Consider the following 111,440-nt stretch of genomic DNA (forward strand, 5'->3'; position numbering starts at 1 on the left):
CGGTGACCAGCGGGTCCTTGATGAGCTGCTGGTGCACCTTGCTCGGGAAGTAGGCCTCGAGGTCGCGGCCGTTGCAGGTGATCTTGCCGCTGCCCGGGACGATCCGGACCCGGACGATGGCTTCCTTGCGCCGACCCACGGTCTGGATCGGGCGGTCACCGCGGGGCGCGCGCGCGACGGGCGCCGGCGCCTCGGTGGCCTCGGGGGCGACCTCGGTCTCGGTGATGTCGGTCATGCTGCTTCCTTCGCCCGCGCTCACTGCGCGATCTGCTTGATCTCGAACGGCGCCGGCTGCTGCGCGCCGTGCGGGTGCTCGGCACCGGCGTAGACCTTCAGCTTCTTGAGGAGCTGACGGCCCAGCTTGTTGTGCGGGAGCATGCCCTTCACGGCCAGCTCGATGGCCCGCTCGGGCCGCTTGGTGAGCAGCTCGTCGTAGCCGACCCGCTTCAGACCACCCGGGTAGCCGGAGTGGCGGTAAGCGACCTTGGTCTGGCGCTTGTTGCCGGTCAGCGCGACCTTGCCCGCGTTCACGATGACGACGAAGTCGCCCGTGTCGACGTGCGGCGCGAAAGTCGGCTTGTGCTTGCCACGCAGCAGCGTGGCGGCGTGGGTCGCCAGGCGGCCCAGCACGACATCAGAGGCGTCGATGACGTGCCACTGACGCTCGATCTCACCCGGCTTCGGGCTGTACGTACGCACAGGTCTACCTTGTCTCGTCGTCGGTCTGGGGTCGCGCGCCGAGGTAACCGGGGCTTCCCAGTCGAACCAGCGCGCACGAACGACCAAGCGTACCTGATGCGGCACGCCTAAGAATGTCGTACAACAGCAGGCAACGATACCCGGCCGCCCGGCGGCAGGTCAAAACGGGGTCGCACCACGCGTGGCCTGCGCGTTTTCCATGGCGCGGGTCACACGCCGGCCAGCGTACTCGGCCCGGGTCGGAGGTAGACCACCCAGGTCACCAGGAAGCAGAGCGCGTACCAGCCGATGAAGGCCAGGTAGGCGGCGTCGGCGGTGCCGGAGGTCAGGAACGACTGCCGGAACGCCACGTTCACCAGCACCCCGCCGGAGGCACCGACCGCGCCGGCGATGCCGATCAGCGCACCGGAGAGCCGGCGGGCCCGCCGCCGCGCCGCCTCCGGGTCGCCGGTCCGCTCCGCCTCGGCCGCCGCCCGGGCCCGGAAGATCGCCGGGATCATCTTGTACGTCGAACCGTTGCCGATCCCGGAGAAGACGAAGAGCGCCAGGAACCCGGCCAGGTAGAGCGGGAAGGACCGGTCCCGGGCCGCGTACAGCACCAGCGCGGCGCCGCCGGCCATCGCCACGAAGTTCCAGAACGTGACCTTGGCCCCGCCGAGCCGGTCGGCCAGCTGGCCGCCGACCGGCCGGACCAGCGAGCCGACCAGCGGTCCGAGGAAGGTCAGCCAGGCGGCGTCGACCGGGGTGGGGAACCGGTCGTGGAACTGGAGCTGGAGCACCTGGCCGAAGGCGAAGCCGAAGCCGATGAACGAGCCGAACGTGCCGACGTAGAGCAGCGACATCACCCAGGTGTGCGGGTCCCGGGCCGCCGCCCGCAGCGCGCCCGGCTCGTTGCGCGCCCCGGGCACGTTGTCCAGCCAGCGGGCCGCCGCCAGCGCGGCGAGCACGATCAGCGGCAGGTAGACCGCCGGCACCAGCCGGGGGTACGCGGCGCCCGCGACGCCCAGCACCGCCAGCCCGACGAGCTGCACGGCCGGCACGCCGAGGTTGCCGCCACCGGCGTTGAGCCCCAGCGCCCGGCCCTTGAGCCGGTCCGGGAAGAACAGGTTGATGTTGGCCATGGAGGAGGCGAAGTTGCCGCCGCCGACCCCGGACAGGCACGCCAGCACCATCAGCGTGGCGTACGACACGCCGGGCTCGATCAGCACCGCCATCGGCACCGCCGGCACGAGCAGCAGCAGTGCGCTCGCGATGGTCCAGTTCCGGCCGCCGAACCGGGCCACGGCGAGCGTGTACGGCAGCCGCAGCACCGCCCCCAGCGCGGCCGGCACGGCGGTGAGCAGGAACTTCCCGGCCGGGTCGATGCCGTACTCCGGGCCGAGGAAGAGCACCACCACCGACCAGAGGCTCCACACGGAGAAGCCGACGTGCTCGGCGAAGATCGAGACGTACAGGTTGCGCCGGGCCACCCGGGCGCCGCCGGCGGCCCAGAACGCCGGGTCCTCGGGACGCCATTCGGTGATCCGCCCGGGCCGGCCGGTGGCGACCGGCGCCGGGGTCGTGGTGGTGCTGGTGGCGAGCGTGCTCACGGCGGCTCCTCCTCGTCGGTGACGAGAGGGACGCTAGGAACGGCCGGTTTCCCCGGGGTGCCCCGCGCGCGTCGGTCCGGAAACGGAGATCGCACGTCCGCCGGGCGGCGGCGGTGAGGCGGTCACAGCTCCTGCAGGATGCGCAGCGCCCGGCCGACCCGCTGCATGGTCTCGGTGTCGGCCACGTCCACGCACTCGCTGAACCACTTCTTCATCGGTGAGGAGAGCCGGTCGGGCATCACCACGAAGCCGCCCATCCGGACGGCCAGCGGTGAGTCGCGCAACAGCGACTCCTCGACCACCTCGGCCACGATCACGATCGGCACGTCGGTGGAGTTGTAGACGTCGGAGCTGATCACCAGGCCGAACCGTTCCCGGGCGCCGGAGATGCGCCAGACCTCTCCCCTACGCAGCACGCGGGCGCCCACCGCCGAACAGGGCGTCGTCGACCAGCGCGGCCTCCTGGGCGTCGGCCAGGGCGGCGGCTTCCAGGTCCAGGCCGGCACGGCCGACGGCGGCGGCGTGCGCGGTGAAGACCTCGCGCAGCGCCTTCTCCCGGGCGGCCTGGTCCATCCAGGCGGAGAGGGACAGGCCCTCCCGCTTGGCGAACCGGCGCGCCTCCTCGATCGTCTCGTCGGAGAACGACAGCGTCACCTTGGCGGTCATGCCGGAGAGATTACCCATTGGTATGACCACCAGTCATCCCCGCGCGCACCGGTCGGCGAACCGGACAGCCGACCTCATCCCGGACGGTGCCCGCCGAAGACGGCGAACCGCCACTCCTTGAAGAAGCAGTCCACGTCGACCAGGCCCGCCTCGGCGAGCCAGCGACACTGCTCGGCCACGGTCGCCGGGCGGTCGTGCCGCATCCGCTGCCGCGCGGCGGCGATCTCGGCGGCGTCGGAGCCCCGCTCGGTGATCCGCGCCGTCCACACCTCGTCGTAGCGCCGGTCGAGCGCCGGGGTCGGGCCGGCCACCTGCTCGGCGTTGACGAACACCCCGCCCGGCGTCAGCGCGTCCGCCGCCCGGCGGTAGAGCGCCCGCTTGCCGTCGTCGTCGAGGTGGTGGACGGCCAGCGCGGAGACCACCGCGTCGTACCGGCCGGCGGGCAGGGGGTCGCCCAGGTCGGCGTGGACCGTGCGGTGCGGCACGCCCCGGGCGGCCAGATGGCCGGTGGCCACCGCCAGCATCGCGGGCGCGCCGTCGACCAGCGTCAGCCGGACGCCGGGGACCGCGGCGGCCAGCAGCAGGGAGAGCAGGCCGGTGCCCGCGCCGAGGTCCAGCACCTCGGGGGTACGCCCGGCGGCGAGCGCCGCCCGCAACGGTGGCGCGGCCACCTCGACGGCGGTGCCGTAGAAGGCGTCAAAGCACGGCACCAGCCGTCGCCGGGCCTGGTCGTAGGTGCCCGCCACCGCGTCGAACGCGTCCGTCACGCTCACGATCGCCTCCCATTATATGGAACGGTATTCCCACATTCTAAACCCGACGATCCGACCCGTCAGCCCCGTGCGGTGTGAGGCGCTCTTGACAGGACCGAAACAGAAGGGACCCGGACCGGAAACCGCCCGCCGGCACGCTTTTCCGACATGACAGACGGTGCACGCACGGCGACGCGAACGGGGGTGCGCCCCCGGGAGGTCGCCACGCACTGCCCGTACTGCGCGCTCCAGTGCGGCATGGTGCTGCGGGCGACCGGCGACCGCGTCGAGGTGGCCCCCCGAGACTTCCCCACCAACCGGGGTGGGCTGTGCCAGAAGGGCTGGACCGCCGCCGAGCTGCTCGACCACCCGGATCGACTGACCACCCCGCTGTTGCGGGACCGGCCCGGGGGCGCGCTGCGCCCGGCCGGGTGGGACGAGGCGCTGGACCGGATCGTCGCCGGGCTGGGCGCGGTCCGGGACCGGCACGGGCCGGACGCGGTCGCGGTCTTCGGCGGCGGCGGGCTGACCAACGAGAAGGCGTACGCGCTGGGCCGCTTCGCCCGGGTCACGCTGCGCACCCGGCACATCGACTACAACGGACGCTGGTGCATGTCGTCGGCCGCCGCCGCCGGCAACCGCGCCTTCGGCGTCGACCGGGGGCTGCCGTTCCCGCTCGCCGACCTCGGCCGGGCGGACACGCTGCTGCTGGTCGGCGCGAACCCGGCCGAGACCATGCCGCCGCTCATGCGCCACGTCACCGAGCTGCGGGAGCGCGGCGGCCGGCTGATCGTGGTCGACCCCCGGGCCACCGCCACCGCCCGCCAGGCCGACCTGCACCTGCAACCGCTGCCCGGAACGGACCTGGCGGTGGCGAACGCGCTGCTGCACGTCGCGCTCACCGAGGGCCTCGTCGACCGGGCGTACGTGGCGGCCCGGACCACCGGCTTCGACGAGGTCCGGCGGACCGTGGCCGGTTACTGGCCGGCGGTGGTGGAGCGCCTCAGCGGGGTGCCGGCGGCCGACCTGGAGACGACTGCCCGCGCACTGGCCACGGTGGACCGGGCGATCGTCCTCACCGCCCGGGGCGCCGAGCAGCACGCCAAGGGCGTCGACACGGTCACCGCCTTCGTCAATCTGGCGCTCGCCCTGGGCCTGCCCGGGCGTCCCGGCTCCGGCTACGGCTGCCTGACCGGGCAGGGCAACGGGCAGGGCGGACGGGAACACGGGCAGAAGGCCGACCAGCTCCCCGGCTACCGGCGGATCGACGACCCGGCGGCCCGGGAGCACGTGGCCCGGGTGTGGGGCGTCGACCCGGCCACGCTGCCGGGGCCGGGCGTGCCGGCCTACCAACTGCTCGACTCGCTCGGCACCCCGGCCGGGCCGAGGGCGTTGCTGGTCTTCGGGTCCAACCCGGTCGTCTCCGCCCCGCGCGCGGCCCGGATCGAGGCCCGGCTCCGCGACCTGGACCTGCTCGTGGTCGCCGACCTGCTCCGCTCGGAGACGGCCGAGTTGGCCGACGTGGTGCTGCCGGTGACCCAGTGGGCCGAGGAGGACGGCACGATGACCAACCTGGAGGGTCGGGTGCTGCGCCGCCGCGCGCTGCGGGAACCGCCCGCCGGCGTCCGCAGCGACCTGGAGATCCTCGCCGCGCTCGCCGACCGGCTGCCCGGCCCGACACCGCTGCCGAGCGATCCGCGCGAGGTGTTCGAGGAACTGCGCCGGGCCTCGGCCGGCGGCCCGGCCGACTACGCCGGGATCACCTGGGACCGGATCGACGCCGACACCGGCGTCTTCTGGCCCTGCCCGGACCCCGACGGGCCGGACCACCCCCGGCTCTTCACCGACCGGTTCCCCACCCCGGACGGCCGCGCCCGGTTCCACCCGGTGGCCCACCGCCCGGCCGCCGAGCCGGTCTGCGCCGACTACCCCCTGCACCTGACCACCGGGCGGGTGCTGGCCCAGTACCAGTCCGGCACCCAGACCAGGCGGGTGGCCGCGTTGCGCCGGGCCGCCCCCGGCGGCTTCGTGGAGCTGCACCCCGACCTGGCCGCCCGGCTCGGCGTGGCCGACGGCACGCCGGTCCGCGTGGTCTCCCGCCGGGGCGAGCTGCGCGCGCCGGCCCGGCTCACCCCGACGATCCGGCCGGACACCGTCTTCGCGCCGTTCCACTGGCCCGGCGCAGCCCGGGCCAACTCGGTCACCAACGACGCGCTCGACCCGGTCTCCGGGATGCCCGAGTTCAAGATCTGCGCGGTCCGGGTGGAGCCGGCATGACCGGCCGGATCGTGGTCGTCGGGTACGGCATGGCCGGGGCCCGCCTCGCCGCCGAGCTGCACGCGCGCGACGGCGACCACCGGGTCACCGTGCTCGGGGCGGAGCCGCACCGCGCGTACAACCGGATCATGCTCTCCACCCTGCTCGCCGGCCGGATCGACGAGCCGGACCTGGAACTGGTCGAGGCCGTCGGCCCGGGCGTGGACGTGCGGACCGGCGCGCCGGCCACCGCGATCGACCGGACCGCCCGGGAGGTGCGCACCGCCGACGGCGCCCGGCACGGCTACGACCACCTGGTGCTCGCCACCGGCAGCCGGTCCGTGGTGCCGCCGCTGCCCGGGCTCGACCCACTGCCGGACCGGGTCGTCCCGTTCCGCACGCTGGCCGACTGCCGGCGGATCCTCGCCGCCGCCCGGGACGCGCGCCACGCCCTGGTGCTCGGCGGCGGGCTGCTCGGGCTGGAGGCGGCCCGCGGGCTCGCCGCCCGGGGCCTCGCCGTGACCGTGGTCCACCCGGTCGGCCACCTGATGGAACGCCAGCTCGACCCCCCGGCCGGGGCGGTCCTCGCGGACACCCTCGCCGCGCTGGGCGTCCGGGCCCGGTTGGGCGTCCCCGCCACCGGGGTGACCGCCGACGCCGACGGCGTCCGCCTGCACCTGGGCGACGCCGGACCGCTCGCCGCCGACCTGCTGGTCCTCTGCTGCGGCGTACGCCCCGACACCGCGCTGGCCGCGGCCGCCGGGCTCACCGTCGAGCGGGGCGTGGTGGTGGACGACCGGATGCGGACGAGCGACCGGCGCATCTCCGCGATCGGCGACTGCGCCCAGCACGACGGCACGCCGACCGGGCTGGTCGCGCCGGCCTGGGCACAGGCGCGGGTGGTCGCCGACGTGCTGGCCGGCGGCGATCCGCTGGTCCGCTACCGGCCCCGGCCAGTGGTGACCCGGCTCAAGGCCGCCGGCATCGACCTGGCCGCGATGGGCGACGTGGCCGGCGACCCGACCGGGGGCGGGCCGGTCGAGGAGCTGACGTTCACCGACCCGGCCCGCGGCACCTACGCCCGGCTGCGGATCCGCGACGAGCGACTGACCGGCGCGATCCTGCTCGGCGACAACCCGGCGGTCGGCACCGTGGTGCAGCTCTTCGACCGGGGCGCGCCGGTGCCGGCGGACCGGCGGTCGCTGCTGCTCGGCCGCGCGTTCGGCGCGGCCCCGGCCGAACCGGCCGCGTCCCCGGCGCTGATGCCGGACGCCGCCGTCGTCTGCCGGTGCAACGACGTGAGCAAGGGCGCGCTGGTCGCCTGCTGGCGCGCGGGCGCGCGCACCGTCGCGGCGCTGTCCGCCGCGACCCGCGCCGCCACCGGCTGCGGCGGCTGCCGGGAGGCGGTCGCCGGCATCGTCGAGTGGCTCGCCGAGGCGGACCCGCCCACAACCGACGAGGTACGCGACCCGGATGCGAACCGCGAGGCGGTGGAGGTGTGATGAGCGAGCGGCTGGTGGTCGTCGGCAACGGCATGGTCGGGCAGCGCTTCGTCGAGGCGCTGCGGGCCCGCGACCGGGACGGGCGGTGGCGGGTCACGGTGCTCGCCGAGGAGCGCCGTCCGGCGTACGACCGGGTGCGGCTCTCCGCCCTCTTCGACGGGGTGGACGCGGACGAGCTGAGCCTGCACACCCCCGACGACGGGGTGGAGCTGCGGCTGGGCGAACCGGTCACCGGCGTCGACCGGGCCCGGCGGGTGGTGACGACGGCGGACGGTGAGCACCCCTACGACGCGCTGGTGCTGGCCACCGGGTCGTACCCCTTCGTCCCGCCGGTCGACGGCACGGACCTGCCGGGGGTCTTCGTCTACCGGACGCTGGACGACCTGACCGCGATCCGGGAGCACGCCCGGGGCCGGCGGACCGGCGCGGTGATCGGTGGCGGCCTGCTCGGCCTGGAGGCGGCCAACGCGCTGCGGCTGCTCGGGCTCGCCACCAGCGTGGTCGAGTTCGCGCCCCGGCTGATGCCGGTGCAGGTGGACGAGGCGGGCGGCGCCATGCTCCGGCGGTACGTCGAGGAGCTGGGCGTCACGTCGTACCTCGGGGTGGCCACCACGGCGCTGCGGCCCGGGCCGGACGGCACGGTGGCCGCGCTGTCGCTCGCGGACGGCCGCACGGTCGACGCGGAGCTGGTGGTGGTGGCCGCCGGGATCCGGCCCCGGGACGAGCTGGCCCGGGCGGCCGGGTTGCCGGTCGGCCCGCGCGGCGGCGTGCTGGTCGACGCGGCCTGCCGGACCGCCGACGAGCGGATCTGGGCGGTCGGCGAGTGCGCGGCGGTGGACGGCGTCTGTCACGGCCTGGTCGCGCCCGGCTACGCGACCGCCGAGGTGGTCGCGGACCGGCTGCTCGGCGGGGCCGCCACGTTCCCCGGCGCGGACACCGCGACCAAGCTCAAGCTGCTCGGCGTGGACGTGGCGTCGTTCGGCGACGCGCACGGGGTCACCCCCGGCTGCCTCGACGTGACGTTCACCGACCCGGCCACCCGCTCGTACGCGAAGCTGGTCCTCTCCGACGACGCGCGGACGCTGCTCGGCGGCGTGCTGGTCGGGGACGCGAGCGCCTACCCGACCTTGCGGGCGAGCGTCGGCGGGCCGCTGCCCGCTCCCCCGTTGGCGCTGCTCGCGCCCGCCGGCGGCGCGGGCGCCGGCGCGCTGCCCGCCGCCGCCCAGGTCTGCTCCTGCAACGCGGTCACCCGGGCCGATTTGGACGCGGCGATCGCCGGTGGGGCCACCGACGTGCCGGCGCTGAAGGCGTGCACCCGGGCGGGCACCAGCTGCGGCTCCTGCGTGCCGATGCTCAAGCAGCTGCTGGACGCCGCCGGGGTACGCCAGTCCCGCGCGCTCTGCGAGCACTTCGACCTCACCCGGCAGGAGCTGTTCGACCTCATCCGGGTGCGCGGCATCCGCACGTTCTCCCGGCTCGTCGCCGAGCACGGGCGCGGGCGCGGCTGCGACATCTGCAAGCCGGTGGTGGCCTCCATCCTGGCCTCCCTCGGCACCGGCCACGTGCTCGACGGCGAGGCGGCGTCGCTCCAGGACACCAACGACCACTTCCTGGCCAACCTGCAACGCGACGGCAGCTACTCGGTGGTGCCCCGGATACCCGGTGGCGAGATCACCCCGGAGAAGCTCATCGCGATCGGCGAGGTGGCCCGGGACTTCCGGCTCTACACCAAGATCACCGGAGGGCAACGGATCGACCTGTTCGGCGCGCGGGTCGACCAGCTGCCGCAGATCTGGCGCCGGCTGGTCGACGCCGGCTTCGAGTCGGGCCACGCGTACGGCAAGGCGCTGCGCACGGTGAAGTCCTGCGTCGGCGACACCTGGTGCCGGTACGGGGTGCAGGACTCGGTCGGGCTGGCCGTCGCGCTGGAGCTGCGCTACCGGGGCCTGCGCGCCCCGCACAAGCTCAAGTCGGCGGTCTCCGGCTGCGCCCGCGAGTGCGCCGAGGCGCGGAGCAAGGACTTCGGCATCATCGCCACCGAGACCGGCTGGAACCTCTACGTGGGCGGCAACGGCGGCTTCCGGCCCCGGCACGCCGACCTGTTCGCCACCGACCTGGGCACCGGGGAGCTGGTCACCCTGATCGACCGGTTCCTCATGTACTACGTCCGCACCGCCGACCGGTTGCAGCGCACCGCCGCCTGGATCGAGGCCATGGACGGCGGCCTCGACCACCTCCGGTCGGTGCTCGTGGACGACTCGCTGGGCCTCTGCGCCGACCTCGACGCGGCCATGGCCCGGCACGTCGCCGGCTACTCCGACGAGTGGCGGGACGTGCTGGAGGACCCGGACCGGCTGCGCCGCTTCACCTCGTTCGTCAACGCGCCGGACGTGCCCGACCCGTCCATCACCTTCGCGGTCGAACGCGGCCAGCCGGTGCCGGCCCGGGGCGCGCCGCCGGGCGGCCACCGGCAACCGGTCGTGCTGGGCCTGCCGGAGGTGCGGCGATGAGCCCGACCGTGACGCTCGGCTGGACGCCGGTCTGCCCGCCGGACCGGCTCGACCTCGACCGGGGCGTCGCCGCGCTCGTCGACGGCGTGCAGGTCGCGCTCTTCCGCACCGCCGCCGGGCTGTTCGCGGTGGACAACCTGGACCCGGTCGGTGGCGCGTACGTGATGTCCCGGGGCCTGGTCGGCAGCCGGGGCGGGGTGCCGACGCTCGCCTCCCCCCTGCACAAGCAGGTCTACGACCTCACCACCGGGCGCTGCCTGGACCTCCCCGGGGTGACGCTGCGGCGGCACCGGGTGCGCTGCCGGGACGGCCTGGTCGAGGTGCGGTTGCGGCAGGAGGAATGATGCGCGACGAGCTGGCCGGCTTCACCATCGGGGTCACCGCGGACCGGCGCCGCGACGAGCTGGCCGCCCTGCTCCAGCGGCGCGGAGCGCGGGTGGTCCTCGCCCCGGCGCTGCGGATCGTGCCGCTCGCCGACGACACCGACCTGCGCGAGGCCACCCGGGCCTGCCTGGCGCACCCGCCGGACGTGCTGATGGCCAACACGGGCATCGGGATGCGGGGCTGGTTGGAGGCCGCCGAGGGGTGGGGGCTGGCCGAGCCGCTGCGCGCCGCCCTCGCCCGCACCTACGTGGTGTCCCGCGGACCCAAGGCGACCGGGGCGATCCGTGCCGCCGGGCTGCGCGAGCACTGGTCGCCCGCGTCGGAGAGCTGCGACGAGGTGGTCGAGCACCTGGTCCGGCGTGGCGTCGCCGGCCAGGTGGTGGCGCTGCAACTGCACGGTGACCGGCAGCCGGAGTGCACCGAGGCGCTGGTCACGGCCGGGGCGACGGTGATCGAGGTGCCGGTCTACCGCTGGGCGCCGCCGGCCGACCCGGCGCCGTTGCACCGGCTCATCGACCTGGTCGCGGGACGGCTGGTCGACGCCGTCACGTTCACCTCCGCGCCGGCGGCCGAGGCCCTGCTGCGGGCGGCCGGGGACCGCGCCGAGACGGTGCTGGAGGCGCTGCGCGGCGACGTGCTGGCCGGATGCGTCGGCACGGTCACCGCCGAGCCGCTGGTGCGGCGGGGGGTGCCGGTGAGCGCGCCGAGCCGGGCCCGGCTGGGCGCCCTGGTGCGCACGATCGTCGAGGAGCTGCCCCGGCGTACCGTCTCGGTGAAGGCGGCCGGGCACGTGCTCACGCTGCGCGGACACGCCGCGGTGGTCGACGGGGAGCTGCGCCCGCTGGCGCCGGCTCCGATGGCGGTGCTGCGGGCGCTCGCGGCGTCGCCCGGGAAGGTGCTGTCGCGCACCGCGCTGCTGCGCACGCTGCCGCGCGGCGCCGACGAGCACGCGGTGGAGATGGCGGTCGCCCGCCTGCGGGTCGGCCTGAAGGCCCCCCGCGTGGTGCAGACAGTGGTCAAGCGCGGCTACCGCCTGCGGGTCGACTGACCCGCAGGCGGTCTCAGCCGACCGAGGCCGGGAAGCCGTGCTCGGCCTGGAGCCGGAGCATGGCGTGCTCCACCACCGTGACCAGCACCTGCTTGACCGACTCCCGCCGGCGGGCGTCGCACATCACCAGCGGCACGTCCGGCGAGATGGCCAGCGCCTCCCGGATCTCCTCCAGCTCGTAGTGCGGCGCGTCGTCGAACCGGTTCAGCGCCACCACGTACGGCAGCTTGCGGTTCTCGAAGTAGTCCAGCGGCGCGAACGCGTCGGTGATCCGGCGGGTGTCCACCAGCACCGCCGCGCCCACCGCGCCCCGGATGATCTCGTCCCACATGAACCAGAACCGGGTCTGGCCGGGGGTGCCGAAGAGGTAGAGGATCAGGTCCTCGGCCATGGTGATACGCCCGAAGTCCATGGCGACCGTGGTGGTCTCCTTGCCCGGCACCTTCGACGGATCGTCGATGCCCACCCCGGCCGCGGTCATCAGGGCCTCGGTGGTCAGCGGCTGGATCTCGGAGATCGCCCCGACCAGGGTGGTCTTGCCCACCCCGAAGCCGCCCGCGATCACGATCTTCGCGGAGATGATCTCCCGGCCGCGGTTCGCCCCGTCGGGGTCATAGTTCGCGAAGTCCACTTAGCACCCTTCCAAGCAGGTTCATGCGCGCCGCGAAGCCCGTCGCGGGAGCGGCAGTGTGTAGCGTCAGCAGGCCCTCGGCCACCATGTCGGCGACCAGCACCCGGGTGACGCCCAGCGGCATCCGGGTGTAAGCGGCGATTTCCGCCAGCGACTGTGCCCGGCCCTCACAGACCGAGGAGATGCGGTACTTGTCGTGCCCGGCGAAGCGCGCCTCGGCCGACTGCGTGGGCGTGCTGGACAGCACCGCCTCGAGCGCGATGTTCTGCAACGGCTCGGTGCGGCCCCGGGTGACCGCGTACGGTCGCACCAGCGCGCCACGCGGATCACGTCGCGGTTCCAACTCGCGATCACCTCCCCTCGTACGGAGCCGAAGCGGCTCCGGATCACCAGGTCGACCGGCCCGGTCAGGACCGGACGGCGTCCCTCGGCAACGGGACCAACGCCTGGCCGACCCGCTCCACCAGCAGTGCCATCTCGTAGCCCACCTGACCGACGTCGCAGCTGCGGGCCGCGAGCACGGCCATCGATGAGCCGTCGCTGATGGACATCAGGAACAGGTATCCGCTGTCCATCTCGATCACGGTCTGCAACACCCCGCCGGCGCTGAACATCCGCGCCGCGCCCTCGGTCAGGCTCACCACGCCGGAGGTGATCGCGGCCAGCTGGTCGGCCCGGTCCCCGGGGAGGTCCCGGGAGGAGGCGAGCAGCAACCCGTCCGCGGACACCGCCACCACGTGGGCGATGCCGGCCACGCTGTCGGCGAAGTTGGTGAGCAGCCAACCCATGTCCTGCATGGCAGCCGGCCTGTTCATCGGTTCGTCTCCTTGGTCGAGGTGCTGTTCGGGTCGGCGCCGGCCGTACGGCCCCGCTGGACGCCGCGGTGGTACGCGGAGAGCAGCCCCCGCACTTCGTCCGGGGTACGTCGGCTGCGGTCCCGCCCGCTCTTCGGTTCGATCCCACCGGGCACGAGCTGGGCCTGCGGCACACGCTTGGGCAGGCCGGAGCGGGTGGTGCCGCCGGTGGTGGGCTCCGCGGCCCGGCTGGCCCGGGTCCACCCCTCGTCGGCCGCCGTCCGCCAGGCCTCCGGGTCGACGGGCGAGGCGGGCGCGGGGGCCGGCGACACCGGGTTCGCCGGCGGCGGGGCCGCCGCGGCGGGCCGGGTGGGCGGCACCGCCGGCGGGCTGTACGGCGGCGGCGTGGTGATCCCGGACGCCTGGGCGCCGGGGGTGCGGGTGGGCAGCGGCGGCCGGGCTGCGGCGGCCGGCTGCATCGATGCGGCCTGCTCCGGCACGGCGGGCGGCACCGGTGCGGGTGACGGCGCCGCCGGCTGCGTCGGTGCGGGCGGCTCGTCGAACCGGGGCCGGGTGAAGATGGTGGTCTCGTCCTCTCCGTGCGAGCGGAACCAGACCGCCTCCATCTCCCGGAATATCGGCGCCTCGGCCGGCTTGTCCGGCCGGGCCACCACCGGTGCGGCCGGGGTGGGCTCCGCCGGCGGCGGCACGGCCGGCGGCTGGTAGGCCGGCGGCGCCGCGGTGGCGGCCGTGTCGCTGCTCGGCGTCCGCTGCGGCAGCGGGTCCAGCGCGGGGTACGCGACCGTCGGCCCACCCGCCGACCAGCCGGCGCCGGACACCGACGTGGGCGCGGTCGTCGGCGCGGCGGCGACCGGGCTGGAGACGGTGGGCATCGCGCCGGTCGCCCCGCCGAGCTGCACGACCGGCGCGGCGGTGTCCCGCGCCTCGGCCGGGGCCTGCCAGCGGGCGGGCGGCGGGGTGGTCGCCCCGCGCCACTGGTCGGCGAGGGTCGCGGTGGCGCCCCGGCCGGCGCCGGCCAGCGCGTCGGCGGCGCCGACCTGGCTCAGCGGCGACTGCTCCACGGCGAGCGGCTGACGCGGCCGGGTCAGCGGGGCCTGGCCCCGGTTGACCGGCAGCACCACGGTGGGGTTCGGCAGCGTCACCTGGGCGACCGTGCCGCCCTCGACGTTGCGGCGCAGCTCGACCCGGATCCCGTAGCGGGAGGCGAGCCGGCTGACCACGGCCAGACCCATCAGCCGGAACGCGGCCACGTCGACGGTCGGCGGCGCGGCCAGGCGTCGGTTGAGCGAGTCGAGCTGCTCGTCGCTGAGGCCGAGACCCCGGTCCTCGATCTGGATCAGCACGTAGTCGCGGATCCGGCGACCGTCGGCCACCACCGAGGTGTTCGGCGGCGAGAACCGGGTGGCGTTGTCGAGCAGTTCGGCCACCAGACGGACCACGTCGTTGACGGCGTGCGCGGCGACCGAGATGTCGGTGTCGACGGTGCCGAACTCGATCCGGTTGTAGAGCTCCACCTCGGACTGGGCGGCACGCAGCACGTCGACCAGGAGCGCGTCGTCCCGGCGCGGCACCGCCGAGTCGGCCCCGGCCAGGACCAGCAGGTTCTCGTCGTTGCGGCGCATCCGGGTGGCCAGGTGGTCCAGCTCGAAGAGCTGGGCCAGCCGCTTCGGGTCCTCCTCGCCGCGCTCGATCGCGTCCAGCTCGCCGATCATCCGGTCGACCAGGCTCTGCGAGCGGCGGGCCAGGTTGAGGAACATCGCCGAGACGCTGGTGCGCAGCGCGGCCTGCTCGGCCGCGACCCGGACCGCCTCGCGGTGGACCACGTTGAAGGCCACCGCCACCTGGCCGACCTCGTCCCGGTTGGACAGCTTGATCGGGTCCCGGACCTGCTGGACGATCTCGTCCACGCCGCCGTCGCCGATGGCGTTGACGTTCTGCAGCCGGCTCACCGCGTCCGGCAGGTCGTGGTTGGCCACCGAGAGCGCGCCCTCACGCAGCCGGCGCAGCGAGTCGTTGAGCGAGCGGGCGAGCACCACCGCGAGCGTGACGGCGACGGCCAGGGTGAGCAGCACGAGCAGGCTCTCCACGAAGGCCTGCCGGATCACGTCCGCGCGCACCGCGTCGGCGTCGGCCAGCAGCTCGTCCAGGAGCTGGATCTCCGCCCACCGCATCAGGTCGTCGACCGCGCCGATGGCGGCGGACGCCTCGTCCCGGGTGACCTGCGTGGGCTTGCCGACCGACCGGGACAGGTCGTTGGCGACCCGGTCGGCGAGCTGGACCGCGTCGCCGGAGACGGTGCGGTCCACCAGGCCCCGCTGCTCCGGCGCGGCGGCCCGGGAGAAGGCGAGCAGCGCCTCCTGCTGGCCGGTCAGGGTGGCGACGAAGGAGGAGAACTGCTCCTCGTCGATCCGGCCGCCGGCGGCGAGCGCGGTGAACGCGACCGCCTGCTCCTCCGCCACCTCGGCCTTGGCGTGGGCGAACGCGGCCACCGCCCGGCGGGCGTCGGCGAGGCTCTCCGCGCCGGGCTGCTGGGCCAGCGCGTCGCCGTACGAGACCAGGTCGTCGAGGACGATCCCGTAGCGCAGGCTCGCCTCGGCCACCGGCATCTGCAGGCGGTCGAGCACCTCCTGGCGGGTGCCGTTGAGCGTGGCCAGGTGGTCGTCGATCACCTTCAGCCGGTCCCGGATCGCGGCCGACACGTCGCCGAGCTTGTCGCGCTCCTCGCGATACGCCGCGATCCGCTCGTCCGTGCGGCGCACCCGCAGGTTGTAGTCGTCGGGCTTCTGCTCCGGATCGGCCAGGAAGGCCGCCGCCGCCATCCGCTCCTTGTGCAGGTCCTGGGTGAGCGCCGAGACGTCGACCGAGACCGCGGTGAGCGCGCGGACCTGGTCCGCCTCGTACGCGCCCTGGCCCACGGAAATGAGTCGGATAGTTGCCAGTGCGATGACAGCGGCGACCGGAACTACCAGGATGAGGGCGAGTTTGGAGCGGATCCGCGCGTCCCGCAGCCTGGGCAGGCGCCGTCGCCGGTTCCGCTGTTCGGCGTTGGGGCTCCCGGGCAGGGTCGTAGGTCCGGTGCTCACGACATCGCCTCCGTCGTTTCTTCCACGCGCGACCCGCTGACCCGTGCCTGGTGCAGCGGCCAGCGCCACGCGCGGCACGGCCGCGATTTCATCAGACGAGATCCTGTTTGGGAAGCCGCAGTGAGGCAGGAAACGGTCGGGGTCGACTCAACCCGAGATCCGATCACCTAATACCTTCTTTTCTCCAACCCCCTGAACAGGGGATGTCACTCCAGAGTGGTCACGCGCATCTGGGCAGTAATTGTCGGTTAACGTTTCGTGTCCCCAGCATGTGGGATGAGCGTCCCGAAACGGCTTCCGGCAGCCGCGCTTGACCACAGGGCCCGGCATTGGCAAGGTTTTGCAGGCTTCGCGCACACCGTACGGCACACCAATCCCGTTCCTCCACTGAGGACGGACGAGCGGCGGTGATCGGGCGTCGACCCGCGCCGCACCTGGAGGACTGAGTTGAGCCCCATCCGCTCCGCGCGCATCGCGGTGCTCGCATCGGCCGTGCTGGCCACCACGCTCACCGGCTGTGGGATCGGCGGGGAACCGCAGGACACCAGCCCGATCGTGATCGCCGCCGACCTCGAACTCTCCGGCGCTTCCGCGCCGATCGGCAAGGTCTACCAAAGGGCGCTGGAACTGAAGGTCGACCAGTTGAACGCCTCGGGCGCGCTGGGTGGCCGGCAGATCAAGCTGAGGGTGAAGGACAACCGCTCGGACGCGGCCGAGTCCTTGCGGAACATCAACGATTTCAGCGGTGACGCACAGGTGAGCGCCGTCATCATGGGCAGTTGCAACGAATGCGCCGTCGGCGCCGCCCGCACGATCGGCGACAAGCGCATTCCCACCATCGCGCTCGCCTCCGCCGGCGCGGTCATCGAGCCGGTCGGCCAGCGCCGATACGTCTTCAAGCTCGCGCCGAATGCGGCCGACAGCGCGGCGGTGCTCACCACCGAGCTGAGCCGGCGTCAGATCCGCAAGGTGGCCGTGCTGCACAGCGCCGACGGCTACGGCCAGGAGGGGCTGACCGCGCTGAAGCGCGAGTTCGACAAGACCACGGTGCGGCTCGTCGGCGCCGAGTCGGTGCGCACCACCGACACCGAGGTGAGCACCCAGATCAGCGACCTGATCGCCAAGAAGCCGCAGGCCCTGGTCCTCTGGACCACGCCGGAGCAGGCGACGCTGGCCGCCACCACCGCGCGGCAGAGCAAGTTCGGCGGCTCGTTCTTCTTCGACGCCTCGGCCGCCGGTGACCTGTTCCTCGGCCCGTCGGCCCGCTCCACCGAGCAGGCCACGCTCATCTTCACCCAGACGATGGTGATCGACGACGTCATCGCCACCACCCCGGCCAAGGCCGCCCGCCGGCAGTGGTTCCAGGACTACACCGCCCGGTTCGGCGGCTACAACGGCTTCTCCTCGTTCGCCGCGGACGCGGTGCAGCTCATCGCCGATGCCGAGCAGCGCGCCGGCGGGAAGCCGGGCGAGGTGAACCGGGACGCGCTGCGCGACGTCCTGGAGACCTCGCAGCTCGACGGCCTCTCCGGGCCGATCCGGATGACCCCGGACAACCACTCCGGGCTGATGCCGCAGGCGTTGACGACGCTTGTCGCTCGTGGTGGTCGCTGGCGGCTCGCCGGCTGAGTTCTCTGTCGCGGTGGGGGTGTGGCCCCACCGCAACCGGCTCCGGGCGGTCAGGCTTGATCCCTACGCCGGTTGCGGTGGGGCCACACCTGTCGTGGTCGGCCGCCGACCGTGGGTTGTGCTCGATCTGTCGGTGCCCTCGGTCGACGTCGGGTTCTCGGTCGACGGGGCGGGTTCCCGGTCGGCGGGGTGGGGTCGGGCCGGCCTTGGTCGACGGTGGGTCCTTCCGGGGGTCAGCGGGCGGAGGTGGTGGCCCGGACCCAGGGCAGGGCGAGGCGCTCGATCAGGCTCAGCACCGCGTAGAGCACGATGCTCATCAGCGCCACCAGCACGATGGCCGCCCAGGCGGTCGCGGTGTCGCCGACGCCGTTGTACTGCAGGATCTGGTAGCCCAGGCCGGGCCGGTCCGAGTAGAACTCCCCGATCACCGCGCCGATCGCGGCCAGCGGCATGGCCACCTTGAGGCCGACGAAGATCTGCGGCAGGGCGGCCGGGAAACGGACCTTGCGGAACGACTGCCACCAGGACGCGTTGAGCGACCGGCCCAGCTCCGCCAGGTCGGCCGGGGTGGTGGTCAACCCGGTGGCGGTGGAGAGCACGATCGGGAAGAAGCAGAGCAGGAACACCATCGTCAGGATGGGCTTCTGCCCGAAGCCCACCGCCACCACGAGCAGCGGCCCGAAGGCGATCTTCGGGACCGCGTTCACCGCCACCAGCAGCGGCGCGAACATCCGCTCCACCCGGCGGGACGCGGCCAGCGCCATCCCGATCAGCACGCCGACGGCCGCCGAGAGCAGGAAGCCGGCGAGGGTCATCCAGGTGGTGATGCCCAGCGCCGGCAGCAGCACGTCGGTGGTGGCGGCCAGCGAGCGGGCCACGTCCTGCGGCGGCGGCAACGCCACCGGGTGCACCAGGTGCAGCCCCGAGGTGACCAGCCACCAGGCGGCCACCGCGATGACCAGCCCCAGCGCCGGCAACCCGACCGCCGCCGGGCGTACCGCCGGGCCGCGGCGGGGCCGCGCGGTCGGGGCCGGCTCCTCCGGCGCCCCCGGCCGGGCCTCGGTCAACTGCGTCAACGTGTCCTCCTCTCTCGGCCGGTCGGGACGACCGGCACGCGAAGGGGGTGCGCCCCACCGGGTGTTCCGGCGGGGCGCACCCCCGTGACCCGAGCCGACCGGTCAGGCCTTCGGCGCGAGGTTGAAGTCGATGATCTGGTCCGGGGTGAGGTTCTGCTTGAGCGCGCCCGCGCCCTGCAGCAGCGCGATGCTCTTGGCCACCCGGCCACTGTCCAGCGTGCCGATCGCGGTGCCGGAGTTGCTCGACCGGACGTACGCGGCCATCAGCTGCAGCTCCGCGGCGGACGCGGCCGGGTTCGCGGCCGGCACGTTCTTCTTCAGGATCTCGCCCGCCTCCTCCGGGTGCTCCAGGGAGTACTCCAGGCCCTTGAGCAGAGCGGCCGTGAACTTCTTGACCATCTCCGGCTTCTCCTTGGCGATCTTCGTGGAGGTGATCAGCGCGTTGCCGTAGAGGTCCTGCATCACGTTGCTGTAGGGCAGCACGACCGGCTTCTTCTTGGCCACCGCCTCGACCGTCGGCTGGCCGACGACGAACTGGCCGATGCCGTCCACCGAACCCGAGCCGAGCATGCCGATCAGGCCCTGCGCCTCACCGTTGACCCAGGTCACCTTGCTGCCGTCGATGCCGGCCAGCCGGGCGTACGTCGGGAAGAGGTTGCGCACGACGGACGTCGGGGTGTCGGCGAGCTTCTTGCCCTCGAGGTCCTTCGGGGTGGCGATGTTCTTGCCCTCGACCGTGACGATGGCCGCCATGGTGCGCTGCTGGATCGCGGCCACCGCGACGAAGTCCTTGGCCTGGCCGTTGCCCATCTGGAGGATGCCACCGGTCAGGTCGATCGGGCCGAAGTCGGCCTGGCCGCCGGTGACGGTCTGGATGACGGAACCGGTGCCCTGGCCGGGCTTGATGTCGACGTCGAAGCCGGCCTCCTTGAAGAAGCCCTTGTCCTTCGCCACCCAGGCGTAGGAGTCACGGCCGAAGTTGCCGAACGAGGTGAGGTAGGTCACCTTCTCCAGCGCCGCGCCGTTGCCGCCGCCGCCCTCGGACTTGTCCGAGTCGCTGCTGCAGCCGCCGACGAGGGCGAGGGCGGTCGCCAGCGCCGCGGCGGCGACCGTACGGGTCAACCTTCTCATCAGTGCACCATGTCCTTTCCGACCAGGACTTCTTCGCCGGTCGGGTCGTGGGTCCGACGGGGTCGGCAGGAGGGGCAGCCGACTGGACCGTCGTGAGGGGACTCTTCGCGCGCAACAGCGTACGAGAAGGCTGATGACGCGCCGCAACCGTCCGGGTTGCGGAAAGGAAACGAAGTTGCGTGACGGAAAGCGGACTGACGTCCACCCCGGACGGTGCTATAAGCACGATCCCCGCTACGCTAGCCCGGCTCACGTTCGCGACGACGGTGGAAGGGAGCCGGCGGGAGATGATTCGACTGTCCGGGGTGTCCCGCACCTTCGACGGCCGTTCGGGGCGGGTGGAGGCACTGCGCGGCATCGACCTCGACGTCGCCGAGGGTGAGTTCGTCGCCGTCCTGGGCCGGTCCGGCTGCGGCAAGTCCACGCTGCTGCGCATGATCGCCGGCCTGCTGCCGGTCACCGCCGGCGAGATCACCGTCGCCGGCACGCCGATCACGAAGCCGCGGCGGGACGTGGCCATGCTGTTCCAGCGGCCGGCCCTGCTGCCCTGGCGCACGGTGCTCGACAACGTCCTGCTGCCGGTGGAGATCTTCGGCTGGAGCCGGGCCAAGCACCGCGACCGGGCCCGCGAGCTGCTGGAGATGGCCGGGCTGGGCGGCTTCGAGAAGCGCCTGCCGCACGAGCTCTCCGGCGGCATGCAGCAACGCGTCTCGCTCTGCCGGTCGCTGATCGGTTCGCCTCGGGTGATGCTGATGGACGAGCCGTTCTCCGCGCTCGACGCGCTGACCCGGGAGGAGCTCTCCGGCGAGCTGCAGCGGGTGCACATGGACACGAAGGCCACCATCGTCTTCGTCACCCACTCGATCGACGAGGCGGTGCTGCTGGCCGACCGCGTGGTCGTGCTCAGCCCCCGCCCCGGCCGGATCCGCGAGGTGGTCGAGGTGGCCGTGCCCCGGCCCCGCACCCTGGGCCGGCACGCGCACCTGGCCGACGTCGCGCGGATCAGCGCCGAGCTGCACGAACTGCTGATGGAGCGGGACGCCCCGGGCGTACCCGCGTCGGCCGGCCCGGCGGACCCGCCGGCCGCGTCGACCGAGACGCCGCCGCGGGCCGCGGCGGCGGGAGGACGGTGACCATGCGGGTCTCGGTCTTCACCGAACCCCACCGCGGAGCGGACTACGACGACCAGCTCCGGTTCGCCCGGCTCGTCGAGGAGACCGGCTTCGAGGGCTTCTTCCGGGCCGACCACTACCGGGCCATGGGAGACGAGCCGGCGCTGCCCGGCCCCACCGACGCCTGGCTCACGCTCGCCGCGCTGGCCCGGGAGACCTCCCGGATCCGACTCGGCACGCTGGTCACCTCGGCGACCTTCCGCCTGCCCGGACCGCTGGCCGTCATGGTCGCCCAGGTCGACCGGATGAGCGGCGGCCGGGTCGAGCTGGGCATCGGCGCCGGCTGGTTCGAGCGCGAGCACACCGCCTACGGCATCCCGTTCCCGCCGGTCAACGAGCGGTTCGACCGCCTGGCCGAGCAGTTGGAGATCGTCACCGGGCTGTGGCGCACCCCGCTCGGCGAGACGTACAGCTTCACCGGCGAGCACTACCGCCTGACCGACGCGCCCGCGCTGCCCAAGCCGGTGCAGCAGCCCGGCCCGCCGGTGATCGTGGGCGGCCGCGGCCCGAAGCGCACCCCCGAGCTGGCCGCCCGGTACGCCGACGAGTTCAACATGCCGTTCAAGAGCGTCGCCGAGACGGCCGCCGCGTACGAGCGGGTCCGCGAGGCGTGCGACCGCACCGGCCGCGACGCCTCCGGCCGCGCGCCCCTGACGCTCTCCGCCGGCGTCGTGGTGGCGATCGGACGCACCGACGCCGAGGCACGGCGCCGGGCCGCGCCGCTGCACGTCACCAGCGCGCTCCCGCCGGAGGACCCGGTGGTCGGCTCCCCGGCCCAGCTCGTCGACCGGCTCGGCGAGTTCGCCGCGGTCGGGACCACCCGGGTCCACCTGCGGCTGATCGACTTCGACGACCTCGACCACGTGGAGCTGATCGCTGCCGAGGTGCTCCCCCAACTGGACGGACCACGATGACCGACCTCTCCGCCGAACCCGAACTCGGCCCGGTGGGCCAGGAGATCGTCTTCGAGAACGACCGGGTACGCGTCTGGCACATCCGGCTGGAGCCGGGCGAGCGGCAGCCGCTGCACCGGCACGACCACCCGTACCTGGTGGTGGCGGTCCAGGGAGCGAAGAACGTGGTGCAGACGATCGACGGCGTCACGATCGACGCCGACGAGCCCACCGGCGGGGTGGTCTACCGCGACCCGGGCGCGGTGCACATGCTGACCAACGTCGGTGACACCACCTACCTCGCCCGTCTGGTCGAGTTGACGTAGCCACGCCGACGGGGTTCGCCGCGCCGCGCGGCGGCAAGGTGGCGATCGGCGGCACCGGGCCGTAACGTGCCCGACATGGCCTTTCGGACGTGGGGCAGGCTGCTGCTCACGGCGCTCGGGGTGAGTGTGCTGGCCGGTGCCGGCCAGCTCGGCATCGCGTACGGCTTCGGCGTCGTCCGACTCGACGGCGCGTTCGTCGACGCCTCGGTCAACCGGTGGCCCGCCCAGCTCGCCTGGGTCGGCTGGTTCGCCGCGGTCGCCACGGTCGCCGGGGCCGTCCTCACCGAGCGCTTCGCCCGCCGGGACGAGGTCCCCGCCGGCACCACCGAGCTGCTCTCCGTCGCCGGCGTCAGCGCGCTGGGCGCGATCGTGGTCGCCCCGCTCTGCATGCAGCCGGCCCGCGCCGCCGAACTGGGCGGCTCGGTCGACCCGGTGTGGGCCGCCGGCATATGCGCCGCCCTCGGCGCGGTGGTGGGCGCGGGCGCGGCCATCGCCGTGCTGCTCAAGCCGCCGTTCGGCTGGGGCGTCGCGGGCACCGCCGGGATCGTCTGGCTGCTCGCCCTGCTCTCCGTCGCGCCGACGATCGTCGCCAACCGCCCGCTGGCCACCGTACGGCTGGGGGTCCTCGAACCGTCCTGGCTGGACCCGGCCGCGGCGCAGCGGCTGGCCATGCTGCTGCTGCCGGTGCTGGCCCTGCTCGCGGGCGGCGCGGTCGGCGTGCTGGCCCGGCGGGCCGGGCACCCGCCGCTGGTCGGCGGTGCGGCCGGGGCGGCCGGCCCGGTGCTGGTCGCCTTCGCCTACCTGACCGCCGGCCCCGGGACCGCGACCGACCGCTACCAGCTCGCGCCCTACTACGGCGCGCTGATCGCGGTCGTCGCCGGAGCGCTCGGCTCGACCGCCACCACCGTGCTCCCCCGGCCGATCGGCGCGGCCGGCGACGCCGTGGAACCGACCGACATCCTGGCGCCGCTGCCGCCCACGACCACCGGCGCCGCTTCGGCCACCGGCACCACCGTCGCGGCCACCGGCGCGGCGGCGTCCCCGGCCGCGCCCGGCGGGCCCGCACCCGCGCACTGGGACTGGCCGGAGACCGGCGGCTCCGCCGGCGCGTCCCCCGGCCCTCGGCACGTCGCCCCGGAGCAGCCGGCCGTTCCGGGGCCACCCACCGGGTCGGGCCAGCCGGACGACGAGGACCACGCCCGCACCCGCCCGGTGTCCGGCCTGTTGTCCCCGGGCCGGCGGACCTCGGCCATCGACGTGCTGGCCGCCGGCCGGCCCGGGCCGCAGCCGTCGGCCGGGCCGGACCCGACCGACACCCCACCGCGTCCCCGAACCGATGCCGCCGCCGCGCCGATGACCGCCACCGCGCCGGCCCCGGTCACTGAGCCGGCCCCGGCGGTCGCGGAGACCGCGACCGGCGGCAGCCCGGCCGCCGACGCGCCGACGGCCACCGGCGGGGCGACCGCCTCGACCAGCGGGGCCGTCGAGCCGGAACCGGAGCCGCGGACCGACCCGGCGGCGTCCGCCCCCCGCCCGGCCGAGACGCCCCCCGCCCCGGCACGCGCCGCGCGGGCACGACGCGGCCGGGCGGCCGAGCGGTCCACCGACGACCGGACGCCGACCGGAGACACCCCCGCCGCCGAGAGCGGTACGCCCGAGCCGGTCACGGCACCCGACGCGACGCGGAGCCCGACGCGCGACGCCGCCGTACCGGCGGTGGACGCCGCCGTTCCGGGTGACGAGGGCACCGGCCGGCCCACCCGGTCGCGCCGCACGCGCGCCTCCCGGACCAGCCGGAGCGACGCCGCGCCGGTGTCCGCCACCACGCCACCGGCCGGGGACGGCCCGCCGGCGGGCCCGATCGCCGCGGCCACCGCCTCCGCCCCGCGCGACACCGCCGACCCGACACCGCCCGACCCGACACCGCCCGACCCGGCGCCGCCCGGCCCGACACCGACCGGCCCGACACCGACCGACCCGGCGCCGGCCGCCACGGGAACGCCGGCCGCCACGGAGAAGCCGGGCGGCGCGGACATGCCGATCGTCCCGCCGGCCGTCGAGTCACCGGTCGAGCCGAAGCTGGCCCGCGCCCGGAGCTTCTTCTTCGACGACGCCGAGCCGGCCGGCCCGCCCGCCGCGCCCCCGTCGCCCCGGCCCCGGTTCCCCATCTTCGAGGACGTCGCCGAACGGCCGGGCGAGGTGCGACCGGCCTGGCCGATCGCCAGCCGGCCGACGCGTCCGGACAGCGCGAGCGGGCCGGGCGGGCCGGCCACCGGCCGGGACGGCGACGACCGGGCCGCCCGCGCCGAGCCGGCCCCCCGCCCCCGGCACCAGGGACTGCCCGAGCCGGGCCGGAGCACCGGTTGGGACGCGCTGGCCACCAACGCCCGGCCCGCCGGCCCGACCGTCCCGGAGCCGCCCCGGACCGCCGCCGACACGACCGTGCCGGCGCAGCCCGGTCCCGTTCCGGACGGCGCCGAGCCGGACCCGACCGGGGAGCGGGGGCGGCACGCCGACCCGGAGGACGCCGACGCAGTCGGCGGGAAGACCAGGGCCCGGCGGGGCTTGTTCCGGCGCAACCGGGCCAAGGGCGAGCCCGATCCGGCAGACCGTACGGCCGAGCCGGACGCCACGACCGACGACGAGTACGTCGACTGGGTCGCCGGTCTCGCCTCGGACGACAACGCCGACGACGCCCGCTCGCTGCGGACCGGCCGGCACCACCGCGACTGAGCCCTCCGGGGCCGGGGAGAGCCCCGGCCCCGGAAACGCTCAGGCCAGCGGCAGGTAGACCCGGGAACCGGAGGCGACGAACTCCTCGGACTTGCCGCGCATGCCGCGCGCCGCGTAGTCCTTCAACTCCTGGGTGATCTTCATGGAGCAGAACTTCGGCCCGCACATCGAGCAGAAGTGCGCGGTCTTCGCCGGCTCCGCCGGCAGCGTCGCGTCGTGGTAGGCCCGCGCGGTCTCCGGGTCGAGCGCCAGGTTGAACTGGTCCTCCCAGCGGAACTCGAACCGGGCCTTGGACAGCGCGTCGTCCCACGCCTGCGCGCCGGGGTGCCCCTTGGCCAGGTCGGCCGCGTGCGCCGCGATCTTGTAGGCGATCACGCCCGCCTTCACGTCGTCCCGGTCCGGCAGCCCGAGGTGCTCCTTCGGCGTGACGTAGCAGAGCATCGCGGTGCCGAACATGCCGATCATCGCCGCGCCGATCGCGGAGGTGATGTGGTCGTACGCGGGCGCGACGTCGGTGGTCAGCGGACCGAGCGTGTAGAACGGCGCCTCGTGGCACCACTCCTGCTGGAGGTCGACGTTCTCCTTGATCTTGTGCATCGGCACGTGCCCCGGGCCCTCGATCATCACCTGGACGTCGTGCTCCCAGGCGACCTTCGTCAGCTCGCCGAGCGTGCGCAGCTCGGCGAACTGCGCCTCGTCGTTGGCGTCCGCGATGGACCCGGGGCGCAGGCCGTCGCCGAGGGAGAACGTCACGTCGTAGCGGGCCAGGATCGCGCACAGCTCGGCGAAGTTCGTGTAGAGGAAGTTCTCCTCGTGGTGCGCCAGGCACCAGGCGGCCATGATCGAGCCGCCCCGGGAGACGATGCCGGTCACCCGGTCCACGGCGAGCGGCACGTACGGCAGCAGCACCCCGGCGTGCACCGTCATGTAGTCGACGCCCTGCTCGGCCTGCTCGACCACCGTCTCGCGGAACACCTCCCAGCTCAGCTTCACCGGGTCGCCGCCGACCTTCTCCAGCGCCTGGTAGATCGGCACGGTGCCGATCGGCACCGGGGCGTTGCGCACGATCGCCTCGCGGGTCTCATGGATCCGCTTACCGGTGGACAGGTCCATCACGGTGTCCGCGCCCCACCGGGTCGCCCAGGTGAGCTTCTCCACCTCCTCCGCCACCGACGAGGTCACCGCCGAGGTGCCGATGTTGGCGTTGACCTTGACCAGGAACGCCTTGCCGATGATCGCCGGCTCGCACTCCGGATGGTTGACGTTCAACGGCAGCACCGCCCGCCCGGCCGCGATCTCGTCCCGGACGAACTCCGGCGCCACCGACTCCCGGATCGCCACGAACTCCATCTCCGGGGTGACGATCCCGGCCCGGGCGTACGCGAGCTGCGTCGGCCGCTTCCCGTCCACCCCGGCCAGCGGGGTGCCGGCGCCCCGGACCGGCGCCACGTCGCCGCGCTCGGTGATCCACGGCCCGCGCAGCGCGGGCAGCCCGACCTCCGGGTCGGAGCCGGGGCCGGAGGTGTCGTAGAGCCGGACCGGCGGGTTGTCCCCGGTCAGCGCCACCTCGGCGAACGGCACCCGGACGTCCGGCCGGGACCCTTCCACGTACACCTTGCGACGTGCCTGCATGACAGCCTCCCTGTCGGTCAAGCGGACCAGCCGAAGTGGTCCAGCGGGCCGCGACCCGCGCCCAGCTCCCAGCTCCGCGCGCCGGTCAGCGCGCGGGTGACGTACTCCTTGGCGGCCTCCACCGCGACCGGCACCGGGTCGCCGGAGGCCAACCGGACCGCGACGGCGGCCGCGAACGAACAACCGGTGCCGTGGTTGTGCCGGGTGTCCACCCGGGGCGCGCGCAGCAGCCGCGTAGTCCCCCCGCCCGCCAGCACGTCCACCGACTCGCCGGCCGCGTCCACGTCACCGCCGGTCACCACCACGAACGCCGGTCCGCGCGCCGCCAGCGCCTCGGCCGCCGCGACCATCTCCTCGACGGTGCCCACCGGGCCTCCCGTGAGGGCCGCGGCCTCCGCGCAGTTCGGCGTCGCCACCTCGGCGTACGGGAGCAGCCGCTCGACCGCCTCCACCACGCCGAGCCGGTGCCCGCTGGTGGCGACCAGCACCGGGTCGACGACCAGCCGGGGCAGCCTCCCGGCCCGGGCCGCCTCGGCCACCGCGTCGGCGACCGCGGGAGTGCCGAGCATCCCGGTCTTCACCGCGCGGACGGCGAAGTCGCCGAGCACGCTGTCCAGCTGGTCGCGCACGGTCTGCGGGGGCAGCGGCAGGACCGCGTCGACGCCCCGGGTGTTCTGCGCGGTGACGGCGGTGAGCACGCTCGTGCCGTACGCGCCGAGCGCGGCGAACGTCTTCAGGTCGGCCTGGATGCCGGCGCCGCCCCCGGAGTCGGAGCCGGCGATCGTGAGGATCGTGTCTGGCGTCACTGCTCTCCTTCTCCGGTGGTTGCGGTTGAGGGCTGCGGCCGACCGTGCCCACTCCGGGCGGTCAGGCTTGATCCCTCCGTGGTCACGGTCGGCCGCAGCCCTGTCTCGTGGGGACGTTCGCCGGGACGCGCAGGGCTGGTGACAAGGTGGGTGGCCGCCTCCTGGAAGGCTCTGCCCAGCGTGGTGGCGGTTTCTCTCGGGTCGTCGGCGCGCATGATCGCGCCCAGCACGGCTACGCCGGCGGCGCCCGCCTCGACGCATGCGGTGACCTGAGCCGGGGTTTCGATGCCGCCGAGGGCGAGCACCGGCGCAGGGCTGACCGCGATCAGCTTGCGCAACCCGTCCGGGCGCAGTGCCGGGCCGTGGCCGGGCTTTGTCCTTGTCTCGTGGACCGGCGACAGCGTCACGTAGTCCTCGGTGGTGAGCCGGGCCAGCTCGGCGGTGTCGTGGCAGGAGCGGCCGACCAGTCCGACGGCGGGCGGCGGGTACGGGCCGGCGGCGGGCAGATGCACCGCGTCCCCGTCGAGCGGGTCCGGTCCGGCGACGACGAGCGTGCCGCCTGCCTCGGCGAGGATCGCGCGCAGGTCGACGGCGAGCGCGAGGCGGTCGGCGCGGGGCAGGTCCTTCTCCCGCAGCACCACCCACCGCACTCCCCCGCCCACGGCACCCGCGACCACGTCGACGAGCGCCCCCCGAGCGACCCGCCGATCGGTCAGCACCACGACCCCGGTCGGGGCGGCGTGAATCTTGGTACGGGGCCGCCCCTCCAGGGGCGCATCCGTACCAAGATCCGCAGCGCGTACGGCGGTCACAGGTCGGGCCGTCCCTCGTCCGGCGTGGACGCCAGGGCGTGGAAGCGGCGGGCGATGCGGCCCGCGCCGTACGCCAGGCGGCCGGCCTCGACCGCGTACCGCATCGCCGTGGCCATCGCCACCGGGTCGGCGGCCCGGGTCACGGCGCTGGCCAGCAGCACCGCGTCGCAGCCCAGCTCCATCGCGAGCGCGGCGTCGGAGGCGGTGCCGATGCCCGCGTCGAGCACCACCGGAACGTCGACGGCCTGCCGGATCAGCCGGATGTGGTGCGGGTTGCCGATGCCCAGACCGGAGCCGATCGGCGACCCGGCCGGCATCACCGCCGCGCACCCCACGTCGGCCAGCCGCCGGGCCAGCACCGGATCGTCCGAGGTGTACGGCAGCACGGTGAACCCGTCCGCAACGAGTTCCTCGGCGGCGCGCAGCAGCTCCACCCCGTCGGGCAGCAGCGTGCGCTCGTCGCCGATCACCTCCAGCTTCACCCAGTCGGTGTCGAACGCCTCCCGGGCCAGGTGCGCCGTCTTCACCGCCTCGACGGCGGTCCGGCAGCCGGCCGTGTTGGGAAGCAGCCGTACGCCGCACCGCTCCACCAGGTCCAGCAGGCCGCCCGACCCGCCTGGCGTGGTGTCCACCCGGCGCAGCGCCAGTGTCACCAGCTCGGTGCCGGAGGCGCGGATCGCCTGCTCCAGCACGTGCAGGTTGGCCGCGCCGCCGGTGCCGAGGACGAGCCGGGAGCCGAACCCGACCCCGCCGATCTCCAACGCGGACATCCGCCTCACCCGCCCTGCGTGGCGCTGAGCACCTCGACGCGGTCGCCGTCGCACAGCACGCTCGCCGACCAGCTGCCGCGCGGCACCACCTCGCCGTTCACCGCGACCGCGAGGCCGCGCTCCCGGTCGGTGACCGTACGGACCACCTCGGCCACGGTGACGCCGTCGGGCAGCGTCCGTTCCGTGCCGTTGACGATCAGTTCCACCTGGGCTCCTTCCCGAACCGGTCCGGGGTGAAGGGGGCGAGTGCCGGATCCGGCTCGCCGCCGACGATCAGTTCGGTGACCAGGTCGGCGGTGACCGGGGTGAGCACGATGCCGTGCCGGTGGTGGCCGGTGGCGGCGAGCACGCCCGGCCGCCCGGGCAGTGGCCCCATGATCGGTGCGTTGTCGGGCGTACCGGGGCGCAGCCCGGCGACGGCCTCCACCAGCTCGTACTCGACGAGTTCCGGCACCAGCTCGGTGGCGGCGCGCAGCAGCGTCAGCACGCCTCCGGCGGTGACAGCGGTGTCCGCGCGCTCCTCGACGGTCGCGCCGACCACCACCTCGCCGCTATCCCGGGGCACCAGATAGACCGCCTCGCCGTCGGCGTACCCCCGGATCACGTGCCGGAAGCCCGGCGGGCCGCCGGCGGGCGCGCGGAGTCGCAGCACCTGGCCCTTGACCGGCCGGACCGGCAGGCCGGTCAGCGCCGCCGCGCCGCAGCCCGCCGCGGCCACGGTGACCCGGGCGTCCACCTCGGACAGCGCGCCGACCCGCACCGGCCGCAGCGTGACGCCGGCCCGCTCGGCCGCCACGCGCAACGCGGTGACCAGCCGGCGCGGGTCGACCTGGTGGTCGCCGGGCGCCACGGCGCCGCCGCGCACCCGGGGGGCCAGCGCCGGCTCGCGGTCGCGCAGCTCCGAGGGGCGCAGCGGCGTGATCGGCAGTGCCAGAGCCTGTTGGTACGACCACAGCCGCCGCGCCTCGGCCAGGTCGTCGGCGGTGAGCCCGACGACGAGCGTGCCCTCGGTGCGATGCCCGAGGTCGACGCCGCTCGCCGCGGTCAGCTCCGCGGCGAACGCGGGCCAGCGGGCGGCGGACGCGACCAGCAGCCCGGTCAGCTCGTGCTCCCCGAAGTACGCCTCGGCGACCGGCGAGAGCATCCCGGCGGCCACCGAGGAGGCACCCGACCCGGGCCGGTCGTCGTACACCACCACGCGCAGCCCGCGCTGGGCGCACCGCCACGCGATCGCCCACCCGATCGGCCCGCCACCCACCACCGCCACGTCGGTAAGGAAGGGCCCCCTGTTAACGCCTCCGGTAGAGGAAGGGCCCCTGCTTAACACGTCAGCGCACCGAGCAGCTCGGCGGTTGCCCGGGCCGGGTCGGCCGCCCCGCTGACCGCCCCCACCACCGCCACCCCGTACGCCCCGGCGGCCCGCAGCGCCGGCACGGTGGCGGCGGTCACCCCGCCGATGGCGATCACCGGCACGTCCACCGCCCCGGCGACGGCGCGTACCCCCGCCGGGCCGATCGGCGTGGGCAGGCCGGACTTGGTGGCGGTGGCGTGGCACGGGCCGACGCCCAGGTAGCTCGCGCCGGCGGCGACGGCCGCTCGGGCGCCGTCCGGCTCACGGGCGGTGGCGCCGAGCACGGCGTCCGGGCCGAGCACCCGGCGCGCGGCGGCGACCGGCAGGTCGTCCGCCCCGACGTGGCCCCCGCCGGCGGCCACCGCCACCGCCACGTGCAACCGGTCGTTGACCAGGCACCGCGCCCCGTACGGCCGGCAGGCGTCGACCACCAGGCGGGCCAGCTCGTACGCCTCCCGGTCGGTGGCGTCGTCCTCCACGCGCACCTGCACGACGAGGTCGGCACCCGCCACGGGCAGGGCGGCACGCAGCACGGCGAGCGGGTCACGCCCCGGCCGGGTGTCGGTGATGAGATGCAGTCGTCCCAGGGACGGCACGGCAACGCTCCTCCCTGCGCCGGCATTACCCGGATCAGGTTCGACGGTCGGGGGCTCCCAGCCCCCCTCTCAGCCCGGTCCACACCGGGCTCCCGTGGGTCACTTGCGGCCTACCGTACGACGCCTCCCCGTCGGACGGAAGACCGGGTGACGTTTTTCCCAGGAACCGTCCACATGCCGTACCGGGACCACGGGTGACCGTCTCGTCACGACACGCTGCCGGGATGTCCGTTCCCGTCCGGGTCCCGCGCCGCCTGGCAATCCTGCCGTTCCGGGGCAGCCGTGCCGTCTCCGAAGGGCTGCTGACCTGGACGATGCTGCGCGGGCCGACATGGATCCGCCTGTTGCCTGACGTGTACGTGCACCGCGACGCCCACCGCGCCGACGACCACCGGATGTGGTGCGAGGCGGTGGCGTTGCGCCTGCCGCCGGGTGCCGCGCTGGCGGGACGCAGCGCCGCCTGGATGTTCGGGGTGGACCTGCTCGGCCGGGACGCGCCCGTGACGGTGCTGCTGCCGCGCCCCGCCCGGCTGCGCCCGCACCCACGCCTGTCGGTCGCCCGGTCTCCGTTGCCCGACCGGGATCGGACCCGGTTCGGCGGGCTCCCCGTCACCACCACCCTGCGCACCGCGTTCGACCTGGGTCGGCAGGGGGCACGCGTCGACGCGCTGGTCGCCCTCGACGCGCTGCTACGCCGCCGGGTGGTGACGCTGCCCGCCGTGCGCGTCTACGCCGCCGACCGACCGGGCTGGCCGGGCGCTCCGCTGCTGCGCGAGGTGTTGGCGCTGGCCGAGCCGTCGAGCGAGTCCCCGATGGAGACCCGCCTGCGGCTGCTCCTCCTCGACGCCGGCCTCGGCCCGCTCGTCGCCCAGCACGAGGTACGCGCGGGCCGGCACTTCGTGGCCCGGGTCGACCTGGCCTGGCCGGCGCTCCGCCTCGCGATCGAGTACGACGGCGACCACCACCGCGAGCGGGCTCACTTCCGCCGCGACGTGGCGCGCCTGAACGCGCTCCGCGCGGCCGGTTGGGTGGTGCTCCGGTTCACCGCCGACGACGTGTTGCGCCGTCCGGACGCCACCGTCGCCCTGGTCCGCCAGGCCCTCGCCGAACGCCTCACCACCGCACCGCCGCACTGACCCGGTGTCCCCACGCGCCGCGCCCCCAAGCGCCCACACCCGAACGCCACGCCCGACGCCCCGCCCGAACGCCTTGCCCCTCGGCCCGGCCCGACGCCCGGCGCGCCGCCCCGCTCCTCGGCCCAGCCCGACGCCCGCCTCCGCCCGACGTGCCGCCCCGCCCGTCAGCCCCGCCCCGCCCGTCGGCCCGCCCCGCCCGTCGGCCCCCGCCCCGCCCATCGGCCCGCCCCGCCCATCGGCCCCCGCCCCGCAGTAGGCGGGCCAGGTCGACGCCGTCCGGGCGGTCGTAGCGCTCCTCGGTCCTGAGACGCCACGGACGTCAGCCCCGCCCGCAGGCACCCATGACGTTCCACCCGCCGCCAGGACCGGCCGTGGGTGGAACACCATGGGTGCCTCAGCGCTCGTTTGACACCCATGACGTTCCACTCACGGTGAGCGCTGGCGCTGAGTGGAACACCATGGGTGTCTAGCCGGGGCGGCACTCGCCGGTGGATCGCCAGGGGAAACGTGGCGCGCCGAGGGTGGCTGCGGCGCAGGCCGCCACGCTGAAGGTGGCCGCCGACGGTCGCCACTCGGACGGTCAGCCCGCCCGAGGGCCGCCACGCGAAGAACGGCCACGCCGCATCGCCCCGGCGGCCCACCACGCCGAAGGGCGGCCACGCCGAAGGGCGGCCACGCCGAAGGGCGGCCACGCCGAAGGGCGGCCACGCCGAAGAACGGCCACGCCGCATCGCCCCGGCGGCCCACCACGCCGAAGGGCGGCCACGCCGAAGAACGGCCACGCCGCATCGCCCCGGCGGCCCACCACGCCGAAGGGCGGCCACGCCGAAGGGCGGCCACGCCGGCGGGGATCCGTCAGAGGAGGGCGTCGAGGGCGTCCAGGTCCTCGTCGGACGGCTGCCAGGTGCCCGCCTCGGCGTTGGCGCGTACCTGCTCGGGCGTGGTGGCGCCGGCGATCACCGAGGTCACCGCGGGCCGGGCGGCCAGCCCGCCGATGGCCACCTGGAGCATGCTGATCCCGCGCTCGGCCGCGTACGCCTCGATCGCCTCGATGGTGTCCCAGCGCGCGGCGGCCAGCCGCTCGGCGTACCGGCCGCCGCCGGCCAGCCGGCTGCCCGCCGGGGGCGCCTCGTCGCGCTTGTACTTGCCGGTGAGCAGCCCGTTCGCGAGCGGGAAGAACGGCAGCATGCCGAGGCCGAACCGCTCGCAGGCGGGGATCACCTCGTCCTCCACGCCGCGTTCCAGCAGCGAGTAGTGGTTCTGCGCGGAGATGAACCGGGTGCGGCCCTGCGACGACGCGGTCCAGTCGGCGTCGGCGATCTGCCACCCGGCGAAGTTGGAGTTGCCGAGGTAGCGCACCTTGCCGGCGGTCACCAGGTCGTCCAGCGCGGCGAGCGTCTCGTCGATCGGCGTGCCCGGGTCCGGCTCGTGCATCTGGTAGAGGTCGATGTGGTCGGTGCCGAGCCGGCGCAGCGACGCCTCGACCGCGCGGGCGATGTAGCGGCGGGCGCCCCGGGCGCCGTGATCCGGCCCGTTCGCGCCGTGCATGTCCATCCCGAACTTGGTGGCGACCACCACGTCGTCGCGGCGTCCCTTGAGCGCCTGCCCGAGCAGCTCCTCGGAGCCGCCCTGCGGCTCGCCGTAGATGTCGGCGGTGTCGAAGAAGGTGATCCCGGCGTCGAGCGCGGCGTCCACCACCGCCCGGGTGCCGTCGCTGTCGAGTTTGCGGCCGAAGTTGTTGCAGCCGATGCCGACCACGGACACCACGAGTCCGGAGTCGCCCAGCCGGCGGTAGGTCATCTCACTCACGAGATCCACCCTATGCCCGCGCCCGTGCCGCCACCCGGCGAGCGCCGGGCCGGGTCACCGCCGAGGTGAGTCGTCCGCGGCATCAGCTCCACAGGCGTCCGGCGGACGCCCCGCGCCACGCCGCGCCGCCACGCCGCCGTCACGCCACGCCGCCGTCACGCCACGCCACGCCGCCGCCGCCGCGCCACCATCGCCGAACGTCCGCCTGCCCACGCGCCACGCCGCACGACCAGCACCGAACGTCCGCCCGCCCACGCGCCGCGCCGCACGACCGCCGCAGACCGCTCAGCCCAGCACGTCGGCGGCCAGCGCGCGGGCGTCGGCGACCGTCGCCGCCAACTCCAGCGGGGTACGCCCCACCGCGCCGAACAGCGCGTGCGCCCGGTCGGCGAAGTCCGGCGGCGCACCCGGCAACCGGCCGGCGGCAGTGATCATGCCCTTCTCGTTGACCAGCCACCGCCCCGCCCGGCCGTGCAACGCGTGCGCCAGCACCCCGACGACGCGGAACAGACACCCGGCGACGTAGCCGGCGTCGCCCCCGGCCGCCCCCTTCGCCGCGCCGTCGAGCAGCAGCCCGGTCTCCCAGCCGCCGGCCAGCAGCGCGGCGCCGAGCGCGGGCGGGTAGTCGACGGTCTCGGCCCGCAACGCGGTCAGCTCACCGGTCGGGTCGCCGAGCACCTGCCCGAGCGCCACCTCCCCCGCGTACGCGTGCGAGTAGAAGCCGAGCGGATGACCGGCCTGCACCTGCACCGTGTAGTGGCCGGCCCGGCAGTCCGCCCAGATCCGCCGCACGCGGTCCAGGTCCCGGTAGATCCAGTCCACCGCTGCCCCGCCGACGCGCAGCCAGCCGCCGCCGTCGACCCAGGGCCCCCAGTCACCGGGCGCGGTGAGGTCCACCGGGCCGTCGGCGACCGAGGCGGCCACCGCGCGCAGCGCGGCCAGGTCCGGCTCGCCCCGGTAGTAGAGCCCGAGGTCCCAGTCGGAGTCGGGCCGGTGGTCGCCGCGGGCCCGGCTGCCGCCGAGCGCCACCGCGACCACGCCGTCGACCGCGCACAGCCGGTCGACCAGTCCCTGGTCGATCATCCGACGTCCCAGACCGGTTCCGGCGTCTCGACCACGTCGCCGTCACCCCGGAACAGCACGAACCGGTCGAAGGTACGGGTGAACCAGCGGTCGTGGGTCACCGCGATCACCGTCCCCTCGAAGGCGGTCAGCCCGGCCTCCAAGGCCTCGGCGGAGGCCAGGTCGAGGTTGTCGGTCGGCTCGTCGAGCAGCAGCAGCGTGGCCCCGGACAGCTCCAGCAGCAGCACCAGGAACCGGGCCTGCTGGCCGCCGGAGAGCGTGCCGAACCGCTGGTCGCCCTGGCCGGCCAGCTCGTAGCGGGACAGCGCCCCCATGGCCGCGTGCCGGTCCATCCCGGCCCGGTGCTCGTCACCGCGCCACAGCACCTCGACGAGCGTCTTGTCCATCAACTCCGGCCGGTCGTGGGTCTGCGAGAAGTGCCCCGGCCGGACCCGCGCGCCGAGCCGGACCACGCCGCCGTGCGCGACCGGCGCGAGGGCGGCGGCGCCGTCGACAGGCGTGTTGCCCGGGTCCGGATCGGTGCCGCCGCGGGCCAGCAGCCGCAGGAAGTGCGACTTGCCGGTGCCGTTCGCGCCGAGCACCGCGACCCGGTCGCCGTACCAGAGTTCCAGGTCGAACGGGTACGTCAGGCCGTCCAGCTCCAGCTGCTCGGCGATCACCGCCCGCTTGCCGGTCCGCCCGCCGGTCAGCCGCATCCGGATGTCCTGGTCCTTCGGGGGTACGGGCGGCGGCCCGGCCTCCTCGAACTTGCGCAACCGGGTCTGCGCGGCCTGGTACCGCGAGGCCATTCCCGAGTTGTACGCGGCCTTCTGCTTGTACATCAGCATCAGCTCGCGCAGCTTCTCGTGCTCCTCGTCCCAGCGCTTGCGCAGTTCGTCGAGGCGGTCGTGCCGGGCCACCCGAGCGGAGTGCCAGCTCGCGAAGCCACCCGGGTGCACCCAGGCGCTGCCGCCCTCGACGGCCACCACCCGGTCGGCGGTCTGGGCCAGCAGCTCGCGGTCGTGCGAGACGTAGAGCACCGACTTGCCGGACTCGCGCAGTCGCGCCTCCAGCCACCGCTTGCCGGGCACGTCGAGGAAGTTGTCCGGCTCGTCGAGCAGCAGCACCTCGTCCGGGCCGCGCAGCAGCAGCTCCAGCGCGAAGCGCTTCTGCTGGCCGCCGGAGAGCGTGCGTACCGGCCGTTCCCGGGCGCTGTCCCAGGGCAGGTCCAGCACGACGGTGGCGACGGTGTCGAAGAGCACCTCGGCGTCGTACCCGCCGGTCTCACCCCAGGCGGCGAGGGCGTCGGCGTACGCGAGCTGGGTCTTGGCGGCAGCGGAGCTGTACTTGCCGCGGACCTCGGCCGACCGCATGGCCGCCTCGGTCTCGGCGAGCCGCCGCCCGGCGTCGCGCAGCGCCGGCGGCGCCAGCGACAGGGCCAGGTCGGCGAGCGTCGACTCGTCGCCGATCATGCCGATGAACTGCCGCATCACGCCGAGCCCGCCGCTGCGGGCGATCACGCCGGTGCGCACCGGCAGGTCACCGGCGACCATCCGCAGCAGCGTGGTCTTGCCGGCGCCGTTGGGGCCGACGAGCGCCACCTTGGCGCCCTCGCCGACCCGGAACGACACGTCGCCGAACAGCTCCCGGCCGTCCGGGAGGATGTGCCCGACCCCTGCCACGTCCACGTATCCCACGCGGGCATCCTGCCCGAGCGGGCCACGCGGGCGACACCCGATTACCGGGTGACCCGGAGCACCCGGTAGCCCTTCTGGCTGGCGTGCCGGTCGACCTGCCATCCCTGCTCGACCAGCCAGCGGTGCAGCGAGTCGCCGCCGAGGTGGCGGGCGACGACCAGCCACGCCACGCCGTCCGGGGTGAGCCGGGGCAGCCAGCGCAGCAGCAGGTCGTGCAGTTCCGCCTTGCCGATGTGGATCGGCGGGTTGGACCAGATCTGGGTGAAGGTGACGTCCGCCGGCATCTCGTCCGGGGCGACGGCGCGGACCCGGTCGGCGGCGTCGACCCGGGCCGCGTTGGTGGTGGTGAGGGCGCGGGCCCGCTCGTTGACGTCCACCGCCCAGACCGTGGCGGCCGGCGCGACGGTGGCCAGGACGCAGGTGATCGGGCCGAACCCGCACCCGATGTCGAGCAGCGGACCGGTCTCGCCGGCGGAGGGCAGTGCCGCCTTGCGCAGCAGCACCGCGGTGCCGGGGTCGAGCCGGTCGGCGGAGAAGACGCCGGCGGCCGAGGTGAGGGTGTAGTCGCGCCCGGCGACGGAGAACTCGACCTCGCGCGGGCGGGCCGGGGTCGTCGGTTCAGCGGTGAAGTAGTGGTCGCCGGTCACGTCCGGCATTGTCGCACCGGCCGGCAGCGGGCCCGGCGACGGTGCGGCGGGGAGCATCGGACGCCACTCCGCCAGAATTTCCCGATATTACCCCTGAAAGGGACAATCGGCCCTACTCTATCCCACATGGTGTACCGGTACGAGTCCGACGAGGACGCCTTCCTGGAGTACCCGAAGCCCGGGTCGGCCCCCACCGGGCCCGGAGCCGCGACGCCGCCGCCCGCGGGCCCGTCGCCCTCCCGCTTCCCCACCCCGTCGCTGCCACCGGCCCGGCCGGCCGGCGACGCCGCCCGCGCGCCCGCGCCCGCGCCGCCGGCGCCGACGCCGGGCCGCCCCGCGCCGCCCCGGGAGCCGTCCCCGGTGCCACAGCCCGCGCCGCCGGTCCCGCAGCCCGTGCCGGCCGCGACCGCCCGGCCGACCGTGCCGATCCCGGCCAGCCCGACCGCGCGTACCGGCGACGCGTGGGACCCGCCGCGGACCCGGCACACCGACCGCCGGCGCGGCGGCCGGGTCCTGCAGACGCTGATCGGCGGCGCCGCCGTGCTGCTCCTGCTCTCGCTGACCGGGCTGGCCGTCGCGGCGCTGCTCGACGAGCGGGTCACCACCCCACCGGCCGGCCAGCCGACGCCGCAGCCGACGGTCGAGCAGACCACCGCGCCCGCCGGGTCCGACCTGGACTCCCGGGACACCGACCAGGCGGCGCTGACCGCCAAGGAGGTCTTCCCGGCCAAGAGCCTGGTGATCACCGACGGCAAGCCGGCCTACCGGGTGCTCAAGACCCAGGCGAGCGCCAACTGCGCCTCCGCCGCCACCGGCGAGATCGCCGACCTGCTGGTCCGGCTCGGCTGCAACCAGGTGGTCCGGGGCACGCTCCGCTCCCCCGACGGCGACCACCTGGTCACCGCCGGCCTGTTCAACCTGACCGACGTGGCCAGCGCCCAGCGGGTGCGCGACCGGATCCGACCGCTGCTGGACGACCGGCAGGGCCGCTTCCGCGGCATGAAGGCGGGCGACGACACCGAGGCGGTGGAGAAGGCCGCCGCCCGGGTCGGCTGGCAGGTACGCGGCCACTACGTCGCCTACTGCCTCGTCACCCGCGCCGACGGGGAGCGCATCCCGACCGACGACACCACCGCCCGCGAGATCATGTACGACCTGATCGAGCTGCACCTGAACCGGAGCGTGCTGGACCGCCGGGCCGCCGGCGGGACGGCCGGCCAGCCCACCGACGGTCCGACCGAGGACAGCGCCGGACAACGCGGCTCGGACGACTGAACCCGGCCCGCCGACGGCCCGTCACCCCACGCGGGGTGGCGGGCCCTTCCGTGTCCGCTCAGCCCTCCGCGACGGGCACGCGCAGCCGGCGGGTGAGGTCGGCGCGGCGGGCGTACTCGGCGGGGTCGGTCGGGTAGCCGACCTCGACCAGCGCCAGGCCGTGTGCCGGCGCCACGGTCACCTCGCTGGACCGCTCCCGGCGGCTCAGCAGGCCGGCCGGCCACTCCACCGGCCGCCGCCCGTCCCCGGCGACCAGCATGGCGCCGACCAGGCTGCGCACCATGTTCTGGCAGAACGCGTCGGCCTGCACGGTGGCGACCAGGATCCCGTCCGGGTCGCGCCGCCAGTCCAGCCGGGTCACCTCGCGCAGCGTGGTGGCGTTCTCCTTGCGCCGGCAGTACGCGGCGAAGTCGTGCTCGCCGACCAGCCCGGTCGCGGCGGCGTTGAGCGCGGTCAGGTCCAGCGGCTTCGGCCAGGCCAGGGTGTCCCGGCGGCGCAGCGGCTCGGCGCCCCAGGGCGCGTCGGTGACCCGGTACTCGTAGCGCCGGTAGGTGGCCGAGAACCGGGCGTCGAAGTCGGCGGGGACCTCGGTCATCGCGCGGACCCGGGCGTCCGGCGGGAGGAGGCGGGCCAACCGGCGCAGCAGCCGCCCGTCGTGCTCGCGCCACACCTCGGTGGGCAGGTCCAGGTGGCAGACCTGCCCGGTGGCGTGCACCCCGGCGTCGGTGCGCCCGGCCACGGTCAGGCCGGTCGCGGTGCCCGCGCCGAGCACCAGGTCCAGGGCCTCCATGAGCACCCCGGCGACCGTGCGCCGGGTGGGCTGGGGCGCCCAGCCGGAGAAGTCCGTGCCGTCGTACGAGACGTCCAGCCGCAGCCGGGTCCGCTCGCTCACCTCGTACCTCCGTTGACGGCGTCGGGCCCGGCACCCCACGAGGGGGTGCCGGGCCCGACGATGCTGCCTGCGATCAGGCCTTGTCGTTCTCGGTGGCCTCGTCGCTGTCCTCACGGGCGGCGGCGGTGTCGCCGGACGCGGAGACCGGAGCCTCGGCGTCCTGGTCACCGGCGCTGGACTTCGGGGCCTCCTCGGCCGGGGCCAGGGCCTCGACCTTGTCCTGCTGGGCGGCCTTGCGGGCGGCGGTCTTCTTGTTCGCCTTCGGCTCGGCGACCTGAAGCTCCTCCACCAGCTCGATGATCGCCATCGGAGCGGCGTCACCCTTGCGCGGGCCGGTCTTCACGATCCGGGTGTAGCCACCGTTGCGGTTGGCGTACCGGGGCGCGATCTGGTCGAACAGGGAGTAGACCACGTCCTTGTCCTTGACGACGCCCAGCACCCGCCGACGCGAGGCGAGGTCGCCGCGCTTGGCCTTGGTGATGAGCTGCTCGGCCAGCGGACGCAGCCGCCGGGCCTTCGTCTCGGTGGTCTGGATCTTGCCGTGCTGGAACAGCGCGGTGGCCAGGTTGGCCAGCATCAGCCGCTCGTGCGCGGGGCTGCCGCCGAGGCGGGGGCCCTTGGTGGGCGTGGGCATGCTTGGTGCTCCTCAGGTGTGGCGGCAGCGCGGACTAGAGCTGCTCGGTCTCGCGGTAGTCGTCGGTGTCGTAGTCGGCCTCGCCGAAGGCGTCCACGACGTGCGCCGGGTCGAAGTTCGGAGCCGAGTCCTTCAGCCCCAGGCCCATCCCGGCGAGCTTCATCTTGACCTCGTCGATCGACTTCTGACCGAAGTTGCGGATGTCGAGAAGGTCGGCCTCGGTACGCCCGATCAGCTCACCAACGGAGTTGATGCCCTCGCGCTTGAGGCAGTTGTAGGAGCGGACGGTGAGGTCCAGCTCCTCGATCGGCAGAGCCAGGTCCGCCGCCAGCTGGGCGTCCTGCGGGGACGGCCCGATGTCGATGCCCTCGGCGGTCTCGTCCAGCTCGCGGGCGAGCCCGAACAGCTCCACCAGCGTCGAGCCGGCCGAGGCCAGCGCGGTGCGCGGGCCCATCGACGGCTTGGTCTCGACGTCGATGATCAGCCGGTCGAAGTCGGTCCGCTGCTCGACCCGGGTCGCCTCGACGCGGTACGTCACCTTGAGCACCGGCGAGTAGATCGAGTCGACCGGGATCCGGCCGATCTCGGCGCCCGCCTGCTTGTTCTGCGCCGCGGTGACGTAGCCCCGACCCCGCTCGACGGTCAGCTCCATGTCGAGCCGGCCCTTGCCGTTGAGGGTGGCGAGCTTCAGGTCCGGGTTGTGCACCGAGACACCGGCCGGGGGCTGGATGTCACCGGCGGTCACGTCGCCCGGGCCCTGCTTGCGCAGGTACATGCTGACCGGCTCGTCGTGCTCGGAGCTGACGCACAGCTCCTTGATGTTCATGACGAGCTCGACCACGTCCTCCTTGACCCCGGGGATCGTGGTGAACTCGTGCAGCACACCGTCGATCTTGATCGAGGTGACCGCCGCGCCCGGGATGGACGACAGCAGCGTGCGCCGCAGCGAGTTGCCCAGCGTGTAGCCGAAGCCGGGCTCCAGCGGCTCGATGGTGAACCGGGAGCGGGTCTCGTTGATCGACTCTTCGGAGAGAGACGGTCGCTGGCTGATGAGCATCTTTTCTCTTCTCTTCCGGGGCGCCCGCTATTTGACGCCCACGACACAACTGTTCCGGTGGCCCGCCCCGGAGGGCGGGCCACCGCAGCGAGCCCTTACTTGGAGTAGAGCTCGACGATCAGCTGCTCCTGGACCTGGGTGTCGATCACCTGACGGGCCGGGAGCGAGTGCACGAGGACCTTCATCTGGCTGGGGATGGCCTCGAGCCACGCCGGAACGGTCTTGGAGCCGGCCTCGGCCTGCGCGACGATGAACGGGGTGAGCTCCTTGCTCTTGCCCCGGACCTCGATGATGTCGTGCTCCTTGACGCGGTACGACGGGATGTCGACCTTCTTGCCGTTCACCATGAAGTGACCGTGCTTGACCAGCTGACGGGCCATGTCCCGGGACTTGGCGTAGCCGGCCCGGTAGACCACGTTGTCGAGCCGCGACTCGAGGATCTGAAGGAGGACCTCACCGGTCTTCGCCTTCTTGCCCACGGCCTCTTCGTAGTAGCCGCGGAACTGCTTCTCGAGCACGCCGTAGACCCGACGGGCCTTCTGCTTCTCACGGAGCTGGAGCAGGTACTCCGTCTCCTTGGTCCGACCGCGGCCGTGCTGCCCGGGCGGGAACGGCCGGGACTCGAACGGGCACTTCGGACCATCGCACTTGCTGCCCTTGAGGAACAGCTTCATCTTCTCCCGCCGGCAACGGCGGCAGTCAGCACCGGTGTAACGAGCCATCTCTCTCTAACCTCTCAGACCCGGCGACGCTTCGGCGGACGGCACCCGTTGTGCGGCTGCGGGGTGACGTCGGAGATCTGCCCGACCTCCAGCCCAGCGGCCTGCAGCGAACGGATGGCGGTCTCCCGGCCGGAGCCGGGGCCCTTGACGAACACGTCGACCTTGCGCATGCCGTGCTCCATGGCCCGACGCGCGGCGGCCTCGGCGGCCAGCTGCGCGGCGAACGGGGTCGACTTGCGGGAGCCCTTGAAGCCCACCTGGCCGGACGAGGCCCAGGAGATGACCGCACCGGTCGGGTCCGTGATGGACACGATGGTGTTGTTGAAGGTGCTCTTGATGTGCGCCTGCCCGTGGGCGACGTTCTTGCGTTCCTTGCGCCGGACCTTCTTGACGGCGGCTCCGGCACGAGCCTTCGGTGGCATAAGTCTGTGCGCTCCTAGTTACTTCTTGCCGGGCTTCTTCTTGCCGGCCACGGTCCGCTTCGGGCCCTTCCGGGTCCGCGCGTTGGTCTTGGTGCGCTGACCACGCACGGGCAGACCGCGGCGGTGCCGGATACCGGCGTAGCAGCCGATCTCGACCTTGCGGCGGATGTCAGCGGCGACCTCGCGGCGCAGGTCGCCTTCAACCTTGTAGTTGCCCTCGATGTGGTTCCGGAGCTCGACGAGCTCCTCGTCCGTGAGGTCGCGAACGCGCTTGTCCGGCGAGATGCCGGTCGCGGCGAGCGTCTCCAGGGCGCGGGTGCGACCGACCCCGAAGATGTAGGTGAGCGCGATCTCCATCCGCTTCTCGCGGGGGAGATCCACGCCGACTAGACGTGCCATGTGCGGGCGTACTCCTCATGATTGTGGCGGAGGTGTGGACCCGTCCCACCCCGCTGCCCGAGCGGGCCCCGGCCTCCGACCGGGGGTCAACCACGAGAGGTACGCGCTGCGCACCGTCCGCGGCTGGGACGAGCTGGTGATGTGTGGGGCGTCAGCCCTGGCGCTGCTTGTGGCGCGGGTCGGTGCAGATGACCATGACCCGGCCGTGCCGGCGGATCACCCGGCACTTGTTGCAGATCCTCTTGACGCTCGGCTTGACCTTCACGGTTGCCTTACTTCCCATCTGGCCCGGAGACGCGACGGAGCGCGACCCGGACGTCGAAGACGGACACGGGGACGTCCCGGCCGTCGTCAGGCTTACTTGTAGCGGTAGACGATGCGCCCGCGGGTCAGGTCGTACGGCGACAGTTCGACGACGACCCGGTCCTCCGGCAGGATGCGGATGTAGTGCTGCCGCATCTTGCCGCTGATGTGAGCCAGCACCTTGTGGCCGTTCGCGAGCTCCACCCGGAACATGGCGTTCGGCAGGGGCTCGATGACCCGACCCTCGATCTCGATGGCTCCGTCTTTTTTCGGCATGTACTCCGCTGTCCTGACGTCGGTTACTCCGGACGGCCCACAACGTCTTACACGGGTGAACTGACCAAGATCAGGTCACCCGCGCCAGCCGCGGCTCCGACTCCCACCGAAGCGCAGGGTGGGCATGGCGGAGTGGACGCTGTGCGCCGATCTGAAAGTGTACGCCCGCACGCGCACCGTCGCCAAACCGGCCGGCCGTCCGGTCCCCCCGACGGGGGATTTCCGGCGCGGCTGTGACCAGCGGCACAGCTCCCGCCGCCTCAGCGGTGACGGTCGCCTCGCTTCCGACCGTGGTCGACGCCGATCAGCCCGACCGACTGCATCAGCACCAGGCCGCCCCACGGCCCCAGCACCCAGAGCGGCCAGACACCGGCGGTGTGGCCGGTGGCGATCACGCTGATCAGCCAGATCGGCAGCAGCAGCGCGGCCACCCGCAGCCAGGGCATCCAGAGGCCGAGCAGCCGCGAGCGGGTGTCCGGCGCGGCCGGCGTCCCGGCCCCGGCGGCCGGCTCGCCGCCCGGGACGGCCGCTGCGGGCGCGGGCGGCGCCGGCGCGAGTGGTGGCGTCGCGGGCGGTGGCGTCGGGGTGGCGGGCACCACGGCGGACCGCTCGGCCGGCGCCGGGCCCGGCAGGTCGGCCACCACCTCGTCCAGGTCGGCGTAGGTGCGGGCGCCGTACGCGCGGGCCAGCCGCTCGTCGTACTCGTGCAGGCCGAGCCGGCCCTCCTCCAGCGCCACCCGGAGCCGTTCCGCCGTGGCCTCCCGGTCACGGTCGGCCGCCCGCATCTCCCGCTGCCCGTCCATGACGGCAAGGATGCCACCGGCCCGCCACCGGACGGAAACCCGCCACCCGGCCCGCGCCCCAACCGCGCCCGCCGGCCTCCTCGACGCCCGCCACGTAGCGTGACCCGGCTGGCAGGGAGGCAACCCCGCGCCGATATACCGCCTGGTCATAATTATGACCAGGCGGTATATCGGTTGAAGTGACGAACCGCTAGTCGGGATCGCCGTGGCCCCCGCCGTCCCTGCAGAATGCCGGACGGTCGCCGGGACGCCGCGACGCCCGGGCGCCGGGACGCCGGTCACCAGGCCCGGCCGAACACCGCACCCGCCGAGTGGTCGAGCCTGACAGAACACCGCGCCGTCCGGCCGTCGAGCCGTAGCCCGACAGGACACCGCGACCGTCCCGGCCGCCAAACCCGGCGGAACACCGGGGGCGGCTGACGCCGCGAGGGTGAGCGGCGGGCCGGCCGGACGGGTCAGCGGGCCGGGGAGTCCGCGGGCTGGCGGGCGGTGACCAGGTCGCCGAGGCGGGCCCGGCCGCCGTCCTCGGCGGTCAGCACCCAGACGCCGTCGTCCAGCAGCGCCATCGAGTGCTCGACGTGTACCGCCATCGAGCGGTCGCGCGTCACCACGGTCCAGCCGTCGGACAGTTCGACCGTGCGCGGAGAGCCCATCGTGATCATCGGCTCGATGGCGAGCGCCAGGCCGGGAACCAGGCGCGGCCCCTTGCCGGGGCGGCCGTGGTTCAGCACGTGCGGGTCCTGGTGCATCTCGGTGCCGATGCCGTGGCCGCCGTAGCCGTCGACGATCCCGTACCGGCCGCCCTTGCGGACCGCGCTCTCCACCGCGTGGGAGATGTCGGTGAGCCGGCCCTTGCCGGAGGCCGCGCCCCGGGCGGCGGTGGCGATGCCGGCCCACATCGCGTCCTCGGCCACCTCGGCCATCCGCAGCAGTGCCGGGTCGACCTCCCCCACCGCCACCGTGACGGCCGCGTCGCCGTGCCAGCCGTCGAGCACCGCGCCGCAGTCGATCGAGATCAGGTCACCCTCGCGCAGCACCTGCTGGGCCGACGGGATGGCGTGCACCACCTGCTCGTTGACCGAGGAGCAGATCGACGCCGGGAACCCGTGGTAGCCCTTGAACGACGGGACCGCGCCCGCCTCCCGGATGGTGGCCTCGGCGATCGCGTCGAGGTCGGCCGTCGTCACGCCGGGGGCGACCGCCTCACGCATCCGGCGCAGGGCACGGGCGACCACCAGACCGGCGGCCCGCATCAGCTCGATCTGCTCGGGGGTCTTCAGCTGGATGTCCAGCTGGGGACGGCGCATGGCGGTCTAACCTTTCGTCGCGCGTACGCGGAACAGCGGGGCACGTCGCGCGTACCCCGCCGTTCGCACTCTATCCGCCGGACGGCGGTGGGTCGTCAGCCGCCGTAGGAGCGCAGCGCGTCGATGGCCCGGACGGTGACGTCCTCCACCGGCCCGGTCGCGTCGATGCCGACCAGCTTGCCCTGGGCGCCGTAGTAGTCCACCAGCGGCGCGGTCTTCTCGGCGTACTCCCGCAGCCGCGCCGCGATGGTCTCCGGCTTGTCGTCGTCCCGCTGGAACAGCTCCGCGCCGCAGCGGTCGCAGATGCCCTCGCGGGTGGTCGCGTCGAACTCGACGTGCCAGATCTTGCCGCAGCCCCGGCAGGTGCGCCGGCCGGACAGCCGCCGGATCACCTCGTCGTCGTCGACGACCAGCTCCAGCACCAGGTCCAGCGCGGAGCCCAGGTCGGCGAGGAGCTTGTCCAGCTCGGCGGCCTGCGGCGTGGTGCGCGGGAAACCGTCGAGCAGGAAGCCCTCGCCGGCGTCCGGCTCGGCGAGCCGGTCGCGCACCATGTTGATGGTGACGTCGTCCGGGACCAGCTTGCCGGCGTCCATGTACCGCTTGGCCTCGACACCCAGGGGCGTGCCCTGGGTGACGTTGGCCCGGAAGATGTCACCGGTCGAGATCTTCGGCACCGAGAGGTGGGCGGCGATGAACTCCGCCTGTGTGCCCTTGCCCGCGCCCGGCGGGCCAACCAGAACGAGTCGCATCTACCGCAGGAACCCTTCGTAGTTCCGCTGCATGAGTTGGCTCTCGATCTGCTTCACGGTCTCCAGACCGACGCCGACCATGATGAGCACAGCGGTGCCGCCGAACGGGAAGTTCTGGAACTGCTGGTTGTCCAGCCAGATGAAGAAGAAGTTCGGCAGGATCGCGATGATGCCCAGGTAGAGCGCACCCGGCAGGGTGATCCGGCTGAGGATGAAGTCGAGGTACTCGGCGGTCGGCTTGCCGGGGCGGATGCCCGGCACGAAGCCGCCGTACTTCTTCATGTTGTCCGCGACCTCGGTCGGGTTGAACGTGATGGACACGTAGAAGTAGGTGAAGAAGATGATCAGCAGGAAGTAGATCGCGATGTGCTCCGGCGCGCTCGCCTTCACGATGTGGTTCTGGATCCACGCCTGGACCTTGCCCGGGTCGTTCGGATCGAAGAACTGGAGCGCGAGCTGCGGCAGGTAGAGCAGCGACGAGGCGAAGATGACCGGGATGACGCCGGCCTGGTTCACCTTGAGCGGGATGTAGGTCGAGGTGCCGCCGTACATCCGCCGGCCGATCATGCGCTTGGCGTACTGCACCGGGATCCGGCGCTGCGCCTGCTCGATGAAGGTCACCGCGGTGATGACCAGGAGCACCAGGGCGATGACGAGGAGGAACATCCCCCAGCCCTTGGTGGTCTTGATCTTCCAGCCCTCGCTGGGGAGGCGGGCCGCGATCGAGGTGAAGATCAGCACGGACATGCCGTTGCCGACGCCGCGGTCGGTGATCAGCTCACCGAGCCACATCACCACGCCGGTGCCGGCGGTCATCGTCATGACCAGGATGGTCAGCGTCAGCCAGTCCGGGATGCCGGTGCCCTTGGGCACGATCGGGAACTGGTCGCACTGGTTGTTGAACAGCTGCCCGGAGCGGGCCAGCGCCACGAACGCCGAGGACTGGAGGATGCCCAGGCCCAGCGTCAGGTAGCGGGTGTACTGGGTGATCTTCGCCTGGCCGGCCTGGCCCTCCTTGCGGAGCTGCTCCAGCCGCGGGATCACCACCGTCAGCAGCTGCAGGATGATCGACGCGGTGATGTAGGGCATGATGCCCAGCGCGAAGACCGAGAGCTGGAGCAGCGCGCCGCCGGAGAAGAGATCCAGCAGGTTGAGCACGCCGGTGCTGCCCTGGATGGTGTCGAGGCACTTCTGCACGTTGCCGTACGAGACGCCCGGGCTGGGCAGCGTGGCGCCCAGCCGGTAGACCGCGATGATGCCTACTGTGAACAGCAGCTTCTTGCGCAGGTCAGGCGTACGGAACGCACTGAGAAAGGCGGACAGCAACTTCTTCCTCCTGCGCGACGCGGGCCGCCGGTGACGATCCCTGGCGGGGCGGGGTGGGTGCCGGGCGGAGCGCCCGATATCCATGGCTGGGAACGGACTCTAACAGCCCGGTCCCGGTCCGGGCAGATGTGCCCGGCTACATAAAACGAATCCGATGTTACCCGGCGCACACGTCGCCGGTAGACCATGGCGCCCGCCCAGTTGTGAACAACTGAGCGGGCGCCACGAACATGCCTTACAGCTCGGTGACCGAGCCACCGGCCGCGGTGATCTTCTCCTTGGCCGACGCGCTGAACGCGTGCGCCGTCACCTGGAGGGACACACCGCCGAGGTCGCCGGTGCCGAGCACCTTGACCGGGTGGCCCTTGCGGACCGCACCGGCCTCGACCAGCTCGACCGGGCCGACCTGGCCGCCGTTCGGGAAGAGCTCGGCGAGCCGGTCCAGGTTGACCACCTGGAACACGACCTTGAACTTGTTCTTGAAGCCCTTCATCTTCGGCAGGCGCATGTGGATGGGCATCTGCCCACCCTCGAACGCCGCCGAGATGTTCTTGCGGGCCTTCGAACCCTTGGTACCGCGGCCGGCGGTCTTGCCCTTCGAGCCCTCACCGCGACCCACACGGGTCTTGTCGGTCTTGGCACCCGGAGCCGGACGCAGGTGGTGCACCTTGATCGTCATTACTCGACCTCCTCGACCTTCACGAGGTGGTTGACCGTGAAGATCATGCCGCGGATCTCCGGCCGGTCCTCCTTGACCACCACGTCGTTGATCCGCTTGAGACCGAGGGAACGCAGCGAGTCACGCTGGTTCTTCTTGGTCCCGATCTCGGACCGGACCTGGGTGACCTTCAGGCGTGCCATCAGGACGCCACCCCCGCCCGCGACGCCAGCATGGCGGCCGGCGCAACGTCCTCGACCGGCAGACCACGACGCGCCGCGACCTGCTCGGGGGACTCGAGCCCCTTCAGGGCCGCCACGGTGGCGTGCACGATGTTGATCGGGTTCGACGAGCCGAGGCTCTTGGAGAGCACGTCGTGGATGCCCGCGCACTCCAGCACGGCGCGCACCGGACCGCCGGCGATGACACCCGTACCGGCCGAGGCCGGCTTGAGCAGCACCACACCGGCCGCGTCCTCACCCGTCACCGGGTGCGGGATCGACTGACCGATCCGCGGCACCTTGAAGAAGTGCTTCTTGGCCTCCTCGACACCCTTGGCGATCGCCGCGGGCACCTCCTTGGCCTTTCCGTAGCCCACACCGACGGTGCCGTCGCCGTCGCCCACGATCACCAGGGCGGTGAAGCTGAAGCGACGACCACCCTTCACGACCTTGGCGACGCGGTTGATCGCGACGACCCGCTCGAGGTGCGGGGTCTTCTCGACGGGCGCGTTTCCGCGGCCGCCCTCACGGCGGTTGTCGCGGCGACCACCCTCGTTGCCACCGGACCCGCCGCCACGGCGCTGTTGACCTGGCATCAGCAGCCTTCCTTCTCTCTCGTGACGGGGTTTCTAGAACTCGAGCCCGGCTTCGCGGGCGGCGTCGGCAAGCGCGGCGACCCGCCCCGCGTACCGGTTGCCACCGCGGTCGAAGACGACCTTCGAGACGCCGGCGGCCTTGGCACGCTCGGCGAGCAGGGCGCCGACCTTGCCGGCCAGGGCGCTCTTGTCGCCCTCGGCGCCGCGCAGCGAGGCGTCCATGGTCGAGGCCGACGCCAGGGTGTGACCCTTGGTGTCGTCGACGACCTGGGCGACCATGTGCCGCAGGGAGCGGGTGACGACCAGGCGGGGACGCTCGGCCGTGCCGTTGACGTTCTTGCGGACCCGGAAGTGCCGACGCGCACGCCCGACGGCACGCTTGGCGGCGACGCCGCGGCGGCGCTTGAGCAGCGTGGCGCTCACTTCTTACCTGCCTTTCCAGCCTTGCGGCGGATGACCTCGCCCTGGTACTTCACGCCCTTGCCCTTGTAGGGCTCCGGCGGGCGGATCTTCCGGATGTTGGCGGCGACCTCGCCGACCTGCTGCTTGTCGATGCCGGCCACGTGGAACAGCGTCGGCCGCTCCACCGTGAACGTGATGCCGTCCGGCGCCGGCACGAGCACCGGGTGCGAGAACCCGAGCGCGAACTCCAGGTCCTTGCCCTTGGCGGTCACGCGGTAACCGGTACCGGCGATCTCCAGGCTCTTGCGGTAGCCCTCGGTCACGCCGACGATCATGTTGGCCACCAGCGTACGGCTCAGGCCGTGCAGCTCCTTGGCCTTGCGCTCGTCGTTGGGCCGGTTGACGTGCAGCGCGCCGTCCTCGCCCCGCTCCGCCGTGATCGGCTCGGCCAGCACGTGGCTCAGCTCGCCCTTGGGGCCCTTGACCTTGACGGTCTGGCCGTCGATCGTGATGTCGACGCCGGATGGCACCGGGATCGACTTACGTCCAATACGCGACATTTCTACCTGTCTCCCGTTACCAGACGAAGGCGAGGACTTCCCCGCCAACGCTCCGCTTGCGGGCCTGCCGGTCGGTGAGCAGCCCCTGGGACGTCGAAATGATCGCCACGCCCAGCCCGCCGAGCACCCGCGGGAGCCCGTCCGACTTGGCGTACACCCGGAGACCGGGCTTGGACACGCGCTTGATGCCGGCCAGGCTCCGCTCGCGGTTCTGGCCGTACTTCAGCTCGACGACCAGTCGCTTGCCGACGGCGCCCTCCTCGGGCTCCTCGACCGACCAGGTGGCGATGTAACCCTCGGCCTTGAGGACCTCGGCGATGTTCGCCTTGATCTTCGAGTAGGGCATCGTCACCCGGTCGTGGTACGCCTGGTTGGCGTTACGCAGACGCGTGAGCATGTCTGCGATCGGGTCGGTCATCGTCATGAAAACTCGTCAACCTTTCTCGCCGGGGTTCCCCGGGCCAGGCCCGGGGCCTACGGCGAAGAGACAGTTCAGCTGACGCGCCGGAGCGCGCCGGGCTATTACCAGGAAGCCTTGGACACGCCGGGCAGCTCACCGCGGTGGGCCATCTCCCGGATGCACACCCGGCAGAGACCGAACTTGCGGTAGACCGCCTTCGGACGCCCGCACCGCTGGCAGCGGGTGTACGCGCGAACCGAGAACTTCGGCTTCGCGGCCGCCTTGAGGATCAGCGCCTTCTTGGCCATCTCAGTTCTCCTTGAACGGGAAGCCCAGGAGCTTGAGCAGCGCCCGGCCCTCGTCGTCGGTCGTGGCGGTCGTGACCACCGTGATGTCCATGCCCCGCTGGCGATCGATCTTGTCCTGGTCGATCTCGTGGAACACCGACTGCTCGGTCAGACCGAACGTGTAGTTGCCGTGCCCGTCGAGCTTGCGCCCGTCCAGACCGCGGAAGTCACGGATACGCGGCAGCGCGATCGACAGCAGCCGGTCCAGGAACTCCCACATCCGGTCGCCGCGGAGGGTGACCTTCGCGCCGATCGGCATGCCCTCGCGGAGCTTGAACTGCGCGATGGACTTGGTCGCCCGCCGGACCAGCGGCTTCTGACCGGTGATCGTGGCGAGGTCGCGGACCGCGCCGTCGATCAGCTTGGCGTCCCGAGCGGCCTCGCCGACACCCATGTTGACGACGATCTTGACCAGGCCGGGCACCTGCATGGGGTTGCCGTAGGCGTACTGCTCCTGCAGCTTCGCCACGACCTCGTTGCGGTACCGCTCCTTGAGGCGCGGCAGGGTCTTGGTTTCGGTAGCCGTGGTCATCACAGGTCCTTACCGGTGCTACGCGCGATGCGGACCTTCTGGCCGTTGTCGTCGATCCGGTAGCCGATGCGGGTCGGCTTGCCGTCGGAGTCCAGGACCATCACGTTCGAGACGTGGATCGGGGCCTCCTGGGTGACGATGCCACCGGTCTTGGCGCCACGCTGGGTGGTGCTGATGCGGGTGTGCTTCTTGACCCGGTTCACGCCCTCGACCAGGACCTTGTCCTGCCGCGGGTAGGCCGCGATGACCTTGCCCTTGGCACCCTTGTCCTTGCCGGCGATGACGACGACCGTGTCGCCCTTCTTGACCTTCACGGTCACAACACCTCCGGCGCGAGAGAGATGATCTTCATGAACCGCTTGTCCCGCAGCTCCCGGCCCACCGGGCCGAAGATGCGGGTACCGCGCGGGTCCCCACCGTCCTTGATGATGACGGCGGCGTTCTCGTCGAAGCGGATGTACGACCCGTCCGGCCGCCGCTTCTCCTTGGCGGTCCGAACGACGACGGCCTTGACGACGTCGCCCTTCTTCACACCGGCACCGGGGATCGCGTCCTTGACCGTGGCCACGATGACGTCGCCGATGCTCGCGTAGCGCCGACCGGAGCCACCGAGAACCCGGATGCACAGGATCTCCCGGGCACCCGTGTTGTCGGCGACGCGCAGTCGCGACTCCTGCTGAATCACGTCTATCTCCTATGTCTGCCGGTTCTCCGGCCGCCGGGGGCGGCCGGAGCCTGGCGGAACCTGCGCCCGACCGATACCGGCCGAGCTCGAGCCTTCGCTACTTGGCCTTCTCGAGGATCTCCACGAGCCGCCACCGCTTGGTGGCGGAGAGCGGCCGGGTCTCCATGATCAGGACCCGGTCGCCGATGCCGGCCGAGTTCTGCTCGTCGTGCACCTTCAGCTTGCTCGTACGGCGCATGATCTTGCCGTACAGCGCGTGCTTGACCCGGTCCTCGACCTCGACCACGACGGTCTTGTCCATCTTGTCGCTGACCACGAGGCCCTCGCGGACCTTGCGGCGGGACCGCGCGGCGGCGGTGGTGGTGTTCTCACTCATGATGCAGTCACCTCAGTCGGCGCGGCCGAGAGACCCAGCTCACGCTCACGCATGATCGTGTAGATCCGGGCGATCTCCCGACGGATGACCTGCAGCCGCCGGTTGTTGTCCAGCTGCCCGGTTGCGGCCTGCACGCGGAGGTTGAACAGCTCCGCCTTGGCCTCGCGCAGCTTCGTGACCAGCTCCTCCTCGGAGAGCTCACGCAGCTCGGAAGGCTTGACGCCCGCTGCCATCAGGATTCACCCACTTCGCGCGTAACAATGCGGCACTTCATCGGGAGCTTGTGGATCGCGCGACGCATCGCCTCTCGCGCGATCTGCTCGTTGGGGAAGGACATCTCGAAGAGGACCCGCCCCGGCTTGACGTTGGCGACCCACCACTCGGGCGAACCCTTACCGGAACCCATCCGGGTCTCGGCCGGCTTCTTGGTGAGGGCCTGGTCCGGGAAGATCGTGATCCAGACCTTGCCGCCACGCTTGATGTGACGGGTCATCGCGATACGCGCCGACTCGATCTGACGGTTGGTCACGTACGCCGGCTCGAGAGCCTGGATCCCGAACTCGCCGAACACCACCCGGTTACCGCCCTTGGACGCGCCGTGGCGGTCCGGGTGGTGCGGCTTGCGGAAGCCCTTCGGGGGCTTGCGCGGCATCAGCATCTGTCAGCCCTCCTGCTGCTGTTCTGCCGGCTGGTTCGGAGCCGAGGCGGCTGCGGCGACAGCGCTGCTGTCGACCGGCTCACCGGCCGGCGTCTCCGCCTGCTGCGCGATGGTGGTCGCGGCAGCGCGGCCGGCCTCGGTGCCACCGGCGGTCGTACCCGACGAGCCCGACCGACCACGGCGCGGCCGGTCCGGCCGGTCGCCACGGTCACGGCGCGGGCCGCGCGACGGGGCGGCCTCGGCCGGGGCCTCGCGGCCCGGCACGGCGTCGCCCTTGTAGATCCAGACCTTCACGCCGATCCGGCCGAAGGTGGTACGGGCCTCGAAGAAGCCGTACTCGATGTTGGCCCGCAGCGTGTGCAGCGGGACCCGGCCCTCGCGGTAGAACTCGGTCCGGCTCATCTCGGCGCCGCCGAGACGACCCGAGACCTGCACCCGGATGCCCTTGCAGACCGGGTTCTTCATCGCGGACTGCATCGCCTTGCGCATGGCCCGACGGAAGCTGACCCGGCTGGACAGCTGCTCGGCGACGCCCTGGGCGACCAGCTGCGCGTCCGACTCGGGGCTCTTCACCTCGATGATGTTCAGCTGGACCTGCTTGCCGGTGAGCTTCTCCAGCTCGCCGCGGATCCGGTCGGCCTCCGCACCCTTACGGCCGATGACGATGCCCGGCCGGGCGGTGTGGATGTCGACGCGGACCCGGTCCCGGGTGCGCTCGATGTCGACCTTGGAGATCCCGGCACGCTCGAGGCCCTTGGACATCATCCGGCGGATCTTGACGTCCTCGCCGATGTAGTCCTTGTAGAGCTTGTCCGCGAACCAGCGGGACTTCCAGTCGGTCGAGATGCCGAGCCGGAACCCGGTGGGGTGAACCTTCTGACCCATTACTCGGCACCCTCCGTCGTGCTCTGCTGCGCCGGCTCGGCCTGCTTGGCCGGAGCGGCCTTCTTGGCCGACTTCTTCGGCGCGGCCGCAGCCACGGCCTCGACCGCCACCGTGATGTGGCAGGTCCGCTTGCGGATCCGGTAGGCCCGGCCCTGCGCCCGCGGCCGGAACCGCTTCATCGTCGGGCCCTCGTCGACGAACGCCTCGCTGACGAGCAGCGCATCGGGGTCCAGCCGCTCGTTGTTCTCCGCGTTGGCGATCGCGCTAGCGAGCACCTTGTACACCTGCTCGCTCGCCGCCTGCGGCGCGAACTGCAGCACCGTGAGCGCCTCCTTCGCGGGCAGGCCGCGGACGAGGTTGACCACCCGGCGCGCCTTCATCGGCGAGATGCGCACGTGCCGCGCAACCGCCCGCGCGCCCGGAAGCACCGGAGCGTCGCCCTTTCCTGGCATCGCTGTAACCCCTTGTTCCTCTATCCGTATGCCCGCGGCGTCAGCGCCGGCGGCTCTTCCGGTCGTCCTTCTCGTGACCCTTGAACGTGCGGGTCAGCGCGAACTCGCCGAGCTTGTGCCCGACCATGGCCTCGGTCACGAAGACCGGGACGTGCTTGCGTCCGTCGTGCACGGCGATCGTGTGACCCAGCATCTCCGGGATGATCGTCGAGCGTCGCGACCAGGTCTTGATGACGTTCTTCGAGCCCTTGTCGTTCTGCGTCTCCACCTTCTTGAGCAGGTGGTCGTCGACGAACGGGCCCTTCTTCAGGCTGCGAGGCATGTCTTATCTCCCTCAGCCGCGCTTACGCGTGGCGTAGCGGCGGCGGACGATCAGCCGGTCGCTCGGCTGGCCCTTACGACGGGTGCGGCCCTCGGGCTTACCCTGCGGGTTGACCGGGTGGCGACCACCGGAGGTCTTACCCTCACCACCACCGTGCGGGTGGTCGACGGGGTTCATCGCGACACCACGGACGGTCGGGCGCTTGCCCTTCCACCGCATGCGGCCGGCCTTGCCCCAGTTGATGTTCGACTGGTCGGCGTTGCCGATCTCGCCGATGCTGGCGCGGCAGCGCACGTCCACCCGCCGGATCTCGCCGGACGGCATACGCAGGGTCGCGTACGCGCCCTCACGGCCGAGCAGCTGGATGCCGACGCCGGCCGAGCGGGCCAGCTTGGCGCCGCCGCCCGGACGCAGCTCCACGTTGTGGATGGTGGTACCGACCGGGATGTTGCGCAGCGGCAGGTTGTTGCCCGGCTTGATGTCGGCGCCCGGGCCCGACTCCACGGCGTCGCCCTGCTTCAGGTCCTTCGGCGCGAGGATGTAGCGCTTCTCGCCGTCGGCGTAGTGCAGCAGCGCGATGCGCGCGGTGCGGTTCGGGTCGTACTCGATGTGGGCGACCTTCGCCGGCACGCCGTCCTTGTCGACCCGCTTGAAGTCGATCAGACGGTACTGGCGCTTGTGGCCGCCACCGTGGTGCCGCGTGGTGATCCGGCCGTGGGCGTTGCGTCCGCCCTTCTTCGGCAGCGGAGCCAGCAGCGACTTCTCGGGCGTCGACCGGGTGATCTCGGCGAAGTCGGCAACGCTCGAGCCACGCCGGCCCGGCGTCGTCGGCTTGTACTTACGGATAGCCATTGTCTACACCCCTCAGCTGACCGGGCCGCCGAAGGCCTCGATACGGTCTCCGTCAGCCAGCTTCACGATCGCCCGCTTGGTGGACTTGCGCTGACCGAAGCCGGTCTTGGTGCGCTTGCGCTTGCCCTCACGGTTGAGCGTGTTGACCGTCAGGACGCGGACGTTGAAGATCTGCTGGATAGCGATCTTGATCTCGGTCTTGTTGGCGTCCGGGTGCACCAGGAAGGTGTACCAGTTGCGGTTCAGCTCGCTGTAGCTCTTCTCCGAGACGACCGGAGCGACGATGATGTCGCGCGGATCGGCGATCGTGCTCACTTGCCACCCTCCTCGGTGGTCTCGGCGGGAACGCCCAGGAACTCGTCCAGGGCCTCCTTGGTGAAGACCACGTCGTCGGCCACCAGCACGTCGTACGTGTTGAGCTGGCCGGCCTCGATCAGGTGCACCCGGCTGTCCCGCGCGTTGCGCAGGTTCCGCAGCGACACCCAGTTCAGCTCGTCGGTGCTGCTCAGCACGACCAGGACCCGACGGGCCGTGGTCAGCTTCGCCAGCGTGGTCAGAGCCGCCTTGGTCGACGGCTTCTCGCCCGAGACGAACGCCTCGACGACGTGCACCTGGCCGGCGCGGGCCCGGTCCGAGAGGGCGCCACGCAGAGCGGCGGCCTTCATCTTCTTCGGGGTGCGCTGGCTGTAGTCGCGCGGCACCGGGCCGTGGACCACGCCACCGCCGGCGAACTGCGGCGCGCGGGTCGAACCCTGGCGGGCACGACCGGTGCCCTTCTGCTTGTACGGCTTCTTGCCTCCACCGGAGACCTCGCCGCGGGTCTTGGTCTTGTGCGTGCCCTGCCGGGCCGCCGCGAGCTGAGCCACCACGACCTGGTGCATCAGCGCGATGTTCGCCTGCGCGTCGAAGATGTCGGCCGGCAGCTCGACGGAGCCGCTCTTGCCGCCTTCGACGTTGAGGACGTCAACGGTGGTCACTTGGCCGCACCGCCCTTCTTCACCTTCGCCTTGGCCGCGGTACGGACCAGGACGAGCGCGCCCTTGGGGCCGGGAATGGCGCCACGGACGAGCAGGAGGTTGTTCTCGGTGTCGACCGCCTGGACGGTCAGGTTCTGGACGGTGTAGCGCACGCCACCCATCCGGCCCGCCATCCGGGTGCCCTTGAAGACGCGACCCGGGGTGGCGCAGGCGCCGATCGAGCCGGGCGAGCGGTGCTTGCGCTCGACACCGTGGCTCGCGCGCAGGCCGTGGAAGCCGTGCCGCTTCATCGGGCCGGCGTAGCCCTTGCCCTTGGTCTTGCCGGTCACGTCGATCACGACGCCGGCCGGGAACTCCTCGACCGTGACCTCCTGGCCGGCGGAGTAGTCCGCGGCGTCCGAGGTGCGCAGCTCGACGATGTGCCGGCGCGGCGCGACGTCCGCCTTGGCGTAGTGCCCGGCGACCGGCTTCTTGACCTTGCGCGGGTCGATGGCCCCGTACGCCAGCTGGACCGCGGAGTAACCGTCCTTGTCGGCGCTACGAACCTGGCTCACGACGCACGGGCCGGCCTGCACCACGGTCACGGGGACAACCTTGTTGTTGTCCCAGACCTGGGTCATGCCGAGCTTGGCGCCCAGGATCCCCTTGACTTGCCTGTCCATTTGATCGATCCCTACAGCTTGATCTCGATGTCGACGCCAGCCGGCAGGTCGAGGCGCATGAGCGAGTCGACCGTCTTCGGGGTCGGGTCGATGATGTCGATCAGACGCTTGTGCGTGCGCATCTCGAAGTGCTCGCGCGAGTCCTTGTACTTGTGCGGCGAGCGGATGACGCAGAAACGGTTGATCTCCGTGGGCAGCGGCACCGGGCCAGCGACCTGCGCCCCGGTACGCGTCACCGTCTCGACGATCTTCCGAGCCGAGGAGTCGACGACCTCGTGGTCATAGGCCTTGAGCCGGATGCGGATCTTCTGTCCCGCCATGGTGGCTTCTGTTCCTTCTCTCGATGCCGCTGTGTTGCGGGCGCCTGTACCGGCTGGCACAGGCCCACTTCCGCCGACCCCCGCGGTCGGGCGTGTCGCGCCCGTGGGCCAGGCTCCGCCCCGGGACTCCGGAGCGATTCTCTGACCACGCGGTGGGTCGTGGCGCCGATCGCGGGGACCGCGACCTGAACGCCGCGCGAGGGTGGTTGACCGCCGATGGCGGTCAACCACCCAACGCGAGACAGTCTGACTCCCGGAGGTCCAGCCTCAACCGGACGCGGGCGACCGACCGTCGTTACGCAACCTGACTAGTATGCCGCACGACCGGCGGCGACGCTAATCGGGGTTACCCAGCTCACTTGACGATCTTGGTGACGCGACCCGCGCCGACCGTACGACCACCCTCGCGAATCGCGAACTTCAGGTTCTCCTCCATGGCGATGGGCTGGATCAGCTTCACCGACATCGAGGTGTTGTCGCCCGGCATGACCATCTCGGTGCCCTCGGGCAGCGTGACGACGCCGGTGACGTCCGTGGTCCGGAAGTAGAACTGCGGGCGGTAGTTCTGGAAGAACGGGGTGTGGCGGCCACCCTCCTCCTTGGAGAGGATGTAGACCGTCGCCTCGAACTCCGTGTGCGGGGTCGTGGTGCCCGGCTTGATGACGACCATGCCGCGCTCGACGTCCTCGCGCTTGATGCCGCGCAGCAGCAGACCGACGTTCTCACCCGCGCGGGCCTCGTCGAGCAGCTTGCGGAACATCTCGATGCCGGTGCAGGTGGTCTTCATCGACTTCTCGCGGATGCCGACGATCTCCACCTCCTCGTTCGGCTTGAGGATGCCGCGCTCGGCGCGACCGGTCACCACGGTGCCACGGCCGGTGATCGTGAAGACGTCCTCGATGGGCATGAGGAACGGCTTCTCGGTCTCGCGCTCCGGCTGCGGGATCGCGGTGTCCACGGCGTTCATCAGGTCCATGAGCTTCCCGGTCCACTCCGGGTCGCCCTCCAGGGCCTTCAGCGCCGAGACCCGGACGACCGGCAGGTCGTCACCCGGGTACTCCTGCGAGGAGAGCAGCTCGCGGACCTCGAGCTCGACGAGCTCCAGGAGCTCCTCGTCGTCGACCATGTCGCTCTTGTTGAGCGCCACGACGATGTACGGCACGCCGACCTGACGGGCCAGCAGCACGTGCTCGCGGGTCTGCGGCATCGGGCCGTCGGTCGCCGCCACCACCAGGATCGCGCCGTCCATCTGCGCGGCACCGGTGATCATGTTCTTGATGTAGTCGGCGTGACCGGGGCAGTCGACGTGCGCGTAGTGACGCGCCTCGGTCTGGTACTCGACGTGCGCGATGGAGATCGTGATGCCGCGGGCCTTCTCCTCCGGCGCCTTGTCGATCTCGTCGAACGGCGTGTACGGGTTCAGGTCCGGGAACTGGTCGTGCAGGACCTTGGTGATGGCCGCCGTCAGCGTCGTCTTACCGTGGTCGATGTGACCAATGGTGCCGATGTTGACGTGCGGCTTAGTCCGCTCGAACTTCGCCTTCGCCACTGGTGTCCTCCTGTGGACTTTCTTGGTTCGTTCGCCCCGGTGCGCCGGTCGGCGCTTAGGACTCTGTCGACAGCCTTTCCGGCCTGACGGCCGGAGAGCCTTGGTGGGTTCTGCGGCGATGAAGCCTACAGGCCCGGAATCACACAACCCGACCGAGGTGGTCGCGGGCGGGAGAACCCTCCCGCGACCAGCCCCGGATCACCGGGTCAGCTCGGAGTGAGCGTCACTCACCCGTCGCCTTGGCGATGATCTCCTTCGCCACGCTCTGCGGAACCTCGGCGTAGGAGTCGAACTGCATGCTGTAGCTAGCCCGGCCCTGGGTCTTCGACCGCAGGTCGCCGACGTAGCCGAACATCTCCGACAGCGGGACCAGGGCCCGGACGACGCGAGCGCCGCTGCGCTCCTCCATCGCCTGGATGATCCCGCGCCGGGAGTTGAGGTCGCCGATGACGTCACCCATGTTCTCCTCAGGAGTGGTGACCTCAACAGCCATCATCGGCTCGAGCAGTGCGGGGTCGGCCTTGCGGGCCGCCTCCTTCATCACCATCGAACCGGCGATCTTGAACGCCATCTCGGACGAGTCGACCTCGTGGTACTGCCCGTCCAGCAGCGTCAGCTTGACACCCACCAGCGGGAAGCCGGCGAGAATGCCGTACTGCATGGCGTCCTGGGCGCCGGCGTCCACCGAGGGGATGAACTCCCGGGGGATGCGGCCACCGGTGACGGCGTTCGCGAACTCGTAGGTCGGCGAGTCGTTGCCCATGGGCAGCGGCTCGAGACTCACGATCACGCGGGCGTACTGGCCGGAGCCACCGGTCTGCTTCTTGTGGGTGTACTCGGCCTTCTCCACCGTGCGGCGGATGGTCTCACGGTACGCCACCTGCGGCTTGCCGATGTTCGCCTCGACGTTGAACTCGCGGCGCATCCGGTCCACCAGGATGTCCAGGTGCAGCTCGCCCATGCCGGAGATGACCGTCTGACCGGTCTGGTCGTCCAGCTTGACGCGGAAGGTCGGGTCCTCCTCGGCCAGCCGCTGGATGGCGGTGCTGAGCTTCTCCTGGTCGGCCTTGGTCTTCGGCTCGATGGCCACCTCGATGACCGGCTCCGGGAAGGTCATCGACTCGAGGATGACCGGGTTCGCCGGGTCGCACAGGGTGTCACCGGTGGTGGTCTGCTTCAGACCCTGGACCGCGATGATGTCGCCGGCCTTGGCGGAGCCGCGCTCCTCACGCTTGTTGGCGTGCATCTGGTAGATCTTGCCGATGCGCTCCTTGCGGTCCTTGGTGGAGTTGACCACCTGGGACCCGGACTCGACCACGCCGGAGTAGACCCGGACGTAGGTGAGCTTGCCGAGGTGCTTGTCGGTCTGGATCTTGAAGGCCAGGCCGGAGAACGGCTCGGACGGCGACGGCTTCCGCTGCATCGGCGTCTCGCCGTCGGTGGCCGTGCCCTCGATCGCCGGGACGTCCAGCGGCGACGGCAGGTAGTCGATGACGGCGTCGAGCATGGGCTGCACGCCCTTGTTCTTGAACGCCGAGCCGCAGAGGACCGGGTTGGCCTTGCTGGCGATGGTGGCCCGACGGATGGCGGCCTTGATCTCCTCGACGGAGATCTCCTCGCCCTCCAGGTACTTCTCCATCACCGCGTCGTCGACGTCGGCCAGGGTCTCCATCAGCTTCTCGCGCCACTCCGCCGCGGAGTCGGCCAGCTCGGCCGGGATCTCCTCGATGGCGTAGTCCTCACCCTTCTGGGTCTCCCCGCGCCAGGTGAGGGCGCGCATGCCGACCAGGTCGACGACGCCGATGTGGTCGCCCTCGAGGCCGATCGGGATCTGGAGCACCAGCGGGGTGGCGTTCAGCCGGTCGATCATCATCTGCACGCAGCGGAAGAAGTCCGCGCCGGTGCGGTCCAGCTTGTTGACGAAGCACATCCGCGGGACGTGGTACTTGTCGGCCTGGCGCCAGACGTTCTCGGTCTGCGGCTCCACACCGGCCACGCCGTCGTACACCGCGACCGCACCGTCCAGAACACGCAGCGACCGCTCCACCTCGACCGTGAAGTCGACGTGGCCGGGCGTGTCGATGATCTGGATCGTGTGGCCCTTCCACTCGCACTTGGTGGCGGCGGAAGTGATGGTGATACCGCGCTCCTGCTCCTGCTCCATCCAGTCCATGACGGCGGCGCCCTCGTGGACCTCACCGATCTTGTACGTGATGCCGGTGTAGAACAGGATTCGCTCGGTGGTAGTGGTCTTACCGGCATCGATGTGCGCCATGATGCCGATGTTGCGTACGTTGGCGAGCGCGTCTGCGGCGGCCACTTCAATCCCTACTTATCGTCGTCTCGACACAACTGGTGGTGGTTCCGGCGCCCGGGGGCGCCGGAACCTCAGGTGTTACCAGCGGTAGTGCGCGAAGGCCTTGTTCGACTCGGCCATCTTGTGCGTGTCCTCGCGCCGCTTGACGGCGGCACCGAGGCCGTTGCTCGCGTCCAGCAGCTCGTTCATCAGCCGCTCGACCATGGTCTTCTCGCGCCGGGCCCGGGAGTAGGTCACCAGCCAGCGCAGACCGAGGGTGGTCGCGCGGGCCGGCCGGACCTCGACCGGAACCTGGTAGGTGGCGCCACCGACACGACGGCTGCGCACCTCGAGGGTCGGCTTCACGTTGTCCATCGCGCGCTTGAGCGTGACGACGGGGTCGGTGCCGGACTTCTCGCGGCAGCCCTCCAGGGCGGCGTACACGATGCGCTCGGCGAGCTGACGCTTGCCGCGCAGCAGGATCTTGTTCACCAGCTGGGTGACCAGCGGCGAGTTGTACACCGGGTCAGCGACCAGCGGCTTCCGCGGAGCGGGTCCCTTACGCGGCATGTCAGCTCTTCTCCTTCTTCGCGCCGTAACGGCTGCGAGCCTGCTTGCGGTTGCGGACACCCTGGGTGTCCAGCGAGCCGCGAACGATCTTGTACCGCACGCCGGGGAGGTCCTTCACACGGCCGCCACGCACGAGCACGATCGAGTGCTCCTGCAGGTTGTGGCCGACGCCCGGGATGTAGGCGGTCACCTCGATCTGGCTGCTGAGCTTGACACGAGCGACCTTGCGCAGCGCCGAGTTCGGCTTCTTCGGGGTGGTGGTGTACACGCGGGTGCACACGCCGCGCCGCTGGGGAGACCCCTTGAGCGCAGGGGTCTTGGTCTTGGTCGTCTTGGCCTGACGGCCCTTTCGGACCAGCTGCTGAATGGTGGGCACCGGGTTTCTCCGCTCCCTTCGGCCGCTGCGAGGCGACCGCGCCGTCTGCTCTAGCCGGCCTGATGGACGGCTCTCCTACATTCCAACCAGGGCCGCCTGGCGGAGGCCCCAGCACCCGCGGTCGGGCGTGTCGCCCGAGTCACGGTCCGGTGCGTTCGCTCGCGCGGCGTACCGGATCTTTGGGTCTGTGGTGGTGCGACAGTGGATGACCGGCTGACCGGTTCCCGCGCACGCACGCATTGCCCGGGCGAGCCCGGGCACAAGGGGAAAGAGTACCTACCACAAGCGCGCCGGTCAAAACGGATCGGTCCGGAGAAGCTGCTTCACAGCCCCGCCGGTCGACGCCCGGATCGTCGGTGCGCCCCTGATGGGCACCTACGATGACAAGTGTACCGGCTCGTCCGTCGTGCGACCCGTCGCCCCCGGCAGCGCCCGCCTCCCGAACACCGGGACAAACCGGTCGGCGCTGGTCATCAGCCCCGGACGACGCGCCGACGGCGTCACGTGATCTGCACCACCAGGGCCAGCGCCAGCCCGACCACGCTCAGCAGCAGGCCCGCGGCGCCGCAGCTGAGCCCGGCGACCGCCAGTCCCCCACCGGTGAACCGGACCGCCGGCGGCGGGGCCGGACGGCGGATCTGCCGCCGCGCCAGCAGCCAGGCCACGATCGCGCCGACCCCCGCCAGCCCGCCGAGCAGGGTGAACGCCCCGGCCGCCCACGCGCCGCCGTAGTCCGGCCCCGCGACGCCGAAGCAGAAGACCAGCAGCGACACCAGGATCGAGCCGACGCCGGTGACCAGCGAGCCGATGGCCAGCCCGGAGGTGACCGGCGGCACGTCCAGGTGGACCACCCCGAACGGGGTGCCCGGGACCGGCTCCACCCGCTTCGGTGGCCGGGGCGCCTCACTCGGGGGCGGCGGCAGCGCCGGCCCGGCCGGGCCCCAGCCGCCGCCGGGCGCGCTCCCCGGCGCCGGCCACCCGCCGCCGTGCCCGGGCCCACTCCCCGGGTACGCCCCGGGGCCACCGAAGCCCGGCCCACTTCCGGGATACGCCCCGAATCCCTGGCCCGGTCCACTCCCGGGGTGCGGGCCGGTGAGGTGGCCCGGCTGCCCCGGGTGGTGCCCGGTCCCGGGCGCCGGGGCGGGGAATCCGTGCCCGGGTTGGTGCCCCGGAGCCGGACCGGCGGGCGGGTACGGGCCGGCCGGCGGCCAGGGGGCGGGCGTCCCGGAATGCGGTGCGCCGGGCGGGGCCGAGGACGGACCGGACGGCGCTCCCGTGAACGGCTCGGACGGGCCCGCGGACGACGGGCTCGGCGGCGTCGGGGCGTACCCGGGCGGGGTCGCCCCGGACGACGGGCCGGGAGCGCCGGCGGAGCCCTCCCGATGCGCGGTCGGCGGCGCCCACGGGCTCACCGGCTCGGGGGCCGGCGGGGCGGCGGGATCCGGCCCGGCACCGGGGCGGTTCGGGTCGCCTCCCGGCGGCGCAGCCGGTTCCGTCACGGGGTCCTCCTGTCCACATGGCTCACCCGCCACGCGGCGGACACCGGCCAGGCTACCGTCGCCGGTCACCACCGGGTGGGCGGGCGCGGTGCCGCTCCCCCGCCGGGTCAGTCGAAGTTCGGCGCGTAGTCGTGCCCGAACGAGGCGTCGGCATGCCGGACCAGCCCGATCACCACCGCGGCCACCACCGCGACGGCGGTCAGCACCAGACCGACCCGGGCCAACCGCTCGCCGCGGCGCAGCCAGTCGGCGCCGGTCAGGTAACCCCCCGACGCGTACGCCTCCCGGCGGGCCTGGCGGGCCAGGGTGAGCGCGAGCGTCGCGGGCACCACCCCGCCGACGAAGAAGCCGGTCAGCGCCCCGATCAGACCGAGGGCGAAGACGGCGCGGGCCTTGGTGGAGCGGACCGGCTCAGGATCGTGCGGATGGCGCTGCGCCTGCGGCACGACGGGCACCTGCCCGGGCACGGTCGTCATGCCCTCCATCATGCCCCGAGACGCGACGAGGCCCCCGGCGGATGCCGGGGGCCTCGTCGTTCGTGCGGATTAGCGGTACGACCCGAAGTCGAAGTCGTCCAGCGGCACGGCCTGGCCGCTGGCCGGCCCGAAGCCGTAGTCGGTCTCGGGGTAGCCGGTCATCGAGTAGACCTTGGCCTTCGCCTCCTCGGTCGGCTCGACCCGGACGTTGCGGTACTTGCTGATGCCCGTACCGGCCGGGATGAGCTTACCGATGATCACGTTCTCCTTGAGGCCGATCAGCGAGTCGCTGCGGGCGTGGATCGCCGCGTCCGTCAGCACCCGGGTGGTCTCCTGGAAGGAGGCCGCCGACAGCCAGGAATCCGTGGCCAGCGAGGCCTTGGTGATACCCATCAGCACCGGGCGACCGGCGGCGGGCTCGCCGCCCTCGCCGACGAGCCGGCGGTTCTCCGACTCGAACAGCGCCCGGTCGACCAGCACACCCGGCAGGAACTCGGTCGAGCCGGAGTCGATGACCGTCACCCGCTTGAGCATCTGGCGGATGATGATCTCGATGTGCTTGTCGTGGATGAGCACACCCTGCGAGCGGTAGACCTCCTGGACCTCCTGGGTCAGGTGGACCTGGACCGCGCGCGGGCCGAGGATGCGCAGCAGCTCGTGCGGGTCGATGGTGCCCTCGGTGAGCTTCTCGCCGACCTCGACGTGGTCGCCGTCGTGCGCCCGGAGCCGGACCCGCTTCGAGATCTTGTCGTAGACGATCTCGTCGCTGCCGTCGTCCGGGATGACCACGATCTTGCGGGACCGCTCGCCGTCCTCGATCCGGATGCGACCCGGGGTGTCGGCGATGGGCGCCTTGCCCTTCGGCACCCGGGCCTCGAAGATCTCCTGGACACGGGGCAGACCCTGGGTGATGTCCTCACCCGCGACACCACCGGTGTGGAAGGTACGCATCGTCAGCTGCGTACCCGGCTCACCGATCGACTGGGCGGCGATGATGCCGACCGCCTCGCCGACGTCCACGGTCTTGCCGGTCGGCAGCGAGCGGCCGTAGCACGCACCGCAGACGCCCAGCTTCGACTCGCAGGTGAGCACGCTGCGCACCCGCACCGTCTCGGTCCCGGCGGCGACGATCGCGTCGACGCCGATGGAGTTGATGTCCTGGCCCCGGTGGGCCACCACGGTGCCGTCCGGCCCCTTGATGTCGTCGGCCAGCGTCCGGGCGTGCACGCTGGTCTCGGCGTGCTCGTGCACGACCAGCTTGCCGTCGATCCGCTCACCGATCTGCATCGGGATGGCCCGGTCGGTGCCGCAGTCCTCCTCGCGGATGATGACGTCCTGCGAGACGTCCACCAGACGCCGGGTCAGGTAACCCGAGTCGGCGGTACGCAGGGCGGTGTCCGCGAGACCCTTGCGGGCGCCGTGCGTGGAGATGAAGTACTCCAGCACGGACAGACCCTCCCGGTACGAGGCCTTGATCGGCCGCGGGATGATCTCGCCCTTCGGGTTGGCCACCAGACCACGGATCGCCGCGATCTGCCGGAGCTGGAGCAGGTTACCGCGGGCACCCGAGTTGATCATCTTCCACAGCGGGTTCTCCTGCGGCAGCGCGGTGTCCATCTCCTTGGCGACCTCGTTGGTCGCCTTGGTCCAGATCTCGATGAGCTCGCCGCGACGCTCCTCGGCGGTCATCAGACCACGCTGGTACTGCTTGTCGATCCGGTCGGCTTCCTTCTCGTACCGCTCCAGGATCTCCCGCTTGCGCGGCGGAGCGATGACGTCCTCCATGCCGATGGTGACGCCGGACCAGGTGGCCCAGTGGAAACCGGCCTCCTTGAGCCCGTCCAGGGTGGCCGCCAGGGCCACCTTCGGGAAGCGCTCGGCGAGGTCGTTGACGATCGCGGAGAGCTGGCCCTTGCGGATCTCGTAGTTCACGAAGCGGTAGCCCGGGGGCAGCGTCTCGTTGAACAGGACCCGGCCCAGGGTGGTCTCCACCGTCACCGGCTCGCCCTCGGTCCAGCCCTCGGGGGCGGTCCAGGGCTCGGCGCCGGCGCCGTTGTCGACACCGACCACGTCGTGCAGCCGGATCTTCACCGGGGTCTGCAGGTGCAGCTCGCCGTTGTCGTACGCCATCCGCGCCTCGGCGTCCGAGCTGAACGCCCGGCCCTCGCCCTTGCCCCCCGGAGTGAGGTGGGTGAGGTGGTAGAGGCCGATGACCATGTCCTGGGTGGGCATGGTGACCGGCTTGCCGTCGGCCGGCTTGAGGATGTTGTTCGACGACAGCATCAGGATCCGCGCCTCGGCCTGGGCCTCGGCGGACAGCGGCACGTGGACCGCCATCTGGTCACCGTCGAAGTCGGCGTTGAACGCGGTGCAGACCAGCGGGTGGATCTGGATGGCCTTGCCCTCGACCAGCTGCGGCTCGAAGGCCTGGATGCCCAGGCGGTGCAGGGTCGGCGCGCGGTTCAGCAGCACCGGGTGCTCGCCGATGACCTCTTCCAGCACGTCCCACACGACCGGCCGCTGCCGCTCGACCATCCGCTTCGCGGACTTGATGTTCTGCGCGTGGTTGAGGTCCACCAGCCGCTTCATCACGAACGGCTTGAACAGCTCCAGCGCCATCTGCTTGGGCAGACCGCACTGGTGCAGCTTGAGCTTCGGGCCGACCACGATGACCGAACGGCCGGAGTAGTCGACGCGCTTGCCCAGCAGGTTCTGGCGGAACCGGCCCTGCTTGCCCTTGAGCATGTCGGAGAGCGACTTCAGCGGCCGGTTGCCCGGGCCGGTGACCGGACGACCGCGACGACCGTTGTCGAACAGCGCGTCGACGGCCTCCTGGAGCATCCGCTTCTCGTTGTTGACGATGATCTCGGGCGCGCCGAGGTCGATCAGCCGCTTGAGGCGGTTGTTCCGGTTGATCACACGCCGGTACAGGTCGTTCAGGTCGGAGGTCGCGAAGCGGCCACCGTCGAGCTGCACCATCGGGCGCAGGTCCGGCGGGATGACCGGGACGCAGTCCAGCACCATGCCGAGCGGCGAGTTCCGGGTGTTCTGGAACGCCGCGACGACCTTCAGCCGCTTGAGCGCGCGGATCTTCCGCTGACCCTTGCCGGAGCGGATGGTCTCGCGGAGGTTCTCCGCCTCGGCCTCCAGGTCCATGTTCTGGACCAGGGCCTTGATGGCCTCGGCGCCCATGCTGCCGGTGAAGTACTCACCGAAGCGGTCGCGCAGCTCGCGGTAGAGCAGCTCGTCGGTGACCAGCTGCTTCGGCTCCAGCTTGCGGAAGGTGTCGAGGACCTCGTCGAGGCGGTCGATCTCGCGCTGGGCCCGGTCGCGGATCTGGCGCATCTCGCGCTCTCCGCCCTCCTTGACCTTGCGCCGGACGTCCGCCTTCGCGCCCTCGGCCTCCAGCTCGGCCAGGTCGGCCTCGAGCTTGGCGGCCCGCTTCTCGATCTCCGAGTCGCGGCTGTTCTCGGACTGCCGCTTCTCGGCCAGGATCTCGTTCTCGATGGTCGAGAGGTCGCGGTGACGCGCTTCGGCGTCCACGCTCGTCACGACGTACGAGGCGAAGTAGATGATCTTTTCGAGGTCCTTCGGGGCGAGGTCCAGCAGGTAGCCCAGCCGGCTCGGCACGCCCTTGAAGTACCAGATGTGGGTCACCGGAGCGGCCAGCTCGATGTGACCCATCCGCTCCCGGCGAACCTTGGAGCGGGTCACCTCGACGCCGCAGCGCTCGCAGATGATGCCCTTGAAGCGGACCCGCTTGTACTTACCGCAGTAGCACTCCCAGTCCCGCTGCGGACCGAAGATCTTCTCGCAGAAGAGCCCGTCCTTCTCCGGCTTGAGGGTGCGGTAGTTGATGGTCTCGGGCTTCTTGACCTCGCCGTGGGACCACTGACGGATGTCGTCGGCGGTGGCGAGACCGATGCGCAGCTCGTCGAAGAAGTTGACGTCGAGCACTGTGTCCCCTATGTCGTCGTCTGTACTGCTAGCTAACGGGCGGGATCGGGGGCCGGCGAGCCGGCCCCCGAATCACCGCCTCAGACCTCTTCGACCGAGCTCGGCTCGCGCCGGGACAGGTCGATGCCCAGCTCCTCCGCGGCGCGGAACACCTCGTCGTCGGTCTCGCGCATCTCCAGGGCCACACCGTCGCTGGAGAGCACCTCGACGTTGAGGCACAGCGACTGCAGCTCCTTGAGCAGCACCTTGAACGACTCCGGGATGCCCGGCTCGGGGATGTTCTCGCCCTTGACGATCGCCTCGTAGACCTTGACCCGGCCGAGGACGTCGTCGGACTTGATGGTCAGCAGCTCCTGCAGGGCGTAGGCGGCGCCGTACGCCTGCATGGCCCAGCACTCCATCTCACCGAAGCGCTGGCCACCGAACTGCGCCTTACCACCCAGCGGCTGCTGCGTGATCATCGAGTACGGGCCGGTCGAGCGGGCGTGGATCTTGTCGTCGACCAGGTGGTTGAGCTTCAGGATGTAGACGTAGCCGACCGCGATCGGGTCGGGCAGCGGCTCACCGGAGCGACCGTCGAACAGCTGCGCCTTGCCGGTGCGCCCGATCAGCTGGTTGCCGTCCCGGTTGGGCAGGGTCGACGCCAGCAGGCCGGAGATCTCCTCCTCGCGGGCACCGTCGAAGACCGGGGTGGCCACGTTGGTGTCCGGCTCGGACTCGTGCGCGTTGATCGACTTGAGCTGGCGCTTCCACTCCTCGTCGTCACCGTCGACGCTCCAGCCGGTCTTGGCCACCCACCCGAGGTGGGTCTCCAGGACCTGGCCGATGTTCATCCGGGACGGCACACCGAGCGGGTTCAGCACGATGTCGACCGGGGTGCCGTCCTCCAGGAACGGCATGTCCTCGACCGGCAGGATCTTGGAGATGACGCCCTTGTTGCCGTGGCGGCCCGCGAGCTTGTCACCGTCCTGGATCTTGCGCTTCTGGGCCACGTAGACCCGCACCAGCTCGTTCACGCCCGGGGGCAGCTCGTCGCCGTCCTCGCGGGAGAAGGTACGCACACCGATGACCGTGCCGGTCTCGCCGTGCGGCACCTTCAGCGAGGTGTCACGGACCTCGCGCGCCTTCTCACCGAAGATCGCGCGGAGCAGCCGCTCCTCGGGGGTCAGCTCGGTCTCGCCCTTCGGCGTGACCTTGCCGACCAGGATGTCGCCGGGGACGACCTCGGCGCCGATCCGGATGATGCCGCGCTCGTCGAGGTCGGCGAGCATCTCCTCGCTGACGTTCGGGATGTCGCGGGTGATCTCCTCCGGGCCGAGCTTGGTGTCCCGGGCGTCGACCTCGTGCTCCTCGATGTGGATCGAGGTGAGCACGTCCTGCTGCACGAGGCGCTGCGACAGGATGATCGCGTCCTCGTAGTTGTGACCCTCCCAGCACATGAACGCCACCAGCAGGTTGCGTCCGAGCGCCATCTCGCCCTCGTCGGTGCACGGACCGTCGGCGATGACCTGGCCGGCCTCGACGCGGTCGCCCTCGAAGACGACCGGCTTCTGGTTGACGCAGGAGCCGGCGTTGGAGCGGCGGAACTTGTGCAGCAGGTACGTCCGGCGGTGGCCGTCGTCCTGGTGGACCGTGATGTAGTCCGCGCACAGGTCCTCGACCACACCGCCGACCTCGGCGACGACCACGTCGCCGGCGTCCACGGCCGCGCGGTACTCCATGCCCGTGCCGACCAGCGGGGCCTCGGCCTTGACCAGCGGCACCGCCTGACGCTGCATGTTCGCGCCCATGAGCGCGCGGTTGGCGTCGTCGTGCTCGAGGAACGGGATCATCGCGGTGGCGACCGAGGTCATCTGCCGCGGCGACACGTCCATGTAGTCCACGGCGCCGGGCGCGACGTCCTCGGTCTCGCCGCCCTTACGGCGGACCAGGACCCGGTCCTCGGCGAACGTGCCGTCGGCCCGCAGCGGGGCGTTGGCCTGCGCCTTGACGAACCGGTCCTCCTCGTCCGCGGTCAGGTAGTCGATCTGGTCGGTGACCCGGCCGTCGATGACCTTCCGGTACGGCGTCTCGATGAAGCCGAACGGGTTGACCCGGGCGAAGGTGGAGAGCGCGCCGATCAGGCCGATGTTCGGGCCTTCCGGCGTCTCGATCGGGCACATCCGGCCGTAGTGGGACGGGTGCACGTCGCGGACCTCGAAGCCGGCCCGCTCACGGGACAGACCACCCGGGCCGAGCGCGCTCAGCCGGCGCCGGTGGGTCAGACCCGCCAGCGGGTTGGTCTGGTCCATGAACTGGGACAGCTGCGACGTGCCGAAGAACTCCTTGATCGCCGCCACCACCGGGCGGATGTTGATCAGGGTCTGCGGCGTGATCGCCTCGACGTCCTGGGTGGTCATCCGCTCGCGGACGACCCGCTCCATCCGGGAGAGACCCACCCGGACCTGGTTCTGGATCAGCTCGCCCACGGTACGCAGGCGACGGTTGCCGAAGTGGTCGATGTCGTCGGCCTCGTAGCCCTCCTCACCGGCGTGCAGCCGGCAGAGGTATTCCACGGTGGCGACGATGTCGTCCTCGGTGAGCGTGCCGGTGGTGATCGGCACGTCCAGCTCGAGCTTCTTGTTGAACTTGTAGCGCCCGACCTTGGCGACGTCGTACCGCTTCGGGTTGAAGAAGAGGTTGTCGAGCAGGGTCTGGGCGTTCTCACGGGTCGGCGGCTCGCCAGGGCGGAGCTTCCGGTAGATGTCGAGCAGGGCCTCGTCCTGCCCGGCGATGTGGTCCTTCTCGAGCGTGGTCATCATCAGCTCGGACCAGCCGAACTTCTCGCGGATGCGCTCCGCGGACCACCCGATGGCCTTGAGCAGGACGGTGACGGCCTGCCGACGCTTGCGGTCGATGCGGACGCCGACCGTGTCGCGCTTGTCGATGTCGAACTCCAGCCAGGCACCCCGACTCGGGATGACCTTGACGCTGGAGAGGTCGCGGTCGGAGGTCTTGTCCGGCTGCTTGTCGAAGTAGACGCCCGGCGAGCGGACGAGCTGGCTGACCACGACGCGCTCGGTGCCGTTGATGATGAAGGTGCCCTTCGGCGTCATCATCGGGAAGTCACCCATGAACACCGTCTGGCTCTTGATCTCGCCAGTGGTGTTGTTGGTGAACTCCGCGGTCACGAACAGTGGCGCGCAGTAGGTCAGGTCCTTCTCCTTGCACTCCTCGATCGAGGCCTTGACCTCGTCGAAGCGCGGAGCCGAGAAGGAGAGCGACATGGTGCCGGAGAAGTCCTCAATGGGACTGATCTCGTCGAGGATCTCCGCGAGACCCGAGCGTGCGTGCGGGTCGTCCGCCGACCGGCCCTGCCAAGCCTCGTTGCCGACGAGCCAGTCGAAGGACTCGTTCTGGATGGCGAGGAGGTTGGGGACCTCGAGGTGTTCGGTGATCCGACCGAAAGAAACTCGGCGGGGCGCGAATGCGCTCGACGTACGACTGGTCTTCGCAGGGCGGGAAGCTGCCAAGATGCGTCCTTCCGAGGACCGGTGCTGCAGAACGGCTGGTACGCGTGCACTCCAATGACCCCACCAGAAATATCCGCAAACGGACATTTCCGAGCAGGGGTCAAGTCGGAAGGCAGCGCAAACTAGCAGTGTAGCCGAGAGGCTAACCGCTGTCCAGCCCACCCCGCAGGTCGTCGCGGAACAAGCCCTGGGACCTCGAAAAACCGGGTCCACCGGGCCGCTCGGAACGCGACGCTCCTGCCGGTCCGCTCGGGTGCCGCGGCGGTGGTGCTGCCGTTGCCTTACCCGAGAGGCGGCCGTTGCAAGCGCGGAAGGTCTTGCTGATGTCAGCGTGCCTGCCGGGCCCGTGCCGCGTCAAGGGCCGGTTACCGCTCGGGGTGTCTTTCCCACCGACGGGCTACCGGCGGGCATCGCTGGGAGGCCGGTGCGAGGAACCTGTACGCCCTGCTCACGCCACCGCCGTCGGGCACCACCAACACGGCGGGCGGTGATCCGTTCCCGGATCACCGCCCGCCGCGACGCGGTGTGCCCCGGCTCACGTGAGCCGGACGCGCGTCAGGTCAACGCAAGGTCACTTGAGGGTGACCTTGGCGCCCTCGCCCTCGAGCTTGGCCTTGGCCTTCTCGGCGGTCTCCTTGTTGGCCTTCTCCAGGACGGCCTTCGGAGCGGCCTCGACCAGGTCCTTGGCCTCCTTGAGGCCCAGGCCGGTCAGCTCGCGCACGACCTTGATGACCTGGATCTTCTTGCCACCGTCGGCGTCGAGGATGACGTCGAACTCGTCCTTCTCCGGCTCGGCCTCGGCGGCGGCACCGCCGGCGGCCGGGCCCGCCATCATCATCGCGGCCGGGGCGGCGGCGGTGACCTCGAAGGTCTCCTCGAACTGCTTCACGAACTCGGAGAGCTCGATCAGCGTCATCTCCTTGAACGCGTCGAGCAGCTCGTCGGTGCTGAGCTTCGCCATGTCTGGCGTCCTTTCTACAAGTGAAAACTAAGAACGTGGGTGCGCCGCGGGGCCTCAGGCCGCCTCGGCGCCCTCTTCCTTCTCGCGCTTGTCCTGCAGGGCGGCCGCCAGACGCGCGGTCTTGGCGAGCGGAGCCTGGAACAGGGCCGCGGCCTTGCTCAGGTTGCCCTTCATGGCGCCGGCCAGCTTGGCCAGCAGCACCTCGCGGGACTCCAGGTCGGCGAGCTTCGTGACCTCGGCCGCGGAAATGGCCTTGCCCTCGAAGACACCGCCCTTGATGACGAGCTTCGGGTTGGCCTTCGCGAAGTCGCGAAGGCCCTTCGCCGCCTCGACGACGTCGCCCGAAACGAAAGTCAGCGCGGTAGGACCGGTGAACAGCTCATCGAGGCCGGAGATGCCCGCATCGGCCGCGGCACGCTTGGCCAGCGTGTTCTTCGCGACCGTGTAGCTGGTCTCCTTGCCGAGCGAGCGTCGCAGCTGGGTGAGCTGCGAAACCGTGAGCCCGCGGTACTCGGTGAGCACGGTGGCTCCCGCGGCGCGGAAGCTCTCGGTCAGCTCGGCGACGGCCGTGGCCTTGTCGGCCCGGATCGGCTTGTCCGCCATGTCCCTCCTCTCTCGTTGCTCGGAGCTGGTACGCCGGCGACGAGGAACTCGCGACGGCGGCGGAGACACCACGACAACGAGAAAAGCCCCGGCGCAGGGCGCACGGGGCGAGGGCCGGCGGCACAGGCACAGTCGGCGGACCGTGCGTGACACCGAGTTTCGCTTGCCGCCCTGCGCGGGTCGCCCGTCGTCGCGGGACCTTCGACCGTGCCAGGGCACGGTGACCAGCGGTCTTTGGGTGGAACTACCGCACCAGGTTACGCGACGCCTCGCGCAGCGCCAAATCGCCCCGTGTGCTCCCGGTCACCCCGCCCCGGGTCAGGCCCGGGTGCGACGACCCCAGGAGTAGCCGGCCAGCGCCACCACCGCCCAGAGCGCCGCCCACCCGGTGAGGAGCAGGCCGGCGTCGGGCGAGACCGGGCCGGTCACCGCCCGCGCGGTGGCCATCACCGGCGGGACCAGCCACGGCGCCACCGAGTCGGAGAGGCCGAACACCACCACCCCGACCGCGCCCACCGCCAGCACCGCCACCCCGTAGCCCGCGCTGCGGGTGATCGCCCGGCTGGCCAGGGCGCCGAGCGCCACCGCGGCCGGCAGGGCGAGCAGGTGCGCCCAGAGCCCGAGGACCACCCCGACGAGGACGGACCGCTCCCCCGGCCCGGCGGCCGGCGTCACCCCGCCGAGCGGCCACGGCACCGCCAGCGCGACCACCACCACGGCGAGCCCGGCCAGGAACGCCGCGAGCAGGCCGGCGAGCCGCTCCCGGACCGGCCCGACCACCACCCGGGCCAGCCGGCGCTGCACGTCGGGCTCGACGTCCAGCAGGATCTTGGTCTGCCAGGCCAGCACCGGGAACAGCACCACCGCGGACACCCCGTAGGCCTCCGCCGGCCGGGCCCGACCGCCGCCGTGCAGGATCCCCAGCACGAGTAGGCCGGCCAGCACCGGCGCCAACGCCCGCCCGGTCCGCACGAAGCCGGCCAGCCGCAGCCGGACCAGGGCGATCACCGGCCCACCTCCGAGGCCACGCCGGAACGGTCGGAGTCGGCGACCGGCACCTCCGGGTCGTCGTCGGAGCCGGCGACCGGCCCCCTCGGATCGGCGTCGGAGCCGGCGACCGGAACTTCCGGCCCGGCACCGGAACCGGCGACCGGCCCCCTCGGATCGGCGTCGGAGCCGGCGACCGGCACCTCCGGGTCGGCACCGGAACTGGCGACCGGCGGATCGGTGGGGCCCGGCTCGGGGGCGAACGCCCGCTCCCCGGAGCCGTCGGCCTCCGCGGCCCGCTCCGGTGACCCGACGGTCGGCGGGGCCGCGTGGTCGCGTATCCGCAGGACCTGGTGGCCGTCGGCGCGCAGCCGGGCGACGGCGGCGGCCAGCCCCGCGACCGGCACCGCCAGCTCGACCACCGCGACGACCGGGCCACCGGACGGCACGGCCTCCGTCAGCGTGCCGGCGGTGACCGACCACTGCCGCGCGCCCGGCAGGCGGACCGTCTCCCCGCGGTGGTCGCTGACCAGCACCGCGCCGCCGTCGGCCAGCACCTCGCCGATCATCTCCGGGACCAGCTCGCGGGCCGCCGCGTCCAGCCCCTCCCAGGGCTCGTCGAGCACCAGCAGGCCGGGCGGCCGCAGCAGCGCCTGCGCCAGGCCGACCTTCTGGGCGGTGCCCTTGGACAGCTGCGGCAGGCGCACGTCGTGGAATCGGCTCAGGCCCAGTCGCTCGACCCAGTGCCGCACCGCCCGGTCGGCGGCGGGACCCGGGAGGCCGGCGACGCGACCCATCGCGGACAGGTAGGCCCCGACGGTGAACGGCTGGTCGGCGGGGAACCGCTCCGGCACCCAGCCGACGGTCGGCGGCCGGTCGGCCACCCGGCCCCGGGTCGGCCGCAGCACCCCGGCGGCGAGTTGGAGCAGCGTGGACTTGCCCGCGCCGTTGCGGCCGAGCACGACCGCGACCTCACCCGGACCGATCGCCACGTCGACCTGCCGCAGCACCCACGGGCCGCGCCGGTGGTAGCGGAGCCAGACGTCTTCGAGCCGCATGCGCCGAGCGTGCCACAGCGGACAGACCGACGGGGCCCCGCCACGAGTGGTGGCGGGGCCCCGTCGGGCGGTACGCGTCGATCAGGCCTCGGAGGAGGCTTCCTGCAGGTTCTTCACGATCTTCGGGTCGACCGGGACGCCCGGGCCCATGGTGGTGGTGAGGGTGACCTTCTTGAGGAAGGTGCCCTTGGCGGCGGACGGCTTGGCGCGGAGCACCTCGTCGAGCACCGCAGCGTAGTTGTCCACCAGCTGGGCCTCCGAGAAGGAGGACTTGCCGATGATCAGGTGCAGGTTGGAGTGCTTGTCCACCCGGAAGGTGATCTTACCGCCCTTGATGTCCGCGACGGCCTTGGTGACGTCCATGGTCACGGTGCCCGTCTTCGGGTTCGGCATCAGGCCGCGCGGGCCCAGGATCCGCGCGATCCGGCCGATCTTGGCCATCTGGTCCGGCGTGGCGATCGCCGCGTCGAAGTCCAGCCAACCACCCTGGATGCGGGCGACCAGCTCGTCGGTGCCCACCTCGTCCGCACCCGCGGCGACGGCCTCCTCGGCCTTCGCGCCGGCGGCGAAGACGATCACGCGGGCGGTCTTACCGGTGCCGTGCGGCAGGTTGACCGTGCCGCGGACCATCTGGTCCGCCTTGCGGGGGTCGACGCCGAGGCGCATCGCGACCTCGACCGTGGCGTCGAACTTGACGTTGGTGGTCTCCTTGGCCAGCTTGACGGCCTCGGCGGGGGTGTAGAGCTTCGACCGGTCGATGACCTCGGCGGCCTTGCGGTAGCTCTTGCTGCGCTGCATTTCTGGTGACTCCTGTGGTCTCTGGCGGGCGCGCGACGAATGCGGCCCTCCCACGAACAGAAAGATCGGGTGGAGCGGTGGAGCGAGATCAGTCGGCGACGGTCAGACCCATCGACCGGGCGGTGCCGGCGATGATCTTCTCGGCCTGGTCGATGTCGTTGGCGTTGAGGTCCGCCATCTTCTTCTCGGCGATCTCGCGCAGCTGGGCGCGGGTGACCGAGCCGACCTTCTCCTTGTGCGGGACGCCCGAGCCCTTCTGCACGCCGGCGGCCTTGATCAGCAGCCGGGCGGCGGGCGGGGTCTTCAGCACGAAGGTGAACGTGCGGTCCTCGTAGACGCTGATCTCGGCGGGGACGATGTCGCCCCGCTGGGACTCGGTCTGCGCGTTGTAGGACTTGCAGAACTCCATGATGTTCACGCCGTGCTGGCCGAGCGCGGGGCCGACCGGCGGCGCCGGGGTGGCCTGGCCCGCCGGCAGCTGAAGCGTGAACGTCTTGACGAGCTTCTTCTTCGGAGGCATGTCTCTTCCTGGGGCTTGGAACTGGGATTCTCCGCCGCCCGCGGGCGCGCACGGTCAGCGCGATGCGGAGGGCCGACGTTAAAGGGTAGCGCAAACCTCTACCGAGTTTTCGCCGAGGTGGGCGAGCCGGTGAGACGACGCACCGGCGGCCACCCCCGGGAGGGCGGGCCGCCGGTGCCGACGTACGTCAGATCTTGGCGACCTGGTTGAAGTTCAGCTCGACCGGCGTCTCCCGGCCGAAGATCGACACCAGCACCTTGAGCTTCTGCTGGTCGGCGTTGATCTCGCTGATCGTCGCCGGCAGCGACGCGAACGCGCCGTCGGTGACGGTGACCGAGTCGCCGACCTCGAAGTCGAGGACCTTGACCTCGGGCTTGGCCTTCTTCTGCTCGGTCTCGACCGCCGGGGCCAGCCACTTGAGCACCTCGTCGAGGCTCAGCGGCGCCGGCCGGTCGGCCCGGTCGGTGGCACCGACGAAGCCGGTGACCCCCGGGGTGTTCCGGACGCAGGAGTAGGACTCGGCGGTCAACTCCATCCGGACCAGGATGTAGCCCGGGAAGACCTTCGCCTGGACCTGCGACCGCTTGCCGTTCTTGACCTCGACCTCTTCCCGGGTCGGCACCTCGACCTGGTAGATGAAGTCCTCCATGTCGAGGGAGGTGATCCGGGTCTCGAGGTTGGTCTTGACCTTGTTCTCGTAGCCGGCGTACGAGTGCACCACGTACCAGTCGCCGGGCGCGTACCGCAGCTTCTGGCGCAGCTCGGCAACCGGGTCGAAGTCCTCGTCCGGGGCCGGCTCGGTGGTCGGGAACTCCGGCTCGCTGGCGGCCTCGACCGACTCGTTGTTGGCCGCCGTCGCCACCGCGGACTGCTCGTCCGGGGTCTCGGCGGTCTCGTCGTACTCAGGCACGCTCGCTCACTTCCGTCAGTATCGCTGTCCGCAGGTCAGCTGGGGTTGCCGAAGACCCACAGCACGGCCTTGGCGAAGCCGTAGTCCAGGCCGGCCACGATCGCCAGCATCACCGCCACGAAGGTGACCACCACGGCCGTGTAGGTCAGCAGCTCCTTGCGGGTCGGCCAGATGACCTTACGCAGCTCGGCCACAACCTCGCGGAAGAACCGCGCGATGCGGGCGAACAGCCCGATCCGCTCGGTGTCCTTGCGGGTCTTGCGGCCCTCGGTCGGCTCGGCGTTGGCCCGCTTACGGGTGGCGGTGCCACCCCGGGAAACCGGCTCGTCCGCGTCGGTGGCGTCGTCGTCGGCCACGCCGTCGACGGTTGCGTCGTCCAGACGCTCGTCGCCGTCGTCCTCGCCGCGCCGCTTGCTCTCGGCCACTTCGCCCTCCGTGCGGGATATGGGGTCGCACGCCGGGCGGCGTGCGCGGCGTGTTGATCACACCGGCCGGACCAACCGTCCCGCGACGGGCCGCGGCCGGCGGACCGGCCGGGAGGGCCCCGAGTGCCTCGGAACCACCCCACCGGTGCCACCACCACGGGCCGGACGCCGCCGGTGAGGCGGCGCGACCCACGGGAACGGTCAGGCCTGAGGCGCAGGGGTGACAGGACTTGAACCTGCAGCCTGCGGTTTTGGAGACCGCTGCTCTGCCAATTGAGCTACACCCCTGTGCGGCAACTCACCTCCGCCCGGGCACAAGGTGCCGAGCGGGGGTCACTTGCCCCACGGCGGACCAGTGTACGGGTAGTCGTGCGACTTTCCCAACCGGTCCACCCCTCGCGCGTCGGGCGAACCCTCAGCCCGTCGTCCGGACCAACGCCCGGGCCTGCGACAACACCTTCTCTCCCCGGCACGTCGCGGTGATGTCGAGCCTGGTCAGGCCGTCCTCGGTGACCTCCTTGACCACCGCGGCGACCTCGATCTCGGTGCCCTCGTCGGTGTCCGGCACGACCACCGGGCGGGTGAAGCGGACGCCGAAGTCGACCACCGCGTCCGGCGAGCCGGCCCAGCCGGCGAGCGCGCGACCGACCAGGGCCATGGTGAACATGCCGTGGGCGATGACCCCGGGCAGGCCCACCCCGGTGGCGGTCCGGTCGCTCCAGTGGATCGGGTTGAAGTCCCCCGAGGCGCCCGCGTAGCGGACCAGGTCCGCCCGGGTCACCCGGTAGGTCTGGACGGGCAGCTCCATCCTCACGCCTCCCCGCGTACGACGATCTTGGACCAGACCGCGACCACCGGCTCGCCGGCGACGGTGCTCACGTCGGTGCGGGTGGTCAGGAAACCGTGGCCGCCCCGGTTGGTGATCTCCTCGATGGTGTTCGCGCACACCAGCTCGTCCCCGGCCACCACCGGTCGGGTGTACGCGAACCGCTGGTCGCCGTGGACCACCCGGCTGTAGTCGACGCCCAACGCCGGGTCCTCGACGATCTGCCGACTGGCGGCCATGGTCACGATCACCGGGAACGTCGGCGGCGCCACCAGGTCGGGGTGGCCCAGCGCCCGGGCCGCCTCCGGGTCGTGGTGCGCCGGGTCGGTCGCGCCGACGGCGGTGGCGAACTCGCGGATCTTTTCTCGGCCCACCTGATAGGGGGCGGTCGGCGGATAGGTCCGGCCGACGAAGGACGGGTCCAGGGACATGCCGCGAACCTACACGGAAAACACGAACGCCGATCCGTGCGGTCGGGCGGCCCGGGGGCCACCGACCGGGCGGATCGGCGTTCGGAAGCTGCTACGGGGCCGGCAGCGCCGGCCGCGGATCAGCGGGTCTCGCGGTGGACGGTGTGCTTGCCGTCCCGGGGGCAGAACTTCTTCAGCTCGATGCGGTCCGGGTCGTTACGGCGGTTCTTGCGCGTGATGTAGTTGCGCTCCTTGCACTCCACACACGCCAAAGTGATCTTCGGCCGGACATCGGTCGCCTTCGCCACGGCGGAGTGCCTTCCTCGCTCACGGATAACGAACTACGGCGTGTCAGCGTACGCGCTGACGACGCAGACATGCAAAGTGGGCGCCTGTGGCGCCCATCCCACCGGCCACCGGGGTCACCCGGAGGACGAGAGTAGCGGTGGCCGGACTTGAACCGGCGACACAGCGATTATGAGCCGCTTGCTCTGCCATCTGAGCTACACCGCCGTGGCGGGTCCAGCCGGACCCTCTGAGCCCCCTTACGGAATCGAACCGTAGACCTTCTCCTTACCATGGAGACGCTCTGCCGACTGAGCTAAGGGGGCCTACCCGATCACCCCGGGGGGTGTCGCGCAGAGGAAACAGTACACGACCGCGCCGCCGAGGTGAAATCGGATCCCCCCGTCGGGTGTCACACCTGATCAGGGCACCACACGCAGGCGCGGCAGCTCCCCGGCGGCGACCGTCTCCGGATCGACCTGGGCGCCGAACCAGGTCTCCAGTCGCTCGTACGGCAGGGGCCGGCTGAACAGGAAGCCCTGGCCGATCTCGCAGCCGATGTCCTGCAACAGCTCCAGGGTCAACTCGCTCTCCACCCCCTCGGCCACCACGGTCAGCCCGAACTGCTGGGAGAGCGTCACCACGGCGTTGACGATGGCCAGGTCGCTCGGATCGGTCGCCATCCCCTGCACGAACGACCGGTCCACCTTCACCTCGTGCACCGGCAGCCGGCGCAGCTGCGCCAGGGACGAGTTGCCGGTGCCGAAGTCGTCCACCGAGAGCCGGACCCCGAGGTCGCGCAGGCTCCGCAGGGTCGGGATGGGACGTTCGGTGCCGTCCAGCACCCCGGCCTCGGTGATCTCCAGGGTGAGCCGCTGCGGAGGGACGCCATATTCCGCGAGCAGGTCGCGCACCAGCGCGGGGAAGTGCTGGTCGGTGAGCGTCCGCGCGGCCAGGTTGACCGAGACGGAGAGCGGCTGGTCGCCGTGGCTCCAGTCGCGGCTGCGGCACAGGCTCTCCCGCAGCACGAACTCGGTGAGCCGGCCGAGCTGGCCGGTGTGCTCGGCCACCGACACGAAGTCTTCCGGCGCGACCGTGCCGTGCGCCGGGTGCTCCCAGCGGGCCAGGCACTCGACCCCTACCAGCCGACGGTCGCGCAGGGTCACCTTGGGCTGGAAGTAGACCTCCAGCGCGGCGTCGTCGAGCGCCCGGCGCAGGTCGCCGGCGAGGTCGAGCCGGCGCAGCGAACGGGACTCCAGCCCCGGACTGTAGAGCTGGACGCTGCCCGGCACCGCCTTCGCCGCCGTCGCCGCCAGGTCGACCCGCTGCAGCAGCGCCTGGGCGTCGCTGCCGTGCTCGGGGTGCACGGCCACCCCGACGGCGGTGTCCACGTCCAGGGTGAGCGCGTCGAACACCATCTCGTCGCGGATCTGCTCCCGCAGCTGACCGGCCAGCTCCAGCGCCGCCTCGGCGCTCTCCAACCGCAGCGTCACCAGGAACTCGTCGCCGCCGGCGCGACCGACCAGGGCGGACGAGGGCGCGCAGACGCGCAGCCGCTGGGCCACCTCGACCAGGACCTTGTCACCGGCCGCGTGGCCGAGCGACTCGTTGACCTGGCGCAGCCGGTCGACGTCGAAGAGCAGCAGCGCCACCACCTCGCCGGGAGCGGCGATCTTGACCGCCTCGGCCACCGCCGCGCTGATCCGGCGCCGGTTCGGCAGCTTGGTCAACGTGTCGTGGTCGGCGTCGTGCCGCAGGCGGTCGACCAGGCGGGAGTTCTCCAGCGCCACGGCGGCGTGCGCCGCGACCGTCTCCACGAGCGCGATGTCCGCCGAGGTGAAGTAGTTGCCGTCGCCGAGCCGGTTGGCCACCTCGAGGGTGCCGATCACCACCGGCCCGGAGCGCAGCGGCACCACCACGGCGTCCTTGACCCGCTGCTGCGTCAGCCGGGCCCGGAACTCGCCGTCGGTCGTCACCCCGTGCCCGACCGCCACCGTACGCCCGGTTTCCCGCACCTTGTCCCGCAGCGCCTGCGGGACGGGGGCCATGTCGAGCAGACCCGGGTCGTCGGGGCGGGCGGTGAGCAGGGTCGCCGGATGCCGCCCCTGGGCCGGCAGCCAGAGGGTCGCGTACTCGGCCTGCATGAGGGCACGGACCCGACCGATGAGGACGTCCGCCAGGGTGCCGCTCTGCCCGCTCTCCACCACCGCCCGGGTCAACTCGTAGAGGTCGGTCAGGGTGCGGTGCTGCCGGAAGAACTGGGCGTAGGAGCGGTAGACCAGGGCGAATCCCGCGCCCAACGCGGCGAGCAGCAGCAGCGACCACCAACTGCTCCGCAGCAGGATCAGCATGATCAGGCCGACGGACACGTTGATCGCGGCCGTCAGCATCACCGTGCGGGTGCTGCGAAGCACGCCCCAGCCGGCCTGCCACCCGTGCAGCAGCACGTGCACCGCCGTCACGCTGGTCATGCTGACCAGCATGAACGTGCCCACCGCCGCGGAGATGCTCAGCCAGGTGCGGGGCCCGACCCCCTCCAGCGGTGGAAAGGCCTGGAGGACCAGCACGGCGAGCGAGGTGCCGGCGGCCACCCGGGCGACGTTGAACCAGACCTTGGGCGCCGCGAAGCGGTGCCGCAGGTGCGTGATGAGAGACGCCAGGGTGTGCACCAGCACCACGGTCAGCGGCGGCAGGAAGAACAGCGCCAGCACGAGCGGAAGCTCGGCCAACGTGACGCCGACCGTCTGCCGGCGGACGACGAGGGTCAGCAGCGGCAACCCCGCCACGACCATGAGTACGAGGAGAAGCACCGCCTGCGGCCATCGGCCGACAGGATGGTCCGCGACGAGGGCCGTCACCGTGGCGCAGGCGACGGCGACCAGCGCCATCGGCGCCGTGATGATCCACGCGTCCTCGGACGACCGGCGTCGTGGATGGTCGCGTCCGGTCATGCCGCTCCTTCGGGCTGGCGCCGCCCTGCTTCGTGGCCGTCGCGGGTCACGGGTAGGTCGGCGAGCGTCGAGGCACGCCCGAGCCCGACCGACGACGCCGACCGGCAGCCCCGGTCAGTTCCAGGTGATGTCCACGAGGACCGCGCCCCCGGTGCTGCCGTCGCCGACGAGACCAGCAGCGCCGCCCAAGAAGGCAGCCAGGACGAAAAGTGAGCCAAGCAGTCGGCCAAACCTTCGACCAAACATGATTGCTCCTGTCGAGAGAGTTTCAGCGAAGGTGGAGGTTCCACGATGGTGCCACACGGGGGGCACGCGCAAAAGGCGTGGAGAACCGCCCCTGTCGCGGCAGACAGGGAAATCATCCGTTCGACTCCCGCGCCCGTCCCTCCGACCCAGCTCGGTGTCACGATCGGTTCCGGCGCTGCTACGGAAGACGCCACACAGCGCCTTCCCGACCAACTGCGCGTAAGACCGAATTCACTCACCACGCTTCATGATCATCTACGCTGACGACAGTGGACCGCGGTCCGGGCGGTGACGGCGACCCCCGACCAGACTCCACCATCGTCGATGTCTGGGCAAGGGCCCACGCTGTCCGATTCGCGGACACCCGTCCCCATCCGGCGGACCGCCGGGAATGGCCCGTGCATGCCGGACGCCGCGAACCCGGCCCACCCCGCACACCCGCGAGTCCCAACGTGGGTGGTGCCGGCCCGGAGGCCCACCGGCCACCTGATGCTCCGCGTTCCCGTCGCCGTCGATCGGATCCGGGTCAGCCCCCGCCCGTGCTCGGCGTGGGCGCCGATTCGGTGACGATCTCGCGTAGCGCGGCCAAGAGGCGCTCCCCCTCGTCGACAGGTAGACCGAACCGGGCACGCGAGAGTGTCGTGGCGTACGGGGCGAGGGCGTCGAGGTCGGCACGTTGTCGCCGTACCTCCGCAACCATCGCGTCCTCGGGGTCGACGTCGACGGCCTCGTCACCGGCACGGCCCTCGGACGCCAGCTCCACGCGGTGGTCGGCGGCGTCGATGGCCCGGCCTGCGACGTGCACGGCGAAGGCCGGCTCCGCATGGAGGTAGCACTCCGCCGCGAAAAGGATCGCCGCGGCCGGGTCGTCGTCGGCGTCATCCGGGCCGTCCTGCCCATCGTTGTGGCAGTACTCGCTGAGATAGAACTCGCCAAGGGCGACGGCGATGGGCTTGAAGGCGGTCTGGTCGCCGGCGGCAGCACGCCACACCAGGTCGAGCAGAGGCCGCAGGCTCTGCGTGAACGGCAGCCGTCGCGGATCCAGACGGATCAACCGCTCCGCCGTGACAGCGGCGAACGCCACCGCCGTACCAGCGCTGGCGGCCAACACCCGCGACCGCACCTGCTCGCTCAGTGTCTGCCAATCCGTCACACCAACCTCCGAACACCGACGCGGGCCACGGCACGACCGACCTCAACGACGGTCAGGGTCAGCCACGGCCAGCCGACGCAGGAGACAAGCAAGGCCCTTGACTCGCGTTTCCGCAGTTCAAGGGCCTTGCTTTCGCCTGGTGGCGGGTAGAGGATTCGAACCTCTGTAGCTTTCGCGACGGATTTACAGTCCGCTCCCATTGGCCGCTCGGGCAACCCGCCAGGGCACCCCACCGCGTCGCAACGCGGCGGCGGAAGCAAGGATAGCGGTTGCCCCCGGCTCCGTCGCAAGCGGGTACCGTCAGGGGGTCCCGGGCTGGTCAGCACGGGACGGAACAGGACACACCGCCGGACAGCAGGAGCAGAAGCATGGCAGCGAACCCGTCGTTCGACATCGTGAGCAAGGTCGACCGCCAGGAGGTCGACAACGCCCTCCGCCAGGCGGAGAAGGAGCTCGCGACGCGGTTCGACTTCCGCGGCACCGGCGCCGAGATCTCCTGGTCGGGCGAGGAGGCGATCGGCCTCCAGGCGGAGACCGAGGAGCGCGTCCGGGCGGCGCTGGAGGTCTTCAAGGAGAAGCTGGTCAAGCGGAACATCTCGCTGAAGTCGCTGGACGCCGGCGACCCCCGGCCGTCGGGCAAGATCTTCAAGATCGACGCCAAGGTGATCCAGGGCATCGAGTCGGACAAGGCCAAGGCGATCAGCAAGAAGATCCGCGACGAGGGCCCGAAGGGCGTCCAGGCGCAGATCCAGGGCGACCAGCTCCGCGTCACCGGCAAGAAGAAGGACGACCTCCAGGCCGTCATCACGCTGCTCAAGGGCGAGGACTTCGGGGTCGCGCTCCAGTTCACCAACTACCGGTAGTCGCGCCCGCCGGCCGCCCGCACGGCGGCCGGCCTTCTGCCCTCGGGCAACTTGCTTGGGGTACGCGCCCCTGATGCGGTCGGCTGGGCACCATGCGACCGACGATGCTGCTCCCCTACCGGCCGGTGTTCGCCCAACCGGTGCTCCGCCGGCTACTGCCCGGGCTCGCCGTCTCCGCTCTCGGCGACGGGCTGGCCCTGGTCGCGGTCACCTGGTTGGCGCTGCACCTCGCGCCGGTCGATCAGCGGGGCACCTGGACGGCGTTCGCGGTGGCCGCGTACACGCTGCCGGGCGCGGCCGGCACGGTGCTGTTCGGCCGGCTGCTGGGCGGACGCGGCGGCGCGCAGCTCGCCGGCTGGGACGCGACGGTCCGCGCGGTCGCGCTGGGGGCGATCCCGGTCGCCCACCTCGCCGGGGTGTTGGACGTCGGGCTCTACGTGGCCCTGCTCGCGGTGTCGTCGCTGCTGCACCCGTGGGGGGCGGCCGGACAGTTCACGCTGGTGGCCGAGTTGCTGCCGCAGCGGCACCACCTGGCCGCCAACGCGCTGCTCGGTCTCTTCGGGCAGGCGGCCACGGTGGTCGGTCCGCCGCTGGCCGGTCTCCTCATCGTCCAGGTCGGCCCGGTGTGGGTGCTCGCGGTCGACGCCGCCAGCTTCGCCGTGCTGGCGGTGAGCTACCGCCTCGCCGTTCCGGCGCGTGAGCGGCGCGCCGGGCGGGCGGCGGGGGACGGTCCGTCGCGTACCTCGGGGTTCCGGATCATCGGGCGGGACCGGTCGTTGCTCGGCCTGCTGTCGCTGACCGTCGGCTTCTTCTTCCTCTTCGGACCCTTCTACGTCGCCATGCCGGTGCTGGTCAGCGAGGACCCGCACGCCTCCGCCGCGACGCTCGGCGCCTACTACACCGCGTTCGGGGTCGGCTCGCTGCTCGGCGGCCTGGTCACCGGCCACCTGCGCGGGTGGCCGTTGCGGCCCACGCTCGTCGGCGTGGTGGTGGCTTTCGGCGCCGCGTTGCTGCCGCTCGGGCTGGGTGCGCCGTTCGCCCTGGCGCTGCCGGCCTTCGCCCTGGCCGGCCTGGCCTGGGCGCCCTACCGGCCGACCTCCACCGCGCTGGTCCAGAGCCGTGCCGACGCCGGGGACCTGCCCCGCGTGCTGGCGGCCAACGGGGCGGTCACCGTGCTGGCGGTCCCGCTGGGGACCATGCTCGGCGGCCCGCTGACCGCCGCGCTCGGCGCGCGGCCCACGCTGCTGGCCTGCGCCACGGCGATCCTCGCGCTCGGTGTGGTCACGGCCGGGTTCCTCGCCCGCCCCGGGCCGGGGCGGCGCTCCCGGAGGAGGGCCGGGCCGCCGGCGGAGGACCGCCGCGGCCACCCTTACCGGGACCGGGAGGAACCGTCGGCCGGCGAGGTGGACCGGGTACGGCCCGGAGTGCCCTGATCCCGGTGCAACCGCCGGACCCGCCGCGGGGTGTCGTGTGGTGAGAGCGGACACGGGGAGGTCGGTATGGACGGGTCCGAGGAATTCGACGCCTTCTACACCGCGACCGCCCGGCGGGTCGTGCACCACGTCTACGCCCTCTGCGGTGACCTGGCCGAGGCCCAGGACGTGACGCAGGAGGCGTACGCGCGGGCCTGGCAGCGCTGGTCGACCGTCGGGGCGTACGAGGATCCGGAGGGCTGGGTGCGGATGGTGGCCTGGCGGCTGACCGCCAACCGCTGGCGTGGCCTGCGGCGCTGGTTCGCCGCCCGGGCGCGGTTGGGCCGGGACGCCCCGGTGCCCGGCCCGGGCCCGGACCGGGTCGCGGTGCTGGCGGCGCTGCGCCGGCTGCCGGACGCGCAGCGGCTGGTCGTCGTCCTGCACCACCTGCACGACCTGCCCGTGGCGGAGATCGCCCGGAGCACCGGCATGCCGGTGGGGACGGTCAAGTCGCACCTGTCCCGGGCACGCGCCGCGCTCGCCGTTCTGCTCACCGACGAGAAGGAGGAGATCGATGTCGGCACGCATCGGTGACGCCCTGCGGGCGTTGGAGCACGACGTGGCCGGGCTGCGGTTGAGCCCGTCGGCGGAGGTACGGGCCCGGGGTCGGGCGCGCAGCCGGCGACGGGCGACGGTCCTGGCCGGGGTGGCGACGGTGGCGGTGGCCGGTGGCGCGGCAACCCTGCCGGCGCTGCTCGGGCCGGCGGCGTCGCCGGTGCCGGTCGGCGGCGGCGCGGGCGCGGCGTCCGCGACGCCGTCGGCCCGCTGTCACGCCGACCGGCCGGTGCGGCTGGACGTCGTGTTCCGGCCGGGCACGGGTGATCCCCAGCTCGGGGAGGTGAGCTACCGGATCTCGCAGGCGCGGGGGGACGTCGGGCTGCGCTGCGGCGGCCTGACCGTCGCGTCCCGGCCGGACCCCACCGGACGGGTCGTCACCTCGGTTCTGCTGGCAGACGGTGAGGACCCGACGCCGATCCGGGACGCGGTGGCGGGGCTGCCCGGGGTGGAGCGGGTGGTGGTGACCGGCGATCGGTGAGCGCTCAGGCGGCGAGCGACTGCTCGGCGCGTACGGCGGTGGCTTCGGCCCGGGCGATCGGGCCGGCCGGCAGCGCGGCGACCAGGGCGCCGACGCCGACCGCCGCCCCGGCGAAGACGAACGCCCACGGCACGCCGCCGGCGTGGTCGACGATCAGCCCGGCGATCGACCCGCCGGCGGCGCTGGCCGCCACCGACATGGTGACCACCCAGGTGTACGCCTCGTTCAGCATGCCGGCCGGGGCGATGCGCCCGACCAGGGTGTTCTCCAGGGTGAGCGCGGGGGCGATGGCGGCGCCGCCGAGCACCAGCGCGACGCCGAGCGCCGCCGGGTCGGGGATCACCGCGAAGACGGCGAGGCTGGCCGCGACGGTGGCGAGCAGCCAGGCGAACTGGCGGGTCATGTTGGCGGCCGGCTTGCGCACGCCGAACCAGAAACCGCCGACGGCGCTGCCGATGCCCCAGACGGCGAGCAGCACGCCGGCCAGGCTCTCCGGGTCGGCGGTGCCGGTGTTCGCGGCGAAGGCCGGGACGATCACGCCGGAGGCGCCGAACGCGATGCCGAGGCTGGCCACACAGACGAGCAGCGCGGGAAAGCCGCCGACCCGCAGCGGGCCGAGGCCGCGCGCGTGGTGCTCCCGGGGGTGCGGGCGCCAGCCGCGCATGACCCGGCCGAGGGCGACCGTGCCGGTGCCGACCAGGGTGACCACGGCGGCGCCGACCAGCGCGGCGGACGCGTCGGCGAGCAGCACGAACCCGGCCACCAGCAGCGGCCCGAGCACGAAGACGACCTCGAAGAGGGAGGTCTCGGCGGCGAGCGCGGTGTTACGCAGGTGCGCCCGGCCGGTGGCCGGTGCGGTGAGGTCGTTCCAGGCGCCCCGGATCGCGGCGGTGAGCGGCGGGTAGGTGGCGCCGGCGACGCCGGCGGCCAGGTAGATCACGGCGAGGTTGCCGGCCCCGGAGCGGCTGGCGGCGAGCAGCCCGAGCAGGGCGAGCGGGTGGGCCAGCGCGGTGGCCAGCAGCACCGGCGTGGGTCCGACCCGGTCGGCGATCCGGCCGGCGACCGGGCTGAGCGCGGCGCCGGCGAGCGCGTAGATGCCACCGGCGACGGCGGCCAGGGAGTAGCGGCCGGTGACCTGCTCGACGACGAGCAGCAGCGCCAGCGGGGTCATGCCGATCCCGAGCCGGCCGACGATGCCGAGGATCAGCAGCATCGGCGCGCCGGGGATCCGCCAGACGCCCAGGTACTGGCGCAGTGCGGCCACGGTCGAACCTCCGGGTGGTAATGAGTGGGAGACGTTTCGACCCTAACGGCGCGACATGACCGGGGGAAACGCATTGTGCCCGGACACACCACCGCGCCCGCGTCGTGGGACGCGGGCGCGGTGCGGAGTACGGCGGGTCAGCGCTGGAACTGCACCGGCCCGGAGTTGCGGGCCATCTGCTCCAGGCGGGCCACCCGCTGCTCCATCGGCGGGTGGGTGGCGAACATCGCGGCGATGCCGCCGCCCCGCTTGAACGGGTTGTCGATCATCAGGTGGGCGGTGCTGGTGAGCTGGCCCTGCGGCGCCAGCGGGCGGCTCTGCGTACCCATGTGGATCTTCCGGAGGGCGCTGGCCAGGGCGAGCGGGTCGCGGCTCAGTTCGGCGCCGGACGCGTCGGCCTGGTATTCGCGGCTGCGGCTGATCGCCAGCTGGATCACGGTCGCCGCGATCGGGCCGAGGATCAGGGTGAGCAGCAGCACGGCCGGGTTCGGGCCGTCCTCGTCGTCGGAGGAGCCGAGCGGGATGAACCAGGCGATGTTGGCCAACATGGTGATGATGCCGGCCAGGCCCGCCGCCACGCTGGAGATCAGGATGTCCCGGTTGTAGACGTGGGACAGCTCGTGCCCGATCACTCCGCGCAGCTCCCGGTAGTCGAGGATCTCCACGATCCCCTGGGTGACGCAGACCGCCGCGTGCTCCGGGTTGCGCCCGGTGGCGAACGCGTTGGGCTGCGCCGTCGGGCTCACGTAGAGCCGGGGCATCGGCTTGCCGGCCTGGGTGGAGAGCTCCCGCACCATCCGGTACAGCTCGGGGAACTGGGCCTCGCTGACCGGTTGCGCCCGCATCGAGCGCAGGGCGAGCTTGTCGGAGTAGAAGTAGGTCACACCGTTCATCAGCAACGAGACGACGACGGCGATGACGAGACCGCCGCTACCGCCGAACCAGTAGCCGACCGCGAGGATCAGCGAGGTCAACAGGCCGAGCAGCGCTGCGGTCTTCAGACGGTTGTGATGCACGATCGCTCCTTCGGTGCGCGGGCCCACGCGGGGGACCCGCTGACCGGTTCAACACACCGGTACCCGTCAACCATCCGGCTCATGGCTGAAAGTTGGCTGGGGATCGCTGTGTGCCCGCTGAACCAACCGCCCACCCGGGCACGAACCGCCTCAGCGGGCGGCGACGTCCAGCACGAGCTGCGGTGCGACACCGATCACCACGGCCGCCACGGTGGCCACGCCGAGCGCCACCAGCACCAGGCGCGCCGGGCGGAGCGGGGCGGCGGCCGGGTCGGGCGCGGCGTAGAGCGACGCGGCCACCCGCAGGTAGTAGGCCAGGCCGAGCACCGCGTTCAGCGCCACCACCAGGGCCAGCCAGCCGGCGTGCCCGGCCAGCAGCGACCGCACCACCGTCACCTTCGCGAACAGCCCGGCCAGCCCCGGCGGCAGGCCGGCCAGCCCGATCAGCGCCAGCGCGAACGCACCGCCCACCCACGGGTGCCGGCGGGCCGCGCCGCGCAGGTCGGCCAGCGTGCCGCCGTCGCCGTCCGTCGGCCGCAACGCCACCACCGCGGCGAACGCGGCCAGCTCCAGCAGCACGAAGAAGACGGTGTACGCGACCGCCGCCGCGTAGGCCCCGGCCCGGGCGTCGGGGGTGCGGCCGGCGGCCAGCGCCAGCGCGCCCAGCGGGGCCAGGATGTAGCCCGCCTGCGCCACCGACGACCAGGCCAGCAACCGCACGGTACGCCGCTGGCGCAGCGCCACCAGGTTGCCCACGGTCATGGTCAGCACCGCCAGCACCGCCAGCACCGGACCGGTCACCTCGCCCGGCAGCGCCCGCTGCACCACCGCCAGCAGCGCCACCACGCCGCCCAGCTTCGAGGCGGTCGACAGGTAGGCGGCCACCGGCAGCGGCGCGCCGTCGTAGGTGGCCGGCGCCCAGGCGTGGAACGGCACCGCGGCGACCTTGAACGCCAGCCCGGCCACCACCAACGCCACCGCGACCGTGGTCAGCGGCAGGTCGGTCAGGTCGTCCCGGGCGGCCAGCGTGGCGCCGAGCCGGTCCAGGTGCAGCGTGCCGGTCACCGCGTAGAGCAGCGCCGCGCCGAGCAGCGTCACCGTGGTGGCGACCACGCTGACCACGAAGAACGTCACCGCCGCCTCGGCGCCGGCCAGGCTGCCCCGCCGCAGCCCCACCAGCACGTAGAGCGGCAGGGTCAGCGTCTCCAGCGCCACGACGAGGGTGATCAGGTCGCCGGCCGCGCCGAGCACCACGCCGCCGGTCATCGCGCAGGCGAGCAGGAAGCAGTATTCGCCGGTCGGGGTGCGCCCGGCGCGCAGCAGCGGACCGGAGATGGCCAGCACACCGAGGGTGAGCAGGGCGACCACCACCGCCACCAGGGCGGCCCGGCCGTTCCACACCCAGGAGCAGTCCGCCGCGACACAGAACGTGCGCCGGTCGCCGGCAGCGCCGACGAGCCCGGCACCCAGCGCCGTGCCGGCCGCGCCGAGCGACGCCACGGCGACGGTGACGGCGGGACGCGCCACCAGCAGGTCGACCAGGAGCACCAGCACGGCCGTGCCGGCGGCCAGGTACGCCGGCAGCAGCGCCACGTTGTCGACGCTCTGCACCAGGCTCATGGAACGACCCCCAGCAGGGCCTCCACCGGACCGGAGGCGTAGGAGAGGACCAGCGCGGGCGCCAGGCCGACCGCGAGGGCGAGCAGCACCAGCGGCGCCCAGGCCGTCAGTTCCGCGCCGGCCAGGCCGGGCGTGAGGCCGGCCACCGCCGGGCCGGGCCGGCCGTGGGTGACCCGGCGCAGCAGCCGGAGGAAGTACGCGGCGGTCAGCGCCCCGCCCAGCGCCGCCAGCACGGCCAGCGTCAGCCACAGCGGGCCGCCCCGCCGCACGGCCGCCACCACCGCGAACGCCTCGCCCCAGAAGCCGGCCAGCCCGGGCAGCCCCAGCGAGGCGACCGCCGCGAAGCCAAGCAGCCCGGCCAGCCGGGGCGCGGTCTCCCGCAGCCCGGACAGCTCGGCCAGCGCGCCGGTGTGCGTCCGGTCCTTGACCGCGCCGGCCAGGAAGAACAGCAGGCCGGTGATGACCCCGTGGGCGATGTTGCCGATCAACGCGGCCTGGAGCCCGGTGGCGGTGAGCGTGGCCACGCCGAGCAGCACGAAGCCCATGTGGCCCACGCTGGAGTAGGCGATCAGCCGCTTCAGGTCGTCCTGGGCCAGGCAGACCAGGCCGCCGACCAGAATGGCCGCCACGGCGAGCACGCCGAGCGCCGGCGACGCCCAGCGGGCGCCCTCCGGCGCCACCCCGACGGCGACCCGGATCAGCCCGTACGTGCCCATCTTGAGCAGCACCCCGGCGAGGATCACGCTGCCGACGGTGGGCGCCTGGGTGTGCGCGTCGGGCAGCCACGAGTGCAGCGGCCAGAGCGGGCTCTTCACCGCGAACGCCAGCGCCAGCAGCGTGAACGCGGCGAACTGGGTGCCCCGGGACAGGCCGACGCCGCCGGTCAACGCCACCAGGTCGGCGGTGCCCGCCTCGGCCACCACCACGTAGACGCCGACCAGCAGCAGCACCGAGCCGAACAGCGTGTAGAGCGCGAACTTGCGCGCCGCGCGCCGCCGGTCGTTCCCGCCCCAGCCGGCGATGATCGCGTACATGGGCAGGAGGACGACCTCGAAGAAGAGGAAGAAGAGCACCAGGTCGAGCGCGAGGAACGTGCCGAGGATGCCCACCTCGACCGCCAGCAGCAGCGCCACCAGGGCCCGCCCGCTGCCGCCGCCGGCCGGCACCCGCCACAGCGTGTACGCGCAGCACAGCAGCGTGAGCAGCGCGGTCAGCACCACCAGCGGCCAGGAGATGCCGTCCACCCCGAGGTGGAAACGCAGGTCGAGCCCGGGCACCCACTGCAGGTCGAGCCGGTGCCAGGGCTGCACGGCCGGGCGCGGCCCGTACCCGAACCAGCCGTGCTCGCCGCCGACCAGCGGCAGCGTCGCCAGCAGCGTCAGCGCGGCGGCGACGGTGCCGACCAGCCGGCCGGCCCGGTCCCCGGGCACGGCCGCAGTCGCGATCGCGCCCAGCGCCGGGACCGCGAGCACCGCGACCAGCAGGACCTGCCCGAACGTCATGAGGTGACTCCGATCAGGGCGACCGCCAGGCCGATCAGCAGCGCGCCGGCCAGCACGCCGGCCGCCGCGCGCGGCAACGCCGCCCGGTGCAGCGCGGCCAGCCCGCCGCCCAGCTCCACCGCCGCTCGGCCGCTCCCCTCGACCAGACCGTCCACGCCCAGCTCGTCGCCGGTCCGCACTGCCCGCGCCAGCGCGCCGGTCGGGCGTACGACGAGGGCGTGCTGGACGTCGTCGAGCCGGAACGCCCGGGCGAACACCGGCCGCAGCGGGCCCAGGTAGCGGGCCGGGTCGGCGGCCGGGTCGCGGCGCCAGCCGGCCCAGCCGACGCCCGCGCCGACCAGCAGCAGCACGAACGGCAGGATCAGGTTCGGCGCGAGGTGGACCAGCTCGACCGCCTCGCCGGTGGCCGCGTCGGCCGGCACCCGCAGGCGGTCGGCGAACCAGGGCAGGAAGGCGGCCAGGCCGAGCAGCGCGGCCGGGACCGCGAGCAGCAGCACCGGCAGGCGCAGCGACGCCGGCGGGTCGTGCGGCCGGACCAGCGGCATCCGGGTGGCGCCGAAGAAGGTGCGCAGCAGCAGGCGGGTCGCGTACCAGGCGGTGACCGCGACACCGAGCAGCCCGGCCAGCCAGACCAGCCAGCCCACCCAGGGCGCGGTCGGACCGGCCCCGTCCAGCGCGGCGGCCTCGGCGGCGGCGAGCACGCCGTCCTTGCTCCAGAAGCCGGACAGCGGCGGGACCCCGGCCAACGCGCCGAGGCCGACCACCATGCACCAGAACGTGACCGGCATGCCGGCCCGCAGGCCACCCATCCGGGACATCAGCGTGGTGCCCACGGCGTGGATCACCGCGCCGGCGGCGAGGAACAGCAGCGCCTTGAACGCGGCGTGGGTGAGCAGGTGGAAGAGCGCGACCGCCGGCGCGCCGACCGCCAGCGCGCCGGTCATGTAGCCGATCTGGGAGACCGTCGACCAGGCGAGCACCCGCTTGATGTCGTCCTGGGCGGTGGCGGCGAACGCGCCGAGCAGGATGGTCACCGACGCCATCACGCCCAGCACGGCGAGCGCGGCCGGGGCCTGCTCGAACAGCGGGAACAGCCGGGCCACCGCGTACACCCCGGCGGCGACCATGGTGGCGGCGTGGATCAGCGCGGAGACCGGCGTCGGGCCGGCCATCGCGTCGGGCAGCCAGGTGTGCAGCGGGAACTGGGCGCTCTTGCCGGCCACGCCGGCGAGCAGCAGCAGGCAGGCGGCGGTCAGCGTGCCGGCGCCGTAGTCGTGGGCCAGCACGTCGGCGATCCGGAAGCTGCCCGCGCCCACGCCGAGCAGCGCGATGCCGAGCAGGAAGCCGACGTCACCCACCCGGGTGACCAGGAACGCCTTGACCGCCGCGCCGGGCGCCTCGGGCAGCCGCCGGTCGTGGGCGATGAGCAGGTACGAGCAGATGCCCATCACCTCCCAGCCGACCAGCAGCATGATCAGGTCACCGGACACCACCACGGTGAGCATGGCGGCGGTGAAGAGGCTGAGCTGCGCCGCGTACGGCGGGTAGCGGTGGTCGACGTCGACGTCGTCGTGCGGGCCGCGCCGCAGGTAGCCGGTCGAGTAGACCTGCACCGCCAGCGCCACCGCGGCGACCGCGGTGGCGACCAGCACCGCCACGCCGTCCAGTCGCAGGCCCAGCGTGACCCGCAGACCGCCCAGGTCGACCCAGGTGGTGGCCGCCTCGACCGGCCCGTCCACCCGGACCAGCAGCACCAACGCGGCCAGCAGGGCCACCGCCGCGCCGGCCACGCCCAGCGCGACGGCGGACCGCCGGGCCGGCGCCCGGTCCCCGCTCGACGCGGGCGGCAGCAGCAGCCCGACCAGGCCGGCGGCCAGCGGCGCGCCCGGCAGCGCGGCCGCGAGCCACACCGTCGACGTGCTCATGGACGCACCTCGTCCGGCACACCCGTGGGTCGCCCCTGGCGCACCTCGTCCGGTACGGCCGGCGCCCGCTCGCCGAGCGGGACGTCGTCAACTGTCACGCTGGCCCGCAGCCGGTAGAGCTGGAGCACGATGGCCAGCCCGACACCGATCTCGGCGGCGGCGAGCACGATGACGAACAGCGCGAACACCTGCCCGGAGTGCGGCAGCGCCGCCCGGACCGTGGTGTCGGCGGTGACCAGGACCAGGTTGACCGCGTTGAGCATCAGCTCCACCGCCATCAGCACCAGGACCGCGTTGCGCCGGCGCAGCACGCCGTAGACGCCGAGGCCGAACAGGAGCGCGGCGGTGACGTACGGAATGACCGGCCTCACCGGCGCCCGCCCTCGTCGGCGGCCACGGCGGCCGGTTCGGGCCGGGCCGGGCCCTCGTCGGCCGGGCCGCTGCCGGCGGCCGGCGCCACGGTCGGGCCGGACGAAGACGGGCGGCCGATGTCCGGGCGGGAGAGCACGATCGCGCCGACCAGCGCGGCGAGCAGCAGCACCGAGAGCACCTCGAACGGCAGCACCCAGGAGCGGAAAACCTGCTCGCCGAGGCGCTCGGCGGTGCCTGCGGCGGGCAGCTCCACCCGGGACCAGCGGAACGCGTCGACCAGCAGCACGGCCAGGCCGAGACCGCTGCCGGCGCCGACGAGCGCGGCCGGCCAGCCGGGCCGGTCCAGGTCGTCGGAGGGACCGATCGGGGCGCGGGTCAGCATCACCGCGAACAGCAGCAGCACCACCACCGCGCCCACGTAGATCAGCACCTGCACCCAGGCCACCAGCTCGGCGGTGAGCACCAGGTAGTCGCCGGCCAGCGCGCCCAGGCAGACCACCAGCCACAACCCGGCCCGGACCAGGTGCCGGGTGGCCACCACCAACGCGCCCGCGCCCACCGCGACCGCGCCGAGGGCGAGCAGCAGCACGTCCGCGCCGGTCACGAGGCCGCGCCTCCGCCCGGGGAGTCGGCGGCGTCGGGGCGTACCCGGGTCGGGGTCGGACGGGCGGGCGGGCCGGTGGCCTTGCGGGCGGCGGTGGTCTCCTCCTTCGAGGGGTCGCCGAGCGGGTCGTGGGCCGGCGGCGGGGGCACGGTGGCCATCCACTCGCCCAGGTGGTCCTTGTCGTGCAGCAGGTCCTTGATGTCGTACTCGGCGTACTCGAACTCGGGCGACCAGTAGAGCGCGTCGAACGGGCAGACCTCGATGCAGATGCCGCAGTACATGCAGAGCGAGAAGTCGATGTCGAACTTGTCGAGCACGTTGCGCTGGCGGGGGCGGGCGGCGCCGGGCACCGCCACCTCCTCCTTGTGCGAGTCGATGTAGATGCACCAGTCCGGGCACTCGCGGGCGCAGAGCATGCAGACCGTGCAGTTCTCCTCCAGCAGCGCGATCACGCCGCGGGAGCGGGGCGGCAACTCGGGGGCCACGTCCGGGTACTGCTGAGTGGTCGAGCGGCGGGTCATCGTCTTCAACGTGACCGCCAGCCCCTTCACCAGCCCGGCGCCGGGCACTCCACCGTGCTCGCTCATGCCGCCCATCCTGCCCTGTGGCCCGGGCGCGCGCGACCACCCCCCGACTCTTGGCGGCGGTATCCTGAGCGCGGGGAGAACGGCACACCGGGAAGGACCTGTCGATGACCGCCGCGCTGGAGAGCGACCACCCGCCGGAGCGCGGGTGGACGACCGACGATCTGGACGCGCTGCCGGAGGACGGTCGCCGCCGCGAACTGCTCGATGGAGTGCTGCTCATGTCCCCCTCCCCCACCCGGATCCACCAGAGCATCGCCGCCCTGCTCATGGTGGCTCTCGACGAGGACTGCCCCGACGGGTACGACGTGACCCAGGGGGTGGAGGTGCGCATCAACCGCACCCGCTCCTTCATTCCGGACGTCCTGGTCACCACCGCCACTGCTGCCGCGCGCGAACCGTCCCGGTACGAGCCGCACGAGGTGGTGCTCGCCGTGGAGATCGTCTCGCCCAGCACCCGGTCCATCGACCGGGTGCTCAAGCCGGCGCTCTACGCGCAGGCCGGGATCCCGTTCCACTGGCGGATCGAGATCGAGGACGAGGGCATCGTCGTCCACACCTACAAGATCGACCCGGTGCACGAGGTCTACACGGAGACCGGCCGGTGGACGAAGTTCGTCGACACCGGTGAGCCGTTCCCGGTGAACCTGCCGATCAGCCGGATCACGCCCCGCCGGGTGTGAGCGGGGGCAGCATCTCCACGCCCAGCTGCTGGAGCACCTGGAACAGCTCGTTCACGCTCCACACGTCCACGATCCGGCCGGCGTCGTCGAAGCGCAGGAACGTCGCGCCGGAATAGCTGACCACCCGGCCGGTCGGCGGCACCGGGCCGAACTGCCCGGCCTGGGTGCCGGCGGCCCGCCAGTGCACCGCGACCCGACCGGCGCCGGCCACCACCTCGACGATCTTGTAGCGCAGGTCGGGGAAGGACGCCCGCCGGTCCCGGTGCCAGGCGAGCGTCGCCTCCGGCCCGGTGCCACCCAGCCCGGGACAGTCCGGGGCCACCAGCTCGTACGCGCTCTCCTCGCGGCCGCCGTTCCACACGTCGGCGATGAAGCGTCGGGCCGCCGCCTCCACATCGGTCACGGCCGGCAGCCTATGCCCCCCGCTGCCCCGCTCGGCCTGCCGGGACCGGCCGGAGCGACCATGATGGGAGCGGAAGTCGACTCGGGAGGTGGGCGTGGCCGGCAGCAACGACGAGGTTCTCGACCGGACCGGCGGCAAGTACGTGGAACCGGGCGGCGAGTTCACCCGGGACCAGCGCTACATCGCCACCCGGATCACCGCCGACGCGCGGGACGGCTGGCCGGTGGAGCCGGGCCGCTACCGGCTGGCGGTCAGCCGGGCGTGCCCGTGGGCGAACCGGCTGATCATCGTCCGGCGCCTGCTCGGCCTGGAGGACGCCATCTCGATGGCCGTGGCCGGGCCCACCCACGACAAGCGGAGCTGGACGTTCGACCTGGACCCGGGCGGCCGGGACCCGGTGCTCGGCATCGAGCGGCTCGCCGACGCCTACTTCGCCCGCTTCCCCGGCTACGAGCGGGGCATCACCGTGCCGGCGCTGGTGGACGTGCCGACCGGGCAGGTGGTGACGAACGACTACGCGCAGATGAGCCTGGACCTGTCGACCGAGTGGACGGCCCACCACCGGCCGGGCGCGCCGCAGCTCTACCCGGAGCCGCTGCGCGCCGAGATCGACGAGGTCAACGCGAAGGTCTTCGCCGACGTCAACAACGGCGTCTACCGGTGCGGCTTCGCGGGCAGCCAGGAGGCGTACGAGCGGGCGTACCACCGGCTCTTCGACCGGCTGGACTGGCTGAGCGAGCGGCTGGCCGGGCAGCGCTACCTGGTCGGCGACACGATCACCGAGGCGGACGTGCGGCTGTTCACCACGCTGGTCCGCTTCGACCCGGTCTACCACGGCCACTTCAAGTGCAACCGGCAGAAGCTGAGCGAGATGCCGGTGCTGTGGGCGTACGCGCGGGACCTGTTCCAGACCCCGGGCTTCGGCGACACGATCGACTTCGACCACATCAAGCGGCACTACTACGAGGTCCACCGCGACATCAACCCGACCGGCATCGTGCCGCTCGGCCCCGACCTGAGCAACTGGCTCACCCCGCACGGCCGGGAGGACCTGGGCGGCCGCCCCTTCGGCGACGGCACTCCACCCCCGCCCCCCACCCCCGACGAGCGTGTGGACCCCGCACACACCCCGCTGCGCTGAGCCCTCTCCCTCGTCGATCTTGCACTTCGGGCCCCCGGTTCGTGCGTCTCGCACCTTTTGCCGGGGCAGGAAGTGCAAGATCGACGAGGGCGGGTGAGGGGGTTACAGGGCCAGGCGGACGGCGGCGGTGAGGACCAGCTGGGCCAGGGCCAGGGGGACCAGGACCAGCCAGCAGAGACGCTGGAGCTGGTCCTCGCGCAGCCGCGGGTAGCTCACCCGGAGCCAGATGATCACGAAGGCGACCGCGAACACCTTCAGCAGCGTCCACAGCCAGCCGAGCTGGGCGTCCGCGAACGGGCCCTGCCAACCGCCGAGGAAGAGCACCGTGGTCAGCGCCGCGATCACCACGATGCCGACGTACTCGGCGAGCAGGAAGAACGCGAAGCGCAGGCCGGTGTACTCGGTCATGTAGCCGAAGACCAGCTCGGAGTCGGCCACCGGCATGTCGAACGGCGGGCGGCGGATCTCGGCCAGCCCGGCGACGAAGAAGATCACCATGGCCGGCGCCTGCCAGAGCAGCCACCAGGGATGCCACGCCTCCACGATGCCGGGCAGGCTGAGCGTGCCCGCCGCCATCGCCACCGAGGCGGCGGCCAGCACCAGCGGCAGCTCGTAGCCGAGCAGCTGGGCGGCGCCGCGCAGCCCGCCGAGCAGGCTGTACTTGTTGGCCGACGCCCAGGCGGACATGAGCACCGCGAGCACGCCGATGCCCACCACCGCGAGCACGAAGAACAGGCCGATGTCCAGCGGCTGGGCGACCAGGTCACCCGGCCCGAGCGGGATGACCAGCAGGGCGAGCAGGTAGGGCACCAGGGCCACCGCCGGCGCGAGCCGGAACACCGGCCGGTCCGCCTCGCGCGGGGTGACGTCCTCCTTCTGCACGAACTTGATCCCGTCGGCCACCAGCTGCGCCCAGCCGTGGAAACCGCCGGCGTACATCGGGCCGAGCCGGCCCTGCATGTGGGCCATCACCTTGTGCTCGGCCTGGCCGACGATCAGCGGCAGGGTGAGGAACGCGACGAGCACGCCCACCACCCGCAGGACCAGCTCCAACCAGTCGGGCATCAGGACTCCCCCGCCGCGTCGGGCCGCGGTTCCTGGCGGGGCGGCCCGGTCGGCCGCTCCCCGGGCACGGGACGCCCGAGCGGCCCCGGCTCACCGGTCTCCGCCCCGGCCGGCTCCGCGCGGCCCGGTCGGGTCGCGGGCTCCTCGGTCTCCGCCCCGGCCGGCTCCGCGCCGCCCGGTCCGGTCGCGGCCTCCCCGGGAACCGGCCGCACCGGACGCTCAACCGCCGGACCCGCCGGACCCGCCGGACCCGCCGGACCCGCCGGACCCGCCGGGCGCTCCCCGGAAGAGGGACGTGCGGGACGTCCACCGGGGGCCGGGCGCGCCGGACGTTCCCGGGCCGGGCGGGCCGGCGTACCGCCGCGCGGGCCCTCGCCCGCCCCGGCCGCGCCGGCCGGGGTGGGCGTCGTCCCCCACTCCCCCGGCGCCGGCACGCCCGGCGGCCGGACCGGTCGCCGCCCGCCGCCGGCCTCCGACTCGCCCGGCTCCTTGGCCCCGGGCCACGGCTTGGCCACCCGGGACGCGAGCACGAACTCCTTGCGCAGCGGGTGCCCCTCGAACTCCGGCGGCAGCAGCAGCGGTCGCAGCTCGGCGTGCCCGGCGAAGTCGATGCCGAACATCTCGTGGGTCTCCCGCTCGTGCCAGTCGGCGCCGGGGAAGACGTCGACCACGGACGCCACGACCGGCGCCGCGCGGGGCACCCGGGTGCGCAGCAGCAGACCGTGCCGGTGCCGCACCGACCAGAGGTGCACCACCACGTCGAAGCCGTCGGCCAGCTCGTCCACCGCCGACAGCCAGTCGAGGAAGTCGAAGCCCAGCTCGGCGTCGTCGCGCGCCGCGCGCACCGCGTCGGCCCAGCTCGCCGGGGGTACGTCGACCGTGGCGCGGGCGTACCCCTGACCGCCGGAGACCGACGCGGCGGCCTCCACGGGCGCGAGCAGCGCGACCACCCGCCGGCCGACCTCTTCCGGAGTCATGCGCTGATCCTATGGCCGTCGGCTGCGGGCCGGGTCGGGCCGCCCGGCCCGGATCGTCGCTTTGCCGAGCGGACCGGCGCACGGCGGGGAAAGATGAGGACCGTGCGCGCTGTGACTGTGACCCCGGGCGTCCCCGACTCGCTCCGACTCACCGACGAGTGGCCCGAACCGGAGCCGGAGGAGGGCGCGATCCTGGTCGAGGCGCTGGCGGTGGGCGTCTGCGGCACCGACCACGAGATCATCGCCGGGGAGTACGGCGAGGCGCCGCCGGGACAGGAGCGGCTCGTGCTCGGGCACGAGTCGCTGGGCCGGGTGCTGGAGGACCCGACCGGCACGTTGCACCCGGGCGACCTGGTGGCCGGCGTGGTCCGCCACCCCGACCCGGTACCGTGCGCGAACTGCGCGGTGGACGAGTGGGACATGTGCCGCAACGGTCGGTACACCGAGCACGGCATCAAGGGGCTGCCCGGGTTCGCCCGGGACCGCTGGCGGCTGCAACCCAAGTTCGCCGTCGGCCTGGACGAGGCGCTGGCGTCGGTGGGCATGCTGCTGGAGCCGACCAGCGTGGTGGCGAAGGCCTGGGACCACATCGAGCGGATCGGCCGCCGGGCCGAGTGGAAGCCAAAGACCGCGCTGATCACCGGGGCCGGGCCGATCGGCCTGCTGGCCGCGCTGCTGGCCAGCCAGCGGGAGCTGTCCGTGCACGTGCTGGACCGCAACACCACCGGCCCGAAGCCGGACCTGGTCCGTGCGCTCGGCGCCACGTACCACACGTCGAGCGTCGCCGAGCTGGACCTGCAACCGGACGTGGTGGTCGAGTGCACCGGCGCGCCGCCGGTGGTGCTGGACGCGATGTGCAAGGCCGGCCCCACCGGCATCGTCTGCCTGACCGGCGTCTCCAGCGGCGGCCGGACCATCGACTTCGACGCGGGCGCCCTGAACCGGGAGCTGGTGCTGGAGAACAACGTCGTCTTCGGTTCGGTCAACGCCGGCCGCCGGCACTGGGACCTGGCCGCCCAGGCGCTCGCCCGGGCCGACCGGTCGTGGCTGAACTCGCTGATCACCCGCCGGGTGCCGGTCTCGGCCTACCGGGAGGCGTACGCCTCGACCGGCGAGGACATCAAGGTGGTGCTGGACTTCGCGCAGTGAGGCGGGGCGGGCGCCCCGCTCAGATGCCGGGCAGCCGGCCGTTGCGGAACAGGTCCACGAAGAGCTGGTGGTCCTCGCGGGCCCGGATCCCGTACCGGTGGGCGAAGTCGACCAGGTAGTCGACGAAGCCGTCGGCGTCCGCGTCGACCGCCGCGACGATCGAGTCCTCGGTCGAGTAGTCGACCAGGTCGTGGCTGGACTCGTCGTCGGCCACCGAGTGCATCCGGGCCACCGCGCGGCCCAGGTCGGTGAGCACCCCGCCCAGCTCCTCCGGCTCGTTGACGTCGGCCCAGTCGAGGTCCGCCGCGTACGGGGAGACCTCGGCGACGAGCTGCCCGGCGCCGTCCAGCTCGGTGAACCCCAGCCACGGGTCGGCGTGCGCCTGCAACGCCCGCTGCGACTCGGCGGTGCGGTGCCCCTGGTGCCGGAAGTACGACCGGACCCGCTCGTCGTCGATGTGCCGCGCCACGGCCGGCACCTGGGCCTGCTTCATGTAGATGACGACGTCGTTCTCCAGCGCCTGGGTGTGCCCCTCCAGCAGGAGGTTGTACGAGGGCAGCCCGGCCGAGCCGATGCCGACCCCCTTGCGCAGCACCACGTCCTTGATGGTGGTGGCCACCGGGCGCAGCCGGGAGGTCGACTCCGGCAGCGTGCCCAGGTAGTCCTCGAACGCGGCGCAGACCTTCTCCCGGGTCGCGGCGTCGATCTCGTACACGCCGTCGCCGAGGGAGAAGCGGCGCTCGTAGTTGTCGATCGTGGTCTGCGCGGCGAGCAGGTCCACCCGGGTGCTCAGCCGGGCCTGCTGGAGCACCCGACGCAGCACGCCGTCCGCGTTCTCCAGCGTGATCGAGCCGATCGCGTCGTCCCCACCGGCGGAGATGGCCCGCAGCTCGGCGAGGTAGGAGCGGGCGAAGCCGGTCACCAGCTCGCCGATCACCCGGTCGGAGAGCGCCTTGGCGTAACCGAGCAGCGCCACGCTCGCGGCCAGGCGCTTGAGGTCCCACGTGAACGGTCCGACGTACGCCTCGTCGAAGTCGTTGACGTTGAACACGAGCTGCCCGGAGGCGTTCATGTAGGTGCCGAAGTTCTCCGCGTGCAGGTCGCCGTGGATCCACACCCGGCTGGTCCGGTCGTCGAGGAACCGCTCGCTGGCGAAGTCGCCGAGCTGGTCGGCGTAGAAGAGCGAGGCGCTGCCCCGGTAGAAGGCGAACGGTGAGGCGGCCATCTTGCGGAACTTCCGGCGGAACGCCGCCGGGTCGATCGCCATGGACGCGCCGAACTCCTCGGTCAGCACGTCGACGATGAAGGCGGAACGCTTCTCCGCGGAGTCGGTCATGGTCCGCAGGCTAGTCCCGCTCCGCCACCCGGCGGTTCAGCCGACCGGGGGACGCACCGGGGGTGCGGTCAGCGCCTCCACCGGCCGCGGGACCGAGTCCGCCGGCGGGGCGAGCCGGTCGGGGCGGGGGACGCCGCCGACGCCGGACTCCTCGGCGGCGATCTTCTCCTGGAGGCGGAGGATGCCGTGCAGCAGCGCCTCCGGCCGCGGCGGGCAGCCGGGCACGTAGACGTCGACCGGGATGAGCTGGTCGACGCCCTTGGTCACCGAGTAGGAGTCCCAGTACGGGCCGCCGCAGTTCGAGCAGGCGCCGAACGAGATCACGTACTTCGGCTCCGGCATCTGGTCGTAGAGCCGCTTGACCGCCGGAGCCATCTTGTCGGTGACGGTGCCGCTGACCACCATGAGGTCGGCCTGCCGGGGGCCGTGGGCGAACGGGATCACGCCGAGCCGCATGAAGTCGTGCCGGCCCATGCTGGTCGCGATGAACTCGATCGCGCAGCAGGCCAGGCCGAAGTTGAACACCCAGAGCGAGTAGCGGCGGCCCCAGTTCAGCACGAACCGGATCGGCTCACCGAGCACGGCCGGCAGCTGCACGTCGGGCCTCCCTCCGCTGTCCCCGGACCGACAGTCAACCACAGCGTCCGGGCCGGAAGTCGGGGCCGGCGGCGGATTGCACGCTTTGCCCCTCGGGGCGACCGGTCGGCTCCCGCGCGAGTAGGTTCCCGGCCACGTGGCCGGCCGGTCGGCCGTCCACGACACGGGGAGGAACACCATGACCGTACGCATCCGACGGCGCGCCGGCCGTCGCCGCCACCCCGACCGTCGCCCCACCCACGCGGGGGCCGGGTCCGTGCGGGTGAGCCGGCTCGACTGACGCCGAGCGCGGAGTCCGCCGGCTACCGGGCGGCGGGCGGACGGCCGCCCCCGCCCTCGTCAGGGTCGACCGAGCGAGGGTCGCCACCGCTCCGCGCGCCCGGGCGGGGTACGGGGCCGACGGCCCGGCCGGCGGTGCCGGCCGGGCCGTAGAGACGGTCAGTTCCCCGCGACGCCGGGGCCGGGGCCGATCCCGGTCGGGCCGAGCCACGCGGTGATCACGGTCGGGCCGGGCCCGATCGGCAGCGGCACGGTCGGGCCGGGGCCGATCTTCGTCGGACCGATCCACCCGGCCAACGCCGACGGACCCGGACCGATCGGCAGCGGCACGGACGGGCCGGGCCCGATCGGCAGCGGCACGGACGGGCCGGGGCCGATGGCCAGTGCGACGGAGGGGCCGGGGCCGATCGCCGCCACGGCGCCGATGCCCAGGGCCAGGCCGGCCAGGCCGGTCGCGCCAACGAGTGTGATCTTCCGGATGTCCATGTCGTGTCCTCCCGTGTCGGTCGTTCCGTTGAGGAAGACGCTACGGATAGGAAAGATCCACATAAACCACCATTAATCTACAAACATAAATACTTACGATGGTTGTTGGGATTCCCGGAATGTGATCGCCGTCATACGCCCGGAGTTGTCCCCGACCGGACAGTCCCCGCCGGCGTCGACGCGGCAACCCCGCAACCCGGGCCGACGTCTGGGCGTGTGACCGGTGTGACCGCGCCGGCGCCGACGCCGTCCGCGTCGCCGAGCACGGGCGGACCGACGTCGGCCGCGCCGGACGGACGGATCACCCGGGCCCAACTGCTGGCCGCACGGCTCGACCTGCCGGCGTGGCCGCCGAGCGCGGTCTGCACGGCCGGGCCGACCCGGCTCGCCGCCAGCTACCGCAAGGAGGGCGACGTGCTCCTGGAGAAGCTCGCCCACGGGGACGTGGACGGCGACGGCGCGGTCGAGACGGTCGCCCTGCTCCGCTGCCAGATCTTCCAGCAGGGCCCGTCACAGGTGGTGGCGCTCGACCGGGATGCCGACGGCCGGATCGTCGTGCTCGGCCAGGTCACCCGGTCCGCGAGGACGGCGCCCGGGTGGTTGCTGGACACGCAGGTCACCGACCGGGGCACGGTTCGGGTGGAGATGGCGGACCGCTCACCCGGCGGAGGCTGGTCGCTGGACTGGTCGCAGCGTCAGCGCGGTTCCGGCCGACCTGGTCGAGCTGCACCTGCGGATGCAGGTGGGCACGGTCGCGGACGGTGGCGACTGGTCGGCCTGCCGGGACAGGGCGCCGCCGAAGGGACCGATCGTCTGCCGGTTCGGCCCGCTCGGCCCCGGCGCGGAACGGACCTTCCGCTTCGGACTCCGCAACACCAACAGCGCCAGCGGCACCGGCGTCGCCGAGGTGTCGCCGGTCGGCACCGACGCCGACCCGCTGCTGGACCAGGACCAGGACCAGGACCACGAGGACCGCTACACGTACCGCTGAACCACTGTCGGATCTCACCCAGAAAGAGCGCAACCTTCCCGATGAACACTCGCACCGAACGCCGACTGGCCGGCGTCGTGCTCGGCGGTGGCGCCGCGTTGCTGGCGCTCGCCGCTCCGGCCGCCGCCGCCAGCTCCGCCGCCGACGGCTCGGTGGGCCGGCTGGTGATCGAACCGGCGAACCGCGGCTACCACGGCAACCTGCCGGCGCCCGTGGGCGCCGGCCGGACGTCGTCGGGTCACCAGGCCGGGCGCTGGAGCAGCCCGACGAACTCCGCCAGCAGCCGCTCCCGCACCGGCGCCGGGGCGGCGTCGAGCAGCGTGTTGACCAGCGCCATCCGGTCCGGCGCGCCGGCGCCACCGCCCAGGCCGAGCCCCTCGGCCAGCCCGGCGACCAGCTCCGGGGTGAGCGCCTCCGGGGTGAGGCCGCCGGCCAGCGCCAGCAGGTCCGGCGGCAGCGCGACCGGCCCGGCGGCGCGAGCCGCGGCGACCGCGTCGGCCAGCGCCGGGCCGAACTCGGCCACCCGTGGCGCCACCGCGGCGGTCACCGTGAGGTGCACGCTGGCCGGCAGGTCGGCGTACCGGAGCTGGGGTTGGGTGTGCCAGCCCCGCGCGGTCAGCTCGTCCACCAGCAGGAACAGGTCGAGCGTGGGGTCCTCGGCGGTGAAGCAGACCACCGTGGACTCCGGTTCCGCCATCAACCGCAGGCCGTCGGTCGCCCGCACCGCCGCGGCCAGCCCGGCGACCGCGTCCCGGGTCGACGCCGCCAGCCGCAGGTAGCCGTCCTCGCCGAGATGGCGGAGCGTCGCGTACGCGGCGGCGATCGGTCCGCCGGAGCGGGTGGAGGCGATCACCGGGTTGACCATCGTGTAGCCGGGCCAGTCGGCGTACGCGAAGTACTGCGGGGAGCGCAGCGCCGCGTCCCGGTGCAGCAGCACCGACACCCCCTTCGGGGCGTACGCGTACTTGTGCAGGTCGACCGAGATCGAGGTGACCCCGGGCACGGCGAAGTCGAACGGCGGCACCGGCGCGCCGAGCCGGCGCAGCCAGGGCAGCGCCCAGCCGCCGAAGCAGGCGTCCACGTGGCAGCGGACGCCGGCTCCCGCCGCGACGGCGGCGATCTCCGCGACCGGGTCGACCACGCCGTGCGCGTAGGACGGGGCGGACGCGACGACCAGCACGGTCTCCGGGCGGATCGCGGCGGCCACGTCGGCCCCGGCCGGACGCAGCGTCACCGGGTCGACCGGCACCCGGTCCAGCGCCACCCGCAGGTAGTGCGCCGCCTTGGCGAACGCGGCGTGCGCGCTGGCCGGCACCACGATCCGCGGCTCGGCGAGGTCGGGACGGGCGTCGCGGGCCGCCTTGACCGCGAGCAGCAGCGACTCGGTGCCGCCGCCGGTGACGCTGCCGACCACGTCCGGCGCGTCCGTGCCCGGGCCGCCGCCGAGCAGCCGGGCGGCGGCGGCGACCAGCGCGTTCTCCATCGCCAGCAGCGACGGGAAGGCGGTCGGGTCAAGGCCGTTGACGTGCGCGCTCTCCGCGTACGCGGCCTGGGCCAGCTCGTCCAGCCCGGCCACGCCCGGGTCGTAGACGTAGGCGAAGAGCCGCCCACCGTGCGTGGGTCGGTCGCCGGCCCGCAGCGCCCGGATCTCGTCCAGCACCCGCGGCGCGGGCATCCCCTCGGCGGGCAGCGCGCCCGCACCTGCCGTGTCGGTCATCGGTCTCCGGTGTTCCTCTCGTGACGGTCCGCGGCGGCGGGTGGGACGTGGTGGCTCACGCGCGCACGGTCGGCGGGACGGCGCCGGACGCGCCGGTCAGGTGCGCGGGGGTCAGCGTGTAGCCGCGCAAAAGCACCACCGGGGCGGCGACGAGCAGGGCCGGCAGCACGGTGAAGCCGAGCAGCACGCCGAGCCGGGCGCTGGCCGGCTGGGCCGCCGCCACCCCGGTCGACGACGAGACGTAGCCGGAGAGCTGGAGCACCAGGCCGTAGATGCCCGGCCCCAGGGCCAGTCCGAACGTCTCCCCGGCGGTCCACAGCCCGGTGAACACCCCGGCCTGCCGCCGCCCGGTGCGCGCGGTGTCGTAGGCGATGCAGTCCGGCAGCATGGCCAGCGCGAAGACCTGCTGGCCGGCGTACCCGACGCCGATCACCGCCACCACCGCGTACGCTCCGGCGGCCGGCAGCGCGGGCGCGGCCACCAGGGTGAGCGCCCCGGCGGCGAAGAGCAGCGACGCGGCGACCAACGACGCCCGCTTGCCGAGCCGGGCGCCGGCCCGGCTCCAGAGCGGCATGACCAGCAGCGCCGGCGCGACGAAGCAGGCGAAGAGCAGCGTCGGGCCGCTGTCCGGCGCGCGCAGCACCTGGTCGGCGAAGTACTTGACGCCGGCCAGCACGGTGGCCACCCCGGCGGACTGGATCACGAAACAGATCAGCAGCACCCGGAACGGCCGGTTGCGGCCGGCGACCGCGAGCTGCGCACGCAGGCTCGGCTCGCTCTCCCCCACCGTCGCGGCCGGGGCGGACCGGGTGCCGAGGAACGCGCCGACCGCGCCGGCCACGATCAGCGCGGCCACGAACAGGCCCATCCAGCGGTGGCCCGGCAGGCCGTCGCCGCCCGCGGCGACCACCGCCGGGGCCACCGCACCGGAGACCAGGATGGCCAGTGCCAGCACCGCGATCCGCCAGGTCATGAGGCGGGTACGCTCCGCCGGGTCGGCGGTCAGCTCGGCCGGCATGGCCACGTAGGGCACCTGGAAGAACGCGAAGGCGGTCGCGGCGGCCAGGAAGGCGAGCGCGACGTACCCGGCGGCGGCCGGACCGTTCCCGAACGGCGCGGCGAAGATCGCGGCGAACAGCACCGCCAGGGCGAGCCCACCGCCGAGCAGGTAGGGCCGGCGGGCGCCCCAGCGGGAGCGGGTCCGGTCGGAGATCCGCCCGGCCACCGGGTTGACCAGCACGTCCCACGCCTTCGGCAGGAGCACCAGCAGCGCGGCCAGCCCGGCCGCCACGCCCAGGGTGTCGGTGAGGTACGGCAGCAGGAGCAGCCCGGGCACGGTGCCGAACGCGCCGGTGGCCAGGGAGCCCAGCGCGTATCCGAGGTGCACCCGGCGGGGCAGGCCCGAAGCTGTCATGGAGCCGAATGCTACTCACGTTATGGTCGCGGTCACATCCCCTCCTCCGGCGACCAGGCGGCCGCCGCCAGGTCCACCCGGTCCCCGCGCAACGGGCAGCCCTCCGCGCGCAGCCGGGCCCGGGCCTCCCGCTCGTGTCCCGGCGGGAGCCGGCCGGCCGCGTTCACCACCCGGTGCCACGGCACCCCGCCACCGTGCCGGGCCATGATCGAGCCGACCAGCCGCGCCGACGCCCGCCCGGAGCGCTCCGCCAGCGCGTCGGCCACCGCCCCGTAGGACATGGCCCGGCCCGGCGGGATCCGCTCGACCAGCGTCAGCACCGCCTCGACGTATTCGTCAGGTGTCACGAGCTGCCACGATATGGGAACGCGCCACGGTCCCTCCGGGCGCAGCGCGCAGAATGGTCGGGTGCGTGAAGCAGTCACCTCGGCCCGCCGGATCGTGGTCAAGATCGGTTCGTCCTCGCTGACCACCGCGACGGGCGGGCTGGACGACGCCCGGGTCGACGCGCTCGTCGACACGCTCGGCGCGCTCGCCGCCGCCGGTCGCGAGGTCGTGCTGGTCTCCTCCGGCGCGATCGCCGCCGGCCTCGCGCCGCTGCGGCTGCCCCGGCGCCCGCGCGACCTGGCCACCCAGCAGGCCGCCGCCAGCGTCGGCCAGGGCCTGCTCATCGGGCGGTACGCGGCCGCGTTCGCCCGGCACGGGCACACCGTCGGGCAGGTGCTGCTCACCGTCGACGACGTGACCCGGCGGGCGCACTACCGCAACGCGTACCGGACCCTGCGCAAACTGCTCGACCTGCGGGCCGTGCCGATCGTCAACGAGAACGACACGGTGGCGACCGAGGAGATCCGGTTCGGCGACAACGACCGCCTCGCCGCGCTGGTCGCCGCGCTGGTCGACGCCGACCTGCTGGTGCTGCTCTCCGACGTCGACGCGCTCTGGACCGGCGACCCCGCCCGCGCGGGCAGCACCCGCATCACCGAGGTGCGCGGCGAGGGTGACCTGGCCGGCGTCGACGTGGGTGGGGCCGGCCGGGCCGGGGTGGGCACCGGCGGCATGGTGACCAAGGTCGAGGCGGCGCGGATCGCCACCGGCTTCGGGATCCCGGTGGTGCTCACCGCCGCGCCGCTGGCCGGGGCGGCGCTGGCCGGCGAGCCCGTCGGCACCTACTTCCACCCGAGCGCCCGGCGGCCCGCCGCCCGGCTCTTCTGGCTGGCGCACGCCACCGCGCCCCGCGGCCGGCTCCACCTCGACCCCGGCGCGGTGCAGGCCGTGGTCGGCCGGCGCAAGTCGCTGCTGCCGGCCGGGATCACCGCGGTGGACGGCGCGTTCACCGCCGGCGACCCGGTGGACCTGGTCGACACCGCCGGCGCGCCGGTGGCCCGGGGCCTGGTCAACTACGACGCGGTGGAACTGCCCGGCCTGCTCGGGCGCTCCACCTCGGAGCTGGCCGCGGCGCTCGGCCCGGCCTACGAACGTGAGGTCGTCCACCGCGACGACCTCGTTTTGCTGTAAGCAGGGGCCCCTTGTTAACGCATTCTGCATAACAAGGGGCCCCTCCTAACACCTGAGGAGCGCAGATGAGCGTCGTCGAGCAGGCCCGCCGGGCCCGGGACGCGGCGGAGGTCCTGGCCACGGCCACCCGTACGGTCAAGGACGCCGCGCTGCACGCGATGGCCGACGCGCTCGTGGCGCGTACCCCGGAGATCCTGGCGGCGAACGCGACGGACCTGGCGGCCGGGCGCGACGCCGGGTTGTCCGCGGCCGTGCTGGACCGGCTCGCCCTCGACGGGGGCCGGGTGGCCGCCATCGCCGACGCGCTGCGCGAGATGGCCGCGCTGCCCGACCCGGTCGGTGCGGTGGTGCGCGGCTCGACCCTGCCGAACGGGCTGGAGCTGCGTCAGGTCCGGGTGCCGTTCGGGGTGGTCGGCATCGTCTACGAGGGCCGGCCTAACGTGACCGTCGACGCCGCCGGCATCTGCCTGAAGTCGGGCAACGCGGCGCTGCTGCGCGGCTCCTCCTCGGCGGCGCACTCCAACGCCGCCCTGGTCGAGGTGCTCCGCGACGCGGTCGCCGGCGCCGGCCTGCCGGCGGACGCGGTGCAACTGCTCGACTCCTCCTCGCGCGACTCGGTCAAGGAGCTGATGCGCGCCCGGGGCCTGGTCGACGTGCTGATCCCGCGCGGTGGCGCGTCGCTGATCCGCGCCGTGGTCGAGGAGTCGACGGTGCCGGTGATCGAGACCGGCGTGGGCAACTGCCACGTGTACGTGGACGCCGCCGCCGACCTCGACAAGGCGCTGGCGGTCACGCTGAACGCCAAGACGCAGCGGCTGTCCACCTGCAACACGGCCGAGTCGCTGCTGGTCCACCGCGCCGTCGCGGACGTCTTCCTGCCGGTCGTGCTGGCCGCCTTCGCCGAGGCCGGCGTGACCGTCCACGGCACCCCCGAGGTCGCCGCGCACTCCGCCGGGGTGGTCGCGGCGACCGACGAGGACTTCGCCACCGAATACCTCTCGGCCGACATCTCGGTCGCCGTGGTCGACTCCCTGGACGACGCGGTCGCGCACATCCGCCGGTACGGCACCGGCCACACCGAGGCCATCGTCACCGACTCGCAGCGGACGGCCCGGGAGTTCGTGGCCCGGGTGGACGCCGCCGCGGTCATGGTCAACGCGTCGACCCGCTTCACCGACGGCGGCGAGTTCGGCTTCGGCGCCGAGATCGGCATCTCGACGCAGAAGCTGCACGCCCGCGGGCCGATGGGCCTGCCGGAGCTGACCAGCACCAAGTACGTGGTCACCGGCGACGGCCACGTCCGCTGATCCGCCCACGGCTCCGCGTCCGCCCGCCCACGTCCTCGTCACCCACCACACCTCGCACGAGATCTTGGAAGGAAACGGCCCTCAGAAGGGCCACTTCCTTCCAAGATCCGGCGCGCGGTCCGGCGTGGGGCATTGTCGCGGCGCCCCTTCCCGGAACTCCCGCACTCCCGCCCGCCTTTTCGTCGATCTTGGCGTTGTGGCACCTCGGACAACGGGGTCAATCCGACATGCTGGGCGCCACAACTCCATGATCGACGGGCGGCGCGGGTGAGACCGGGTGCCCGGCGAGCGAAGCGGGGGCCGAGACGGGGAGCGAGGTCGGATCTGCGACGAGGGCCGGGGGCGAACCTGGAACGAAGCCTGTGTGCAGGTCGGGCGCGGCACCGGAGGACCTGTCGGGGGCGGAACGCGGGGCGTGGGCGGAGGACGCGTCGGGGGCGGTACGCGGGGCCGGCGCGGCCGGCAGCG

115 protein-coding genes, 4 tRNA genes, 1 pseudogene and 1 riboswitch (1 of these 121 cut by a window edge) are annotated in these 111,440 nt (G+C 72.7%); of the genes and pseudogenes, 22 read left to right on the forward strand and 98 right to left on the reverse strand.

All coding sequences use genetic code 11. The features are described from left to right. From rpsI to ACN27B_RS05560, 6 genes are all read right to left on the reverse strand, one after another. A protein-coding gene (gene rpsI, locus ACN27B_RS05535) for a 30S ribosomal protein S9 (protein WP_088998399.1) crosses the window boundary here: on the reverse strand, nt 1–235 show its 5' portion. The gene continues 230 nt to the left of window position 1, outside the view; 235 of the gene's 465 nt are visible here — the first part of the coding sequence; the start codon lies at nt 233–235; the stop codon falls past the left edge of the window. Nucleotides 236–255: 20 nt separating this feature from the next. Next, a complete protein-coding gene (rplM, locus tag ACN27B_RS05540) occupies nt 256–699 on the reverse strand; it encodes a 50S ribosomal protein L13 (protein ID WP_091570221.1) in 444 nt (147 codons plus the stop codon). A gap of 209 nt (nt 700–908) precedes the next feature. Further along, nucleotides 909–2,288, reverse strand: coding sequence for an MFS transporter (locus tag ACN27B_RS05545; protein WP_422743780.1), 1,380 nt, complete (start codon nt 2,286–2,288; stop codon nt 909–911). 122 nt (nt 2,289–2,410) lie between these two features. Next, the gene (locus ACN27B_RS05550; RefSeq protein WP_172967920.1) at nt 2,411–2,716 is read right to left on the reverse strand and encodes a hypothetical protein; all 306 of its coding nucleotides are present in this window, start codon (nt 2,714–2,716) and stop codon (nt 2,411–2,413) included. After that, nucleotides 2,694–2,954: a DUF6364 family protein gene (locus ACN27B_RS05555; protein ID WP_098747860.1), complete on the reverse strand. Its 261-nt coding sequence runs from the start codon at nt 2,952–2,954 to the stop codon at nt 2,694–2,696. Before ACN27B_RS05555 ends, ACN27B_RS05550 begins: the two co-directional genes overlap by 23 nt. A 74-nt stretch (nt 2,955–3,028) precedes the next feature. After that, the gene (locus tag ACN27B_RS05560) at nt 3,029–3,727 is read right to left on the reverse strand and encodes a class I SAM-dependent methyltransferase (protein ID WP_396824070.1); all 699 of its coding nucleotides are present in this window, start codon (nt 3,725–3,727) and stop codon (nt 3,029–3,031) included. Between the two features lie 147 nt (nt 3,728–3,874). On the opposite strand from ACN27B_RS05560, the gene ACN27B_RS05565 reads away from it, so the two are divergent. Genes ACN27B_RS05565 through ACN27B_RS05585 form a run of 5 tightly spaced genes read left to right on the forward strand, consistent with a single transcriptional unit; the run spans nt 3,875 to nt 11,406 of the window. Beyond that, nucleotides 3,875–5,983, forward strand: coding sequence for a molybdopterin oxidoreductase family protein (locus ACN27B_RS05565; RefSeq protein WP_422743783.1), 2,109 nt, complete (start codon nt 3,875–3,877; stop codon nt 5,981–5,983). Then, nucleotides 5,980–7,464, forward strand: coding sequence for an FAD-dependent oxidoreductase (locus tag ACN27B_RS05570; protein ID WP_422743785.1), 1,485 nt, complete (start codon nt 5,980–5,982; stop codon nt 7,462–7,464). The genes ACN27B_RS05565 and ACN27B_RS05570 overlap by 4 nt, the downstream gene beginning before the upstream one ends. Then, entirely contained in the window at nt 7,461–9,974 is a 2,514-nt protein-coding gene (gene nirB / locus ACN27B_RS05575) for a nitrite reductase large subunit NirB (protein ID WP_422743787.1), read from the forward strand. Before ACN27B_RS05570 ends, nirB begins: the two co-directional genes overlap by 4 nt. Further along, nucleotides 9,971–10,318, forward strand: a complete 348-nt coding sequence (nirD, locus tag ACN27B_RS05580) for a nitrite reductase small subunit NirD (RefSeq protein WP_422743789.1) — start codon at nt 9,971–9,973, stop codon at nt 10,316–10,318. The genes nirB and nirD overlap by 4 nt, the downstream gene beginning before the upstream one ends. Continuing rightward, nucleotides 10,318–11,406 carry a uroporphyrinogen-III synthase gene (locus ACN27B_RS05585; protein ID WP_422743791.1) on the forward strand — a complete coding sequence of 363 codons (1,089 nt, stop codon included), beginning with the start codon at nt 10,318–10,320 and terminating at the stop codon, nt 11,404–11,406. Before nirD ends, ACN27B_RS05585 begins: the two co-directional genes overlap by 1 nt. A gap of 13 nt (nt 11,407–11,419) precedes the next feature. On the opposite strand, the gene ACN27B_RS05590 is transcribed toward ACN27B_RS05585, so the two are convergent. From ACN27B_RS05590 to ACN27B_RS05605, 4 genes are all read right to left on the reverse strand, one after another. Further along, nucleotides 11,420–12,037 (reverse strand): GTP-binding protein, encoded by a 618-nt coding sequence (locus ACN27B_RS05590; RefSeq protein ID WP_091570183.1) that lies wholly within the window; start codon nt 12,035–12,037, stop codon nt 11,420–11,422. Next, nucleotides 12,018–12,380 (reverse strand): DUF742 domain-containing protein, encoded by a 363-nt coding sequence (locus ACN27B_RS05595; RefSeq protein WP_030501578.1) that lies wholly within the window; start codon nt 12,378–12,380, stop codon nt 12,018–12,020. The genes ACN27B_RS05590 and ACN27B_RS05595 overlap by 20 nt, the downstream gene beginning before the upstream one ends. A 64-nt stretch (nt 12,381–12,444) precedes the next feature. Then, nucleotides 12,445–12,852: a roadblock/LC7 domain-containing protein gene (locus ACN27B_RS05600; RefSeq protein WP_013288588.1), complete on the reverse strand. Its 408-nt coding sequence runs from the start codon at nt 12,850–12,852 to the stop codon at nt 12,445–12,447. Continuing rightward, entirely contained in the window at nt 12,849–15,935 is a 3,087-nt protein-coding gene (locus ACN27B_RS05605; protein WP_099163651.1) for a sensor histidine kinase, read from the reverse strand. The genes ACN27B_RS05600 and ACN27B_RS05605 overlap by 4 nt, the downstream gene beginning before the upstream one ends. A gap of 447 nt (nt 15,936–16,382) precedes the next feature. Here ACN27B_RS05605 and ACN27B_RS05610 point away from each other — a divergent pair, with 447 nt between their 5' ends. Continuing rightward, the gene (locus ACN27B_RS05610; protein WP_422743795.1) at nt 16,383–17,564 is read left to right on the forward strand and encodes an ABC transporter substrate-binding protein; all 1,182 of its coding nucleotides are present in this window, start codon (nt 16,383–16,385) and stop codon (nt 17,562–17,564) included. Nucleotides 17,565–17,797: 233 nt separating this feature from the next. Here the strand turns inward: ACN27B_RS05610 and ACN27B_RS05615 are convergent, their stop codons facing one another. Together ACN27B_RS05615 and ACN27B_RS05620 are read right to left on the reverse strand one after the other, a co-directional pair. Next, the gene (locus ACN27B_RS05615) at nt 17,798–18,640 is read right to left on the reverse strand and encodes an ABC transporter permease (RefSeq protein WP_091570168.1); all 843 of its coding nucleotides are present in this window, start codon (nt 18,638–18,640) and stop codon (nt 17,798–17,800) included. 102 nt (nt 18,641–18,742) lie between these two features. Then, on the reverse strand, nt 18,743–19,771 hold the full coding sequence (locus ACN27B_RS05620; protein WP_099163649.1) for an ABC transporter substrate-binding protein: 1,029 nt from the start codon (nt 19,769–19,771) through the stop codon (nt 18,743–18,745). Nucleotides 19,772–20,058: 287 nt separating this feature from the next. Here ACN27B_RS05620 and ACN27B_RS05625 point away from each other — a divergent pair, with 287 nt between their 5' ends. The 4 genes from ACN27B_RS05625 to ACN27B_RS05640 all read left to right on the forward strand — a co-directional run bounded on the left by ACN27B_RS05625 (nt 20,059) and on the right by ACN27B_RS05640 (nt 24,895). After that, complete coding sequence (locus tag ACN27B_RS05625) at nt 20,059–20,904, forward strand: ABC transporter ATP-binding protein (RefSeq protein ID WP_253866160.1); 846 nt, start codon at nt 20,059–20,061, stop codon at nt 20,902–20,904. A gap of 2 nt (nt 20,905–20,906) precedes the next feature. Continuing rightward, nucleotides 20,907–21,857 carry an LLM class F420-dependent oxidoreductase gene (locus ACN27B_RS05630; RefSeq protein WP_099163648.1) on the forward strand — a complete coding sequence of 317 codons (951 nt, stop codon included), beginning with the start codon at nt 20,907–20,909 and terminating at the stop codon, nt 21,855–21,857. Next, on the forward strand, nt 21,854–22,162 hold the full coding sequence (locus ACN27B_RS05635) for a cupin (RefSeq protein ID WP_091570158.1): 309 nt from the start codon (nt 21,854–21,856) through the stop codon (nt 22,160–22,162). The genes ACN27B_RS05630 and ACN27B_RS05635 overlap by 4 nt, the downstream gene beginning before the upstream one ends. 75 nt (nt 22,163–22,237) lie before the next feature. Next, nucleotides 22,238–24,895, forward strand: coding sequence for a hypothetical protein (locus ACN27B_RS05640; protein ID WP_099163647.1), 2,658 nt, complete (start codon nt 22,238–22,240; stop codon nt 24,893–24,895). 39 nt (nt 24,896–24,934) lie between these two features. On the opposite strand, the gene thiC is transcribed toward ACN27B_RS05640, so the two are convergent. From thiC to thiE, 7 genes are all read right to left on the reverse strand, one after another. After that, nucleotides 24,935–26,527 carry a phosphomethylpyrimidine synthase ThiC gene (gene thiC / locus ACN27B_RS05645; protein ID WP_099163646.1) on the reverse strand — a complete coding sequence of 531 codons (1,593 nt, stop codon included), beginning with the start codon at nt 26,525–26,527 and terminating at the stop codon, nt 24,935–24,937. A 17-nt stretch (nt 26,528–26,544) separates the two neighbouring features. Then, nucleotides 26,545–27,333 (reverse strand): bifunctional hydroxymethylpyrimidine kinase/phosphomethylpyrimidine kinase, encoded by a 789-nt coding sequence (gene thiD, locus ACN27B_RS05650; RefSeq protein WP_422743800.1) that lies wholly within the window; start codon nt 27,331–27,333, stop codon nt 26,545–26,547. After that, nucleotides 27,330–28,079 (reverse strand): thiamine phosphate synthase, encoded by a 750-nt coding sequence (locus tag ACN27B_RS05655; RefSeq protein WP_422745855.1) that lies wholly within the window; start codon nt 28,077–28,079, stop codon nt 27,330–27,332. Before ACN27B_RS05655 ends, thiD begins: the two co-directional genes overlap by 4 nt. 62 nt (nt 28,080–28,141) lie before the next feature. Beyond that, a complete protein-coding gene (locus ACN27B_RS05660; RefSeq protein WP_422743803.1) occupies nt 28,142–28,915 on the reverse strand; it encodes a thiazole synthase in 774 nt (257 codons plus the stop codon). A gap of 5 nt (nt 28,916–28,920) precedes the next feature. Beyond that, nucleotides 28,921–29,121 (reverse strand): sulfur carrier protein ThiS, encoded by a 201-nt coding sequence (thiS, locus tag ACN27B_RS05665; protein ID WP_422743805.1) that lies wholly within the window; start codon nt 29,119–29,121, stop codon nt 28,921–28,923. Next, the gene (gene thiO, locus ACN27B_RS05670) at nt 29,112–30,242 is read right to left on the reverse strand and encodes a glycine oxidase ThiO (RefSeq protein WP_422743807.1); all 1,131 of its coding nucleotides are present in this window, start codon (nt 30,240–30,242) and stop codon (nt 29,112–29,114) included. Before thiO ends, thiS begins: the two co-directional genes overlap by 10 nt. Continuing rightward, nucleotides 30,236–30,862 (reverse strand): thiamine phosphate synthase, encoded by a 627-nt coding sequence (thiE, locus tag ACN27B_RS05675; RefSeq protein ID WP_099163641.1) that lies wholly within the window; start codon nt 30,860–30,862, stop codon nt 30,236–30,238. Before thiE ends, thiO begins: the two co-directional genes overlap by 7 nt. Next, a riboswitch (TPP riboswitch) is annotated at nt 30,857–30,968 on the reverse strand. It overlaps the preceding gene by 6 nt. 118 nt (nt 30,969–31,086) lie before the next feature. On the opposite strand from thiE, the gene ACN27B_RS05680 reads away from it, so the two are divergent. Continuing rightward, nucleotides 31,087–31,998: an endonuclease domain-containing protein gene (locus ACN27B_RS05680; RefSeq protein WP_099163640.1), complete on the forward strand. Its 912-nt coding sequence runs from the start codon at nt 31,087–31,089 to the stop codon at nt 31,996–31,998. 855 nt (nt 31,999–32,853) lie between these two features. Here the strand turns inward: ACN27B_RS05680 and ACN27B_RS05685 are convergent. The 4 genes from ACN27B_RS05685 to ACN27B_RS05700 form a co-directional block, all read right to left on the reverse strand. After that, nucleotides 32,854–33,816, reverse strand: a complete 963-nt coding sequence (locus ACN27B_RS05685; RefSeq protein ID WP_172967917.1) for an aldo/keto reductase — start codon at nt 33,814–33,816, stop codon at nt 32,854–32,856. Between the two features lie 276 nt (nt 33,817–34,092). Beyond that, nucleotides 34,093–34,890, reverse strand: a complete 798-nt coding sequence (locus ACN27B_RS05690) for a nucleotidyltransferase domain-containing protein (protein ID WP_099163638.1) — start codon at nt 34,888–34,890, stop codon at nt 34,093–34,095. Then, nucleotides 34,887–36,566 (reverse strand): ABC-F family ATP-binding cassette domain-containing protein, encoded by a 1,680-nt coding sequence (locus tag ACN27B_RS05695; protein WP_422743811.1) that lies wholly within the window; start codon nt 36,564–36,566, stop codon nt 34,887–34,889. Before ACN27B_RS05695 ends, ACN27B_RS05690 begins: the two co-directional genes overlap by 4 nt. A 41-nt stretch (nt 36,567–36,607) precedes the next feature. After that, entirely contained in the window at nt 36,608–37,213 is a 606-nt protein-coding gene (locus ACN27B_RS05700; protein ID WP_099164906.1) for a class I SAM-dependent methyltransferase, read from the reverse strand. 126 nt (nt 37,214–37,339) lie between these two features. Here ACN27B_RS05700 and ACN27B_RS05705 point away from each other — a divergent pair, with 126 nt between their 5' ends. Continuing rightward, nucleotides 37,340–38,488: a hypothetical protein gene (locus tag ACN27B_RS05705; RefSeq protein ID WP_253866158.1), complete on the forward strand. Its 1,149-nt coding sequence runs from the start codon at nt 37,340–37,342 to the stop codon at nt 38,486–38,488. A 58-nt stretch (nt 38,489–38,546) separates the two neighbouring features. On the opposite strand, the gene truA is transcribed toward ACN27B_RS05705, so the two are convergent. From truA to ACN27B_RS05995, 58 genes are all read right to left on the reverse strand, one after another. Continuing rightward, on the reverse strand, nt 38,547–39,380 hold the full coding sequence (truA, locus tag ACN27B_RS05710) for a tRNA pseudouridine(38-40) synthase TruA (RefSeq protein ID WP_099163636.1): 834 nt from the start codon (nt 39,378–39,380) through the stop codon (nt 38,547–38,549). 73 nt (nt 39,381–39,453) lie between these two features. Next, entirely contained in the window at nt 39,454–40,014 is a 561-nt protein-coding gene (rplQ, locus tag ACN27B_RS05715; RefSeq protein ID WP_091570109.1) for a 50S ribosomal protein L17, read from the reverse strand. A 34-nt stretch (nt 40,015–40,048) separates the two neighbouring features. Beyond that, nucleotides 40,049–41,071, reverse strand: a complete 1,023-nt coding sequence (locus tag ACN27B_RS05720) for a DNA-directed RNA polymerase subunit alpha (RefSeq protein WP_007073009.1) — start codon at nt 41,069–41,071, stop codon at nt 40,049–40,051. 95 nt (nt 41,072–41,166) lie between these two features. Beyond that, nucleotides 41,167–41,793: a 30S ribosomal protein S4 gene (rpsD, locus tag ACN27B_RS05725; RefSeq protein WP_091570104.1), complete on the reverse strand. Its 627-nt coding sequence runs from the start codon at nt 41,791–41,793 to the stop codon at nt 41,167–41,169. 14 nt (nt 41,794–41,807) lie between these two features. Continuing rightward, nucleotides 41,808–42,215 carry a 30S ribosomal protein S11 gene (gene rpsK / locus ACN27B_RS05730; protein ID WP_014440747.1) on the reverse strand — a complete coding sequence of 136 codons (408 nt, stop codon included), beginning with the start codon at nt 42,213–42,215 and terminating at the stop codon, nt 41,808–41,810. Nucleotides 42,216–42,233: 18 nt separating this feature from the next. After that, complete coding sequence (rpsM, locus tag ACN27B_RS05735; protein WP_013288614.1) at nt 42,234–42,614, reverse strand: 30S ribosomal protein S13; 381 nt, start codon at nt 42,612–42,614, stop codon at nt 42,234–42,236. Nucleotides 42,615–42,765: 151 nt separating this feature from the next. Further along, nucleotides 42,766–42,879 (reverse strand): 50S ribosomal protein L36, encoded by a 114-nt coding sequence (gene rpmJ, locus ACN27B_RS05740; RefSeq protein ID WP_012184307.1) that lies wholly within the window; start codon nt 42,877–42,879, stop codon nt 42,766–42,768. Nucleotides 42,880–42,971: 92 nt separating this feature from the next. After that, a complete protein-coding gene (infA, locus tag ACN27B_RS05745) occupies nt 42,972–43,193 on the reverse strand; it encodes a translation initiation factor IF-1 (RefSeq protein ID WP_007073013.1) in 222 nt (73 codons plus the stop codon). Nucleotides 43,194–43,453: 260 nt separating this feature from the next. Then, nucleotides 43,454–43,996 (reverse strand): DUF1707 SHOCT-like domain-containing protein, encoded by a 543-nt coding sequence (locus tag ACN27B_RS05750; RefSeq protein ID WP_253866156.1) that lies wholly within the window; start codon nt 43,994–43,996, stop codon nt 43,454–43,456. A gap of 455 nt (nt 43,997–44,451) precedes the next feature. Then, nucleotides 44,452–45,303, reverse strand: a complete 852-nt coding sequence (map, locus tag ACN27B_RS05755; RefSeq protein ID WP_099163635.1) for a type I methionyl aminopeptidase — start codon at nt 45,301–45,303, stop codon at nt 44,452–44,454. A gap of 95 nt (nt 45,304–45,398) precedes the next feature. After that, on the reverse strand, nt 45,399–46,052 hold the full coding sequence (locus tag ACN27B_RS05760) for an adenylate kinase (protein WP_091570097.1): 654 nt from the start codon (nt 46,050–46,052) through the stop codon (nt 45,399–45,401). Then, nucleotides 46,053–47,378 (reverse strand): preprotein translocase subunit SecY, encoded by a 1,326-nt coding sequence (gene secY, locus ACN27B_RS05765; protein WP_091570092.1) that lies wholly within the window; start codon nt 47,376–47,378, stop codon nt 46,053–46,055. A gap of 235 nt (nt 47,379–47,613) precedes the next feature. Further along, nucleotides 47,614–48,057: a 50S ribosomal protein L15 gene (gene rplO / locus ACN27B_RS05770; RefSeq protein ID WP_099163634.1), complete on the reverse strand. Its 444-nt coding sequence runs from the start codon at nt 48,055–48,057 to the stop codon at nt 47,614–47,616. Beyond that, on the reverse strand, nt 48,057–48,239 hold the full coding sequence (gene rpmD / locus ACN27B_RS05775; RefSeq protein ID WP_013473693.1) for a 50S ribosomal protein L30: 183 nt from the start codon (nt 48,237–48,239) through the stop codon (nt 48,057–48,059). The genes rplO and rpmD overlap by 1 nt, the downstream gene beginning before the upstream one ends. Beyond that, on the reverse strand, nt 48,239–48,853 hold the full coding sequence (rpsE, locus tag ACN27B_RS05780; protein WP_013288621.1) for a 30S ribosomal protein S5: 615 nt from the start codon (nt 48,851–48,853) through the stop codon (nt 48,239–48,241). The genes rpmD and rpsE overlap by 1 nt, the downstream gene beginning before the upstream one ends. A 33-nt stretch (nt 48,854–48,886) precedes the next feature. Beyond that, nucleotides 48,887–49,276 (reverse strand): 50S ribosomal protein L18, encoded by a 390-nt coding sequence (rplR, locus tag ACN27B_RS05785; RefSeq protein ID WP_091570085.1) that lies wholly within the window; start codon nt 49,274–49,276, stop codon nt 48,887–48,889. Continuing rightward, on the reverse strand, nt 49,273–49,815 hold the full coding sequence (rplF, locus tag ACN27B_RS05790; protein WP_098747838.1) for a 50S ribosomal protein L6: 543 nt from the start codon (nt 49,813–49,815) through the stop codon (nt 49,273–49,275). The genes rplR and rplF overlap by 4 nt, the downstream gene beginning before the upstream one ends. A gap of 16 nt (nt 49,816–49,831) precedes the next feature. Beyond that, nucleotides 49,832–50,239: a 30S ribosomal protein S8 gene (rpsH, locus tag ACN27B_RS05795; protein ID WP_013288624.1), complete on the reverse strand. Its 408-nt coding sequence runs from the start codon at nt 50,237–50,239 to the stop codon at nt 49,832–49,834. Between the two features lie 98 nt (nt 50,240–50,337). Continuing rightward, entirely contained in the window at nt 50,338–50,523 is a 186-nt protein-coding gene (locus ACN27B_RS05800; RefSeq protein WP_007073023.1) for a type Z 30S ribosomal protein S14, read from the reverse strand. 1 nt (nt 50,524) lies between these two features. Beyond that, the gene (gene rplE, locus ACN27B_RS05805) at nt 50,525–51,094 is read right to left on the reverse strand and encodes a 50S ribosomal protein L5 (RefSeq protein WP_091065804.1); all 570 of its coding nucleotides are present in this window, start codon (nt 51,092–51,094) and stop codon (nt 50,525–50,527) included. Then, on the reverse strand, nt 51,094–51,414 hold the full coding sequence (gene rplX / locus ACN27B_RS05810; protein ID WP_172836497.1) for a 50S ribosomal protein L24: 321 nt from the start codon (nt 51,412–51,414) through the stop codon (nt 51,094–51,096). Before rplX ends, rplE begins: the two co-directional genes overlap by 1 nt. Next, nucleotides 51,411–51,779: a 50S ribosomal protein L14 gene (gene rplN / locus ACN27B_RS05815; protein WP_007073026.1), complete on the reverse strand. Its 369-nt coding sequence runs from the start codon at nt 51,777–51,779 to the stop codon at nt 51,411–51,413. The genes rplX and rplN overlap by 4 nt, the downstream gene beginning before the upstream one ends. A gap of 97 nt (nt 51,780–51,876) precedes the next feature. Beyond that, the gene (rpsQ, locus tag ACN27B_RS05820) at nt 51,877–52,155 is read right to left on the reverse strand and encodes a 30S ribosomal protein S17 (protein WP_098747837.1); all 279 of its coding nucleotides are present in this window, start codon (nt 52,153–52,155) and stop codon (nt 51,877–51,879) included. After that, complete coding sequence (rpmC, locus tag ACN27B_RS05825) at nt 52,152–52,388, reverse strand: 50S ribosomal protein L29 (RefSeq protein ID WP_013288628.1); 237 nt, start codon at nt 52,386–52,388, stop codon at nt 52,152–52,154. Before rpmC ends, rpsQ begins: the two co-directional genes overlap by 4 nt. Then, entirely contained in the window at nt 52,388–52,813 is a 426-nt protein-coding gene (gene rplP, locus ACN27B_RS05830; protein ID WP_073834927.1) for a 50S ribosomal protein L16, read from the reverse strand. Before rplP ends, rpmC begins: the two co-directional genes overlap by 1 nt. A 3-nt stretch (nt 52,814–52,816) precedes the next feature. Next, the gene (gene rpsC, locus ACN27B_RS05835) at nt 52,817–53,698 is read right to left on the reverse strand and encodes a 30S ribosomal protein S3 (RefSeq protein WP_091570073.1); all 882 of its coding nucleotides are present in this window, start codon (nt 53,696–53,698) and stop codon (nt 52,817–52,819) included. Continuing rightward, nucleotides 53,698–54,150 (reverse strand): 50S ribosomal protein L22, encoded by a 453-nt coding sequence (gene rplV / locus ACN27B_RS05840; RefSeq protein WP_091570068.1) that lies wholly within the window; start codon nt 54,148–54,150, stop codon nt 53,698–53,700. Before rplV ends, rpsC begins: the two co-directional genes overlap by 1 nt. 40 nt (nt 54,151–54,190) lie before the next feature. Continuing rightward, nucleotides 54,191–54,472 (reverse strand): 30S ribosomal protein S19, encoded by a 282-nt coding sequence (gene rpsS / locus ACN27B_RS05845; protein WP_007073032.1) that lies wholly within the window; start codon nt 54,470–54,472, stop codon nt 54,191–54,193. 12 nt (nt 54,473–54,484) lie between these two features. Continuing rightward, nucleotides 54,485–55,324, reverse strand: a complete 840-nt coding sequence (rplB, locus tag ACN27B_RS05850; RefSeq protein ID WP_091570064.1) for a 50S ribosomal protein L2 — start codon at nt 55,322–55,324, stop codon at nt 54,485–54,487. A 12-nt stretch (nt 55,325–55,336) separates the two neighbouring features. Further along, nucleotides 55,337–55,639 carry a 50S ribosomal protein L23 gene (gene rplW, locus ACN27B_RS05855; protein ID WP_091317975.1) on the reverse strand — a complete coding sequence of 101 codons (303 nt, stop codon included), beginning with the start codon at nt 55,637–55,639 and terminating at the stop codon, nt 55,337–55,339. Then, nucleotides 55,636–56,301, reverse strand: coding sequence for a 50S ribosomal protein L4 (gene rplD, locus ACN27B_RS05860; RefSeq protein WP_091570060.1), 666 nt, complete (start codon nt 56,299–56,301; stop codon nt 55,636–55,638). Before rplD ends, rplW begins: the two co-directional genes overlap by 4 nt. After that, the gene (gene rplC / locus ACN27B_RS05865; protein WP_091570055.1) at nt 56,298–56,963 is read right to left on the reverse strand and encodes a 50S ribosomal protein L3; all 666 of its coding nucleotides are present in this window, start codon (nt 56,961–56,963) and stop codon (nt 56,298–56,300) included. Before rplC ends, rplD begins: the two co-directional genes overlap by 4 nt. A gap of 11 nt (nt 56,964–56,974) precedes the next feature. After that, entirely contained in the window at nt 56,975–57,283 is a 309-nt protein-coding gene (gene rpsJ, locus ACN27B_RS05870; protein ID WP_007073037.1) for a 30S ribosomal protein S10, read from the reverse strand. 355 nt (nt 57,284–57,638) lie between these two features. Further along, nucleotides 57,639–58,832: an elongation factor Tu gene (gene tuf / locus ACN27B_RS05875; protein ID WP_091570050.1), complete on the reverse strand. Its 1,194-nt coding sequence runs from the start codon at nt 58,830–58,832 to the stop codon at nt 57,639–57,641. 223 nt (nt 58,833–59,055) lie between these two features. Continuing rightward, nucleotides 59,056–61,152: an elongation factor G gene (gene fusA, locus ACN27B_RS05880; RefSeq protein WP_091570045.1), complete on the reverse strand. Its 2,097-nt coding sequence runs from the start codon at nt 61,150–61,152 to the stop codon at nt 59,056–59,058. 75 nt (nt 61,153–61,227) lie between these two features. Next, the gene (gene rpsG / locus ACN27B_RS05885; protein ID WP_013735957.1) at nt 61,228–61,698 is read right to left on the reverse strand and encodes a 30S ribosomal protein S7; all 471 of its coding nucleotides are present in this window, start codon (nt 61,696–61,698) and stop codon (nt 61,228–61,230) included. 1 nt (nt 61,699) lies between these two features. Beyond that, on the reverse strand, nt 61,700–62,074 hold the full coding sequence (gene rpsL, locus ACN27B_RS05890) for a 30S ribosomal protein S12 (protein WP_007465318.1): 375 nt from the start codon (nt 62,072–62,074) through the stop codon (nt 61,700–61,702). Between the two features lie 500 nt (nt 62,075–62,574). Then, nucleotides 62,575–62,955: a hypothetical protein gene (locus ACN27B_RS05895; RefSeq protein ID WP_091576935.1), complete on the reverse strand. Its 381-nt coding sequence runs from the start codon at nt 62,953–62,955 to the stop codon at nt 62,575–62,577. Nucleotides 62,956–63,680: 725 nt separating this feature from the next. Next, nucleotides 63,681–64,049: a hypothetical protein gene (locus ACN27B_RS05900; RefSeq protein WP_172967916.1), complete on the reverse strand. Its 369-nt coding sequence runs from the start codon at nt 64,047–64,049 to the stop codon at nt 63,681–63,683. 69 nt (nt 64,050–64,118) lie between these two features. Continuing rightward, a complete protein-coding gene (locus ACN27B_RS05905; RefSeq protein WP_099163632.1) occupies nt 64,119–68,006 on the reverse strand; it encodes a DNA-directed RNA polymerase subunit beta' in 3,888 nt (1,295 codons plus the stop codon). A gap of 80 nt (nt 68,007–68,086) precedes the next feature. Continuing rightward, nucleotides 68,087–71,518 (reverse strand): DNA-directed RNA polymerase subunit beta, encoded by a 3,432-nt coding sequence (locus ACN27B_RS05910; protein WP_091570037.1) that lies wholly within the window; start codon nt 71,516–71,518, stop codon nt 68,087–68,089. A 571-nt stretch (nt 71,519–72,089) separates the two neighbouring features. Then, the gene (gene rplL, locus ACN27B_RS05915; protein WP_091570033.1) at nt 72,090–72,479 is read right to left on the reverse strand and encodes a 50S ribosomal protein L7/L12; all 390 of its coding nucleotides are present in this window, start codon (nt 72,477–72,479) and stop codon (nt 72,090–72,092) included. A gap of 54 nt (nt 72,480–72,533) precedes the next feature. After that, nucleotides 72,534–73,082 (reverse strand): 50S ribosomal protein L10, encoded by a 549-nt coding sequence (gene rplJ, locus ACN27B_RS05920; protein WP_091570029.1) that lies wholly within the window; start codon nt 73,080–73,082, stop codon nt 72,534–72,536. Between the two features lie 318 nt (nt 73,083–73,400). Continuing rightward, nucleotides 73,401–74,090 (reverse strand): hypothetical protein, encoded by a 690-nt coding sequence (locus ACN27B_RS05925; protein WP_099163630.1) that lies wholly within the window; start codon nt 74,088–74,090, stop codon nt 73,401–73,403. After that, nucleotides 74,087–75,127 (reverse strand): ATP-binding cassette domain-containing protein, encoded by a 1,041-nt coding sequence (locus tag ACN27B_RS05930; protein ID WP_422743827.1) that lies wholly within the window; start codon nt 75,125–75,127, stop codon nt 74,087–74,089. Before ACN27B_RS05930 ends, ACN27B_RS05925 begins: the two co-directional genes overlap by 4 nt. An 81-nt stretch (nt 75,128–75,208) precedes the next feature. After that, on the reverse strand, nt 75,209–75,925 hold the full coding sequence (rplA, locus tag ACN27B_RS05935; RefSeq protein WP_091570020.1) for a 50S ribosomal protein L1: 717 nt from the start codon (nt 75,923–75,925) through the stop codon (nt 75,209–75,211). Nucleotides 75,926–76,013: 88 nt separating this feature from the next. Continuing rightward, nucleotides 76,014–76,445: a 50S ribosomal protein L11 gene (gene rplK, locus ACN27B_RS05940; protein WP_013288647.1), complete on the reverse strand. Its 432-nt coding sequence runs from the start codon at nt 76,443–76,445 to the stop codon at nt 76,014–76,016. 187 nt (nt 76,446–76,632) lie between these two features. Then, nucleotides 76,633–77,355: a transcription termination/antitermination protein NusG gene (nusG, locus tag ACN27B_RS05945; protein WP_091570014.1), complete on the reverse strand. Its 723-nt coding sequence runs from the start codon at nt 77,353–77,355 to the stop codon at nt 76,633–76,635. 35 nt (nt 77,356–77,390) lie between these two features. Further along, nucleotides 77,391–77,780, reverse strand: coding sequence for a preprotein translocase subunit SecE (gene secE, locus ACN27B_RS05950; protein WP_091570011.1), 390 nt, complete (start codon nt 77,778–77,780; stop codon nt 77,391–77,393). 215 nt (nt 77,781–77,995) lie between these two features. Beyond that, nucleotides 77,996–78,068, reverse strand: a tRNA-Trp gene (locus tag ACN27B_RS05955). Between the two features lie 127 nt (nt 78,069–78,195). After that, the gene (locus tag ACN27B_RS05960) at nt 78,196–78,588 is read right to left on the reverse strand and encodes a MaoC family dehydratase (protein ID WP_422743830.1); all 393 of its coding nucleotides are present in this window, start codon (nt 78,586–78,588) and stop codon (nt 78,196–78,198) included. 2 nt (nt 78,589–78,590) lie between these two features. Then, nucleotides 78,591–79,037, reverse strand: a complete 447-nt coding sequence (locus ACN27B_RS05965) for a MaoC family dehydratase N-terminal domain-containing protein (protein WP_091569995.1) — start codon at nt 79,035–79,037, stop codon at nt 78,591–78,593. A 119-nt stretch (nt 79,038–79,156) separates the two neighbouring features. Then, entirely contained in the window at nt 79,157–79,324 is a 168-nt protein-coding gene (gene rpmG, locus ACN27B_RS05970) for a 50S ribosomal protein L33 (protein WP_013288652.1), read from the reverse strand. 132 nt (nt 79,325–79,456) lie between these two features. Then, a tRNA-Met gene (locus ACN27B_RS05975) sits at nt 79,457–79,529 on the reverse strand. 25 nt (nt 79,530–79,554) lie between these two features. Next, nucleotides 79,555–79,627 (reverse strand) — tRNA-Thr (locus ACN27B_RS05980). A 96-nt stretch (nt 79,628–79,723) separates the two neighbouring features. Next, the gene (locus ACN27B_RS05985; RefSeq protein ID WP_099163628.1) at nt 79,724–82,252 is read right to left on the reverse strand and encodes a putative bifunctional diguanylate cyclase/phosphodiesterase; all 2,529 of its coding nucleotides are present in this window, start codon (nt 82,250–82,252) and stop codon (nt 79,724–79,726) included. Nucleotides 82,253–83,024: 772 nt separating this feature from the next. Next, nucleotides 83,025–83,651, reverse strand: coding sequence for a hypothetical protein (locus ACN27B_RS05990; RefSeq protein WP_422743833.1), 627 nt, complete (start codon nt 83,649–83,651; stop codon nt 83,025–83,027). A gap of 137 nt (nt 83,652–83,788) precedes the next feature. Further along, nucleotides 83,789–83,872: transfer RNA gene (locus ACN27B_RS05995), tRNA-Tyr, on the reverse strand. A gap of 147 nt (nt 83,873–84,019) precedes the next feature. Here ACN27B_RS05995 and ACN27B_RS06000 point away from each other — a divergent pair. The 4 genes from ACN27B_RS06000 (at nt 84,020) to ACN27B_RS06015 (ending at nt 87,022) form a co-directional block, all read left to right on the forward strand. Continuing rightward, a complete protein-coding gene (locus tag ACN27B_RS06000; RefSeq protein WP_091569971.1) occupies nt 84,020–84,514 on the forward strand; it encodes a YajQ family cyclic di-GMP-binding protein in 495 nt (164 codons plus the stop codon). 92 nt (nt 84,515–84,606) lie between these two features. Continuing rightward, on the forward strand, nt 84,607–85,947 hold the full coding sequence (locus ACN27B_RS06005; RefSeq protein ID WP_422743836.1) for an MFS transporter: 1,341 nt from the start codon (nt 84,607–84,609) through the stop codon (nt 85,945–85,947). A 66-nt stretch (nt 85,948–86,013) separates the two neighbouring features. Further along, nucleotides 86,014–86,520, forward strand: coding sequence for a SigE family RNA polymerase sigma factor (locus tag ACN27B_RS06010; protein WP_099163625.1), 507 nt, complete (start codon nt 86,014–86,016; stop codon nt 86,518–86,520). After that, nucleotides 86,501–87,022: a hypothetical protein gene (locus tag ACN27B_RS06015; protein WP_422743838.1), complete on the forward strand. Its 522-nt coding sequence runs from the start codon at nt 86,501–86,503 to the stop codon at nt 87,020–87,022. Before ACN27B_RS06010 ends, ACN27B_RS06015 begins: the two co-directional genes overlap by 20 nt. Nucleotides 87,023–87,026: 4 nt before the next feature. On the opposite strand, the gene ACN27B_RS06020 is transcribed toward ACN27B_RS06015, so the two are convergent. From ACN27B_RS06020 to ACN27B_RS06055, 8 genes are all read right to left on the reverse strand, one after another. Continuing rightward, nucleotides 87,027–88,286 (reverse strand): MFS transporter, encoded by a 1,260-nt coding sequence (locus ACN27B_RS06020; protein WP_281587919.1) that lies wholly within the window; start codon nt 88,284–88,286, stop codon nt 87,027–87,029. 137 nt (nt 88,287–88,423) lie between these two features. After that, a complete protein-coding gene (htpX, locus tag ACN27B_RS06025; protein ID WP_098747885.1) occupies nt 88,424–89,302 on the reverse strand; it encodes a zinc metalloprotease HtpX in 879 nt (292 codons plus the stop codon). Nucleotides 89,303–89,452: 150 nt separating this feature from the next. Beyond that, nucleotides 89,453–90,922, reverse strand: a complete 1,470-nt coding sequence (locus ACN27B_RS06030) for an NADH-quinone oxidoreductase subunit N (protein ID WP_422743839.1) — start codon at nt 90,920–90,922, stop codon at nt 89,453–89,455. Continuing rightward, a complete protein-coding gene (locus ACN27B_RS06035) occupies nt 90,919–92,424 on the reverse strand; it encodes a complex I subunit 4 family protein (RefSeq protein ID WP_099163621.1) in 1,506 nt (501 codons plus the stop codon). Before ACN27B_RS06035 ends, ACN27B_RS06030 begins: the two co-directional genes overlap by 4 nt. Next, complete coding sequence (locus tag ACN27B_RS06040; RefSeq protein ID WP_099163620.1) at nt 92,421–94,349, reverse strand: NADH-quinone oxidoreductase subunit L; 1,929 nt, start codon at nt 94,347–94,349, stop codon at nt 92,421–92,423. Before ACN27B_RS06040 ends, ACN27B_RS06035 begins: the two co-directional genes overlap by 4 nt. After that, nucleotides 94,346–94,720 (reverse strand): NADH-quinone oxidoreductase subunit NuoK, encoded by a 375-nt coding sequence (nuoK, locus tag ACN27B_RS06045; protein ID WP_099164902.1) that lies wholly within the window; start codon nt 94,718–94,720, stop codon nt 94,346–94,348. Before nuoK ends, ACN27B_RS06040 begins: the two co-directional genes overlap by 4 nt. Next, the gene (locus ACN27B_RS06050; RefSeq protein WP_099163619.1) at nt 94,717–95,325 is read right to left on the reverse strand and encodes an NADH-quinone oxidoreductase subunit J; all 609 of its coding nucleotides are present in this window, start codon (nt 95,323–95,325) and stop codon (nt 94,717–94,719) included. The genes nuoK and ACN27B_RS06050 overlap by 4 nt, the downstream gene beginning before the upstream one ends. Then, complete coding sequence (locus tag ACN27B_RS06055; RefSeq protein ID WP_172967915.1) at nt 95,322–95,912, reverse strand: NuoI/complex I 23 kDa subunit family protein; 591 nt, start codon at nt 95,910–95,912, stop codon at nt 95,322–95,324. Before ACN27B_RS06055 ends, ACN27B_RS06050 begins: the two co-directional genes overlap by 4 nt. A 104-nt stretch (nt 95,913–96,016) precedes the next feature. Here ACN27B_RS06055 and ACN27B_RS06060 point away from each other — a divergent pair, with 104 nt between their 5' ends. Further along, a complete protein-coding gene (locus tag ACN27B_RS06060; RefSeq protein WP_099163618.1) occupies nt 96,017–96,592 on the forward strand; it encodes a Uma2 family endonuclease in 576 nt (191 codons plus the stop codon). On the opposite strand, the gene ACN27B_RS06065 is transcribed toward ACN27B_RS06060, so the two are convergent. Further along, nucleotides 96,573–96,995, reverse strand: a complete 423-nt coding sequence (locus ACN27B_RS06065) for an ester cyclase (RefSeq protein WP_099163617.1) — start codon at nt 96,993–96,995, stop codon at nt 96,573–96,575. The genes ACN27B_RS06060 and ACN27B_RS06065 overlap by 20 nt on opposite strands. An 88-nt stretch (nt 96,996–97,083) precedes the next feature. Here ACN27B_RS06065 and ACN27B_RS06070 point away from each other — a divergent pair, with 88 nt between their 5' ends. Continuing rightward, on the forward strand, nt 97,084–98,136 hold the full coding sequence (locus tag ACN27B_RS06070; RefSeq protein ID WP_422743841.1) for a glutathione S-transferase family protein: 1,053 nt from the start codon (nt 97,084–97,086) through the stop codon (nt 98,134–98,136). A 102-nt stretch (nt 98,137–98,238) separates the two neighbouring features. Here the strand turns inward: ACN27B_RS06070 and nuoH are convergent, their stop codons facing one another. Continuing rightward, nucleotides 98,239–99,201: an NADH-quinone oxidoreductase subunit NuoH gene (gene nuoH, locus ACN27B_RS06075; protein ID WP_091569914.1), complete on the reverse strand. Its 963-nt coding sequence runs from the start codon at nt 99,199–99,201 to the stop codon at nt 98,239–98,241. A 377-nt stretch (nt 99,202–99,578) separates the two neighbouring features. Then, a pseudogene (locus ACN27B_RS06080) lies at nt 99,579–100,178 on the reverse strand (NADH-quinone oxidoreductase subunit C); the annotation flags it as partial. Between the two features lie 102 nt (nt 100,179–100,280). Here ACN27B_RS06080 and ACN27B_RS06085 point away from each other — a divergent pair. Further along, nucleotides 100,281–101,327 carry a glucose 1-dehydrogenase gene (locus ACN27B_RS06085; RefSeq protein WP_172967914.1) on the forward strand — a complete coding sequence of 349 codons (1,047 nt, stop codon included), beginning with the start codon at nt 100,281–100,283 and terminating at the stop codon, nt 101,325–101,327. Nucleotides 101,328–101,346: 19 nt separating this feature from the next. On the opposite strand, the gene ACN27B_RS06090 is transcribed toward ACN27B_RS06085, so the two are convergent. The 3 genes from ACN27B_RS06090 to ACN27B_RS06100 form a co-directional block, all read right to left on the reverse strand. Beyond that, on the reverse strand, nt 101,347–102,663 hold the full coding sequence (locus ACN27B_RS06090; protein ID WP_099163613.1) for a DUF2252 domain-containing protein: 1,317 nt from the start codon (nt 102,661–102,663) through the stop codon (nt 101,347–101,349). Between the two features lie 36 nt (nt 102,664–102,699). After that, nucleotides 102,700–103,260 (reverse strand): NADH-quinone oxidoreductase subunit B, encoded by a 561-nt coding sequence (locus ACN27B_RS06095; RefSeq protein ID WP_091569900.1) that lies wholly within the window; start codon nt 103,258–103,260, stop codon nt 102,700–102,702. A gap of 438 nt (nt 103,261–103,698) precedes the next feature. Beyond that, entirely contained in the window at nt 103,699–104,025 is a 327-nt protein-coding gene (locus tag ACN27B_RS06100) for a hypothetical protein (RefSeq protein ID WP_099163612.1), read from the reverse strand. A 736-nt stretch (nt 104,026–104,761) separates the two neighbouring features. Between ACN27B_RS06100 and ACN27B_RS06105 the strand changes: the two genes are divergently transcribed. Then, a complete protein-coding gene (locus tag ACN27B_RS06105; protein ID WP_099163611.1) occupies nt 104,762–105,016 on the forward strand; it encodes a hypothetical protein in 255 nt (84 codons plus the stop codon). A gap of 238 nt (nt 105,017–105,254) precedes the next feature. On the opposite strand, the gene ACN27B_RS06110 is transcribed toward ACN27B_RS06105, so the two are convergent. From ACN27B_RS06110 to ACN27B_RS06120, 3 genes are read right to left on the reverse strand one after another with little or no spacing between them, the layout of a single operon-like run. After that, a complete protein-coding gene (locus ACN27B_RS06110; RefSeq protein ID WP_099163610.1) occupies nt 105,255–106,733 on the reverse strand; it encodes a pyridoxal phosphate-dependent decarboxylase family protein in 1,479 nt (492 codons plus the stop codon). A gap of 55 nt (nt 106,734–106,788) precedes the next feature. Then, a complete protein-coding gene (locus ACN27B_RS06115) occupies nt 106,789–108,147 on the reverse strand; it encodes an MFS transporter (protein ID WP_422743845.1) in 1,359 nt (452 codons plus the stop codon). A gap of 32 nt (nt 108,148–108,179) precedes the next feature. After that, nucleotides 108,180–108,494, reverse strand: coding sequence for an MGMT family protein (locus ACN27B_RS06120; protein ID WP_091569870.1), 315 nt, complete (start codon nt 108,492–108,494; stop codon nt 108,180–108,182). Between the two features lie 13 nt (nt 108,495–108,507). Here ACN27B_RS06120 and proB point away from each other — a divergent pair, with 13 nt between their 5' ends. Both proB and ACN27B_RS06130 read left to right on the forward strand, forming a co-directional pair. Beyond that, on the forward strand, nt 108,508–109,665 hold the full coding sequence (proB, locus tag ACN27B_RS06125; protein WP_099163608.1) for a glutamate 5-kinase: 1,158 nt from the start codon (nt 108,508–108,510) through the stop codon (nt 109,663–109,665). Between the two features lie 65 nt (nt 109,666–109,730). After that, nucleotides 109,731–110,972 carry a glutamate-5-semialdehyde dehydrogenase gene (locus ACN27B_RS06130; RefSeq protein WP_396824031.1) on the forward strand — a complete coding sequence of 414 codons (1,242 nt, stop codon included), beginning with the start codon at nt 109,731–109,733 and terminating at the stop codon, nt 110,970–110,972. Nucleotides 110,973–111,440: the final 468 nt, after the last annotated feature.

The organism is Micromonospora sp. WMMD754, from assembly GCF_049315235.1.
Taxonomy (GTDB): Bacteria; Actinomycetota; Actinomycetes; order Mycobacteriales; family Micromonosporaceae; genus Micromonospora; species Micromonospora sediminicola.

Coding starts and splice junctions, on each gene's coding strand:
- ACN27B_RS05555 (WP_098747860.1), bottom strand. CDS start 2,954: ATGACCGCCAAGGTGACGCTGTCGTTCTCCGACGAGACGATCGAGGAG.
- ACN27B_RS05565 (WP_422743783.1), top strand. CDS start 3,875: ATGACAGACGGTGCACGCACGGCGACGCGAACGGGGGTGCGCCCCCGG.
- ACN27B_RS05570 (WP_422743785.1), top strand. CDS start 5,980: ATGACCGGCCGGATCGTGGTCGTCGGGTACGGCATGGCCGGGGCCCGC.
- nirD (WP_422743789.1), top strand. CDS start 9,971: ATGAGCCCGACCGTGACGCTCGGCTGGACGCCGGTCTGCCCGCCGGAC.
- ACN27B_RS05585 (WP_422743791.1), top strand. CDS start 10,318: ATGCGCGACGAGCTGGCCGGCTTCACCATCGGGGTCACCGCGGACCGG.
- ACN27B_RS05600 (WP_013288588.1), bottom strand. CDS start 12,852: ATGAACAGGCCGGCTGCCATGCAGGACATGGGTTGGCTGCTCACCAAC.
- ACN27B_RS05620 (WP_099163649.1), bottom strand. CDS start 19,771: ATGAGAAGGTTGACCCGTACGGTCGCCGCCGCGGCGCTGGCGACCGCC.
- ACN27B_RS05625 (WP_253866160.1), top strand. CDS start 20,059: ATGATTCGACTGTCCGGGGTGTCCCGCACCTTCGACGGCCGTTCGGGG.
- ACN27B_RS05630 (WP_099163648.1), top strand. CDS start 20,907: ATGCGGGTCTCGGTCTTCACCGAACCCCACCGCGGAGCGGACTACGAC.
- ACN27B_RS05635 (WP_091570158.1), top strand. CDS start 21,854: ATGACCGACCTCTCCGCCGAACCCGAACTCGGCCCGGTGGGCCAGGAG.
- ACN27B_RS05640 (WP_099163647.1), top strand. CDS start 22,238: ATGGCCTTTCGGACGTGGGGCAGGCTGCTGCTCACGGCGCTCGGGGTG.
- thiC (WP_099163646.1), bottom strand. CDS start 26,527: ATGCAGGCACGTCGCAAGGTGTACGTGGAAGGGTCCCGGCCGGACGTC.
- ACN27B_RS05660 (WP_422743803.1), bottom strand. CDS start 28,915: ATGTCCGCGTTGGAGATCGGCGGGGTCGGGTTCGGCTCCCGGCTCGTC.
- ACN27B_RS05680 (WP_099163640.1), top strand. CDS start 31,087: ATGTCCGTTCCCGTCCGGGTCCCGCGCCGCCTGGCAATCCTGCCGTTC.
- ACN27B_RS05690 (WP_099163638.1), bottom strand. CDS start 34,890: ATGATCGACCAGGGACTGGTCGACCGGCTGTGCGCGGTCGACGGCGTG.
- ACN27B_RS05705 (WP_253866158.1), top strand. CDS start 37,340: ATGGTGTACCGGTACGAGTCCGACGAGGACGCCTTCCTGGAGTACCCG.
- rplQ (WP_091570109.1), bottom strand. CDS start 40,014: ATGCCCACGCCCACCAAGGGCCCCCGCCTCGGCGGCAGCCCCGCGCAC.
- ACN27B_RS05720 (WP_007073009.1), bottom strand. CDS start 41,071: ATGCTCATCAGCCAGCGACCGTCTCTCTCCGAAGAGTCGATCAACGAG.
- rpsD (WP_091570104.1), bottom strand. CDS start 41,793: ATGGCTCGTTACACCGGTGCTGACTGCCGCCGTTGCCGGCGGGAGAAG.
- rpsK (WP_014440747.1), bottom strand. CDS start 42,215: ATGCCACCGAAGGCTCGTGCCGGAGCCGCCGTCAAGAAGGTCCGGCGC.
- rpsM (WP_013288614.1), bottom strand. CDS start 42,614: ATGGCACGTCTAGTCGGCGTGGATCTCCCCCGCGAGAAGCGGATGGAG.
- infA (WP_007073013.1), bottom strand. CDS start 43,193: ATGCCGAAAAAAGACGGAGCCATCGAGATCGAGGGTCGGGTCATCGAG.
- ACN27B_RS05750 (WP_253866156.1), bottom strand. CDS start 43,996: ATGGACGGGCAGCGGGAGATGCGGGCGGCCGACCGTGACCGGGAGGCC.
- map (WP_099163635.1), bottom strand. CDS start 45,303: ATGCGCCGTCCCCAGCTGGACATCCAGCTGAAGACCCCCGAGCAGATC.
- ACN27B_RS05760 (WP_091570097.1), bottom strand. CDS start 46,052: ATGCGACTCGTTCTGGTTGGCCCGCCGGGCGCGGGCAAGGGCACACAG.
- rplO (WP_099163634.1), bottom strand. CDS start 48,057: ATGACGATCAAGGTGCACCACCTGCGTCCGGCTCCGGGTGCCAAGACC.
- rpmD (WP_013473693.1), bottom strand. CDS start 48,239: ATGGCACGCCTGAAGGTCACCCAGGTCCGGTCCGAGATCGGGACCAAG.
- rpsE (WP_013288621.1), bottom strand. CDS start 48,853: ATGCCAGGTCAACAGCGCCGTGGCGGCGGGTCCGGTGGCAACGAGGGT.
- rplF (WP_098747838.1), bottom strand. CDS start 49,815: ATGTCGCGTATTGGACGTAAGTCGATCCCGGTGCCATCCGGCGTCGAC.
- rpsH (WP_013288624.1), bottom strand. CDS start 50,239: ATGACGATGACCGACCCGATCGCAGACATGCTCACGCGTCTGCGTAAC.
- ACN27B_RS05800 (WP_007073023.1), bottom strand. CDS start 50,523: ATGGCCAAGAAGGCGCTGATCCTCAAGGCGGCCGCGAAGCCGAAGTTC.
- rplE (WP_091065804.1), bottom strand. CDS start 51,094: ATGACCACGGCTACCGAAACCAAGACCCTGCCGCGCCTCAAGGAGCGG.
- rpsQ (WP_098747837.1), bottom strand. CDS start 52,155: ATGAGTGAGAACACCACCACCGCCGCCGCGCGGTCCCGCCGCAAGGTC.
- rpmC (WP_013288628.1), bottom strand. CDS start 52,388: ATGGCAGCGGGCGTCAAGCCTTCCGAGCTGCGTGAGCTCTCCGAGGAG.
- rplP (WP_073834927.1), bottom strand. CDS start 52,813: ATGCTGATGCCGCGCAAGCCCCCGAAGGGCTTCCGCAAGCCGCACCAC.
- rpsC (WP_091570073.1), bottom strand. CDS start 53,698: ATGGGTCAGAAGGTTCACCCCACCGGGTTCCGGCTCGGCATCTCGACC.
- rplV (WP_091570068.1), bottom strand. CDS start 54,150: ATGCCAGGAAAGGGCGACGCTCCGGTGCTTCCGGGCGCGCGGGCGGTT.
- rpsS (WP_007073032.1), bottom strand. CDS start 54,472: ATGCCTCGCAGCCTGAAGAAGGGCCCGTTCGTCGACGACCACCTGCTC.
- rplB (WP_091570064.1), bottom strand. CDS start 55,324: ATGGCTATCCGTAAGTACAAGCCGACGACGCCGGGCCGGCGTGGCTCG.
- rplC (WP_091570055.1), bottom strand. CDS start 56,963: ATGGACAGGCAAGTCAAGGGGATCCTGGGCGCCAAGCTCGGCATGACC.
- rpsJ (WP_007073037.1), bottom strand. CDS start 57,283: ATGGCGGGACAGAAGATCCGCATCCGGCTCAAGGCCTATGACCACGAG.
- rpsG (WP_013735957.1), bottom strand. CDS start 61,698: ATGCCGCGTAAGGGACCCGCTCCGCGGAAGCCGCTGGTCGCTGACCCG.
- ACN27B_RS05900 (WP_172967916.1), bottom strand. CDS start 64,049: ATGACGACCGTGCCCGGGCAGGTGCCCGTCGTGCCGCAGGCGCAGCGC.
- rplL (WP_091570033.1), bottom strand. CDS start 72,479: ATGGCGAAGCTCAGCACCGACGAGCTGCTCGACGCGTTCAAGGAGATG.
- rplJ (WP_091570029.1), bottom strand. CDS start 73,082: ATGGCGGACAAGCCGATCCGGGCCGACAAGGCCACGGCCGTCGCCGAG.
- ACN27B_RS05930 (WP_422743827.1), bottom strand. CDS start 75,127: ATGCGGCTCGAAGACGTCTGGCTCCGCTACCACCGGCGCGGCCCGTGG.
- rplA (WP_091570020.1), bottom strand. CDS start 75,925: ATGCAGCGCAGCAAGAGCTACCGCAAGGCCGCCGAGGTCATCGACCGG.
- rplK (WP_013288647.1), bottom strand. CDS start 76,445: ATGCCTCCGAAGAAGAAGCTCGTCAAGACGTTCACGCTTCAGCTGCCG.
- ACN27B_RS05960 (WP_422743830.1), bottom strand. CDS start 78,588: ATGGAGCTGCCCGTCCAGACCTACCGGGTGACCCGGGCGGACCTGGTC.
- ACN27B_RS05965 (WP_091569995.1), bottom strand. CDS start 79,037: ATGTCCCTGGACCCGTCCTTCGTCGGCCGGACCTATCCGCCGACCGCC.
- ACN27B_RS05985 (WP_099163628.1), bottom strand. CDS start 82,252: ATGACCGGACGCGACCATCCACGACGCCGGTCGTCCGAGGACGCGTGG.
- ACN27B_RS06000 (WP_091569971.1), top strand. CDS start 84,020: ATGGCAGCGAACCCGTCGTTCGACATCGTGAGCAAGGTCGACCGCCAG.
- ACN27B_RS06005 (WP_422743836.1), top strand. CDS start 84,607: ATGCGACCGACGATGCTGCTCCCCTACCGGCCGGTGTTCGCCCAACCG.
- ACN27B_RS06010 (WP_099163625.1), top strand. CDS start 86,014: ATGGACGGGTCCGAGGAATTCGACGCCTTCTACACCGCGACCGCCCGG.
- ACN27B_RS06015 (WP_422743838.1), top strand. CDS start 86,501: ATGTCGGCACGCATCGGTGACGCCCTGCGGGCGTTGGAGCACGACGTG.
- ACN27B_RS06030 (WP_422743839.1), bottom strand. CDS start 90,922: ATGAGCCTGGTGCAGAGCGTCGACAACGTGGCGCTGCTGCCGGCGTAC.
- ACN27B_RS06035 (WP_099163621.1), bottom strand. CDS start 92,424: ATGACGTTCGGGCAGGTCCTGCTGGTCGCGGTGCTCGCGGTCCCGGCG.
- ACN27B_RS06040 (WP_099163620.1), bottom strand. CDS start 94,349: ATGAGCACGTCGACGGTGTGGCTCGCGGCCGCGCTGCCGGGCGCGCCG.
- ACN27B_RS06055 (WP_172967915.1), bottom strand. CDS start 95,912: ATGAGCGAGCACGGTGGAGTGCCCGGCGCCGGGCTGGTGAAGGGGCTG.
- ACN27B_RS06060 (WP_099163618.1), top strand. CDS start 96,017: ATGACCGCCGCGCTGGAGAGCGACCACCCGCCGGAGCGCGGGTGGACG.
- nuoH (WP_091569914.1), bottom strand. CDS start 99,201: ATGCCCGACTGGTTGGAGCTGGTCCTGCGGGTGGTGGGCGTGCTCGTC.
- ACN27B_RS06090 (WP_099163613.1), bottom strand. CDS start 102,663: ATGACCGACTCCGCGGAGAAGCGTTCCGCCTTCATCGTCGACGTGCTG.
- ACN27B_RS06100 (WP_099163612.1), bottom strand. CDS start 104,025: ATGGACATCCGGAAGATCACACTCGTTGGCGCGACCGGCCTGGCCGGC.
- ACN27B_RS06105 (WP_099163611.1), top strand. CDS start 104,762: ATGCAGGTGGGCACGGTCGCGGACGGTGGCGACTGGTCGGCCTGCCGG.
- ACN27B_RS06110 (WP_099163610.1), bottom strand. CDS start 106,733: ATGACCGACACGGCAGGTGCGGGCGCGCTGCCCGCCGAGGGGATGCCC.
- ACN27B_RS06115 (WP_422743845.1), bottom strand. CDS start 108,147: ATGACAGCTTCGGGCCTGCCCCGCCGGGTGCACCTCGGATACGCGCTG.
- proB (WP_099163608.1), top strand. CDS start 108,508: ATGGGAACGCGCCACGGTCCCTCCGGGCGCAGCGCGCAGAATGGTCGG.
- ACN27B_RS06130 (WP_396824031.1), top strand. CDS start 109,731: ATGAGCGTCGTCGAGCAGGCCCGCCGGGCCCGGGACGCGGCGGAGGTC.